This window comes from Amycolatopsis benzoatilytica AK 16/65 (genome assembly GCF_000383915.1).
GTDB classification, from domain to species: Bacteria; Actinomycetota; Actinomycetes; order Mycobacteriales; family Pseudonocardiaceae; genus Amycolatopsis; species Amycolatopsis benzoatilytica.
On sequence record NZ_KB912942.1, the window covers coordinates 945,581 to 1,059,385 of the forward strand.

Sequence of the window (113,805 nt, forward strand, 5' to 3'; positions counted from 1 at the left end):
GACGGCACGGACGCCGATGTCGTCGCCTTCGCGCACGACGAACTCGAAGCCGCCGTGCAGGTCTTCCACGTGCGCGGCGGGCGGGTGCGCGGGCAGCGCGGCTGGGTGATCGACAAGGCCGAGGAAATGGACGTCCCGGCGCTCGTCGACCACTTCCTCACCCAGTTTTACGGCGAGGAATCCGACCGGGCGGGCCACGACGGCGTCGAGGCCGGTCCGGTGGTGCCGCGCGAGGTCCTGGTGCCCGAGTTGCCGGCGGACGCGGAGGCGGTCGAGGAGTGGCTGTCCGGTCTGCGCGGGTCGCGGGTGCGGCTGCGGGTCGCGCAGCGCGGCGACAAGAAGGCGCTGGCGGAGACCGTGGCGCGCAACGCGGCGGAAGCGTTCACCCAGCACAAGCTGCGCCGCGCGGGCGATCTCACCGCGCGATCCGCCGCGCTGCAGGAACTTCAGGACTATCTGGCGCTCGACACCGCGCCGCTGCGCATCGAATGCATCGACATCAGCCACATCCAGGGCAGCGACGTCGTGGCGTCGCTCGTGGTGTTCGAGGACGGGCTGCCGCGCAAGTCCGAGTACCGCAAGTTCGCGTTGCGGGAGGCGGCGGCCGAGGGCGACGTGGCGTCGATCGCGGAGGTCGTCCGGCGACGATTCCACCGCTATCTCAAGGAAACCGCGGAGATCGCGGCCGGAGCCGAAAAATCCGCCGGGGAAGCAGCCGCCGGCCAGCCGGGCGACGAGGCCATCGAGCCGGTGCGCGCGGGCATCGACCCGGAGACCGGGCGTCCGCGGAAGTTCGCCTACCCGCCGAACCTGCTGGTGGTCGACGGCGCCGGCCCGCAGGCCACCGCGGCCGCGGACGTGCTGGCGGAGCTGGGCATCACCGACATCGCGGTGGTCGGGCTCGCGAAGCGGCTCGAAGAGGTGTGGCTGCCCGGCGATCCGGAGCCGGCGATCCTGCCGCGCACGTCCGACGCGCTGTACCTGCTGCAGCGACTGCGCGACGAGGCGCACCGGTTCGCCATCCGCTACCACCGCGAGAAGCGCGCCAAGCGGATGCAGGCGTCCGAATTGGACAGTGTGCCCGGACTGGGGCAGGCTCGGCGCACCGCGCTGATCAAGCACTTCGGCTCGGTGAAAAAGCTCAAGCAGGCTCGGGTCGAGGAGATCGAAGCGGTGCCCGGTTTCGGCAGGCGCACCGCGGAAGCCGTGGCAGCGGCACTGGCCGGGGAGACCGGCGCCGCGCCGCGGGGAACACCGGGAGGGGACCAGGGGTCGTGATCGGGAAGGAATCGCAGTGAGTGCGCAAGAGGAAAAACGGGGCAGCGGGATGGAGGTCGCGGTCGTCAGCGGCCTGTCCGGTGCGGGCCGTTCCACGGCGGCCAAGTGCCTGGAGGACCTCGGCTGGTTCGTGGTCGACAACCTGCCGCCGGAGCTGATCGCCACCATGGTCGAGCTCGGTGCGCAGGCACGGGGGGCGATCACGAAGGTGGCCGTGGTGATGGACGTGCGCTCGCGCGCGTTCACCGACGACCTGGCTTCGGTGATCAAGGACCTGGACGCCCGCGGCTACAAGCCGCGCGTGTTGTTCCTGGAAGCCACCGACGCGGTGCTGGTGCGCCGCTTCGAATCGGTCCGCCGCGGCCACCCGATGCAGGGCGACGGGCGGCTCGCCGACGGCATCACCGCCGAGCGCAAACTGCTCTCGCCGCTGCGCGAGGAAGCCGACCTGGTGCTGGACACGTCCGCGCTGTCGGTGCACGACCTGCGCGCGAAGATCGAGGACGCGTTCGGCTCCGAAGCGAGCACGCAGACCCGGGTCACCGTGCTGTCCTTCGGCTACAAGTACGGTCTGCCGATGGACGCCGACCTGGTGATGGACGTGCGGTTCCTGCCCAACCCGTTCTGGATCCCGGAGCTGCGCGAGCACACCGGGCTGGACGGCGAGGTGCGCAATTACGTGCTGTCCCAGGAAGGGGCCGAGGAGTTCCTCGACCGCTACCACCAGCTGCTGCGGCTGATCGGGGCGGGCTACAAGCGCGAAGGCAAGCGGTACCTGACGCTCGCGGTCGGCTGCACCGGCGGCAAGCACCGCAGCGTCGCGATCTCCGAAGAACTCGCCCAGCGACTGTCCAATGAGGACGGCATGGCAGTAAAGGTGGTGCACCGGGATCTTGGCCGGGAGTGACGTGCGCGCGGTGGCGCTGGGCGGCGGACACGGGTTGCACGCGACGCTGACCGCCCTCCGGCGGATCACCCGCGCCGTCACCGCGGTGGTCACGGTGGCCGACGACGGCGGGTCGTCCGGCAGGCTGCGCCGGGAACTGGGGTTGCTGCCGCCGGGCGACCTGCGCCAGGCGTTCGCCGCGTTCGCCGCCGAGGACGGCGGGCGGCTGTGGGCGGAGGTGTTCCAGCACCGGTTCGGCGGCGACGGCGCGCTGGCCGGGCACGCCGTCGGCAACCTGCTGCTGGCCGGGCTGTTCGAGGTGCTCGGCGATCCGGTCGCCGCGCTCGACGAAGCCAGCAGGCTGATGGGCATCTCCGGCCGGGTGCTGCCGATGTCGCCGGAGCCGCTGGAGATCGAGGGCGAGGTGACCGGCCTCGACAGCGAGCGCCCGGACGCGGTCCGCCGGATCCGCGGCCAGGTCGCGGTGGCCAGCACGCCCGGCCAGGTGCACCGGATCAGCCTGCACCCGTCCGGGCAGCAGGACCGCCCGCCGCGCGGCTGCCCGGAGGCGATCGAGGCGGTGCTCGAGGCGGACGTGGTCTTCCTCGGCCCCGGCTCGTGGTTCACCAGCGTGCTGCCGCACCTGCTGGTGCCGGATCTGCACGACGCGCTCGTCCGCACGAAGGCCACGAAGGTCGTCGTGCTGAATCTGGTCCCCCAACCGGGGGAAACCGGCGGATTCTCGCCGGAGCGGCATTTGGACGTACTCTTCGAGCACGCGCCCGCGCTGCGGGTCGACGCCGTCATCGCGGACCGGGATTCGGTGCCCGACCCGGCAAGCCTGCGTCGGGCGGCACAGCGGCTCGGCGGCAGGTCCTGCCTGGGGGCGGTGGCTGACCCGGTCGTGGCGGGACGGCATGATCCTGGTGCGCTCGCCCAGTGCATGCGAGAGGCGCTCGGCCTCGGCGGGGAGCACCGTGGATGACGGCGGGCGCGCAGCGAGAGGCAGGAGGGGCACTACATGGCGATGACCGCCGCGGTGAAGGACGAACTGAGTCGGCTCGAGATCACGAAGATCGGGCCGCGCCGGGCGGAGGTCGCGTCGCTGCTTCGGTTCGCCGGCGGGCTGCACATCGTGGCCGGCCGGGTCGTGGTCGAGGCGGAGCTGGACACGGGTTCGGTGGCGCGGCGGCTGCGCAAGGAGATTCACGAGCTGTACGGGCACCATTCGGACGTGCACGTGATCACCGCCAGCGGCGGCCTGCGCAAGGGGACGCGGTACGTCGTGCGAGTGGTCAAGGACGGTGAGGGCCTGGCGCGCCAGACCGGTCTGATCGACCAGCGCGGCCGCCCGGTGCGCGGGCTGCCCGCCGCGGTCGTGTCCGGCGGCGTGGCGGACGCGGAAGCGGCGTGGCGCGGCGCGTTCCTGGCGCACGGCTCGCTGACCGAACCGGGCCGGTCGTCGTCGCTGGAAGTGACCTGCCCGGGCCCGGAAGCGGCGCTGGCGCTGGTCGGCGCGGCCCGGCGGATGGGCATCCAAGCGAAGTCGCGCGAGGTGCGCGGCGCGGACCGGGTCGTGGTCCGCGACGGCGACGCGATCGGCGCGCTGCTGACCCGGCTGGGCGCGCACACGAGCGTGCTGCAGTGGGAGGAACGGCGGATGCGCCGCGAAGTCCGCGCGACCGCGAACCGGCTGGCGAACTTCGACGACGCGAACCTGCGCCGTTCGGCCCGTGCGGCGGTCGCGGCCGCGGCCCGGGTGGAGCGCGCGCTGGAGATCCTGGGCGACACCGCACCGGATCACCTGCTGGCGGCGGGCCGCCTGCGGTTGTCGAACCGGCAGGCGTCGCTGGAGGAACTGGGCCAGCTGTCCGACCCGCAGATGACCAAGGACGCGGTGGCCGGCCGGATCCGGCGGCTGCTCGCGATGGCGGACAAGCGCGCGAAGGAACTGGGCATCCCGGACACCGAGTCCGCGGTGACGCCGGAAATGCTGGAGGAAGAAGCCTGACCCCGGGCTCGGGAGTGTTCATGCCGGGTTCGACCGGCACGAACACTCCCGAGCCCGGCCGGCGGGGAACGCTCCCGCGAATATCACGTCCACAGTGGACAAATCACTCCCGCCGCACCGGCTGATTCGCTACCGTGGGCTGCATGATCGATCTGCCACTCTCCGCACTCGAGCTCGCACTCATCGAAGCCGGGCAGTCGGCTACCGCGGCGCTCGCGCCGCTTCCGCGGGTCTCTCAGCGACTGGACGAGCTCGGTTACCGCCGGCTCTGGTTCGCCGAGCACCACGGTTCCCCAGCCATCGCGAGCGCCTCTCCGCAAGTCCTGGCGGCGCACGCGGCCGCGGTCACCTCGCGGGTGCGCGTCGGGTCCGGCGGCGTCCTCGCGCCCAACCACGCACCGTTCGTGCTCGCCGAGCAGTTCGGGGCGCTCTCGGCGCTCAGCGGCGGACGAGTGGACCTCGGCGTCGGCCGCGGTCCGGGCGCGGTCGATCCGGAGGTCATCCGGGCGATGCGGCGGGGCGCCGAGCCGTCCGAGGAAGCCGATTACCACTCCGACGTCGACGAATTGCTCGGCTGGCTCGGCAGCAGCAAGGCGATCCCGGAGAAGACCGAGATCCCGGAGCCGTGGCTGCTCGCGTCCAGCCCGGCCGGCGCGGAGGTCGCCGCCGCGCGCGGGCTGCCGCTCGCGTTCGCGCACCACATCCGGCCGGACAACACCGCGGCCTCGCTGGCCCGCTACCGGGAGAAGTTCCAGCCGTCGAAGTGGCGGTCCGAGCCGTACGTGCTGCTGTGCGTCGAGACCATTTGCGCGGAGACCGCCGACGAGGCCGAGTACCTGGCCGGTCCGATGAACGTCCTCAAGTCCCATCTGCTCACCGGCGGCGGGGGAGACCAGCCGCTGCTCACGCCGGAGCAGGCGGCCGGCTACGAGTTCGCGCCGGAGATGGTGCCGCAGCTGCAGCAGTTCCGAGCCGCACAGGCATACGGCGAACCCGCGCAGGTGCGAGAGCGGCTCGCCGCGCTGGCTGAGCAGACCGGAGCCGCCGAAATCATGATCACCGTGCCCGTTTACGACGCCGAGGCGCGCATCCGCTGCTACGAGCTGGTCGCGTGAAAAAGCCGCTGCCCGGCGATCACCGTGATCGCCGGGCAGCGGCCTTACCCACCGGCCAGAGTGATGGGTGCGGCAGGGGGTGACCGGCGCCGCTCCGGTCACCCCCTGCCGCGGCTTATCCGGCGGCGCCGGGGAACTTCAGCTGGACCACGACGTTGTCGATCTTGTCCGGCGTCCCGCCGAGCTTGTCGTTGTTCGTCGAGGTGACCCACAGGTGCCCGTCCGGCGTCGGGGTGACCGAGCGCAGCCGGCCCCAGCGGCCGGAGAACACCGCGGACACGGTGCCGATCCCGTCGCCCTTCGCGTTGATCTGGGTGACGAACATCTGCTCGCCGGTCACCGCAGCGATGTAGATCCAGTCGTTGACGATCGCCATTCCGGACGGGCCGGCCTCAGAGGTCTTCCAGGTCTTCTTCGGCGCGATGAACCCGTCGCACTTGCCGATCGTGCCCTCGCAGGACGGCCAGCCGTAGTTGCCGCCCTTCTGGATCAGGTTCAGCTCGTCCTGGCTGCTCTCGCCGAACTCGGTCGACCACAGCTGGCCGTGCGAGTCCCAGGCCAGGCCCTGCGGGTTGCGGTGGCCGTAACTCCACACATAGCGCGCGTTGCCGCCGGTCGCGTAGAACGGGTTGTCGCTCGGCGCGGAACCGTCGGCGTTGAGCCGGAGGATCTTGCCGTTGAGCGAGTTCTTGTTCTGCGCGTTGGCCTTCACCTTCGCGTCGCCGACGGTGGCGTACAGCTTGCCGTCCGGGCCGAACGCGATCCGGCCGCCGTTGTGGTACTGGTTCTTCGCGATGCCGGTCAGCACCGGGGTGGTGGTCTTCGACAGCGTCGTGCCGTCGTAGGTCACCTTCACGATCCGGTTGTCGCTGGCCGACGTGTGGTACAGGTACACCGCGTGGTCGGTGTTCCACTGCGGCGAGATCGCCAGGCCCAGCAGGCCGCCTTCGCCGTTGGTGGTGACCACGCCGGGGATCTTGCCCAGCGTCGTCTTCGTGCCGTCCGGCGTGATCTGCAGCAGCTCGAACCGGTCCCGCTCGGTGACCAGCGCGTTGCCGTTCGGCAGGAACCCGACCGCCCAGCCGAGGTCGACCTTCGCGATGTCCTTGTCGTACGAAGGGATTCCGCCGCCGCCAGTGGTGGCACCGGTCGTCTTCGCGGTCGCCGCGTTGCTCGCCGCCGAGGTGTTGCCGTTGGGGTCGCGCGCCTTCACCGTGAACGTGTACGAGGTGTTCGGCTTGAGGTCGCTGACCGTCGCCGAGGTCTGCGCGGTGCTGGCGACGACCTTGTCGCCCTGGTACACGTCGTAGCCGGCCACGGTGCCGCTGTCGTCGGTGGAAGCTTTCCAGGACAACGAAACGCTGTCCGAGGTGCTGCCGGTGACCTTCAGCGAACCGGGCACGGTCGGCGGGGTCTTGTCGTTGCTGGGCGGGGTTTTCACCGCGAGCACGTTGCTCGGCTGGGACGGGTTTCCTGCCGCGTCGTAGGCGATCACCGAGATGTCGTACGACGTGTTCGGGGTCAGCGAGTCGACCGTCGCCGACGTGGTCTTGCCGTCCACCACCTTCAGCGTGTTGCCGCCGCGGTTGATTTCGTAGCGGGTGACGCCGACGTTGTCGGTGGCCGGGTCCCAGCGGAAGTCCGCCGCGGTGGGCCGGATGTTCGACACCGTGAAGTTCTTGGGCGGTGTCGGCGGCTCGGTGTCGGCCGGCGCGTTGAACGTGTCGGTGATCTTGTCCGCGTTCGGCCCGCCGTTCGCGGTCGTCGACACGGTGCGGACGTGGTTCACGCCGGCAGTGAGCTGCACGGTCGCGGCGACGGTCTTCCACGTCGACCAGGAACCCGTGCTGGGGAAGGAAACCGTGCCCTTGTCGCCGCCGTCGACGACCAGCTTCATCGGCCGGTCGTCGGCGGTTCCGTTGGCGTAGCGGAAAGTCAGCGTGTGCGTGCCGGCCTGCGTGGTGTTCACCGAGTAGTCGGCGTAGCTGCCGGCCAGGTTGTCGAAGTCCACGAAGCCCTTGCCGGAGTAGCCGGGGTGGTTCGTGGCGATCTTGGCCTGGGAGAGGGTCGTGTCCTCGGATTCGTAGTCCGCGGCCGCCGCATGGGCGGCCACCGGGGCGATCAGTGCACAGCCGAGCGCGGTCGCCGCGGTACCGGCGAACAGCGCGCTCCACGTCGAGCGTCGTGCCACGGAGGGCCTCCTGCTTGAGGGGGATCGGGGCGGCGGCGGAGGTCTTCGTTAGGAAAGTTTCCTATTTATCGGGACAGATCACACACCCTCGGCGGGGGCGGTGTCAATAGCGCAAGCGCGGCATTACGCTCCGCAACGGGCGTCGCGGACAGCCGGTCGCGAAAGGGCGCGGCGAACGCTCGCCGAGAGCCCGGGCGGCGAGCCATGGTGGAGAACCTGGGCCAGAGCCCGGGCGGAGAATCCGGGTGCGGCAGAGCTCGGGCGGGTCAGAACCCGGCGATGTCGGCCCGGGCGATCACCTTGGTGATCTTCGCCCGGACGAGGGATTCTTCCGGGACCGCGTTCCGCTTGCCGTAGGCGGGCCCCTCCTTCTCGCCCATGTACCGCGAGCCGAGCCGGGTGGCCCATTCCAGCATCTCGTCCAGGTCGTGGTGCAGCTTCGCCTCGGCGGTGAACTGGACGTAGGAATACGGCGGCTTCTGGTCGTCGACCGCGAGCGAAAGCCGCGGGTCGCGGGCCAGGGCCTTGCCTTTGAGCGTGTCGGTGCCGGTGGTGAAGATCAGCTCGTCGCCGTCTGGACCCTCGTTGAGCAGGAACCAGACCGGCGTGACGATCGCCGCGCCGTTCGCGCGCACGAGGCCCAGCATCCCGGTCCGCGTGCCCTCGCTCGCGAACGCCCACCACTCCGCCCTCGTCATCTCCCGCATGATCGCCACGCTAGCCGTCCGCGTGTGCGGGCGCCGGGGCGGGCCGACTAGCCTGGCCTGCTGTGCGATACGACGAGATGGGTGCCGCGGGCTTGGCCGACGAGGGGCTGACCCGTCGGCTGAAGGCGCTCGCCTGCACCGCGCCGTTGCACGACCTCGACGCGCGCAAGGCGAAGCTGGACTGGGCCGACGCGACGATCTACCAGATGGCCGAGATCGCGCTGCACACGATCGACCAGGTCACCATCGCGATGGACTTCGACACCGGGGCAGGGCACGACCAGGTGATCGACCGGCTGCTGCCGTTCATCGCGGTGCAGGCTCCGTCGCGGATGCCGGACGAGCACGTCCGCGTCGCCAAATGGGTGCTGGACAACCTGATCAACGTCGGCACCACCGACCGCGGCTTCCGCCGGGTGTACGGCTCGCTCGGCCCGGGCGGCTACCAGCGCCGCCAGTTCGACTTCAAGCTGCTGGTCGAGCTGGCCGCGCCGGACGGCGAGGTATACCTGCGCGCCACCGACGAGGCGATCAACGTGCTGGTCGGCGCACTGGACACGGACGTCGAGTCGGCGCAGATCGCGGCCGAAGTGAAGCTGGAGAACCTGATCAACCGGGGCCGGCTGGCGGACGCGAAGCTGGCCGCCGAGCAGGCGCGCTACCGCACCGTCCAGTACGGCGAGACGCTGCGCGCGAAGCTCGACGCCACCCGGCGCGACGTGCGTGCGGTCGACTGGGAGGAGGAGGTGCCCGAGCTGATCGAATCGGCGCTCGGGCACATCGAGTCCCGGTTCCGCGCGGAGAACGCGATCCTGAAGAACATCACCACCGCACGCGACGAGTCCGAGGATCCAGACCACAAGCGCCGCGCGGCCGAACTTGTCGACATCGTCGCGGACTGCATCCGGCGCCACACCCGGCTGCAGTCGCGGATCGCCGACGCGGGCGCGGTCTTCCGCGCCGAACAGGACCGCCAGCAGTTCTCCGGCCCGCCGCAGCGCGCGACCATCGACCTGTACGGCCAGCTGCTGCTGCCCACGCTGGGCCTGCCGCTGGCCGATGCCACCGCCCCCGCCGAGCATTTCTTCCACGCCGTCGCGGGCATCTCGACGCCGGTCGTGCCCGCGCTCTCGTCGCTCGTGTCGCTGCTGCTTCGGCCGGCCCCGGAGCGGGACCAGCTGGTCGGCGAGGTGCCGGAGCCGGAGCTGGTGCCAGCCGAGGTCACCGACCGGTTCGGCGACGACGTATGGCGCCTTGCCGACGACCTGCTCGACCTGCCGGACGTGCCGCGCCGGCTGTCCGGTCTGCTGGAGGACGCGCGCCGGTCCGGCCAGCCAGGGCTGCCGTCCCTGGTCGCACTGCGCGCGCTGCACGCTTACAGTCCCGAGGTCGGCGCCGCGCGCCGGCAGGGGGAACGCCAGGTGCTGCTGGCCGTTGACGACGGCGCCCTGCTTGACGATCCGGAGTTCGGCGGGGCGGACCTGCTGCTGTCCACCGCGGAAGTCGAGCGAGTCGACGACGAGACCGAGGAGGTCGCCTGATGCCGGTTCTCCGGAGGCGACCCGAGCGCCCCAATGCCACATTGGGTGCATCCAACGCACCCAATGTGGCATTGGGTGCGTGTGATGCACCCAATGCCACATTGGGGCGTTTTGCGGTACGCCACGACGAGACCGAGGAGGTCGCCTGATGCCGGTGACGCACACGAGTGTCGACGCCGAGGCTGCCGCGCGCCTCGTCGCGTTCGGGATGCGCCCGAAGCAGCTGCCCGCGCGCGACGTCGTGTACGGCGAACTGGTGCGCCGTTACAGCGAGGACAACGCGTTCAAGGCGCTCACCCACGCTGTCGCCTCCGGGCTGGGGCTGATGGTGCTGGAGGTGACGCAGCAGGCCGGGTGCGTGCTGGCGGCCACCGACGAGTCCGTCTTCGAGATCAAGATGGACAGCTACGCCCGGCAGGCGAAGATCCGCGAGCGCCGCGAGACGGAGAAGGTGCTGCACGGCTTGATCCACCTCGCGGCGGCCGCTCTCGGCTATCCGCGTCCGGACGACTTGGCGAACGACACGTACATCGGCCGGGTGAGCGTCGAACAGGTCGACGCGATGGTGCGCGAAGCGGCGCGCGTGCTCGAAGAGCGGGCACAGCAGGCTGAATCGAACAACGACCCGCTGGCAGACGCGCCGGAGCTGGAGCAGGCATGGCGCGCGTACGCCCGCCGTCCGGCCGCAGCCGCGACGAAAGACGGCCGGATGGCCGCGGACACGACGCGCGGCATGGTGTCGCGCGCGCTGCGGTTCTTGGCTGATCAGGGCTTCCTGGTGCAGGTGAGCGACGAGCAGGGTGGGACTTACCGGACGACGCCGCGGTACCAGATCCAGGTGCGGGAGCTGGCCGCGGATGCCGCGTTCGACGATCTGCTCGCGCTGAACGTCGTCGCGGTCGCCGGTGCCGGGGGCACGCTGCGCGCGACCGCCTCGGACACGCTGCAGTGAGGGTGCAGGCCGTGAAGGACGCCTTGAGGGAATCAGAGTCCGTGAGGGGAACCTTCACGGACCAGCGGGCCGATCAGGCGCGGTAGAGGGGAAACGGATGTACGAGCTTTCGCGGGTCCGCCTGCATTCGGTGGGTCCGGCGGGTGCCCGGTACCAGGACGTGGTGCTGGACTTCAGCGGCGTCGGAGCCGCCATCACCGCGCCGAAGCAGGACGCGCTGTTCTCCGCGGGCATCCACTCCGACGGTCCGGTGCGCCGTCCGTCGCCGGCGAGCGTGCTGTTCCTGGAGAACGGCGGCGGCAAGTCGGTGCTGATCAAGCTGATCTTCTCGGTGATGCTGCCCGGGCGGCGCCAGGTCGTCGGCACCACCAGCACGAAGGTGCTGGAGAAGTTCGTGACCGCCAAGGACGTCGCGCACGTCGTGCTGGAGTGGCTGCACGTCGAGACCGGCCACCGGGTGATCACCGGCAAGGTGTCCGAGTGGCGCGGGCACGTGACGTCCGCGGACTCGGAGAACCTGGTCGACTCCTGGTACTGCTTCCGGCCCACCGCGCAGGTCAGCCTGGACTCGCTGCCGCTGACCGAGGACGGCAGGCTGCTCACCATGTCCGGGTTCCACGACCGGATCGCCGGAGCCGCGATGGCCGAGCCGGAGCTGGAGCTGTTCTGGACCCGCCGCCACCACGAGTGGACGGGCCGGCTGGATCTGCTCGGCCTGGACACCGAGCTGTTCCGCTACCAGCGAGCGATGAACGCGGGCGAAGGGGAGGCGGCGGACGCGTTCCAGTTCTCCACCGACGAAGCGTTCGTGGAGTTCCTGCTGCGCGCTGTGCTGTCCGAGGACGAGCCGAAGGACCTCGCCGAGGTCGTCTCGGCGTACGCGAACAACCTGGCGCAACGCGGCGATCTGATGGCGGAGAAGGAGTTCGTCGAAGGCGCGCTGGAGCTGCTCGGCCCGCTGGCCGAGGAAGAAGGCGTCGCCGCGGCTTCGCGGCAGATCGCCGAATCGGCGCGGGCGGACCTCGGCGAGCTGGCCGGGCGGATCCACGCGCGCAACGAGCTGGAGAACGCGCGGCTGTCCGGGCTGGAGGAGCACGTCGAGGAGGTGCGCACCGCGGAAAAGCTGGCCGAGGGAGACCACCGGCGGCTCACCGCGGGCGTGACCGAGCTGCGCCGGCTGGTCGCCGTGCTGCGCCTGGAAGAAGCGCAGATCGAGCGCGAGCGGGTCGACGGCGAGCTGGCTGAGGCGAAGACGCAGGCCGAGGCGTGGCGGGAAACCGCGACCGTGCTGAATCGGCTGAACGCGGCGCGCAAGGCGAAGGACCTGCGAGAGCTGGTCGGCAACCGCGAGGAGAAAGCGAAACCGGCGCTCGCTGCCCGCGACGCGGCGGCCATCGCGTTGGCGCGCGGTCTGTTGTCGCTGGCGCGGGATGCGCAGCGGCAGGCGGACAAAGCCGAGGCACACGCGGACGCGTTGCGCGCGGAAGCGGAGAAGGCGCAGGCCGAACGGGACGAGACCGCCAACCTCGCGGCCGGCCGGCGGGCGGAGGCGCGCGGGCTTTCTTCCCGGATTGCCGAGCTGCGCGAGGAAATCTCGGAGTCAGTCCGCAGTGGACTGCTGGCGTCCGGCGCGGAGGTCGCCGAGTCCGCGCGCGCCGCGCGGACCGAGGCGGAGACCGCGCGGGCGGAATCCGTTCGCCGGGAACAGGAACTCGACCGGGTCGGCGAGGATCTGCAGGCTGCCCAGCGGGCCGTGAACGAGGCCCACCAGCTCGCGGGGTCCACTCAGGACCGCCTCGTGCGCGCCGCGGAAGACCTCGACCGCGCTCACCGCCGCACCGACGCGTTGGCCGCCGAGGGGCGGCTGATGGAACTGCTCGGGGCGGACGACGTACACCTGGAAAGCGATCTTCCGGTGCTGCTGCAGCGATTGCGCGACGCGAGCGCGGCCGTCGAGAAGGAGCAGACCGCGCTGCGGATGGAGGAGTCGGCCGACGAGCGCGCGCTGGCCGCGCTCGGTTCGGGCGGGCTGCTGCCGCCGCCGGAGGACGTCCAAGCGGCGCTGGACGCGTTGGAGCAGGCCGGGATCACCGCGTGGTCGGGCTGGCGCTATCTGTCCAAACTGGATTCGGTGCGGCGCGACGAGGTGCTGGAGCGGATGCCGCAGCTGGTCGGCGGCGTGCTGCTGAACGACGCGGCGCAGGTGGCTCGGGCGCGGGAAGTGCTGTCTGCCGGACGGCTGCTGCCGAGCGCGGTGATCGCCGTTGGCACCACGGAAGCGTTCCAGGCCGCGGATGTCGCGGCGGCCGCGGGCGTCGAGTTCCTCGTGCCGCCGAACCCGGCGATGTACGACGAAGAAGCCGCGGACACCGAGCGCGAGGCGATCGCCCAGCGGCACGCGCAGCGGCAGCGCCGGCTGGAGCAGCTGTCGGAGGCGCTGGCCAACGACGGCGCGTTGACCTGGAAGCTCACCACCTGGCGCGAGGACTACCCGGCGGGTGCCGTCGCGACGCTCGCCGAACAGGCGGAAAGCGCCCGGGTCGCGCGCGAGACCGCGCAGGCCGCATTGACCCAGGCCGAGGCGGAATTCGCTCGGTTGAGCGAAAAATCCGCGGTCCTGCGGGAGAAGGTCCCGGCGCTGCGGACGATCGCCGCGGAAGCCGAGGAAAAGGCGAGAAGGCTGGGCGAGCTGATGGCGCGCGCGGCCCGCGTCGCGGAATGGACCGAAGAAGTCGAGCGCGCCACGGAAATCGCCGAGCGAGCAGAGACGTCGGCCTCGGAAGCATCGGCGCGTGCCGCGCGGCTGCGCGAGCAAGCGGGGGAGGAGCAGCGGACCGCGGACGGGCACCGCCGCACCGCCACCACCGCGCGATCCGAGCTGGCCGAGGTGCCCGGTGCGTCCGAGCTGCCGGAGGACCTCGACGCGCCTCCGGAGCCGGTCGACGCGTTGCGGCGGACGTTCGCGTCGGCTTCCGAGGCGTACGCGAAGGTCGAGGTCGGAAGCGACCTGCGCGCCGAACTCGAGCAGGCGGAGTCCGCCGAGGCCGCGGCTTCGTCGGCGCTGGAGGCGTTGGACGAGGAGGTCCGAGCCCGCGCGGCGACGCTGCTGGAAACGCCGGACGGTTCGGACGCCTCCGCGCGGGCCGCGGCGCTGGCCCGGGCCCGGCGCGTGGTGGACGCGCTGGAGGAGGAACGGACCGAGGCGATCGGCCAGGTTTCGACGCGCCGGGCGGAGCTGGACGTGCTGCCGTTGCAGACCGGCGCGGCGTCGCCCGCGGACCGGCCGCGGGACATCGAGCACGGACTGGAGCTGATCGACGCGGCCTCGCTGGAGGTGTCCGCGGCGGCCCGGAAGTGGGAAGAATTGCAGGAACGCCGGGCTGCGGCGGAGGCGACGCTGGACGCGGCCAAGGCTTCCGCGTCCGGTTTCGGCTTGCTGTCGGAGTCGTTGGCGCACCTGCGTTCCGACGAGCCGGCCGACGCCTACGAAGACGACGTCGAGGCCGCGCGGACCCGGCACAACCAGCTCAACACCGTCCTGAACGACGCGCAGGCCGCGGCCGACGCGGGCGATCGCCGGGTGCGGGCCTCGGCGGACCAGCTGGCGCAGTACGCGACCGAAAAACGGTTCGAAAAGCTGAGCACCCCGGTGCGGCAGCAGGTGATTTCCGTGAAGCGGGACCAGTTGCCCGCCCACGCCGCGGAATGGAGCGAGGCGCTGCGCCCGCGCCTGCGGACGCTGACCGACGACCTGGCCCAGATCGACCGGCACCGGGGCGGCATCATCACCCGGCTGCAGGGCATGGTCGAGGGCGCGTTGCGGACGCTGCGTTCCGCGCAACGGGTTTCGCGGCTGCCGGACGGCCTCGGCGACTGGTCCGGCCAGGAATTCCTGCGGATCCGGTTCACCGAGCTGGAAGACCACGTGCTGGCGGAGAAGCTGGGCGAGGTCGTCGACGAAGCGGCCGCGGGCAAGACCGCCGACGGCCGCGACGTCAAGCGCGACGGTCTGTCCCTGGTGCTGCGCGGCGTGCAGGTGGCCGCTCCCAAGGGATACCGGGTCGACATGCTCAAGCCGGACTCCGTGCTGCGCACGGAACGCCAGCGGGTTTCGGAAATCCGCGACGTGTTCTCCGGCGGTCAGCAGCTGACGGCCGCGATCATCCTGTACTGCACGCTGGCCGCGTTGCGCGCCAACAACCGGGGCAAGGCGCGCAGCCGCCACTCGGGCGTGCTGTTCCTGGACAACCCGATCGGCCGCGCTTCGGCGGGGTACCTGCTGGAATTGCAGCGAGCCGTCGCGGAAGCGCTCGGGGTGCAGCTGATCTACACGACCGGTCTGTTCGACGCGGGCGCACTGGCGGAATTCCCGCTGATCGTGCGGCTGCGCAACGACGCGGACCTGCGGGCGGGCCGGAAGTACCTCTCGGTGGACGCGACGATCCGCACCTCGCTGGACGACCTCGGCGACCCGGACGGGGTGGCCCGGTTGTCCGCGACCCGGATGTTCAGCCGGACGGCCTCGTCGCCGGAGCTCCCGGAATCCCCGGAATCCCCGGAAGAACAGCCCGCCTGACGTCCGGCGCGCGGTTCTCCGCGAACCGCGCGCCGGGTTCCTTCAGCTGGCCGGGACGCAGCCCAGTCGGCGCGCCCCTCCGGCCCCGGCTCGGATCGGGTTCCGGACCCACCTCCGGGCAGCCTTCGCCACCAGCGCAAACGCGGTTTTTGTCGGTCCTGGCTGGTAGAACTCGGAGGGTGAAGATCTCCCTCGCCCAGCGCCGGGCCCGCCTCGGCGTCCGGCACTTTCTCGCGGCGCGTGCGGCGACTGTCGAGGAGGCGGTCGACGGCGTGGTCGCGCTGCACGCCACCGATCCCGCGTCGGTGTACCTGTCCGCCTGGTCACGCGTTCGGGACGCCTCGGTCGCGGATGTCGAGCGCGCGCTGTACGACGACCGCACCGTGCTGCGGATCCTGGGAATGCGCCGCACCGTGTTCGTCGCCGACGTCGCGACGGCGGCACAGGTGCAGGCGGGCTGTTCGCTCGACGTCGCCGTCCGCCAACGACGGCTGCTGGAAAAACAGCTCGGCACGCAGGGACACCCGGCGAATGTCGCAGATCCTTCCCCGTGGCTGGACGATGTCCTGGCAAGCGTCGAGAAAGCGTTGCGCGCCCGAGGATCGGCTACCGCACAGCAACTGGCCGAGGACGAGCCACGTCTGCGCCAGCAACTGCGGATGGCACCGGGCAAGCCATACGAGTCGATCGGCAACGTCACGAGCCGGGTGCTGTTCCAGCTCGCCGCGGAAGGCCACATCGTGCGCGGCCGTCCCCGGGGGAGCTGGCAGAGCACGCAGTACCACTGGGCGCCGATGAAGGAGTGGCTGCCGGATCCGGCACTCGACTGGCCCGGTTGCACTGCGGACGAGGCGCGTACCGCGTTGGCCCGCCGATGGTTGTCCTCGTTCGGCCCGGCGCCGGCGTCGGACCTGCAGTGGTGGACCGGCTGGAACGCGGGCCAGACGAAGAAGGCGCTGGCCGGGTTGGCGGTCACGGAGGTGGACCTGGACGGAGAAGCGGCGTTGATCCTGACCGGCGACCTGGCCCCGGTTGCCACGCCCGCACCGTGGGTCGCGCTGCTCCCGGCACTGGACCCCACTCCGATGGGCTGGCAGTCGCGCGACTGGTACCTCGGGCCGCACCGTCCGCGGTTGTTCGACCGAAGCGGCAACATCGGGCCGACAGTGTGGAGCGACGGGAGAGTGGTCGGAGCCTGGGCACAGCGCCCCTCGGGCGAGGTGGTGGCGCGGCTGCTGGAGGACGTCGGCGCGGAGAAGGCAGCCGCGGTGGAGGCGGAGGCAGCCCGGCTGGGCGAGTGGCTGGGGGAGGCACGGGTCGTGCCGAAGTTCCGCACCCCGGCGGAGAAGGAGCTGGCTGGATAGCGGGCTTGCCGGGTGGGTTGTTGCCTGGCTGCGGGGCAGGATTTGCTGGGCCGGAGCCGGAGCCGGAGCCGGAGCCGGAGCCGGAGCCGGAGCCGGAGCCGGAGCCGGAGCCGGAGCCGGAGCCGGAGCCGGAGACGGAGCCGGAGCCGGAGCCGGAGCCGGAGCCGGGGCACCGTCTTGGGCTGAACGATCGCTGGTCCGTGAAGGGCCCCTTACCGGACTCTGATTCCCTCAGCGGGCCCTTCACGGACTGTCTTGCCCGGCTGCTCCACCCCGTGCGCTCCGCTCCGCGGCCGCGCCCGGCCCGTGCCAGGCCGCTGTCCAGGGCTGCCCGCCGCCTCTCCGGCCCGGCGGTCGAGCCCCTTCCGCCCCGAAAACCAGGCTCGTCCGCTCTGTCCGTTCCTGCTCATCCGCCCGACGGCGTGAACCGGGGCACCAAGACCGATCAAGCAGCTGGTCCGGTCCTGCCCTGAACCGCTTCCGGGGGCCGCCGCCCATTTCCCGGCCGCACCCGGCTGAGCTGGGTTCTTAATCGATTCTTGACGTCTCCGGGCAGTGGTGGAAGTCTCGTCAGGGCAGTCCGGGGCAACGGGGCCCGCACGCTAGGGTTGCGCCGAACCCGGAACACGCGGAAGCGGTCCGGGGCGGGCGCCCCGGGGAACCTTCCGCAGTGTCCAACCCAGCGCCGGCGGCCGGTGTGCCGCCGCCGTGATCAACACCAGAGGAGTGGCAGCAGTGACCGTTCGCGTAGGTGTCAACGGCTTCGGCCGGATCGGCCGCAACTTCTTCCGCGCCGTGAAGGCGAGCGGTCACGACATCGAGGTCGTCGCGTTCAACGACCTCGGCGACGTCGCGACCATGGCTCACCTGCTCAAGTACGACTCCATCCTCGGCCGCTTCCCGGGCGAGGTCAGCGTCAGCGACGAGGGCATCGTCGTCGACGGCAAGACCATCAAGGCACTCGCCGAGCGCGACCCGGCCAACCTGCCCTGGGGCGACCTGGGCGTGGACGTCGTCGTCGAGTCGACCGGCTTCTTCACCAACGCCGACGCGGCGAAGGCGCACATCGCCGGGGGCGCGAAGAAGGTCATCATCTCCGCGCCCGCCAAGGGCGAGGACCTGACCGTCGTCCTGGGCGTCAACGACGACAAGTACGACGGCTCGCAGACGATCATCTCGAACGCGTCCTGCACCACCAACTGCCTCGGCCCGCTGGCCAAGGTCCTCAACGACGCCTTCGGCATCGAGCAGGGCCTGATGACCACCATCCACGCTTACACGCAGGACCAGAACCTGCAGGACGGCCCGCACAAGGACCTGCGCCGCGCCCGCGCCGCCGCCCTGAACGTGGTGCCCGCCTCCACCGGCGCCGCCAAGGCGATCGGCCTCGTGCTGCCTGAACTGCTGGGCAAGCTGGACGGCTACGCGCTGCGCGTCCCGGTCCCGACCGGCTCGGCCACCGACCTGACCGTCACCCTCAAGAAGTCGGCCACCGTCGACGAGATCAACGAGGCGTACAAGGCCGCCGCCGAAGGCCCGCTGGCCGGGATCCTGCGCTACTCGGTCGACCCGATCGTGTCCTCGGACATCGTCACCGACCCGGCGTCCTGCATCTACGACTCGCCGCTCACCAAGGTGATCGGGAACCAGGTCAAGGTCGTCGGCTGGTACGACAACGAGTGGGGTTACTCCAACCGCCTCGCCGACCTGATCAAGCTCGTCGGCTCGAAGCTCTGAGCCGGATGAGCGTCAAGAACCTCGAAGACCTGCTGGGCGAGGGTGTTCAGGGCCGCTACGTACTGGTGCGCAGCGACCTGAACGTCCCGCTCGACGGGTCGGCCATCACCGACGACGGCCGGGTCCGGGCCGCGCTGCCGACGATCAAGAAGCTCGCCGACGCGGGCGCGAAGGTCGTCGTCACCGCGCACCTCGGCCGTCCCAAGGGCGAGCCGGACCCGAAGTTCACGCTCGCGCCGGTCGCCAAGCGGCTGGGCGAGCTGCTCGGCGCCGAGGTCCCGCTGGCCGGCGACCTCGTCGGCGAGTCGGCAAAGGCACTGGTCGGCGGGCTCGCCGACGGCGGCGTCGCCTTGCTGGAGAACGTGCGCTTCGACGCGCGCGAGACCAGCAAGGACACGGTCGACCGCTCCGAGCTGGCCGCCGAGCTGGCCGCGCTGGTGCCGGGCGGGGCGTTCGTCTCCGACGGCTTCGGCGTGGTGCACCGCAAGCAGGCTTCGGTCTACGAGATCGCCGCGGTGCTTCCGGCATACGCGGGCGGCCTCGTGCTGGCCGAGCTGGACGTGCTGAAGAAGCTCACCGACGACGTCAAGCGGCCGTACGTGGTCGCGCTCGGCGGTTCGAAGGTGTCCGACAAGCTCGGCGTCATCGCGAACCTGCTCACCAAGGTCGATCGGCTGCTCATCGGCGGCGGCATGGCGTACACCTTCCTCAAGGCCCAGGGCTACGAGGTCGGCACGTCGCTGCTGCAGGAAGACCAGCTCGACCAGGTCAAGGGCTTCCTGGTCGAAGCCGAGAAGCGCGGCGTCGAACTGGTCCTGCCGGTCGACGTGCTCGCGGCCGTCGGTTTCGCCGCCGACGCGGAGCACGAAGCCGTCGACGTCACCGCGATCCCCGCCGACCGGATGGGCCTGGACATCGGCCCGCGCTCGGCGCAGCTGTTCGCGGAGAAGCTCGCCGACGCGGCGACCGTCTTCTGGAACGGCCCGATGGGCGTGTTCGAGTTCGAGGCGTTCGCAGGCGGTACCCGTGCGGTGGCCGAAGCGCTCGTGAAGAGCGACGCGTTCACCGTCGTCGGCGGCGGCGACTCGGCGGCCGCGGTGCGGCAGCTGGGCCTGCCCGAGGACGGCTTCTCGCACATCTCCACCGGCGGCGGCGCCTCGCTGGAGTACCTGGAAGGCAAGGAGCTGCCCGGCGTGGCGGCGCTGGAGGGGAAGAACTAGTGGCACGCAAGCCCCTGGTGGCCGGCAACTGGAAGATGAACCTCAACCACCTCGAGGCCATCGCCCTGGTGCAGAAGATCGCCTTCGCGCTGCCGGAGAAGTACTACGCGAAGGTCGACGTGACGGTGCTGCCGCCGTTCACCGACATCCGCAGCGTGCAGACCCTCGTCGACGCGGACAAGCTCTCGCTCACCTACGGCGCGCAGGACCTGTCGCCGCAGGACTCGGGCGCGTTCACCGGCGACATCTCCGGCCCGATGCTGGCGAAGCTGGGCTGCAGCTTCGTCACCGTCGGCCACTCCGAGCGGCGCGCCATCCACGGCGAGACCGACGAGATCGTCAACAAGAAGGTCAAAGCCGCGCTGAAGAACGGCATCACGCCGATCCTGTGCGTGGGCGAGGAACTCGAGATCCGCGAAGCGGGCGAGCACCTCGAGCACACCCGCAACCAGCTGATCGAGGGTCTCAAGGGGCTCAAGACCGAGCAGGTGGCGCAGGTCGTCGTCGCGTACGAGCCGGTGTGGGCGATCGGCACCGGCAAGGTGGCGACCGCGGCGGACGCCGAAGAGGTGTGCAAGTCGCTGCGCGGGACGCTGTCGGAGAAGTACGGCGACGAGGTCGCGACCTCGGTCCGGGTGCTGTATGGCGGTTCGGTGAAGGCGGGCAACGTCTCCGAGCTGGTCGGTGCGGACAACATCGACGGTGCGCTGGTCGGCGGGGCGAGCCTGGACGGCGAGGAGTTCACGAAGCTGTGCGCGCTCGCGGCTGGTGGCCCGCTGCCCTGATCGTGGGCACTACCGGGTAGCCTGTGTATCCGGTCCGTCACTAGAGCAGTGGACGAGTCCAGGGGTACGGTGAAGATCCGCGCACACCGCGGATCGGGCCGTACCCCTGCATGCTCCGACAAGCACAGAGGATGACATGAAGCTGTTCCTGCAAATCCTGTTGATCGCCTCCAGCGTGCTGCTGGTGGTGGCCGTGCTGCTGCACCGCGGCCGCGGCGGCGGCTTGTCGTCGCTGTTCGGCGGGGGGATGCAGTCCAGCCTCGCGGGTTCCAGCGTCGCGGAGAAGAACCTCGACCGGATCACCCTCGGGCTGGGCGCCATCTGGCTGATCAGCATCGTGGGTCTCGGCCTGCTGCTCAAGATCTGACCGGATCCCCGGCAGGGGAACTGCGATCGGCGTGCCTATTGGGGGGCGCGCCGCCGATTCCAACGGGTGAGGATTCATGGTTGGCGGTAACGCGATTCGCGGCACCCGCGTGGGTGCCGGTCCTTCGGGTGAATCGGAGCGGGGTGAATCGGCGCCACGGCGCCGGATTTCGTATTGGTGCGCGAACGGGCACGAGGCGCGCCCGTCGTTCGCGATGGACGCGGAAATCCCCGACGAGTGGGACTGCCCGCGCTGCGGGCTCCCGGGCGGTCAGGACGAGCAGAACCCGCCAGCGGCTCCTCGGACCGAGCCGTACAAGACGCATCTGGCCTACGTGAAGGAACGTCGGAGCGACGCCGACGGCGAGGCGATCCTCGCCGAAGCGCTGGAGCGGTTGCGGCAGCGGCGCGAGCTGATCTAAGACTCGGGGTTGAATGTGGAACCACCGGTTCTTGCTCCCTACCGGGATCGGGGCCGGTGGTTTTCTGTTGCGTCGGGGCCGCTGCCGGATTGTCCGTGAAGGGCCCCTTGAGGGAATCTGATTCCCTCAAGGGGCCCTTCACGGACTGTTGGCCGGCGGGGGGCGGATCAGCGGTCCAGGGGATACCTGGCGCGCACTCGGAACCCGCCGTCCTCGGTTCCGGACGTTTCGAAGCTTCCGCCCAGCAGGCGGGCTCGTTCCGCTAGCCCGGTGAGCCCGTGACCGCCCGAGGGCAGGGTTTCTCCGGTGCGGCAGGCGCGGGCGTTCTGCACCTCGATGTCCAGCGCGCCGCTTCCCGCGTTGATGCGGATCGTCGCGGTGGCGCCGGGGGCGTGCTTGTGGACGTTCGTCAGGCATTCCTGCACCGTGCGGTACGCGGCTGCGGAAACTTGGCTGGGCAGCGTGTCCGGGAGCTGTTCCACGGTGAGCTGGACGGGCACGTCCGAGTTGCGGATCAGGTGGTCCAGTTCGCCGATGCCGGGGCGCGGGCCCTCGTCTTCCGAGCCGGAGCGCAGGACGCTCACCAGGGAGCGCAGCTCCTCCAGCGTTCGCGTCGAGAGCTGGCGGATGACGTGCGCGGTTTCCAGTGCCGAACCGTCCTTGGCCTGTGCCTGCAGCGCGCCGGCCTGCATGGCGATCAAGGTGATCTGGTGGGACACCACATCGTGCATTTCGCGGGCGAGCCGCGCGCGCTCCTCGGCGCGGACGGCGTCGGCGTGGAAGCGGCGTTCGCGGTCACGGCTCTTCGCCAGTTCGCGCAGCTTCGCCGACACTTCGGCCCGCGCTCCGATCAGCAGGCCGATCGCGATCGGCATCCCGGCCACCAGGATTCCGTAAATGCCGTCCAGGACGTGTTCGCGCCAGGTCAGCTGCGAGAATTCCTGCAGCGGCCAGCGCACGAAGCGGCAGGTGAACACCAGTCCCGCGCCGACCCAGGTCTGCCAGTGCAGCTGGCGCCGGGTGGCCAGCATGCCCAGGTTGATCATCGACGCCAGCTGCGCCCAGCCGGCCAGGAACCCGGGGACGGCGACCAGCATCGCCGCGAACGGGAACCGGCGGCGGACCACTACGGCGAGGCAGGCGGTGGCGGACAGGTAGATCGAGTAGGGCTGTGCCTTCGGCGGCACCACCAGCCAGACGTCCAGCACCGCCAGCAGCACGACCACCACTTCGAGAGCGACGGTCGCGACGAGGGGTTTGCGGAACGCGGCGAACGCCCCGCTCAGGCTGAACCGCCCGGCCTCCCGAGCGGCTCCCGCACCGGAGCTGCCCATCGAGATGCCTGGAATCGAGAGTCCCTCAGTGCTCATCGCGGCGACCCCATTCGTCTTGTGGACTTGGTGATGAGATGCTCGAGCCACCCGATCGGGACGCGCGGCGGTGAACAAATGTGCGGATGCTAACGGAAACGTGTGTATTGGCAGTAAGTTTCACCCAGAGTCGTACTTGCCGCGCCGTAATCTCCACGCTTGCTCCAACTGGGTTACGTGCATCAGGGTGACATCACCATGTGTCGATCACATCACCTTACGTTCACCATACGGTGGTTCCCACAGACTGGTTAGCCGCTCTTTGGCGCAGTGCGGATTACGCCGTTCGGAGCCCAGGTCGATGCCATGCGTTCAGGGGAGAGATCACCCGCGCGGGTGGTGGAAGGTTTCGCTGCGCAGTCGACGGCCGCCGCGTCGCGCGGGGCACCCGCAGCAGCGGCTGTCGGGTCCGAGGCCTGGTTGGAGGGCGGGCGGAGCCGGGAGTGCGCTGCCGGTTGCTGCTGGCGAGTGGGGCCGCGACTCGCGGTACTGGAGTCCGGTTGCGCCGGATCGCCCGGACGGTCGGCGAGGGCCTCGGCACCAGCGCGAAAGCGACGGCAGGCCCGGCACCGCGGCCAGGCACTGGCGGCAAGGTGCGACGGCTGCCGAAAACCCTTGGCCTGCAAAAGAAAAACTCCCCGCGGCGAACCGCGAGGAGCTCTTCCCGAAACAGCCTATTCGGCAGGCGGCTGGTAGACCTTCGTCAGCTTCCCCGCCGCCTCGCGGTCGAGGAGCCACAGCGTCCGCCGGTAGCCGCGAGCGCCGGAGACTGGGATCTGTGTCTCCGGCGCGCCTGCCAGGGCCTGCGCCACCGCGTCCGCCTTCGCCGTGCCTGCTGTCATCAGCCACACCTCGCGGGCGCGGCGGATGGCGCGCAAGGTGAGCGACACCCGCGTCGGCGGAGGCTTCGGGCAGTCACGCACCGGGACCACCGAGCGGTGCGTTTCGCGCACCTCGGCGGTTTCCGGGAACAGCGACGCCGTGTGCCCCTCGCCGCCGAGGCCGAGCAGCATGATGTCGAACTCCGGGACGTCGGCGCCAGGGCCGGCGGCGTCCGCGAGCACCTTCGCGTACGCCTCGGCGGCCGCGTCCACGTCGTCGCCGAACTCGCCGTCGGACGGGGCCATCGCGTGCACCCGCTCCGGCGCCAGCGGGACGTGGTCGAGCAGGGCCTCGCGGGCGCCCTTCTCGTTGCGCTCGTCCGAATCCGCCGGGACGAACCGCTCGTCGCCCCAGTAGACGTCGAGGCGCGACCAGTCGATGGCGTCGCGTGCGCTGGACTCGTTCAGCTCGCGCAGCACCGCGATGCCGGTGCCGCCGCCGGTGAGCACCACCGACGCCGCGCCGCGGGCTGCCTGCACGTCCACGATCCGGGTCACCAGCCGGGCCGCGGCGGCCGCGGCCAGCAGGTCCGGGTTTTCGTAGACGACGACCTCGGTGCGGCTCACGACGCGCTCTTTTCCGCTGCCTTGCGCTTGGCGGCGGCCTTGGGGGCAGCGGCCTTAGACGCGGCGGCCTTGGGCTCAGCGGCCTTGGGGGCAGCGGCCTTCGGTGCGTTCGGGGCGATCTTGTGCAGGCCGTGCAGCGAAGCCTCGTACACCTCGTCCGGGTCCAGCCGGCGCAGCTCCTCGACCAGGCAGTCCGGATTGGTGCGCCGCTGCAGCGAAATCCGCCGCTGCGGCTGGCCCGGCTGGGTCAGCGCGCCGACGCGGCCGTCCGGCCGGCTCAGCTCGATCGCACCCGACTTCCGCTCCAGCTTCACCGAGATGATGCCCTGCGCGCTGGAGCTCTTGACCCGGTGCACCGGCACCTTCAGGTACTCGGCGAGCCAGCCCGCGAGCAGTTCGGTCGAGGGCGAGTCGGCCTCCCCGGTCACAGTCGCGCCCAGCACCTCCTCGTACGGCGGCAGGTCCAGCGCCGACACCAGCTGAGCCCGCCAGTGCGTCAGCCGCGTCCACGCCAAGTCGGTGTCGCCTTCGACGTACGCCTTCGCCCGCGTGGTGAGAGCTCTTATCGGGCTCTTCTCCGCGGCCGAGTCGGTGATCCGCCGCTGCGCGAGCTGGCCCAGCGGGTCCTCCGCGGGCGCCTTCGGGCCCGCGCCGGGCCACCAGGTGACGATCGGCGCGTCCGGCAGCAGCAGCGGTACGACCGCGCTCTGCCCCTGTGAAGCCAGCGGACCGTACAGCCGCAGCACGATGACCTCGCTCGCGCCGGCGTCGCCGCCGACCCGGATCTGGCCATCGATCCGCGGTGCGGCGGTGCGCGCGCCCTTCGCCACTACGATCACCCGCGACGGGTGCTCGCGGCTGGCGTCGTTGGCCGCCTCGATGGCGTCCTCGAGCTTGGCGTCGTCGTCAGCGACGATCACCAGGGTGAGCACCCGGCCGAGGGCGACCTGGCCGCCCTGCTCGCGGATCTCCACCAGTTTCTTGTTCAGCGCCGACGTCGTGGTCGACGGCAGGTCGATGATCACGGACGCCTCCAGTGTTTCTGCGGGATGCTCCCCCGGGTGCGGGTGTCCCGCATCGGCAGAGCCAGCCGGGGCACCCGGCCCGCTTCGCGGTTGTGGCTCACGGACGCCTCCAGTGCCTGCCGGTACGTTCCAGCATCTCGTCCGCCGCCTTCGGTCCCCAGCTGCCCGGCGAGTACTGCTCCGGCGCGGAGCCGAGCTTGGCCCAGTGGTCGAGCACCGGGTCCAGGATCTCCCAGGACAGCTCGACCTCGTCATTGACCGGGAACAGCGACGGCTCGCCCAGCAGCACGTCGAGGATCAGCCGCTCGTAGGCCTCCGGCGACGACTCGGTGAACGCGTGGCCGTAACCGAAGTCCATCGTGACGTCGCGGACCTCCATCGTGGTCCCCGGCACCTTCGACCCGAACCGCAGCGTGATGCCCTCGTCCGGCTGCACGCGGATGACCAGCGCGTTCTGCCCCAGCTCCTCGGTCTGCGTGGAGTCGAACGGCAGGTGCGGCGCGCGCTTGAACACGACCGCGATCTCGGTGACCCGGCGGCCGAGCCGCTTGCCGGTGCGCAGGTAGAACGGCACGCCCGCCCAGCGGCGGTTCTGCACCTCCAGCGTCACCGCGGCGTAGGTCTCGGTCTTCGAGTCCTTCGCGAACCCGGCTTCCTGCAGCAGGCCCGGCACCTTCGTGCCGCCCTGCCAGCCGCCGGAGTACTGCCCGCGCGCGGAGGTCTGGTCGAGCGGCAGCATCGGCTTGGTGGCCGCCAGCACCTTCGCCTTCTCCGAACGCAGTGCCTTCGGCTCGAACGACAGCGGCTCGTCCATCGCGGTGAAGGCGAGCAGTTGCAGCAGGTGGTTCTGGATGACGTCGCGGGCGGCGCCGATCCCGTCGTAGTACCCCGCGCGGCCGCCGAGGCCGATGTCCTCGGCCATGGTGATCTGCACGTGGTCGATGTAGTTCGCGTTCCAGATCGGCTCGAACAGCTGGTTCGCGAACCGCAGCGCCAGGATGTTCTGCACCGTCTCCTTGCCGAGGTAGTGGTCGATGCGGAACACCGACTCCTCGGGGAAGACGTCGTTCACGATCCCGTTGAGCTCCTTGGCGCTCTTCAGGTCGTGCCCGAACGGCTTCTCGATCACCACGCGGCGCCAGCTCTTGTCGTCGGACTCGGCGAGACCGGACCGCGCCAGCTGCTTCGTGACCACCGGGAACGCGCCCGGCGGGATAGACAGGTAGAACGCGGTGTTGCCGCCGGTGCCGCGTGCCTCGTCCAGTTCGCGCAGGGTCTTGGCGAGCCGGTCGAACGCGTCGTCGTCGTCGAAGGTGCCCTGGACGAACCGGATGCCCTCGGCGAGCCGGTTCCACACCGACTCCTTGAACGGCGTCCGCGCGTGCTCGCGCACCGAATCGTGCACGAGCTCGCCGAAGTCCTGGTGCTCCCAGTCCCGGCGGGCGAAGCCGACCAGCGAGAAACCGGCGGGCAGCAGCCCGCGGTGCGCCAGGTCGTAGATGGCGGGCATCAGCTTCTTGCGCGCCAGGTCGCCGGTCACGCCGAAGATCACCAGGCTGGACGGTCCCGCGATGCGCGGCAGCCGCTTGTCGCGCGGATCCCGCAGCGGGTTGCGCCAGGTCACTGCACGGCCTCCTGTACTGCCCGCACGAGCTCGGCGAGCCCGGCCGCGCGGTCGGTCAGGTGCAGCCGCAGCACCGGGCGCCCGTGGTCGGCCAGCACCTGGCCGTCGCCGAGCGCCTGCGCGTGCTGGAGCTGTCCCAGCGTGTACGGGCGGTCCGGCACCTCGAGGTCCGCTTCGACCGCGCCGGTGATCTGCAGGAAGCTGCCGTTCTGGTGGCCGCCCTTGTGGTACTGCCCGGTGGAGTGCAGGAACCGCGGGCCCCAGCCGAACGTGGTCTGCTTGCCGGTCCGCTTGGCGATTTCCCCGCGCAGCAAGGAAGTCGACGCGTCGTCGAGGCGGTCCAGGTACGCCTGCACCGCGATGTACCCGCCTTCGTCCACCGAGCCGAAGAACGCGCGGAGCACGTCGGCGAGCTTGCCGTCGGTGGAAACTCCTTCGCTGCCGAAGACTTCGACCGCACCGTCCACAGTGGCCGGTGCCTCGCCGCCCTTCAGCTTCTCCGGGTCGTCCAGCAGCGCACGTGCGGCCTTCTTCGCGGCCTCGACGTCCGGCTGGTCGAACGGGTTGATCTCCAGCAACCGCCCGGCGAGCGCGGTCGCGAACTCCCACAACAGGAACTGCGCGCCGAGCGAGCCGGTGACCGAGATCTGCGCCGCGCCCTGCGGGGCGCCGACCGCGACCGCGGTCGCGTCGCTGCCGTGATCGGCGAAGCCGGGGGCTTCCGGGCCCTCGACCGCGACCGGCAGCAGGCCGGTGCCGAGCTTGCCGGTGGACTCGGCGATCAGCTGCTCCGCCCAGTCCGGGAATCCAGGCAAATTGTTCGAGCTGCCCGACTCCGTTGACGCGAGAACAACCTTCTCCGCGCCCGCCGCGTGCGCCGCGCCCCAGGCCGCCGCGAGCTGCACGGCCGGGTTCTCCGCGATGTCCTCGGCGAGCTTGTCGGCCACCGACGCGGCCTGGTCGAGCAGTCGCGCGACGTCCGCCCCGGCGAGGCCGGCCGGCACCAGGCCGAACGCGGTCAGCGCCGAGTAGCGGCCGCCGACGTGCGGGTCGGCCAGGAAGGTCTTGCGGTAGCCCTCTTTCTCCGCCAGTTCGGAGAACGGGGAGCCGGGATCGGTGACGACGACGATGCGCCGCGCCGCGTCGATCCCGGCATCCGCGAACGCCTTCGCGAAGATCCGCCGGTGGCTGTCGGTCTCCACGGTGCCGCCGGACTTCGACGACACCACGATGACGGTGCGCTCGAGGTCGCCCGCGAGTGCGTCGGCCACCTGGCCCGGATCAGTCGTGTCGAGCACCGTGAGCGGGACGCCGGCAGTGGCCGTGATGACCTCCGGCGCGAGCGACGAGCCGCCCATGCCGGCGAGCACCACGCGGTCCACGCCTTCGCTGCGCAGTTCCGCGCGCAGCGCCTCGATTTCCCCGATCAACGGGCGCGACGACTTGTGCAGCGTCGTCCAGGACAGCCGGATGGACGCCTCGGACTCGGCGTCCGGGCCCCACAAAGTGGCGTCCTGGGCGGCGAGCTTGCCCGCTGCGCCGTCGGCGGCCAGCCGCTCGGCGAGCGGCGCGGCCTTGCCTGCCAGTTCGGCGTCGACGATCTCGACGCCGGTTTCGTCCCCGCTCATGGTTATTGGTTCAGCCCTTCGCCTTGTTCAGCTGGCCGGTCACCGTGTCCAGCAGTTCCTGCCAGGACTTCTCGAACTTCTCGACGCCCTCGGTTTCGAGGGTGACGAACACGTCCGGCACGTCGATGCCGGCCGCGGACAGCTTGTCGAACACGGCCTGCGCCTGCGCGCCCTTGCCGGACACCGTGTCACCGGTGATCTCGGCGTGGTCGGCGACCGCGTCCATGGTCTTCTCCGGCATCGTGTTGACCACGTCCTTGACCGTGAGCTCGTCGACGTAGCGGGTGTCGGAGTAGGCCGGGTCCTTCACGCCAGTGGATGCCCACAGCGGCCGCTGCGCATTCGCGCCGGCTTCGGCGAGCTCCTTCCAGCGGTCGGTGGCGAACAGCTTCTCGAAAGCCGCGTACGCGAGGCGCGCGTTGGCGATGGCCGCTTCGCCGAGCAGTGACTTGGCCTCGTCGGTGCCCAGCGCGTTCAGCCGCTTGTCGACTTCACTGTCCACTCGGGACACGAAGAACGAGGCGACCGAGTGGATGCCCTTGAGGTCATGCCCGTTGGCCTTCGCCTGCTCCAAACCGGCGAAGAAGGCGTCGATGACGGCCTGGTAGCGCTCGACCGAGAAGATCAGCGTGACGTTGACGCTGATGCCCTCGGCGAGTACCGCGGTGATGGCCGGCAGGCCCTCTTCGGTGGCCGGGATCTTGATCATCACGTTCGGCCGGTCGACGGTCTTCCACAGGTCCTTGGCCTCGGCCACCGTCTTCTCGGTGTCCTTGGCCAGGCGCGGGTCCACCTCGATGGAAACCCGGCCGTCGACGCCGTTGGTGGCGTTGTACACGTCGCGGAACAGGTCCGCGGCGTTGCGCACGTCGGTGGTGGTCAGCTCGCGGACAGTGGCGTCCAGGTCCGCGCCGCGCTCGGCGAGTTCCTTGACCTGCGAGTCGTAGGCCGCGCCGTCGGACAGCGCGTTCGCGAAGATCGTCGGGTTGGTGGTCACGCCGACGACGTGCTTGTCGCGGACCAGCGCGGCGAGGCTGCCGGAGGTCAGGCGCTCCCGGGACAGGTCGTCCAGCCAGATCGAGACGCCGGCCTCGGACAGCTGCGCGAGACGGTCAGTCATGGTGATCTCCCTTCAGTTCTTGGTGTTGGCGAGCGAACGGCGGGCGGCGTCGACCACGGCCTCGGCGGTGAAGCCGAACTCGCGGAACAGCGTGGCCGCGTCGGCCGAAGCGCCGTAGTGCTCGATGGAGACGTTCTCGCCGGCGTCGCCGGTGAAGCGGTGCCACGGCATCGCGATGCCGGCCTCGACCGAAACGCGGGCCTTGACCGACGGCGGCAGGACCGCGTCCCGGTACTCCTGGTCCTGCGCCTCGAACCACTCGACACACGGCATCGACACGACGCTGGTCGGCACGCCGTCGGCCTCCAGCGTCTCGCGGGCCGCGACGGCCAGCTGGACCTCGGAACCGGTGGCGATCAGCACGACCTCCGGGGCGCCGTTGGAAGCCTCGGCCAGCACGTAGCCGCCCTTCTTGACGCCTTCGGCGCTGGTGCCCTCGAGCACCGGCACGTTCTGGCGGGTCAGCGCGAAGCCGGCCGGCGCGGTGGTGTCCTCCAGGACGGCCTTCCACGCGTACGCGGTCTCGTTGGCATCCGCCGGGCGGACGACGTTGAGGCCCGGGATCGCGCGCAGAGCGGCGACCTGCTCGATCGGCTGGTGCGTCGGGCCGTCCTCGCCGAGACCGATCGAGTCGTGCGTCCACACGTAGATGACCGGCGCCTTCATCAGCGCGGCCAGCCGAACCGGCGGGCGCATGTAGTCGGAGAAGGTGAGGAAGGTGGCACCGTACGGGCGGGTGCCGCCGTGCAGCGCGATGCCGTTCAGGATCGAGCCCATCGCGTGCTCGCGGATGCCGAAGTGCAGCGTCCGGCCGTACGGGTTGGTGTTCCACATGTCGGTGCCGGCCTCGGCCGGGCCGAACGAGTCGGCGCCCTTCATGGTGGTGTTGTTGCTCTCCGCGAGGTCCGCGGAACCGCCCCACAGTTCCGGCAGCGGCTCGGCCAGCGCGTTGAGCACCTCGCCGGACGCCTTGCGGGTCGCGACGCCCTTCGGGTCCGGGGCCCAGGTCGGCAGGTTGTCCGCGAAGCCCTCGGGCAGCGTGCGGGTGGCCAGCCGGTCGGCGAGCTTCTTGCGCTCCGGGTTGGCTTCGGCCCACTCGTCGTAGCGGACCTGCCACTCCGACCGCAGCTTCTCGCCGCGAGTCAGCGCCTGGCGGGTGTGCGCCAGCACCGCGTCCTCGACCTGGAAGGACTTCTCCGGGTCGAAGCCCAGCGCCTTCTTGACGCCGGCGACCTCTTCCGCGCCGAGCGCCGCGCCGTGCGCCTTGCCGGTGTTCATCTTGGTCGGGGCCGGGTAGCCGATGATCGTGCGCAGGACGATGATCGACGGCCGGGAGGTCTCCTCCTGCGCGGCCTTGATCGCGGCCTCGATCGCCACGACGTCCTCGCCGCCCTCGACGGTCTGCACGTGCCAGCCGTACGCCTCGTACCGCAGGGCGACGTCCTCGGACAGCGCGATGTTGGTGTCGTCTTCGATGGAGATCTTGTTGTCGTCGTAGAAGACGACCAGGTTGCCCAGCTGCTGGCGGCCCGCGATGGACGAGGCCTCCGAGGTGACGCCCTCTTCGATGTCGCCGTCGGAGGCGATCACGTAGATGTGGTGGTCGAAGATGCTCTCGCCGGCGGCGGCGTCCGGGTCCAGCAGGCCGCGCTCGCGGCGGGCGGCCATCGCCATGCCGACCGCGTTCGCCAGGCCCTGGCCCAGCGGGCCGGTGGTGGTTTCGACGCCCTTGGTGTGGCCGTACTCCGGGTGGCCCGGGGTCTTCGAGCCCCAGCGGCGCAGCTGCTCGAGGTCTTCCAGCTCGAGGCCGAACCCGGCGAGGAACAGCTGGATGTAGAGCGTCAGGCTGGAGTGCCCGGCGGAGAGCACGAACCGGTCGCGCCCGGCCCAGTGCGGGTCGGCCGGGTCGTGCCGCATGGTGCGCTGGAACAGCGTGTAGGCCAGCGGGGCCAGGCTCATCGCGGTGCCGGGGTGCCCGTTGCCGACGTTCTCGACCGCGTCCGCGGCCAGCACGCGGGCGGTGTCCACGGCGCGGGTGTCGGTCTCGGTCCAGTCGGCCGGCGAGGTGCGCCGGAGCAAGGGGTTGGTCTCGCTGCTAGAGGTTTCGGACACTGAACTCGAACTCCTGCGTCGGTGAAGTGGTGGCTGTTTCGCTGCGGTGCCGCCCGCGTACTGCCCGTGTGCGCCGCTACTCATCTCAATCGATCCCGAAGGGACGATATTCCTGCTGACGACGCCGCGCAGGCAGAACGGGAGACCCGCCGGCTGCAGCCTAGTGTGTGCACCTTCGCGCGGGCGCGGGCGACAGCCGTGCGGGTGAGCCGGGTCAGCCCTCCCGGCCAGCGGCGACGGCCTGCGCGGACCCCCGCGGGGGCGGTGCCGGACGCGCTCGGCGGACGGCTGCCGGAGGCTTCGGCGGGTCCGCGGAGTGACGGACTAGACATCGGGCGTTTCCGTTCCGCCGGGACGGTCTGCGGCGGCTGCGCCGGCTGGCTGTGGCGACGTGCTGGCGTCCGTGAAGGGCCCCTTGCGGGAATCTGAGTTCCTCAAAGGGCCCTTCACGGACGAACCGGAGCGGAGAGGGCGGCGGGGCGGCTGCCGGTGGCGGGAGCGGCTTGCCCGGCCCCGGGGCCGGGCCGCGGCCGGGGCAGCGGACGCGCGAAGTGACGCAGCAAACATCGCCGGGCGTGTCCTGGACCCGCGGGCGTCCCGCCGAGACGCCACGACTACCATCGATCGCGGGCCAGGCACGGGAGTTCCCGAGGAGCACCATCCCTTCTTCCGGGCCGCCAGGCCCCGGACTGACTCAGGGAGTGACATGTCGTTGGTGAACGCTGCGCACGGACGCAGTGAGGACACCAGCGCCGTACCCCCGGACGGCGAACGACCGCGCGGGGCCCGGCGAAGCTTCCGCCAGGTGGCCGGCGCGTACGCCGCGCTCGCCAAGCCGCGCGTGATCGAGCTTCTGCTGGTCACCACGATCCCGGCGATGTTCCTCGCCGGGCGGCAGGTGCCGAGCCCGTGGCTGGTGGTCGCGACGCTGATCGGCGGCACGATGGCCGCGGGCAGCGCGAACGCGCTCAACTGCGTGATCGACAGCGACATCGACAAGGTCATGAACCGCACCAAGCGGCGGCCGCTGGTGAAGGACTCGGTGCCGCGGCGCAACGCGCTGATCTTCGGCCTGGTCCTCGGCGTCGCGTCGTTCGTGGTCCTGTACTTCACGGTGAACCTGCTGTCGGCGATCCTCGCGATCGCGACGATCCTTTTCTACATCTTCGTGTACACCTTGGGCCTCAAGCGGCGGACGTCGCAGAACGTGGTCTGGGGCGGCGCGGCGGGCTGCATGCCGGTGGTGATCGGCTGGGCGGCGGTCACCGGCACCGTGCAGTGGCCGGCGTTCGTGATGTTCGGCGTGATCTTCTTCTGGACGCCGCCGCACACCTGGGCGCTGGGCATGAAGTACCGCGACGACTACGAGCGGGCCGGCGTGCCGATGCTCCCGGTGGTCGCCACCGCCGAGCACGTGGCCCGGCAGATCGTCATCTACTCGTGGGTGATGGTCGCCTGGACGCTGCTGCTGCTCCCGGTCACCAGCTGGCTGTACGCGACCTTCGCGGTGCTGGCCGGCGGCTGGTTCCTCTTCTACGCGCACCGGCTGCAGGCGGCCGTGCACCGCGGTGAGGAGACCAAGCCGATGGCGCTGTTCCACCGCTCGAACACCTACCTGATGATCGTGTTCGTGGCGCTGGCGGTCGACTCCGCGATCGGGCTTCCCGCGCTCGGCTTCCCGTTCTGACCTTCCCCGCCTCGCTCCGTTCCGCCGAACGCCCCAATGCCACATTGGGTGCATCCCATGCACCCAATGTGGCATTCGGTGCGTCAGATGCACCCAATGCCACATTGGGGCGCGCGAGCAGCAGCCCCTCGTGGACCGGGCGGCAGGAATGGCCCGGGATCCTCGCCGGTTGCACTCTTCCGGCCCCGATCCCGACCTGAAAGCAGGAGCCTTCCTTGCCCGAGGAACCGGCCTACGAAGCCGAGCTGAGCCGCGAACAGGCCTACACCGACGCCCTGTTCGCGAAGCTCGACGCCGAACGGACCCAGACCGAGCGGCGGCTCGCCGACGCACTGCGCCAGACTGGCGGCACGCCGCAGGCGCGCACCGAACGCGACGCCGCGACCGCCCTGCACACCGACCGGCTCGCCCAGCTCGGCTCGGTCGAGCAGGGATTGTGCTTCGGGCGGTTGGACTTCGTCCCCGGCGTCAGCGACGAGGAAACCGCCTACATCGGACGGCTCGGCCTGTTCGACGAGGACGACGACTACCGGCCGCTGCTGATCGACTGGCGCGCTCCGGTCGCGCGGCCGTTCTACCTCGCTACCGCTGCTTCGCCGGACGGCGTCCGCCGCCGTCGGCATCTGCGGTCGCTGAGCCGCCGCGTCACCGGGTTCGACGACGAGATACTCGACCTCACTGCCGCCGACCAGGGCCAGGACCTCGGCCTGGCCGGCGAGGCGGCGCTGCTCGCGGCGCTGGAGCGGCGCCGGACCGGCGAGATGGCCGACATCGTCGCGACCATCCAGGCCGAACAGGACCGGATCATCCGCGCGCCGCTCGGCGGCGTGATGGTGGTGCAGGGCGCGCCCGGCACCGGCAAGACCGCGGTTGCGCTGCACCGCGCCGCGTACCTGCTCTACACGCACCGGCAGCAGTTGACGACGCGCGGCGTGCTGGTGGTCGGCCCGAACCCGACCTTCCTGCGCTACATCGGACAGGTGCTGCCCTCGCTCGGCGAGACCGGTGTGCTGCTGGCGACGATCGGCCAGCTGTGGCCGGGGCTGGACGCCGACGGCGTCGAGTCGGCGGCGGCGGCCGAGGTGAAGGGCCGGCTGGTGATGGCCGACGTGCTGACCAAGGCGGTCCGCGACCGGCAGCGAGTGCCGGATCCGGTGATCGAGATCGAGCACGAGCGCGAAATCCTCAAGCTGGACCGGAAAACCTGCACCCAGGCTCGTACCCGTGCGCGCCGGTCGCGGCGGCCGCACAACCTCGCGCGGCGGCTGTTCGTGTCCGATCTGCTCGACTCGCTGACCCGGCAGGCCGCGCGCGGGCTGGGCGAGGATCTGCTGGACGCGCAGGACGTGCAGGACATCCGCGCCGAGCTGGCGGCGAGCCCGGCGGTGGCCGCCGCGATCGACTCGCTGTGGCCGAAGCTCACCCCGGGCGGCGTGCTGGACGACCTGTTCGCCGACCGCGAACACCGTGATCTGGCGGCCGGCGACCTGCTGTCCGAAGAGGACCGCCAGCACCTGGAGAGCGGTCGCGACGCGAAGTGGACGCCGGCTGACGTGCCGCTGCTGGACGAGCTGGCCGAGCTGCTCGGCACCGACGACAGCGAGGAAGCGGCCGAGGAGAAGCGCCGAGAACGCGTCGAGCGCGCGTATGCCGAAGGCGTGCTGGACATCCTGGAACAGGACGAGGAAATCCAGGACGAGGAAGTCCTGCGGGTGTCCGACGTGCTGGACGCGGAGATGTTCGCCGAGCGGCAGCAGGCGCGCAGCGAGCTGACCGCCGCGCAGCGGGCCGCCCAGGACCGGACCTGGACCTTCGGGCACGTGATCGTGGACGAGGCGCAGGAACTGTCCGCGATGGACTGGCGGCTGCTGATGCGCCGCACGCCGAACCGGTCGATGACGCTGGTCGGCGACGTCGCGCAAACCGGAGCCGCCGGGGGAGCGCGGACCTGGGACGAGGTGCTTTCGCCGTACGTCGCGGACCGGTGGCGGCTGGAGCAGCTGACCGTGAACTACCGGACGCCGGCGGAGATCATGGCAGTGGCGGCCGGGGTGCTCGCCGAACTCGACGTCGACCTGGCCGCGCCCGCTTCGGTGCGGGAGACCGGCGTGCCGCCGTGGGGAGTGCGGGTTTCTTCGCTGGACGAGGAATTGCCCGCGCTGGTCGCGGCCGAACTGTCCGCTGTGGACGGTGGAACGGTCGCGGTGCTGGTCCCGGCCGGGCGCGCGGACGAGGTCGCGAAGCTGCTGCCCGCGGACGAGAGGCTGAGCGTGCTGACCGTCGACCGGTCGAAGGGGCTGGAGTTCGACGGCGTCGTGCTGGTGGCACCGGACGAGATCGTGGCCGGCTCGGCGCGCGGGCTGAACGACCTGTACGTGGCGCTGACCCGGGCGACGCAGCGGCTTGGCGTCGTGGCGACGGGTGTGCCGGTGCCCGCGCTGGGTGGACTTGGCTGAGCCCGGGCCCCGCCGCCACCCTCGACGGATCGTCGGCACCGTGCGGATACAGTCAAGCATGCAGAGAATCGGCAGGATCGCAGTCGTCAGCGCGTGTGCGGCGGTCGTCGCGTTCGGACTCACCGCCTGCAGCGGCGACAGCAGCGCGGCTCCGGCGAACCCGAACCCGAACCGCGAGTGCACCGCGGACGACATCAAGACCACCGGGAACTTCGGCGAGGCGCCGACGATCACCATCCCGGACGACTGCACCCCGCCGAAGAAGCTGATCACCAAGGACCTGTCGACCGGCACCGGTCCGGTCGCGGCACAGGGCGCGAAGCTGTCGATGAACTATTCGCTGGTCACCTGGTCGGACAAGAAGAAGCTGGACAGCTCGTTCGATCGCGGTCAGCCGTTCACCTTGACGCTCGGCGCGGGTGAAGTGATCAAGGGCTGGGACCAGGGTTTGGCAGGCATCAAGCAGGGCACGCGGCGGCTGCTGATCGTCCCGCCCGACCTCGGGTACGGCCAGGGCGGGCGAGGCATCGCTCCGAACGAGACGCTGGTGTTCGTGACCGACGCCGTCGCCGTCTCCTGACTCAGGGGATCAGCAGCAGCTTCCCGGTCGTCCGGCGGCCCTGCAGGTCTTCGTGGGCCCGCCGGGCGTCGGCGAGCGGGTAGCGCCCGCCGATCCGGATGTTCAGCGAGCCGTCCTGCACAGCGGCGAACAGCTCGCCGGCCCGCCAGTCCAGTTCCTCGCGGGTGCGCAGGTAGTGGACGAGCGTCGGGCGGGTCAGGAACAGCGAACCGCCGGAGTTGAGCCGTTGCGGGTCGACCGGCGGCACCGGGCCGCTGGCCGCGCCGAACAGCGCGAGCGTGCCGCGGATCTTCAGGCTGGCGAGGCTGCCGTCGAAAGTGTCCTTGCCGACGCCGTCGTACACCACGGCGACGCCTTCGCCGTCGGTCAGCTCGCGAGCGGCCTTGGCGAAGTCTTCGCGGTCATAGCGGATCACTTGGTCCGCGCCGGCACCGCGGGCCAGCTCGGCCTTCTCGTCGGTGGATACCGTGCAGAGGACGCGCGCGCCGCGCGCTTTGGCCAGCTGCACGAGCAGTAGCCCGACCCCGCCGGCTGCCGCGTGCACGAGGATGGAGTCGCCCGGCTGGACTTCGTAAGTGGATCGCACCAGGTAGTGCGCGGTCATCCCCTGCAGCATCGTGGCCGCGGCGATCTCGTCGGACACTCCTTCGGGCACACGCACCGCGGCGGCTGCCGGGACCACGGCGCGTTGTGCGTAGCTGCCGAGCGCTCCCTGCCAGGTCACGCGGTCGCCCGGTGCGAAGTCCGTGACGCCCTCGCCGACCTCGGCCACCGTCCCCGCGCCCTCGTTGCCGAGGACGAACGGAAGCGGGATCGGGTAGATGCCCTGGCGCTGATAGGTGTCGATGTAGTTCACGCCGGCCGCGGAGATGTCCACCAGCAGTTCCCCGGCACCCGGCGAGCCGGGCTCGACCTCGGCGATTTCCAGCACTTCCGGGCCGCCGGTCCGGTTCACCTGCACTGCGGTCGGCATGATTCCTCCTCGCGATGGGCGTTGCTGGCTCCACTATGGCCGAGAACACGGTCGGGCCGCGCTGCCGGGCGCCACGGGTTAAGCTCCGGACGTGGCTGAGGAGACCGAAAACACGCCGACCGCGCCCACTGCCCGCCAGCTGGCGTCCGCTCGCGAGTTCGTGGCGCAGCACGGCAAGCCGTCGCGCGCAGTGGTGGAGAACATCGGCGCGGCCGGGGCACGGGTCGTGCTCGTCGGCGCGGACGGCGCGATGGGCGACGTGCTCGTCGCCGGCGTCGAGACCGGGGCCGCGCTGGTCGAGCAGGTCGAGGACCTGGAAGCCGCGGAGTGGGACAGCGCGACCGTGAAGACGGTGAAGATCGGTGCCGCGCACCGCCGCAAGATGGCCGGTCCGCGAGCCGGCCGGTGACCCGCTCGGCGATCTTCGTCAGCTGCTCCGCGCTGCCCGAAGGCGACGGCGACGAGGCCGCGGTGCTGCCCGCGCTCGCCGACCTCGGGTTCACGGTCAGCTGGGCGCCCTGGGACTCCGGGGCCGATTTCGAGTCGGCCGACGTCGTCGTGCTGCGTGCCGCCTGGGACTACCCGGAGCGCCGCGACGAATTCCTCAGCTGGTGTGAAAGCGTTCCGGCGCTGAGCAACCCGGCGTCGGTGGTGCGCTGGAACACCGACAAGACCTATCTCGGCGAGCTGCTCGACGCGGGCGTGCCGACGGTTCCGGTCGAGATCGTGCAACCGGGGGAGAAGCCGCGCTGGCCGAAGAAGCCGTTCGTGGTGAAGCCGTCGGTGGGCGCGGGATCCCGCGACGTGGCCCGGTTCGACGTCGCCGGTCCGGAAGCGGAGAAGCACGTCGCCGCGCTGCACGGCGACGGCCGCACCGCGCTGGTGCAGCCCTATCAGTCCAGTGTGGACACCCAGGGCGAGATCGCGGTGACCTACTTCGGCGGCGTGTACTCGCACGCCTTCACCAAATCCGCGATGCTCGGCTCCGGGATGGACGCGTCCGGGCTGTATCTGGAAGAGAAGCTCGCGGCCGCGGTCCCGGCGCCGCAGGTGCGCGCGGTGGCCGAGGACGCACTGGACGCGGCCTGCGGCCTGCTCGGCATTCTGCGGGCGGAGCTGCTGTACGCGCGGGTCGACCTGGTCCGCGGCGACGACGGGCGTCCCCTGGTACTGGAGATCGAGCTGACCGAGCCGTCGCTGGGCTTCCGGCAGGCCGACGCCGGTGCGCCGCTGCGGTTCGCGTCCGCGGTGCGACAGCAGCTGGCCTAGTCCCGCCGGAAGACCAGCAGGTCGCCCGGCTGGCAGTCCAGGACTTCGCAGATCTTGGACAGCGTCGAGAACCGGATCGCTTTGGCGCGCCCGTTTTTCAGCACGGACACGTTGACCGGGGTGATGCCTACCCGGTCGGCCAGCTCGGCGACGGTCATGCCGCGCTCGGCGAGGAGCGCGTCGAGCCGGATCTCGATGCGGTGCGGTTCCTCGGGCGGCATCAGATGGTGCCTTCCAGGTCCTCGGCCAGCCGGACCTCGATCCGCAGCAGTTTCGCGACCACCAGCGCGGCGACGCCGGCGAAGACGCACCACCAGGGGAAGTCCATCTGCAGTTCCTGCAGCCACGCGTGGTACTGCCCGTTGAAATCGGGCTGACGCTGCGGTGTGCGGAGCAGTGCGGCGGCGAGTTCGTATTGGAACCAGTACTGCAGTGCGGCCGCGACCGGACCGGCGACCAGCACGAACCAGCCGAGCGTGCGCAGCCGCCCCGGCGTGACCGGGGAGTGCAGGCCCGGGCGGGCCGCGCCCCAGAGGAAGCGGCAGAGCAGGAGCAGGGCGAGCGCGCTGAACACGATGTTCGGCAGGGTCGCGCCCATCGAGAGGGCGATTTCCGATCCGGTCGGGCCCGCCTCGCCCGGACAGACCCGGACGGTCGCGGCCTGGATCGCGCCGCCGTCCCCGGGCACGATCGGCGTGCCGTGCCCGGCTTCGACGCAGCCGCGCGTCGCCGAGCGCACTGTCCCGTAGTTGACCAGGGCGAACGCGACCACAAAGACCGCCGCCACGACGGTGACGACGCGTTTGTCGGTGCTGCTCAGCGGCTCCCGGAGCCGGTCGGTGAGCTTGGCCATGCCCGTCTCCTTATCGAAGAACGATAGTATCGTTTTACGATAGCATCGTTTTTCGATAAGGCAATCAGGGCTGGACTCGTTTCGCGGCCAGCCGCTCCGGGCGCGGCCAGCGGACGTCGGTCGCCCAGCCGAACCGCTCGAACAGCCAGATCACCCGGGCCGAGACGTCGACCTGGCCGCGCAGGACGCCGTGCCGGGCACAGGTCGGGTCGGCGTGGTGCGAGTTGTGCCAGGACTCGCCCATCGACAGCAGCGCCAGCGGCCAGAAGTTCGCCGCCCGGTCGCGGCTGGCGAACGGCCGGTCGCCGATCAGATGGCAGACCGAGTTCACCGACCAGGTGACGTGGTGCAGGAACGCGATGCGGACCAGCCCGGCCCAGAAAAACGCGGTCAGCGCGCCCTGCCAGGTCCCGCTGAGCGCCCAGCCGAGCGCGGCCGGGAGGCCGAGGCTGAGCGTGATCCACAGCCAGAAGAACCGGTTCACCAGGCGCAGATCGCCATCGCTGACGAGATCCGGCGCGAACCGGTCGGCGTTGGTCACCTCGCGCTGGAACATCCAGCCCATGTGCGCATGCCAGAACCCGCGCAGCAGAGCGGCCGGCGACGTGCCGAACAGCCACGGGGAGTGCGGGTCGCCTTCGCGGTCGGAGAAGGCGTGGTGCCGTCGGTGGCTGGCCACCCAGAAGATGACCGAACCCTGCACCGCCATGCTGCCCGCGATGGCCAGCGCGATCCGCAGCGGACGGCCGGCTTTGAACGCGCCGTGGGTGAAATAGCGGTGGTAGCCGACGGTGACGCCGAGCGTGCCGAGCACATAGAAGACGGTCGCGAGAATCACGTCGGTCCAGCCGATGCCCCACCCCCAGAGCAACGGCACGGCGGCGATCAGGGCAGCGAACGGAACGAGCAGAAAGGTCTTGAGCACGATCATCTCGGCCGGCCCGCGCCGACCGGAGACGAGCGGCTTGACAGGGCGAGCAGGGGCGGTCGGCATGGCGTCACCTCGGGCGCATCGAACAGCCGGACGCCGATGACGGTAAGCGGTCGATCTGTCCGCCGGGCCGATGCGCGGTTACGGCTGGATGGCCGTCAGCTCGCGGAGGCGAGTTCCCGCTTCTCCGCGGGCTCGAGCGAAGTCACCGGTCCGCGGTCTCGGGTGCCGGTCCACAGCACCGCGGTCGCCACGATCACCAATGCCGACCCCAGCACGTGGAAGGACACCATCGCCTCCGGGACGCCCAGCGCGTACTGCACGGTCCCGAGAACCCCTTGCAACAGCGCGATAATCCACACCCACGCGTACCGCTTCCACACGCTCTTCGGCGCGCCTACGCGCATCAGCGTCAGTCCGAACACCCCGAGCACGACCAGGTACGCGATCAGCAGCCCGCTGTGCACGCGCGCCAGCAGGTCGATCGGGACGTCCAGCCGGTGCGTGTTGATGTCGCCGCTGTGCGGGCCCGCGCCGGTGACGGTCGTGCCGGCGATCAGCACGGCCCACATCAGCACCGTCAGCAACACCAGCATCTGCCGGCCGATCGGCGGCACCAGCGGCTTGGCGGCCTCGTCGCCTTCGTTGAACGCCTTCAGCAGCACTACCGCCAGCCACACCAGCGGCGTGGACGCCAGGAAGTGGATCGCGACCGTCCACCACTCCAGCTTCGCGAGCACCGTGAACCCGCCGAGGACGGCTTGCAGCACGACGCCGCCGGGCATCGTCCAGGCGAGCTTCACCAGGCGGCGGCGCTCCGGGTGGTCGACCTGCACCCGCCACGCGGTGATGACCGCGAGCGCCGCGACCGCGATGACCACGCCGGTGAGCATCCGGTTGGAGAACTCGATCCACTGGTTGATCGCGGCGATCCCGTCGTGGTGCACCGGCACCAGACTGCTGCCGATGCACTTCGGCCAGGTGTTGCAGCCGAGGCCGGACCCGGTGACCCGGACGACCGACCCGGTCACGCCGATCCCGGCCTGCGCGACGATGGCGGCGATCGCGACGGCCCGCTGGACCGACGCGGACGGATACGGCAGGCGCGCGATCAAACTGCTGAGGGACACAGGGAAAGAGTACTCGCGCGCATTACCGCGGCGGTTTCCGCATTGGTGCGACGGCCGCCACACCAGGGATTTCTCCGCCGGCGCGAGAAGTCGGTGAAGGGCCTCTTGCGGGAATTCAAGTCCCGCATGAGGCCCTTCACGGAAAAATGTGTCAGGTGAGTTTGGTGGTGCGGGTGGCCGCCGCGCCCGCTACCGCGGCCCAGGCGACGAGTACCGCGGCGTCCGCGAACGGGAACTGTCCGTCCACCAAAGCCGAGCGCATGCCTTCCGCGAGCGCGCCGGACGGCAGCAGCTCCACCAGGAACCCGATTCCGGACGGCAGTGCGGACGGTGCCAGCAGGATCCCGCCGGCCAGCAACAACACGAACCAGACGATGTTCGCCAGCGCCAGCACCGCTTCGGCCCGCAGCGCGCCGCCCAGCAGCACGCCGAGCGCGCCGAACGCCAGTGTCCCGAGCACCAGCAGCACGATCGCCGAGCCGAGTCCGGCCGGCGACGGCGACCAGCCCAGGAAGGCCGCCACCACGCCGAGCACCACGGACTGCAGCAGCACCACGACGAGCGCTGCCACCAGCCGCCCGGCCACGAGCAGCCAGCGCGGCAGCGCGGTCGCGGAAAGCCGCTTCAGCACGCCGTACCGGCGGTCGAAACCGAGCGCGATGGCCTGTCCGGTGAACGCCGAGGACATCACCGCCAGCGCGAGGATCCTCGGCGTCATCCAGTCCACTTTGGACGTCGCACCGAGCTGGCTGGCGGGCAGGATGTTCAGTTCGCTCAACCCGATCAGCAGGGCGAGCGGGATGATCAGGGTGAGCAGCAGCTGCTCGCCGTGGCGCAGGGTCAGCGCGGCCTCGACCCGGGCGTGCGTGCGCAGCATCCGGCCGAGCGACCCGCGGCCGGGCGCGGGGGTGAAAGTGCCTGCCGGGAACGGAGAACTCATGCGCGCAATTCCCGTCCGGTGAGTTCGAGGAAGACTTCTTCGAGCGTCCGCCGCCCGACTTGCAGCTGTTCGGGCAGTACGCCCTGTTGTGCGCACCACGCGGTGACCGCCGACACCACTTGCGGGTCGACGGCGCCCTCCACGAGATACGAGCCGGGCGCGGACTCGGAGACGTGATAGCCCTCCGGCAACGCGGCTTCGAGCAGCGTGGTGTCGAGTCTGGTGCGGGCGCGGAAGCGCAGCTGCGCCGCTTCGCCCGATTCCAGCGTCAGCGAATGCGGCGTGCCTTGGACGACGACCTTGCCGTGGTCCACGATCACCACCTGGTCGGCGAGCGTCTCCGCTTCCTCCATCAGGTGCGTGGTGAGCAGCACGCTCACGCCGTCCGCGCGCAGCGCCGCGAGCAGGTCCCAGACCAGCCGCCGCGCCTGCGGGTCCATGCCGGCGGTGGGCTCGTCGAGGAACACCAGCTCGGGGCGGCCGACCAGCGCGCAGGCCAGCGAAAGGCGTTGCTGCTGCCCGCCGGAGAGCCGTTTGAACGGGGTCCGCTTCGCGCTCGACAGCCCGAGCACGTCGAGCAGCCACGCGGGATCGTGCGGATGGGCGGCGCAGGAAGCGACCAGCCGCAGCATTTCCTCGGCGCGCACGCCCGGGTACGCGCCGCCGCCCTGCGGCATGATGCCGACCCGCGGGCGCAGCTGGGCGCTCTGGGAGACCGGATCGAGGCCGAGCACGCGCACCTGGCCCGCGTCAGGACGGCGGAATCCTTCGCAAACCTCGACAGTAGTGGTTTTTCCGGCGCCGTTCGGCCCGAGCAGGGCCAGCAGGGAACCGCGCTCCATGCGCAGGTCGAGACCGTCGACTGCGGTGGTGGAGCCGTAGCTTTTCACCAGGCCGGTGATCTCGACGGCGGGGTTGTCCACAACGGTTCACGATACGACGTCCGCGGGCACGCGCGGTGCCGGGGACGCCGGACGTGTTCTCGACAACAGCAGCGGCGAAAGCTTGTACACGATCGCGAGCCCGCCGAGGGTCACCAAAGCGGCCGCGCCGTAGGCCCACGGCAGCACGTAGGAGCGCCCGGCGAAGGTGTCGCCGGTGGGCGGCAGCAGGAACGGCAGCCCGGCGCTGACCACGGTCGCCAGAACCCAGAACCGCGAGGTGCCGGCCGCCGCGGCGAGCGGGATGACTGCCCACAGCAGGTACCACGGCTGGAGGCTGATCTGCAGGATCATCGCCATCCCGAGCGAGACGCCGAGGCCGATGATCGGCCGGTAGCGCCAGTTGAAGCTGGCCCACAGGAACTTGAACGTGACGACCGCGGTCAGCACGTTGCCGAGCACGCCGAAGATCGGCACCAGGGAGTCGGTGTGGTTGCCGAGCCCGAGCGCGATGCCGAGCACGCCGGCCAGGTTCGCCGCCTCGGCGGTCGGGGAGATCCACGACCGGACCAGGCCCGGCGTGCTGAGCGTGGTGCCGACCCAGCCGAAGCCGAGCCCGGTGCCGAAGCAGATGCCGACCAGGACGACCGCGAACAGCAGCGCCATCGGCGCGCCCGCCCGGAACAGGTCCTTCAGCCGGCCGTGCCATCTGCGCGCCACCATCACCGAAAGGAACGGCAGCGCGAGCACGGCGGGGACCTTGATGGTGGCGCCAACGGTGATGACCACGACGGCCAGCGCGATGTAGAGCAGCTCGCCCTTCGCCAGCGGCGGCGGGCGGTCGCCCTGCACCCGCATCGGCAGCTTCCGGATGCCGAGCTCCAGCCCGGCCACCATCAGGCCGATGGCCAGCGAGTCGTTGTGCGCGCCGGCGACGAAGTGGAAGATCAGCAGCGGGTTGGCCCCGCCGAGCCACAGCGCGGTGGCCGGCGGCACGCCGAACCGCTTGGCCAGCCGCGGCAGTGCCCACACGATCAGGATCACGCCGATCAGCGCCAGGCCGCGCTGGAGCAGCACGCCGACCACGATGTTGTTGCCGCCTACCGGCGCCAGCCAGCCGCCGAGCCGCAGCAGCAGCGGGCCGTACGGGGCGGGCGTCTCGCGCCAGATGTTGGTGACCCCGGAAGTGAGCGGGTCGGCCACGCCGAGCGCTTGCGCCGGACCGAGCTGGTACGGGTCCATGCCGCGGTGCACGATCTCGCTCTGCGCGAGGTAGCTGTACACGTCGCGGGAGAACAGCGGCGGGATCACCAGCAGCGGCGCGACCCACATCGCGATGGTGCGGGCGAGCTGGCCGCTGGTGGCGGTGCGCGCGCTGGCCGGGCGGGCGAACCGGCCGAGCATGAGCCAGCTCAGCACCAGGATGCCCATGCCGGAGAAGGCGATCGCCAGCGACACTGTCGGGATCCGGGTGAACAGCCGCAGCACCGGCAGCTCCTGCACCGGGTTGATCACCGGCGCGGCTCCGGCTCCGAGCGAGCCGAGCGCGAGGAACAGCGAGCCGACGGTGCCGAACCGGCGGACCACGTCGAGGCCGCGGCGCTCGGCGCCGTCCAGCGGCTCGCCACGGCGCGGGCGGACCGCGGCGGGCACCCTGCCGGAGGCTTCCGGAGCAGGCGTCGGGGCGGTCGTGGGGTTGCCGGATCCGTCCGGTTCCGGTGCCCGCTTCTCGGGGTGCTCGCCGACTGCCACGTCCGGAAGCGTATCGAGCGTGCCGGCTGCCCGGGGCTGGGACGTCCGTGAAGGGAACATCGAGGGATTCAGAGTCCCTCGATGTTCCCTTCACGGACTTGCCCGACGACCGGCTCGGGTGCCAAGGGTGAGCCGGGTCACTGCGGAACGCCCCGCCTTTGCCCCTCGGCCGGAAATAAGACACACTTGTGTTGTGAAAAACGTCGGAAGCACGTCCGGGGAGTACGGCAACCTGCCGCACGCCGCGGTTTCCGATGTCCCGGTGCAGGTCAGCGCGGTGAACGTAGCCGAGGGCCGCACCCGGCACGAGGTCGCCCGGCTGCTGCTGGAACAGGGCCCGATGACCGCCGCGGTGGTAGCCGAGCAGCTCGGCATCAGCCCGACGGCGATCCGGCGGCACCTCGACGCGCTGCAGGCCGACGGCGAGGCCGAAACCCGCGACGCTCCGCGCCGAGGACCGCGCGGGCGCGGCCGGCCGGCCAAGCTGTTCCTGCTCACCGAAGCGGGCCGGGCCCGGTTCGGGCACGCCTACGACGACCTGGCGGTGTCCGCCATCCGCTTCCTCGCCGAGCACGCCGGGCCGGACGCGGTGCGCGCGTTCGCCGAGCGCCGGGTCGAAGGGCTGATCGGCCCGCACCGCCAGGCCATCACCGGATCGGATGATCCGGTGGAGCGCGCCGAGGCCCTGGCCGTCGCGCTCAGCCGCGAGGGCTACGCTGCCTCGACCCGCCAGGTCGGCGCGGGAGCCCCGGCCGCGCACGTCGGCGCGCAGCTGTGCCAGCACCACTGCCCGGTCGCGCACGTCGCCGCGGAGTTCCCGCAGCTGTGCGAGGCCGAGACGGAAGCCTTCGCCGAGCTGCTGGGCACCCATGTCCAGCGGCTGGCGACCATCGCACGCGGAGACAACGCGTGCACCACACACGTACCCGCCGGACCGGCGAGTATCCCGGCCCATCCCGAGCCGGACCGCACGACGCCCCGAGAATCGGCCTCGCCGACCGACGGGCACGCACCACGGATCCCGAATGGAGGGAAACCCGCATGACTGCCGCTGCCGAGCAGCGCACTCCCACCACCGAGCCGTTGAGCCAGGAAGAGACCATCGCGTCCCTGGGCAACTACGCCTTCGGCTGGGCGGACTCCGACGAGGCGGGCGCCATCGCCCGTCGCGGACTGAACGAGGACGTCGTCCTCGACATCTCCGCCAAGAAGTCCGAGCCCGAGTGGATGCGCGACGCCCGTTTGAAGGCGCTCAAGCTGTTCGACCTCAAGCCGATGCCGAACTGGGGCGCCGACCTCTCGGGGATCGACTTCGACAACATCAAGTACTTCGTGCGGTCCACCGAGAAGCAGGCTGCCAGCTGGGAAGACCTGCCCGAGGACATCAAGAACACCTACGACAAGCTGGGCATCCCCGAGGCGGAGAAGCAGCGCCTCGTGGCCGGCGTCGCGGCGCAGTACGAGTCCGAGGTCGTCTACCACCAGATCCGCGAGGACCTGGAGGAGCAGGGCGTCCTGTTCCTGGACACCGACTCCGCGCTCAAGCAGCACCCGGAGATCTTCCGGGAGCACTTCGGCTCGGTCATCCCGGCCGGCGACAACAAGTTCTCCGCGCTGAACACCGCGGTGTGGTCCGGCGGCTCGTTCATCTACGTGCCGAAGGGCGTGCACGTGGAGATCCCGCTGCAGGCGTATTTCCGGATCAACACCGAGAACATGGGCCAGTTCGAGCGGACGCTGATCATCGTCGACGAGGGCGCCTACGTGCACTACGTCGAGGGCTGCACCGCGCCGATCTACCAGTCCGACTCGCTGCACTCCGCGGTCGTCGAGATCATCGTGAAGAAGGGCGGCCGCTGCCGCTACACGACGATCCAGAACTGGTCGAACAACGTCTACAACCTGGTCACCAAGCGCGCCAAGTGCGAAGAGGGCGCGACCATGGAGTGGATCGACGGCAACATCGGCTCCAAGGTGACGATGAAGTACCCGTCGGTGTTCCTGATGGGCGAGCACGCCAAGGGCGAGGTCCTCTCGGTCGCGTTCGCGGGCGAGGGCCAGCACCAGGACGCCGGGGCCAAGATGGAGCACCTCGCGCCGCACACGTCCTCGACCATCGTGTCGAAGTCGGTGGCGCGCGGAGGCGGCCGCACCTCCTACCGCGGCCTGGTCAAGGTCGCGAAGCGGGCGCACCACTCGCGTTCCAGCGTGGTCTGCGACGCCTTGCTGGTGGACACGATCTCGCGGTCGGACACGTACCCGTACGTGGACATCCGCAACGACGAGGTGTCCATGGGGCACGAAGCCACCGTGTCCAAGGTCAGCGAAGAGCAGCTGTTCTACCTGATGTCGCGCGGTCTCGACGAGGCCGAGGCGATGGCGATGATCGTGCGCGGGTTCGTCGAGCCCATCGCGCGCGAGCTGCCGATGGAGTACGCGCTCGAGCTGAACCGCCTGATCGAGCTCCAGATGGAAGGGTCCGTCGGCTGACCATGTCCGTGGCAGAGAACAATGTTTCGGAAGCCCTTCGCGAGGGGGCCGTCGTTCCGGCGGCCTCCCGCGCGGAGCGGTTCACTTCTTACGACGTCGAGGCGTTCGAGGTGCCTGGCGGCCGTGAGGAGAACTGGCGCTTCACGCCGATGAAGCGCCTCCGCGGGCTGCACGACGGCACCGCCGTCGCGTCCGGCGAGATCACGCTGGAAGCTGACGCCGCGCCCGAGCTGAAGATCGAGACCGTCGGCCGCGACGACTCGCGGCTCGGCCAGGCCGGCGTGCCGAGCGACCGGATCGCCGCGCAGGCTTACTCGTCCTTCGCCAAGGCCACCGTCGTGACGGTGCCCAAGGAGACGAAGGCGTCCAAGCCGTCGGTGCTGCGCGTGCACGGCCCGGGCGAGGGCCAGGTGGCCTACGGGCACCTGCAGGTCCGTGCCGAGGCGTTCGCCGAAGCCGTGATCGTGCTCGACCACGTCGGCTCCGGCACCTACGCCGACAACGTCGAGTTCGTCATCGGCGACGGCGCCAAGGTCACCGTGGTCAGCGTGCAGGACTGGGCCGACGACGCGGTGCATGTCTCCGAACAGCACCTCAAGCTGGGCCGCGACGCGGCGCTGCGGCACACCGTGATCACCCTGGGCGGCGATCTGGTCCGCATCTCGCCGACCGCGACCTTCGCCGACAAGGGCGGCGACGTCGACATGCTCGGCGTCTACTTCGCCGACGGAGGCCAGCACCAGGAGCACCGCCTCTTCGTCGACCACGCGGTGCCCAACTGCAAGTCGCGGGTGGGCTACAAGGGTGCGCTGCAGGGCGAGGGCGCGCACGCGGTGTGGATCGGCGACGTGCTGATCCGGGCCGCGGCCGAGTCCACCGACACCTACGAGTTCAACCGCAACCTGGTGCTCACGCCCGGGGCGCGCGCGGACTCGGTGCCGAACCTGGAAATCGAGACCGGCGAGATCGAAGGCGCCGGCCATGCGAGCGCGACGGGAAGGTTCGACGACGAGCAGTTGTTCTACCTGCAGTCGCGCGGAATCGCCGAAGAAGCCGCCCGTCGACTGGTCGTGCGCGGGTTCTTCCACGAGATCCTGGTGAAGATCGACGTTCCCGAGGTGCGCGAGCGCCTCGAAGCCGCGATCGAGGCCGAACTCGAAGCCGTCGGCGCCTGACGCCCTCCACCGCAGACTTTAGGAAACGAAGAATGGCTACCCTGGAAATCAAGGACCTGCACGCCTCGGTCACCACCGACGAGGGCGCCAAGGAGATCCTCAAGGGCGTCAACCTGACCATCCGGTCCGGCGAGACGCACGCGATCATGGGCCCGAACGGCTCCGGCAAGTCCACCCTGTCCTACGCGATCGCCGGGCACCCGAAGTACACGGTGACCTCCGGCGAGGTGCTGCTGGACGGCGAGAACGTGCTCGAGATGAGCGTCGACGAGCGCGCCCGCGCCGGCCTCTTCCTCGCCATGCAGTACCCGGTCGAGGTCCCCGGCGTCTCGATGTCGAACTTCCTGCGCACCGCGGCCACCGCGGTCCGGGGCGAGGCGCCCAAGCTTCGCCACTGGGTCAAGGAGGTCAAGGAGGAGATGGGCAAGCTCGGCATCTCCCAGGAGTTCGCCGAGCGCTCGGTGAACGAGGGCTTCTCCGGCGGCGAGAAGAAGCGCCACGAGATCCTGCAGCTGGCGCTGCTCAAGCCGAAGTTCGCCATCCTCGACGAGACCGACTCCGGCCTGGACGTCGACGCGCTGCGCGTGGTGTCCGAGGGCGTCAACGAGTACAAGGCGGCAGCCGAGGTCGGCGTCATGCTGATCACGCACTACACCCGCATCCTGCGGCACATCACCCCGGACTTCGTGCACGTCTTCGCGGACGGGCGCATCGTCGAGTCCGGCGGTCGCGAGCTGGCCGACGAGCTGGAGGAGAACGGCTACGTCAAGTACGTCGGCTCCGCCGAGCCCGCCAAAGCCTGAGTCGTTCCCCACCCCGATCCTGACGACACCGAGAGAGGAGTTGGCTCGATGACCACCACGGCTTCGAACAGCCCGACCAACTCTGTTCCCCTTGACGTGGCGGCACTGCGTGCCGACTTCCCGATCCTGTCCCGCACCGTGCGCGACGGGAAACCCTTGGTGTACCTGGACTCCGGGGCGACTTCGCAGCGGCCGCTGCAGGTCCTCGACGCGGAGCGGCACTACGTGCTCACGTCGAACTCGGCCGTGCACCGCGGTGCGCACCAGCTGTCCGAAGAGGCCACCGACGCCTACGAATCCGCGCGGGCGAAGACCGCCGAGTTCGTCGGTGCGGACCCGGAAGAGCTGGTGTTCACCAAGAACGCCACCGAGGGCATCAACCTCGTGGCGTACGCGATGAGCAACGCCGCCACCGCCGGTCCGGAAGCCGAGCGCTTCCGGATCGGCGCGGGCGACGAGATCGTCATCACCGAGATGGAGCACCACGCGAACCTGGTTCCGTGGCAGCAGCTGTGCGAGCGCACCGGCGCGACCCTGAAGTGGTTCAAGGTCACCGCCGAGGGCCGGCTTGATCTGTCCGATCTGGACAGTGTGATCACGCCGCGCACGAAGGTGGTCGCGTTCGCGCACCAGTCCAACGTGCTCGGCACGGTGAACCCGGTGGCCAAGCTGGTGGCCAAGGCGAAGTCGGTCGGCGCGCTGACCGTGCTGGACGCTTGTCAGTCGGTGCCGCACTTCGCGGTCGATTTCCACGCGATGGACGTCGACTTCGCGGTGTTCTCCGGGCACAAGATGCTGGCCCCGTCCGGCATCGGCGTGCTGTACGGCCGCACCGGGCTGCTCGCCTCGATGCCGCCGTTCCTCACCGGCGGTTCGATGATCGAGCTGGTCACCATGGAGCGCACCACGTTCGCCGCGCCGCCGCAGCGGTTCGAGGCCGGGGTGCCGATGACGGCGCAGGCGATCGGCCTCGGCGCGGCGGTGGACTACCTGTCCGCGATCGGGATGGACCGGATCGCCGCGCACGAGCACGAGCTGGCCGCGGCCGCGATCGCGGGCATCGGCGCGATCCCGGGCGTGCGCATCGTCGGGCCGACCGACCTGGAAGACCGCGGCGCCACCGTCGCGTTCGTGATCGACGGCGTGCACCCGCACGACGCCGGCCAGGTGCTCGACAGCCTGGGCATCGCGGTCCGGGTCGGGCACCACTGCGCGTGGCCGTTGCACCGGGCCTGTGCGGTGCCGGCGACCGTGCGGGCGAGCTTCTACCTGTACAACACGCTGTCCGAAGTGGACGCTCTGGTGGCCGGCATCCGCGAGGCGCAGAAGTTCTTCGGGGTGGAACGATGAATCTCGAGAGCATGTACCAGGAAATCATCCTGGACCACTACAAGAACCCGCACGGGCGCGGCCTGCGCGAGCCGTTCGACGCCGAGTCGTTCCAGGTCAACCCGACCTGCGGCGACGAGATCACCCTGCGCGTCAAGGTGGACGACGGCAAGGTCGCCGACGTGTCCTACGACGGACAGGGCTGCTCGATCAGCCAGGCGTCCGCGTCGGTGCTGACCGATCTGGTCGTCGGGCACACCGTCGAGGAAGCGTTCGCGACGATGGACGCGTTCGTGGAACTGATGCAGGGCAAGGGCAAGATCGAACCGGACGAGGACGTGCTGGAAGACGGCGTCGCGTTCGCCGGCGTCGCGAAGTACCCGGCGCGCGTGAAATGCGCCCTGCTCGGCTGGATGGCGTTCAAGGACGCGGTGTCCAGCACCACCACAGGAGCTGAGAAGGCATGAGCGAAGAGACGGCCACCGACCCGCGCGAGGGGCGCACCGCCGCGGACCTGCCCGAGCAGGCCGCCGTGCCCGCGGACGTCGCGAAGATCGAGGACATCGAAGAAGCGATGCGCGACGTCGTCGACCCGGAGCTGGGCATCAACGTCGTGGACCTCGGCCTGGTCTACGACATCCGGGTGGAGAGCGACAACACCGCGACGCTGGACATGACGCTCACGTCCGCGGCCTGCCCGCTCACCGACGTGATCGAGGACCAGACGTCGGCCGCGCTGACGTCCGGCGGCCTGGTCAGCGACTTCCGGATCAACTGGGTCTGGATGCCGCCGTGGGGCCCGGAGAAGATCACCGACGACGGCCGCGAGCAGCTGCGCGCGCTCGGGTTCACGGTCTGAGAGTTTTCGCCGGAAGCCGCTCCCTGGTTCCAGGGGGCGGCTTCTTCTCGTCGGTGCGGGTGGATCCGTTCGGCCGGAGTGCCGGTTTTCGTCGGGGCTGGGTGCTATGACTGGTCCATGAGCGAATCTGTTTCCGAATCTGCGGACGTCGACGAGAGACCCAGCCGCGGCCTCGGCATCGCGTCGGTGTCGGTGGCCGCGGTGAGCCTGGTACTGGCCGGGTCGACCTGGATGGCCTGGCTGCTGGTCCGGCCCCGGGTGATCGGCGGGGAGATCTATCCGCTCGTCGCGCAGGTGTTCGTCCTGGTGCTCGGGGCGCTGTGGTTCGTGGCGCTGCTGGCCGGCGTCCTGGCGCTGGTCCTCGGCGTGACCGGGGGCGCCCGGCGGCGGTACGGCGGGCGCGGCGGCGACTTGGCGCGGATCGGTGCGTTGCTGGGTGCGTTGACGTTCGTAGTGGCACTGGCCGGCGCGGTCGCGTTCACCATTCAGCCGGACGCCACGCCGGTGTTCGCCGGGCACGCGGACTACTTGGGCCGGTAACGAGCGTCGGGAGCAGGCCTTCGGCCCAATGCTCGGCGGGTCGTTTCCGGCGGTGCCGTTCGCGGCTTCAGCCACCTGGTCCGGCTCTCGGGTTGGCGCGAACTCCGTCTGGGCTCGCGTGCGCGCCTGTCCTAAGCGCGAGCTGTCGCTTACCTCACCCGGTTCCCGGCCATCCCCTCGCTGGCTTACCGCCGCTTGCTCGAGATCCCGGCAGAGTCGTTGGCACGCTTCGGTTTTGACTCCTTCGGCGGGGATGGATCCCGGATCTCTGGTTCGGGCGGCGTCTGCTAGGGATTGCACCATGAGTTCAGAAGTCGCCGCCGAGCCGGCTGCCGAGGGGCTGGCCGCCGGGTTGCGTCAGCGGCACCTCGCCATGCTCGCGATGGGCGGGGTGATCGGGTCGGGGCTGTTCGTCAGTTCCAGCGTCGGGATCAGGCTCGCCGGGCCTGGCATCGTGCTGTCGTTCCTGCTCGCGGGCGCCCTGGCGATGCTCGTGATGCGCATGATGGCGGAAATGGCCGCCGCCATTCCCTCCAGCGGTTCGTTTTCCGTGCACGCCGAGCGCGCATTCGGGGCGTGGGCCGGTTTCGCGATCGGCTGGCTGTATTGGTCCGCGCTCGTGGTGGTGCTCGCCGTCGAAGCCACCGCCGCCGCCATCATCGTCAACAGCTGGCTGCCCGGCGTGCGGCAGTGGGTGCTGGTTCTCGTCTTCATGGCCGTGCTGACCGCGATCAACTTCGCGGCGGTGTCCCGGTTCGGCGAGTTCGAGTTCTGGCTGGCTTTGGTCAAGGTCGTGGCCATCATCGGGTTCCTGGTTCTCGGCGTGCTCGCGTTCTTCGGCCTGTTGCCGGGGACTTCCTTTGCCGGCACGGCGAATCTCCTCGGCAACGGCGGCTTGCTGCCCCACGGCTGGCAAGGCGTGGGCGCCGGGCTGCTCGCCGTGGTGTTCACCTTCGGCGGCCTGGAAGTGCTGACCATCGCGGCCGCGGAATCCGACGACCCAGCGCGTGCCGTCGGCAAGGCAGTGCGCGCGGCGGTCGTGCGGATTTCGGTTTTCTACGTGGGTTCGATGCTCGTTGTCGTCGCGCTGCTGCCGTGGACGAGCATCCAGGCCGGGGAAAGCCCGTTCGCCGCGGTGCTGGCGCATATTGGGATCCCGGCGACCGAGCAGATCATGAACGTCATCGTGCTGTTCGCCTTGCTCTCCACGTTGAACACCAACATGTACGGCGCGGCGCGCATGGTCTTCTCGCTGGCGCAACGGGGCCACGCGCCGGGCGCGCTGACGAAGCTGGACCGCAATGGCGTGCCGTATCTAGCCGTCGCGGCGTCGGTGCTGTTCGGTTTCGTCGCGGTCGCGCTCAACGCGCTCTGGCCGGACACGGTTTTCCTGTACCTGCTCAACGCGGTCGGCTCGGTGCTGCTCATCGTGTGGATTCTGGTGGCGTGCACCCAGTTGCGCGTGCGGCGGCAGCTGGAGCGCACCGCGCCGGACAGCCTGACCGTGCGGATGTGGGGCTTCCCGTATCTGACCTGGGCGACGCTGGCGGCGATGGTGGCGATTCTGGTCGTGATGGCCGCTGGCTCCGGCACGCGGATTCAGCTGGTGAGTTCGGGCGTGTTGGTCCTGGTGCTGGTGGCAGCGGGGGCGTGGTGGCAGCGCGCTCGCCGTCGCGAGCCCAGCGCCGAGGGGCGACCGTAGTCGGGAAGGTTGCGGGCACACAGCCCGTCCCGACGAGTCCGCAAGGCTCCGGCACCCGGCGGGCATGAGCATCGTATAACGCCCTATACGGAGCCTTGGGGCAGACTGAGCACCGGCAGTTCGGCAGGTCCGCGGATCGCGTCGGATGCGGGGCCGGTCGCTCCATCGATGGCAACAGTGCTCGAATCGGCAAGAACCGCAGGAATGCCGCTGTTCCGGTGATCATCGCGTTCACCGACGCCGTCTGCCCGGGCTGATCAACGCCGCCGGAGTGTTCGTCATCGGGTTCGCCGGGCTGATCGCGACGGTCGTCCGGAGCGCCGGAAGACGACGAAAAGCAGTCGCAGTCCCGCCAGCGCACTGATCATCAGCAGGTTGTAGCCGAACACTTGGTTCAGCGTCAGCCCAGGAATCAGCTGCGGCCCGCTGGTGCTGGCGAGCAGCAGCACGGCCATCAGCCCGGTCGCGATGCCGACCAGCGCGAGCAATACCTCGTGCATAAGGCCGGTCACCAGGTCGCGGTCGCGTTCGTCGGAGAACAGCCGCAGGTTGACCGACAGCCGGCCTTCCTCCAGTGCCGCGCCGATCCGGTCGACACGGCGGGGCAGCCGGCGCAAGACCGGCAGCAGCGCGGTGAGCTCGTCGGCGACGGTGTGGTGCAGGGCGGCCGGACTGAGGCCGACGCGTTCGGTGGCGAACGCGCGCGATTCGGCGACGAGGTCGAAGTCCGGCGCCAGCGTCGCGAGGGTGCCTTCCATGGTGGCCAGCGCGCGGAACACCGCGGCGATCGGCGCCGGCACGCTCAGCCGGTGCTCGGCGACGACCCGGAACAGGCCGGTGAACACGTCGAGCCCGGGGGAGCGGCCCGGTCCGAAATGGCGGGCGAGCAGGATGCCGAGCGCGCGTTCCAGGCGTTGCTCGTCGAGTTCGTCCGGCCGGTCGACGATCTCCAGCAGTCCGTCGCGCACCCCGGCCGGATCGCCGCGGTCGACGGCGGGCAGCAAGGCTTGCAGTCCGGCGCGCAGGCTGGAATCGAGCCGTCCGACGGAGCCGAAATCGAGCAGGCCGAGCGTGCCGTCTTCGAGCAGCAGCACATTGCCCGGATGAGGGTCGGCGTGGAAGACCCCGGCGAGCAGCACCTGATCCAGCAGGCCGCGCAGGAAGGTGCGGGCGAGCTTCTCTCCTGCGCCGGCCGGGGCACTGGCGGCGGAAAGCGGTTTGCCGTCGAGCCGGCGCATCACCAGGACCCGCTCGGTGGACAGTGCTTTGTGGACAGTGGGCAGGGTGACGCCGTCGAGCGGCCGCGCGGCGATGGCGGCGATGTTCCCGGCCTCGGTGCGGAAGTCGAGTTCGTCGTGCAGCGACTCGGCGAAACCCTCGGCGAGTTCCTCGACGCCGAGCGACCGCGCCCAGCCGGTCCGGGCCGACAGCACCGAGGCGAGCCGGCGGACGATGTCGATGTCGCGTTCGACCTGCTCCCGGATGCCCGGTCGCTGCACCTTCACCACGACCGCTTCGCCGGACCGCAGCCGCGCGCCGTAAACCTGTGCGATCGACGCCGCGGCAAGGGGTTTGCCGTCGATGTGCGCGAAAGCGGTGTCCACGTCGATCTCCTCGCGCAGCAGTGCGCGCACCTGGTCCTCGGGCGCGGGCGGCACCTGGTCATGCAACTTGCTGAGCTCGCGCAGGTAGACCGGCGGCAGGAGATCGGCGCGGGTGGAAAGCAGCTGCCCGAGCTTCACGAACGTCACGCCGGCCTCTTCCAGCGCGAGCCGCAGCGAGCGCGCGAGCTTCGCCGACCCGTCCGGCCCGGCGGTGCGCCGTCCAGTGAGGAACGACCCGAGCCCGTGCCGGATCGCGATGCGCATGATCCGCGAGTACCGCCGGCCGCGCGCGATCCGGGACCGCAGCGCGCTCAGCCGGGCGAACAAGCCAGGTCCACCGGACGGGACGGCGAGTTCCGCGACGAACAGGACCAGCAGCGTCACCGCGAGCGCGGAACCGGCCAGCGGGATCAGGAGTCCGATCGCGACCCCGGGCCGGGCGAGCACGAGCGCCGGGAACGCCCGGATGATCGTCCCGGCGACCACCCAGCCGACGAGCGCGGCACCGAGCGCCCGGACGATCCCCACCCGCACCCCGAGCACCTTCCGGGCCGCGGCGACCAGCGGCCACAGCACAACGACGTAGGCCACCAGGCCGAGCACTAGCGTTTGCATGCCTCGCAGCACACCAGTTCGGCGGTTCCGGGGGATCCAACCGCGGCGGGATCGACCTCCCTCTCCGGAGGGAGGTCACGTCTGGGCGGTGCCGGAAAGGTTGCCCTCGCCGGATCGAGGGCCGTGAAGGGCCCCTGCCGGAATCCAAGTCCCTCAAGGGCCCCTTGACGGCCGAGGGGCGACGGCGACGATCGAAGCACGACCGGGGCAAACGCCCGGTTTCACGCGAATCCGGCCCGGACCGCGCCGGGGGTCCTACTTTCGGACGTGGCTACGCCTGGAGTGAACTTCTAACGTCGTCGACCGTACAAAGGGTTGCTTGCTTTCCTGACCTACGGAGGACACGATGCATGCACGAGGGTTCGCGCGGATCGCGGCGCTGGCGATGGCCGTCGCCGCACCGCTGGCTGCCGCGCCGGCTGCGCTCGCCGCGCCGGCCGCGACGACCACGGTGTACTACAGCTCGGCTGGTGCGCCCGATTACGTCTCGCAGATCGACCAGGGCGCGGCGAACTGGAACGCGGCGGTCACCGACGTGAAGCTGGTCAAGGACGAGGGCCGCGCCACCGTGACCATTCACGAGGTGCACAGCGGCGGCTCGTACACGCAGACCGACGGCCATGGCAACGGCGACGTCTACCTCGACACGAGCCAGGTCGCCGAGGGCTACGACCCGACCCGGATCGCGGCGCACGAACTCGGCCACAACCTCGGCCTGCCGGACCACTACTCCGGTCCGTGCACCGAACTGATGTCCGGCCACGGCCCGGGCACCTCGTGCACGAACGCCAAGCCGGACGCCCAGGAGGCGGCGAAGGTGCAGCAGTTGTGGGCCAACGGCTTCCGGCCGCACGGCACCCGGGTCACCGTGACTGTCTACTGAGGACCGACAGGCACCGCGCAGGGTGTCTGCCCTGGCGGCCGCGGCCCGCCCCGCGGCCGCCAGGGCCGCCCGCGTGCCGGTTCCCTCCCCACCAGAGTGTCAGAAAACCGGCTCCCCCTCCGGCGGGAGGCGTCGCGCCCGCCCGGCCTGCCAAGATTGTCCGGTGCGCATCCTCCGGCCGCTGATCAGCGGGTACACCTATCGCCGATGGGTGTACTTCATCCTCGGCGCGGCGTTGAGCGTCCCGTACCTGCTGTTCGCGATGGTCGCGGTCCCGTCGGTGGTGCCCTATTCCACGACCGTGTCGGGGGCGGGCCTGATCGGCTTGATAGCGACTGTCGCGGTACTCGCGGCGACCGCGTTCCTGCCCGCGGTCCGGGTACTCGAAGCCGCCGCGGTGCGCGAACTGCTCGGCCAACCGGCACCAGGACGCGGCCGCTTGCGGTGCGCCGGGATGTTCTCGCTGCACGTCGTGACCGGAGCGGTGATCGGCACCGTGACGCTGCTGCTGCCAGCCGGTTTCGGGTTCGCCCTCAACGCGGTCTTCACCGGTCGGTTTATCGACAGTCCGCAGTTTCGCTTGTCCGTGCCGCGCGGCTGGGAGTCGGCGTGGTTGCCCGCTTCGTTCCTGGCCGCCTTCATCGGGCTGGTCTACGTCGTCTGGGGCCTCGGCGGGGTGCTGCGCCGCACGGCGGCCCGGTTGCTCGGGCTGTCCGCGGCCGAACGCATCGCGCAGCTCGAACGGCGCACCGAGCAGCTGGCCGAACGCACCCGGCTGGCCCGCGAACTGCACGATTCCGTCGGACACGCGCTTTCCGTCGTCACGCTGCAAGCCGGGGCCGCCCGGCGGACGCTGCACACTGATCCCGGGTTCACCGAGGAGGCGCTCACCGCGATCGAAGAGTCCGCGCGCACCGCGCTGGAAGACCTCGACCACGTGCTCGGCCTGCTGCGCGAAGAAGCGTCCGGCCGAACGCCGCAGTCCGGGCTCGCGGACCTGCCCGCGCTGATCACCGCGACCAAGCAGGCTGGTGCCGATTGCCGGGCCGAGATGCGGGGCGACCTCGCTGCGGTGCCCGCAGTGGTGTCGCGCGAGATTTACCGGATCCTGCAGGAATGCCTGACGAACGCGGTCCGGTACGCCGGACGGGTGCCGGTGACCGTTTCGCTGGAAGTGGCCGGTTCGCGGCTGCACGCGTCGGTCGTGAACCCGCTCGGCTCGGCACAGCCGTCCCGCGTGCGCGGCGGACGCGGCTTACGGGGCATGGCGGAACGGGCGGAACTGGTGGGTGGCAAGCTGTCCGCCGGGCCGGTCGGCGAAAACTGGGAGGTCGTGGTGACGGTGCCGTGGGGGAACCGGTGAGCGTGCGGGTCCTGCTGGTGGACGACGAAAGGCTGATCCGGGCCGGGCTGCGCGCGATCGTGGACAGCGAACCGGACCTGACCGTGGTCGGTGAGGCCGCGGACGGCGCCGAGGTGCCCGGCCTGGTCTCGACGCTGGCGCCGGACGTGGTGCTGATGGACGTGCGGATGCCCGCGGTGGACGGGATCCGCGCCACCGAGCACCTGTTGTCCACGATGGACGAGCCGCCGAAGGTGATCGTGGTGACCACCTTCGAGAACGACGACTACGTGTACGACGCCTTGCGGGCCGGGGCGAGCGGATTCCTGCTGAAGCGGGCGCGGCCGGAGGAGATCGTCGCCGGGATCCGCACCGTGCTGGCCGGGGACTCGCTGCTGTTCCCGGCGGCGATCCGGGGGATGGCGCAGCGGCGCGCACCGGTGCCGGATGTGGTGGCACCGCTGGATTTCCTGACCGAGCGCGAGCGCGACGTGCTGCGGCTGATGGCGGCCGGACTGTCCAATGGGGAGATTGCCGCGGAGCTGTATCTGGGGCTGCAGACGGTAAAAACGCATGTGGGGAATGTGCTGTCAAAGCTCGGTGCCCGGGATCGGACGCAGGCGGTGATCCGGGCGTACGAATCGGGCTTCGTCAAGCCGACCGGCTGATCGCGACGTCGCGGCCGATGCCGCGGAGCACCTCGACCCGGTCGCTGCCCGGACGGCTGAGCACCCAGCTGGACCCGGGCACCGCCTTGGCCCGCTTCTTCAGCGGCGCGAGCAGCCGGGAAGCGTCCCGATAGGACGGAACGGCGCCGCTGCCGCACACCAGTGTCGCCAGGGAAACGGTGACCGGCATGCCTTCGGCGGACCAGTGCGTGTCGAGCAGGGCCGCGGCGACGGTGCCGATCTCGTCCACGTCGCAGACGATCAGGAAATCGTCGCCGCCGACGTGGCTGACCCGCATCCGCGCCAGCTTGCGCGCGAGATCGGTGAGGGTTTCGCCGAGCTCGCGGATCAGGTCGTCGCCCGCGGCGAACCCGGCGTTGTCGTTGACCGACTTGAACGCGTCGACGTCCAGCCAGGCCGCCACGAACTGCTCGCCGGTGGCGATCCGGCGTTCGACGTCGCGGGCCACCGCCTCGCTGCCCGGCAGCCGGGTCAGCGGACTGAGCGTGACCGCTTCCTCGACCTTCGCCTCCGCGACGCCGCGCACCACCTCGGTCACCAGCACGACGCCGAGGCAGCGTCCGGAAGCGTCGACGACCACCACGTCGTCGCCGGTGCGGCCCCAGTCGGCGTCGGTGACCAGTTCCAGGAACTCCAGCGCGCTCGCGCCGGCCTCGATCAGGTGCGGCTTGTCCGCCAGCCGCGCGGCGGAACGCTTGGCGTGCAGGGCATGCCCGTACGGGCCGGTGATGGTCACGAGGAACCGCGTGCGGTCGACCGACCACTGTGGACGGTTGGCCGCGTCCACGCCGACCACGCCGCTCGGCGCGTCCGCCGCGGCGAGCACCTCGCGCACGTCGTCACAGGTCGCGTCCACCGGGAGGGTGGTGGCCGGACGCAGGAAGTCGCCGACGCGCGGGGCCTGCGGCGGCGCCGGGGTGCGCCGGTCGTCCGGGACGACCGCCCCGGCGGCGGGCGCGGACCGGTGCGCGGCGGGCGGCGCGAGCAGGTTGCCCTGCGCGATCCGGACGCCGAGGCTTTGCGCCGCGTCGAGCTGCGGCCCGGTCTCGATGCCGGTGGCGACCAGCCGGATGTTCGTGCGCGACGTGTAGTGCAGCAGCGCCTCGACGACCGCGACCGAGGCTGCGTCGTCCGGCAGCCCGCGCAGCACGCTGCGGTCCAGCTTCACCAGGTCCACGGGGGACTGGGCGAGCAGGGCGAGCGGCAGGTCGCCGCGGCCGAGGCCGTCGAGCGCGAGCCGGAAGCCCAGCTCGTTCAGCGCGCGCATGCCGGCCATCAGCCGCTCGGTGGGCAGGTGCGTGAACGGAGGCCCGACCTCGAGCACCACGTCGCGGGTGCGCCGCCCGGCCGCGCTGAGCTCGGCGAGCAGTTCGTCGAACGCCTCCAGCGGCGAGGCGAGCGTGCGGGCGGAAAGGTTGAGGTGCAGCGGGAGCGCGCTGGGCCGCTCTGCCTCCTGGCGCACCGCGGCGGCGGCGAGCCCCAGGTCTACTTCGGTGAGCCGGCCGGCTCGGCGGGCTTCGGCGAGGAGTTCGTGCGCGGTGCCCCGGCCCGGCCGGGCCAGTGCTTCGTACGCGACGACTCCGCCGGTGTGCAGGCTATACATCGGCTGGAAGGCGAATCGGACCGCACGCAGCGTCGTCACGGCGTCGATGGTCGCATCGGAACCGGGCCGGGGAAACCGTTGTCAGCTGATGTTCACCAGCGCGGAACCTTTGCCACCGGATCGGAGCAGCGGGCCGTTTCCGATTGACCCGATCGGGAGCGGGAAAATTCCCGGCGGCAATCAGCCGAGCAGCTTCCGGCGGATCCCGGAGGGCGCGGCGCGGAACAGGTTTGCCATGGCGGACGCGGTGCCGGCCAGGTCCGCCCGGCCCGAGGTGTAGGCACGTTGCGCGGGCACTGGGAGCGCGAAGAACAAGTCGAAGAATTGTGCCGACTGGGCAGGTGACATTCCACACAATGCGCGCAGTCCGTGTCGGCGCAAGGCGTGCACGGCACGCGCTTCGGGCGGCCACAATGCCTTCCGGGCGGCTCGTGCGGCGGCTTGCGGGCCCGCGTCGAACGCACCGGCGAGCGCGGCCGCGACGGGCGGCGCGAGCTGCAGCGCGGTGGCGAGGCTGTAGCCGGTGGCCGGGTGCACGAGCCCGCCCGCTGCCCCGAACGGCACCGCCTGGCCGCGTACTGGCAACGGCACGTCGAGCGTGATCCGGACCCGCTCGACCCGGCCCGCGGCGCGGATCCCGGCCGCCGCGAGCCGGGCGTGCAGCCGCTGGGCGAGTTCCGCGATCGGGACGCCGGGCCGGTGCGCGAGCGAGGTCTCCTCGACCAGGACGGTGCCGTCGCCGAGCGGGAGGAGGTAGCGAAAGCTCTGCGTTCCGTCGCGCCAGTCCATGAACACCGCGGTGCCGGCCGCACCCGGTTCGAGCCGTTCCGCCTGCTCGGCGGGCAGCACGAGGCCGTATGCGGTTTGCTCGGTCCGTCCTCGCGGCGCGCCGGAGGCGTTGACGTACACCGCCGCGGCCAGCCGGCGACCGTCGGCGAGGACGGCAGTGGACCCGCGTGGCCCGTGTTCGGCGCTGGCCACCTTCCCGGAAACGACCTGGACCTGCGGTTCGGCGAGCCATTCGCGCAGCCCGGTGTTGTCCAGCACCCAGTAGCCCCGGTCGAGGCGATGCTCGCGGGCGCCGAAAGCTTTGGTCGCCGCCGGGGCCGCCGCGATCGCCCGTTCCGGCAGGTGCGGTACCTCGTCTGCCCACAATCCGTACGTGTTCTGCCACTTACGGTGCGGATCCGGGTCGACGACGGTCACGGACAGTCCTCGTCGCGCGCACGCGCCCGCGAGCGCGCGCCCGGCCGGGCCGCCACCCGCCACCAGCACGTCGGTCATGCCGCGATCCTGCCGTACGGACGGATACCGTGTGACGCATGGACGACACCGATCCGAGGGCGGCGCGCCGGGACCCGGCGAGCATCGTCGGCGGATTCACCGACCTCGCGGCCAGCCCGTTTCGCATCGACCGCGACCGGATCATCGCGTCGCCGTTCTTCGCGCGGCTCGGCGGGGTCACCCAGGTGGTCAGCGCCGGCGGGGCCGGGCTGCTGCACAACCGGCTGACGCACAGCCTCAAGGTCGCGCAGGTCGCGCGCGGGATCGCCGAACGGATCACCGGGGCGAGCGAATCCGCCGAACTGGCCGCGAAACTCGGCGGCTGCGACCCGGACGCCTGCGAGGCGGCGGCGCTGGCGCACGACCTCGGTCATCCGCCGTTCGGGCATCTGGGCGAACAGACCCTGGACCGGATCGCCCGGCACCGGTTCGGCCTGGCGGACGGTTTCGAGGGCAACGCGCAGACGTTCCGGATCCTCACCACGACGGACGTGCGCGGCCCGTCGTCGATCGGGCTGGACCTGACCACGGCAGTCCGCGCCGCGGTGCTGAAGTACCCGTGGGCGCGCCTGCACTATCCGGAGCCGCACCCCACGTCGATGCCGAACCCGCCGCGCGGCGCGGCGGAGCCGGGCGAAGCTCCGGGGACCGGGGCGAGCAAGTTTTGTGCCTATGTCACGGAGTTGGACGACTTCGAGCAGTCCCGTGCGCCGTTCGCCGAGCTGATCGAGCCGTGGCAGCAGACCCTGGAAGCGTCCGTCATGGACACTGCCGACGACATCGCGTACGCGATCCACGATCTGCAGGACTTCCACCGGATCGGCGTCCTGCAGCATGCGCCGGTCGCGGCCGAGCTGGGGGAGTGGCTGGCGCACGCGGTCGACCTGGCGGGCCTGGACGACGCCCAGCTCTCGGCGGAGATCCGCCGACCAGGTCGTTCGCTGGAACGGATGCGGCGGCGCATGCACGCGAAAGACGCCTGGATCGTCGACGACGACGCGTTCGCCGCGGCGGTGGCGCGAGTGCGGCGCGAACTGGTCGAGGGCCTGCTCGCGGACGGTTTCGACGGCTCGACCGAAGCCGAACAGGCGACCGCGGCGTTCTCCGCGAACTGGACCGCACGCCTGGTGGACGGCGTGTTCGTGCTGCCGTCCCCGTCGACCCGGTCCGGGCATGTTTCGCTGCGGCCCGCGCAGTGGCATGAGGTGCAAGTCCTGAAATTCGTCCACCGCCGCTTCGTGCTGCTGCGGCCGGATCTCGCGCTGCACCAGCGGGGGCAGGCCAGCCTGGTGACGACGTTGGTCGACGCGCTGGACGCGTGGCTGCTCGACCGCGACGAAGCTTCCCGTCTGCCGAGGCGTCTGCACGACCTGGTGGAGCTGGCGCATTCCGAATACGCGGCGCTGGCTCGGACCGCGCCGGAGCTGCTGATCGGCGCGACTGGCGAGCGAGTCGAGGGCAAGGACGCGGTGCGCGGCCTGGCCAGGGGCCGGGCGGTGGTGGACTTCGTGGCTTCGCTGACCGACAAGCAGGCGGTCTCGCTGCTGGACGCGTTGTCGGGGCGGTCCAGCCAGCCGTGGTCGGATTCGTTCGTGTTGTGATATTCGGTTGCCTGGCCAGGGGCCGGGCCGCACGGTAGCCGGATGTCACTGGAACTGACGGTCCGGGAAGCCGGAGAAGAGGACTGGCCGCGGATCTGGCCGATCGTCCACGATGTCATCACCGAACAGCAAACGTTTGCCTACGACCCGGAGATGACCTCGGCCGAGGCCGAGCGGTCCTGGCTGGTGCCCGCTCCGGGCCGGACCGTCGTCGCGGTCCGCGGGGACGAGGTGCTCGGCACGGCGAACATGTATGCCAACCGGCCGGGTCCGGGGAACCATGTCGCGTCGGGGAGCCTGATGGTGGCCCGGACGGCGCGAGGCGCCGGGGTGGGGCGGGCGCTGGTTTCCGATCTGATCGCGTGGGCGCGGCGGGCTGGCTTCGCGGCGATCCAGTTCAACGCGGTAGCGGAGACGAACGGCACCGCGATCCGGCTGTACGAGAGTCTGGGGTTCGTGACGCTCGGGGTGGCGCCGGGAGCGTTCCGGCATCCGGTGGCGGGGCGGGTGGGGCTGCGGATCATGTGGCTGGAACTGTGAGCCGGCCGGTCGCCCGGGATGATCCCGGAGCCTGCCGTTCTCGTCACTGGCTGGCCGGGTAACGCCTGGGGCAGAGAAACTCGGCCAGCGACGGCATTGCCGGTGATCGAGCGAATGAGGCCAACGTCGAGTCCAAACTGGACAGCAGGAGGGGCGGCCGGTCGAGATACCGCCGGAACGGCTCGAAGGCTGGTTCGCCCGCTTCGCCGACCGCAACGACGGGGTGCAGGCCACCGTCCGCACTGGCACTGAAGTCCGAGTGACAGCGGGAAACGGCGTCACGGCCACCGCGACCGTGCGGTTTGGGCCGCTCCCGGAACCCGGTGAGTACCCGGGCCTGGCCGTGGAACCGCTGATCGAGCACGCGCTTCGGCCCAGGACGATCGCCCTGCTGCTGGTCCGGCGCACCGCCGCGGGCGGCTGGTCGCAGCAGCGCTTCGCCCGCCGTCGCGCCGGGCAGGCCAGGGCCGCGCTGCACTCGGCCGCCGACGACGGGTGCGAAGTCCTGCTGCCTCGATTGTCCGAAGTGGACGGTGTGTGGTGCTCGGCGGCGACCGCCGGGCACTGGACGAACTCCGCGCCGGCCGGCGGCTGGCGAAGCTGTTCGACCGGGCGGAGCCGCGCCTGCTGGAGATCCGCGAGCCGCGGCACGAGGTGCTGGCCGAAGCGGCGCGGCGGGCGCGAGCGGTGGAAGTCGTGGTCCGGGAGCCGGCCAGCGGGCGTTGAGCTGGTCGTGAGTGAATCCCGACACTGCCGCGAAAACGGTTCGACTCCGACCCGTACACTGGTTCCGTGGTCACCAGGGCCTGGGTCTGGATCCAGAGAGAATAGCCAGCCGGTCCAGCGTCGTATGCGACGCTGCGGCCGCCTCCGCACGTCCTCTGTCCACCCCCGTAACCCGGGAGTTCTCTTGATCACGGCCACTGGCCTTGAGCTGCGCGCCGGTTCGCGCATCCTGCTCGACGGCGCCACCCTCCGCATCCAGTCCGGCGACCGGATCGGCCTCGTCGGCCGCAACGGCGCGGGCAAGACCACCTCGCTGAAGGTCCTCGCGGGCGAGGGCGAACCGCACGCCGGCGACGTCCGGCGCAGCGGCGAACTCGGCTACCTGCCGCAGGACCCGCGCGAAGGCGACTTGTCGGTCACCGCGAAAGACCGCGTGCTGTCCGCGCGCGGTCTCGACACTCTGCTGCGCGACATGGAAAAGGCGCAGACAGCCATGTCCGAGCTCGTCGACGACAAGCTGCGGGACAAGGCGATCAACCGCTACGCGCGGCTCGAAGAGCGGTTCGCCTCGCTCGGCGGGTACGCGGCGGAGAGCGAGGCGGCGCGGATCTGCTCGAACCTCGGCCTCGCCGACCGGGTGCTCGCCCAGACGCTCGGCACGCTGTCCGGCGGTCAGCGCCGCCGCGTCGAGCTGGCGCGCATCCTGTTCGCCGCCGCCGAGGCGGGCGCGGGCGGCAAGTCCGAGACGATCCTGCTGCTCGACGAGCCGACCAACCACCTCGACGCCGACTCGATCACCTGGCTGCGCGGCTTCCTCAAGCAACACGACGGCGGTCTCGTGGTGATCAGCCACGACGTCGAACTGCTCGGCGACGTGGTGAACAAGGTGTGGTTCCTCGACGCGACCCGCGGCGAGATCGACATCTACAACATGAGCTGGCAGCGCTACCTCGACGCGCGCGCCACCGACGAGAAGCGCCGCCGTCGCGAGCGGGCGAACGCCGAAAAGAAGGCGTCCGCGCTGCAGGCGCAGGCCGCGAAGCTGGGCGCGAAGGCGACCAAGGCGGTGGCGGCCAAGAACATGGCCCGCCGCGCCGAGCAGATGCTCGCCTCGCTGGACGAGACGCGCCAGGCGGACAAGGTCGCCCGGATCAAGTTCCCGGACCCGGCCTCGTGCGGGCGCACGCCGCTGACCGCGGACGGACTGTCCAAGTCGTACGGCTCGCTGGAGATCTTCACCGGCGTCGACCTCGCGGTGGACCGCGGCTCGAAGGTCGTCGTGCTCGGATTGAACGGCGCCGGAAAGACGACGTTGCTCCGGTTGCTCGGCGGAATGGAAACCCCGGACACCGGTTCCGTCGTCCCGGGTCACGGATTGCGGTTGGGTTATTACGCACAGGAACACGAAACTCTCGACCATGATGCGTCGGTGTGGGAAAACATCCGCCATCTCGCACCGGACACCGGCGCGCAGGAGCTGCGGAACCTGCTCGGGTCGTTCTTGTTCACCGGCGAACAGCTGGACCAGCCCGCCGGCACGCTGTCCGGCGGTGAGAAGACCCGGCTCGCGCTCGCCGGCCTCGTGTCGAGCGCGGCGAACGTGCTGCTGCTCGACGAGCCGACGAACAACCTGGACCCGGCCAGCCGTGCGCAGGTGCTCGACGCGTTGCGCAGCTTCGCCGGTGCGGTCGTCCTCGTGACGCACGACCCGGGCGCGGTCGAAGCGCTCGAACCGGAACGGGTGATCCTGCTCCCGGACGGCACCGAGGATCACTGGTCGGCTGATTATCTGGAACTCGTGCAGCTGGCCTGACCGAGCGCGCCCGGCCGAGTGCCCTGCGTGCCCGCGAAACACTGGAATGGCCCAATGTGATCGCGGTTTCGATCATTTTCCGGCTGTCGTCTGGCATTCCGGCGCAGAGTGTTCGATCATTGCCCCGGCAGGGGCCGTGAATGGCCCGGAACAACAACTCGGCGGGAAGGCGATCGACGTGGCTGATCTCAAGAAAGGCGCGCGGATCACCGGCAACACGCGTGACAAGCTGGCCGCTGATCTGAAGAAGAAATACGAGAAGGGGTCCAGCATCCGGGCGCTGGCAGAGTCCACCGGACGGTCGTATGGCTTCGTCCACCGGGTTCTGTCCGAGTCCGGGGTCCAGCTGCGGGGGCGCGGCGGGGCCACGCGGGTCAAGAAGAAGTAGCGGAAACAGGGCCGTTGCGCGGGGGGCGCGCGGTCGGTCCGGCAGCCTGGAAGGTCAGTGCGGCGCCAAGGAGTACCAGCGGGTACACCAGATAGCCGTACCGGGTCGCCGGAGTAAGCAGGATCAACGCGCCGAGTCCGACGGCAGTCCGCACGAGTGCGGCGGCGCCAGTCGCGGGGGGCCGGCGCGCCAGCCAGACCAGCATCGCCACGGCCGCGAGGCCTACCAGCACCAGGGAAATCGCGGTGCCGGCCGGACCGGTCTGCGCGATCAAATGCCCGGGCAGCGGGCTCGCCGCGGGGGAGCGCACCGAGCCCATGCCCAACGGGAACCGGATCACGTGCTCGACGAACGCGCCCGGGTTGGCCAGGTACACCGGAAGATGCAGCACGACCGTAGTCGCGACCAGCGCGAGCGCGAACCGTCCCGCCACCGCCCACGGTTTTCCGTCGCGGGCGCGGCAGTAGACGAGGACCGCCAGCACCGCGGCCGCCGGAGCCACGATGAGTTTCGCGCTGATCACCAGTGCCAGCACCAGTCCCGCCCAGCCGGCTCGCCCGGTCGCGGCGAGTGCGAAAGCCAGCACCAGCAGACCCACGATCGCCAGGTCCGGCCCGGCGACCGCCCAGGTCAGCGCGGTGAGCGGGCAGGCGATCGCGAGTTGCGCGGCGAACACCGGAATCCGCGGCCGGTTCAGCAACCGCCAGGACGCGTAGGCGCAGATCACCGCAGCCAGCGCGAACATCCAGCGCGCGTCGGTCAGTGCGTCGAGGACGGGAGTGCCGCCGAACAACGCTCGCGGCAACCCGAAGACCGTCATCACCGGGCCGTACGGCGTGTAGTCGTTCACTTCCGGCGCGCGGTGGAGAAGCGTGAGATCGACGTACGGGGTTCCGTGCTGGAGCAACAGGCCCGCGCTGCGCTCGATCACCCACACCTCGGGCTGTGCGGCCCAGGAGAACGGCGTGATGAGCCAGTCGGTTCCGGTCAGCCGGCGAACCACGAGCATCAGCAACGGCGCGCACATCGCAATAAGGACGACCGATCCGATGCCGATCCAGCGCGAGCGGAATTTGCCGTCAGTTTGCTTTCCGCGCCGAGTGGAAATAAGCAGCCAGGCACTGTGCGCGGCCGCCAATCCGTAACCGGCTACCGCGAAATTGCCCCAGATCCGGTAGCCGTAGAACTCCGAACCGAGCGCGGTGGCGAGTGCGAAGACGAAACAGCCGAGATAGAACGCGAGGTCCCAGGCGAGTGCGCGCGTACGATGGGCGCCCTCGACCCGCGCAGGCGTCATCAGCAGTTGCACCTGCGGTCCCTCCCCGGTTCGCCGACCCCGAACGGCCAGGCTACCGAGCGCGGCCGTGCTGCTTCCGACCGCCTGGGCCCCGTCGTGCCGGGGCCGCCCGGCGCGTCGGTGAAGGGCCCCTTGCCGGACTCGGATTCCGCCCGGAGGCCCTTCGCGGACCTGGGCCGGTGCGGCGCCTGGACGGTCGGGAAGAATGCCAGCCGACCCGGTGTTGTGCAGGTCATCTCCGGAGAAAAGTTCAACTAATCTAGAGGTTCACGAGCTGGGGGACACTCCATGGACAACACTTGGGCGCTGCTGGGCTCCGCGATGCGGGCCGCCGACGCGCCGAAGGCGCTGACCCGCGGCACGGTCCGCCGGGTCGCGCGCTTCGCCAAGCCGCATTGGGTGCGGCTGCTGCTCTTCCTGGTGCTCACCGTGATCTCCGCGGTGCTCGCGGTGACAACGCCGGTGCTGGCGGGCAAGGTGGTCGACGCGATCGTCGGCGGGCATCAGCTGAACGTGGTGATCTGGCTGTCGGTGGTGATCGCCGGGCTGGCGATTCTGGACGCCGGTCTCGGCCTCGCCGAGCGGTGGCAGTCCGCGAGGATCGGCGAGGGGATCATCCTTGACCTTCGGGTCGCGGTGTTCGAGCACGTGCAGAAGCTGCCGATCGCGTTCTTCACCCGCACCCGGACCGGCGCGCTGGTCAGCCGGCTCAACAACGACGTGATCGGCGCGCAGCGCACCTTCACCGCTACTTTGTCCGGTTTGGTCACCAACGTGATCCAGCTGGTGCTTTCGCTGGTCGTCATGGTGTCGCTGTCCTGGCAGGTGACGCTGGTCGCGCTGGTCCTGCTGCCGATCTTCGTGCTGCCCGCGCGCCGGCTCGGCCGCCGGATGGCCGGGCTGCAGCGCGAGGCCGCTCAGCTCAACGCCGGCATGACCACGCAGATGACCGAACGGTTCTCCGCCCCAGGCGCGACGCTGGTCAAGCTGTTCGGCCGGCCGGGTCAGGAAGTGGCCGACTTCGGCCTGCGGGCCGGGCGGGTGCGCGACATCGGCGTGCGCACCGCGATGCTGACCCGCTGGTTCATGACCAGCCTCACGCTGGTGTCCGCGCTGGCGCAGGCTCTCGTCTACGGACTTGGCGGCTACCTGGCGCTCACCGGCAAGCTCGCGCCGGGCACCGTGGTGGCGCTGGCGCTGCTGCTGACCAGGCTGTACACGCCGCTGACCGCGCTCGCGAACGTGCGGGTGGACGTGATGACCGCGCTGGTGTCGTTCGAGCGGGTCTTCGAGGTGCTCGACCTGGAGCCGATGATCAAGGAGCCGGCCGAGCCGAAGAAGCTGCCCGAGGGCGGGGTCTCCGTCGAGTTCTCCGACGTCCGGTTCGGCTACCCGGCGGCGGACCGGTTCTCGCTCGCGTCGCTGGAGGACGTGGCCACTTTGGACACCCGGGGCGGCGACGAGGTGCTGCACGGCGTCAGCTTCCGAGCCGAAGCGGGTCAGATGGTCGCGCTGGTCGGCTCGTCCGGGGCGGGCAAATCGACGATCGCTTCGCTGCTGCCGCGGCTCTACGACGTGGACAGCGGCGCGGTTCGGCTGTCCGGTGTCGAGGTCAAGGACCTGAGTTTCGCGTCGCTGCGGGAGACGGTCGGCGTGGTGACCCAGGACGGGCACCTGTTCCACGACACCATCCGCGCCAACCTCGGCTACGCCCGCCCGGGCGTGACCGACGAGGAGATCTGGGCCGCGCTCGAACAGGCCCGGCTGGCCGATCTGGTGCATTCGCTGCCGGACGGCCTGGACACTACGGTCGGCGAGCGCGGCTACCGGCTTTCCGGCGGCGAACGGCAGCGGCTGACCATCGCCCGGTTGCTGCTCGCACAGCCGAAGGTGGTGGTGCTGGACGAGGCGACCGCGCACCTCGACTCGGAATCCGAGGCCGCCGTCGGCGAAGCGCTGACCGGAGCGCTGGAGGGCCGGACGTCGCTGGTGATCGCACACCGGTTGTCGACGGTGCGCGCGGCGGACTTGATCTTGGTGGTGGAGCACGGCGAGATCGTCGAACGCGGCACGCATGACGAGCTGCTGGCGCGCGACGGACGGTACGCCGAGCTGTACCACACGCAGTTCGCCGAAGAGAGCGCCGCGGCCTGAAGTGCCCGCCCGGCGGCGGATCGTCCGGCAACGGCTGTCGTTCCGTGAAGGGCCCCTTGCGGGAATCCAAGTCCCTCAAGGGGCCCCTTCACGGAATGTAAGTCCCTCAAGGGGCCCCTCACGGACTGCATGTCCGGCAAGGGGCCCTTCACGGACTTCCGAACCGTCGGCGAAGGCGCACGAGGCGCGGTCGAGGAGGATCAGCGCAGGGCGGGCACCCGCGGTTCGTACTTCGCCAGCAGCGCCGCGTTCGCCGCGTCGCCGCCCTCCACATTGGAGCTTCGCCACAGCGGAACGTCGAGTCCCTCGGCGGTGCCGCGGTCATAGACCTCGGTCAGGACCAGGTTCCACAGGAACGCATTGACCACAGTGGACAGCGGCGCGGTGCGCGGCGCGGCCGCCGGGTGGCTGGCGTCGCCCGGGATCACCAGCGAGTCCAGCACCACGGTGCCTTCCTCGACCAGGTTCGTCGCCGACCGCTTCGGCGCAGCGGCCACGCACGCGCGCGAAGTCACCGCGATGACCGCGGCGCCGCGGCGGCGGGCGCCGGCGGCCAGCTCGACCGGATACGGGTTCACGCCCGAAGTGGAGAACACGACCAGGACGTCGTCCGGTCCCGGCGCGCGTTCGGCCAGCACCTCCTCGGCCAGCCCGGAGCGGCGTTCGGTGCGCGTGCTGTGCTGCGCACCGTGCAGCGGCAGCAGTTCCGGGTGGTAGAGCGGGTACACGCAGGAGAGCCCGCCCGCGCGGTAGAACGTCTCGGCGACCGCGGCGAGCGAGTGCCCGGCGCCAGCGGTGAAGACCAGCGCGTCGGCCCGGATCACCCCCAGCAGCAGGTCGGCGGCGGCGGACACTTCCTTGGCGTTGGCCTCCGCGGCCGCTACGAGATGGTCCGAAGTGCTCTTCACGAGATTCGTGGCGCTCACCACACCTGCCTTTCCTCGCGGGTCCGGTCGCCGAATCTATCGCGTGGCCACGCTTCGTGGTGGATTACCGTGGAGTTGACCGGAAAGAGGGTGCCGATGAGCGGGAAGCGGCGAGCCGGGACCGCCGACCCGGCGGTGCGGAGGTGGCCGGCGCAGGGCGAGACCCGCGCGGTCGCGCTGGTGCTGCACGGCGGGGCCGAACGGAGCACCGCGGCCGTGCACCCGTGGCGGCTGGCCTACCAGCGGATGGTGCCGTTCGCTCGCGCGCTGCATCGGGCCGGTCATCCGCACGGCCTGGAGGTGCGGCTGCTGCGCAACCGGGTGTACGGCTGGAACGAGCGGCTGGAAAGCCCTCTCCAGGACAGTCGCTGGGCGCTGGCGCGCATCCGCGCCGAACATCCGGGCCTGCCGATCGTGCTGGCCGGGCATTCCATGGGCGGCCGGGTCGGGCTGCGGGTCGCGGACGATCCGGCGGTGACCGGAGTCTGTGCGATGGCGCCGTGGACCCCGCCCGGCGAGCCGGTGGAGCCGGTGGCCGGCAAGGCGGTGCTGATCGTGCACGGGGACCGCGACCGGATGGTGTCGGCGGCCGAGTCCTATGCCTTCGCCGTGCGCGCTCGAGAGGTCACCGACCGCGTCGCGCGGTTCGAGATCGCCGGCGAAGGGCATTCGATGATCCGCCGGCCCGCGGTGTGGACCAGGCTGCTGTGCTCGTTCGCGCTGGACCAGCTCGGCGTGCCGGACGAGGCGCTGCGCGAAGCCTGGGCCCGGTCGGCGGACGAAGCGTTGCGCATCCCAGGCTGACCTGCACGGAGAGCGGAATCCCGAGCGCTTCCCCGGCGCCTGAGGAATACGATGGGAAAGGGCCGGTAAGGCCCGTCCGGAGGGAGTGTCTTGTCCACGTCAAGAGTCGATCCGACGGTGGTCTCGCAGCCGGTGCCCGACGAAGCCCGGTGGCCTGGTCTCGCGACGCCTCCGCATTCGCCGCTGCGGGCGCGCGCGGCCGAAGCTTTGTTCCGGCACGCGGTGAAAACGCTCGCCGTGCGCGTGACTTTCCCGGACGGGACGGTCCTGGGCGCCGGCGGCCCGAGCGCGCCCGAGATGCGCGTCCATCGGCCGGCCGCGGAGGCGAACACCATCGAGGGTTCCCGGTCGAACATCCACCGGCACTACGACCTGTCGAACGACCTGTTCAGCGCCTTCCTCGACGAGTCGATGATGTACTCGTCCGCACTGTTCGGCCCTGGCGACACGCTCACCCAGGCGCAGCACCGCAAACTGGACAGTGTCCTGGACTACGCCGGAGTGCGCGAGGGCAGCGAAGTGCTGGAGATCGGCACCGGCTGGGGCGAGCTGTCCATCCGGGCCGCCTCCCGAGGCGCGAAGGTCACGTCGCTGACCATCTCGCAAGAGCAGAAGGTGCTGGCAGACGCGAGGATCGCCGAGGCTGGGCTGTCCGATCGCATCGAAGTGCGGCTGTGCGACTACCGCGAAGCCACCGGCGAGTACGACTCGGTGGTCAGCGTCGAGATGATCGAGGCGGTCGGCGCTTCGTACTGGCCGACCTTCTTCTCCACCATCGGCAAGCGGCTGCGCCCTGGCGGGCAGTTCGGCCTGCAGGCGATCACCATGGACCACGACCGGATGCTGGCGGCCGCCAAGTCCTACACCTGGATCCACAAGTACATCTTCCCCGGCGGCATCATCCCCTCGGTGCACGCGATCGAGGAGGGAATGCGGGAGAACACGCGGCTGAAGCTGGCCGGGATGCGCGAGTTCGGCCACGACTACGCGCGCACCCTCAAGCTGTGGCGCGACCGGTTCCATCAGCGCTGGGACGACATCCGCGGGTTCGGCTTCGACGACGTGTTCCACCGGATGTGGGAGTTCTACCTCGCCTACTCCGAGGCCGGGTTCCGCTCCGGGTACCTCAAGGTGCACCAGTTCGGGTTCGCCGATCCCCGCTGAGCCCTGTCCGGCCGATCCGGGACAACCCGCGTAGGGTCCCGCACGTCCACAGCAGGAGGGCCGTGCACCACGGTGCGGCCCCGAGCACCACCGGATCGGGGAGATCGAGGCCCATGACGTACGGAGGCGACGACGGCAGGCGGCGGATGCCGCCCCGGCCACCGCAGCCCCCCGCACGCCCGCGGCAGCAGCAGCGGGCGCAGATGATGCCGCTGCCGGGAAGAGGCTCCAGCCCCTACGACGGCCGCACCCGGCCGATGCGCGGCGAAGCGCCGGTACCGCCGCCGCCGGTTCCGCCGAGCTGCGACCTGCCGGAGGAGGACTATCAGCCGCCGCGGCCGCGCCGGAGACGCCGCTGGAGCTTCGGCAAGATCCTGCTGACGCTGCTGATCGTGTTCGTGCTGTTCCTCGGCGCGGTCTGGGCGTACCTGGAATTTTCGATCAACCGGGTGGACGCGATCGGCGACTACTCCGGCCGCCCGGCCGCGGCGTCCGGCACGAACTGGCTCGTCGTCGGGTCGGACAGCCGCCAGGGCATGACGGCGGCCGACGAGGAGCGACTGGCCACCGGCGACACGGGCGACGCGGGCGGGGCGCGCACCGACACCATCATGATCGCGCACATCCCGGACAACTCGACGAAGCCGACGCTGCTGAGCCTGCCGCGCGACTCGCAGGTCAAGATCCCCGGCCACGGCACCAGCAAGATCAACGCCGCGTTCTCGCTCGGCGGGCCGAAACTGCTGGCCCAGACGGTCGAACAGGCCACCGGGCTGCATATCGACCACTACGCGGAGATCGGCTTCGGCGGCTTCGCGAACGTCGTCGACGCGATCGGCGGCGTCGACATGTGCATCGACAAGGACATGAACGACCCGAAGACCGGCATCGACATCAAGGCGGGCTGCCAGAAGCTCGACGGCCGCCTGGCGCTCGGGTTCGTCCGGATGCGCTACAGCGACGCGACGCCGCGCTCGGACCTCGACCGGGTGGCGAACCAGCGCAAGTTCATCGGGGCGCTGGTCAGCCAGATCGCCAGCCCCGGGACGCTGCTGAACCCGTTCGACTTCTTCCCGCTGCTGGGCTCCGCGCCGGCCGCGCTGACCATGGACACCGGCGACCACGTGCACAACCTGGCCGGCCTGGCCATCGCGATGCGCGGGATCTCCTCGGACGGCGTGCTGACCGGAACGGTGCCGGTCACCGACGGGTCGGCCCAGCACTGGGACAAGAACAAGTCCGCGCAGCTGTTCGACGCGCTGAAGAACGACACCGAGGTGCCGCCGGACATCCTGGTGAAGTAACCCCGGTTCGATCCTCCAGCGGCGGCGGGCGGCGCGAAAATCGCGCGCCCGCCGCCGCTTTCGATGTCACGATGAGGCATGGACACTCTCACCGACGGCGTGGTCACTCTCGTTCGCTGGCGTCCGGAACACCGGGACGCGCTCGTGGACACGGTCGTCGGATCCCTGGACCACCTCGCCGCGTGGATGCCGTGGGCGGTCGACGGCTATGACCAGGCCAAGGGCGACGAGTTCTTGGCGCACGTCGCGGAGCAATGGGAAAGCGGCGGCGAGTACAACTACGCGATCTTCACTCCGGACGGCGAACTGGCCGGCAGCTGCGGTTCGATGCGCCGGGATGCCGACGGCCGGGAAATCGGCTACTGGCTGGCGAAAAACCAGACCGGCAACGGGTATGTCACGCGCGCGGCGAGGTTGCTGGTCGAGGCGGCGTGGCAGCTGGGCGCGCCGTACGTGCTGATCAAGCACGACCGGCTGAATGTCCGAAGCGGCGCCGTTCCGGAGCGGCTGGGGTTCGCACGGGCCGGGGAGGCGCCGGGGGCGCAACCGGCACCGGCGGCGTGCGGCGGCGTCGATTACGTATGGCGGCTCGATCGGCCGGAGTGAGGCCGCGAGGTTGACCTGTCGCGAATGCCGCGAGTCCTTCAAGACGTCTCTTGTGGACTAGCCGCTCCGGTGATGGTCCGTGAAGGGAACATTGAGGGACTCAGAGTCCCTCAATGTTCCCTTCACGACACCAGGCGTCCGTCAAGGCTTCCTTCACGGACCGCTTAAGCCAACCCACGTCAGCCGCGCTCGCGCAGCACCTTCAGCGCGACATCGGCGTGTGCCGTGAAGTTCAGCTCGCTCTTGACCACTTCCAGCACTCGCCGGTCCGGCCCGATCACGAACGTCTGCCGTTTCGTGTGCAGCGGAACGAACCGGCGCCACACACCGAACTGCTTCGCCACCACGCCGTCCACATCGGACAGCAGCGGGTAGTCGAAGCTGTGCTTCGCGGAGAATTCGCGCTGCTTGCTCACCGCGTCCGGGCTGATCCCGACGCGCTGCGCGCCGACCGCAGCGAATTCCGCGGCCAGGTCCCGGAAGTGGCAGCTTTCCGCGGTGCAGCCGCTGGTCATCGCGGCCGGGTAGAAGAACAGCACGACCGGGCCGTCGGCCAGGAAATCGGACAGTCTGCGCTCGACGCCCTGATCGTCGGCGAGCGAGAAGTCGGGGGCGAGGTCGCCGATCTGCATCGCGGGGTCCTTCCGGGTGGGCGGACCCCCATCATGCCTGGCGGACCGGTCAGCTCGCGTGCCGGGCGATCATCTCGTCGACTTCGTCGCCGCTGGCGGACTCGGCGACGAACGAACCGCGCCCGGCGAGGACTCCCTGCTGGCGCAGGCGTTCCGCGTGGCGGGCGTCGCGCACGCCTTCCGCGCCGATGCGCAGCTGCAGCTCCTTCGCCCGCGTGACGAGCTGCGACAGATGCCGCACGTCGGTTTCGGCCGGTTCCTCGGCGGCGAGCGCGTCCACCACCGCACCGCTGAGGATGACGTGCTTGACCGGCAGCCGGTACCGCGGGATCAGCTCCAGATCGGACGAACCGGAGATGGTCAGCACGAGCTGTGCGCCGAGGTCGGCGAGCACGCTGAACGAATCGCGCACGTCGCCGTCGTCGTTGAAGATCGCCGAGCGGTCGGTGCACAGCCGCAGTGCACGGGCGGGCAGGCCGTGCAGGCCGTGCAGGTCGAGCTGGTCTTTGACGAGCCGCACCAGGTCCTCGTCGGCGGCCAGCCGTTCGGGCAGCCGGATGCAGACGTCCGGCGCGGCGCCGCCGTACTGCTCGCGCCAGCGCGCGGTCGCGCCGAGCGATTCCTGCAGCAGCCACTTGCCGAGCGGAATGGTCATCCCGGTCGTCTGGGCAAGCGGGTAGAACTCCTCCGGTCCGAGTTCGCCGCGCTCCGGGTGGTGCCAGAGCAGCCCGGCGTTCACCGCGGCGATCTCTTCCTGCTTCGAGAGCTTGACGGTCGGCTGGTAGACCAGCGAGAACTCGCCGTTCTCCAGCGCGCCGGCGATCACCGCACCGAGCTGGTAGCGGTCTCGGTTGCGGGCGTCCCGCCGCGGGTCGTACAGCATCCACTGCGCCTTGCCGACCTCTTTGGCGCGGTGCAGCGCCAGTTCGGCCGCCCGCAGCAGTTCGCCGGGGCTGCTCTCGTTCGCCGGGCGGACGACGATCCCGATGCTGGCGCTGACGCCGATGCCGTGTTCGCCCACGTAGACCGGTTCGCTGAGGTCTTCGAGCACCCGGTCGGCCAGCGTCACCGTCTTCTGCGTGTTGAGGTCCGGCCCGCGCAGCAGCACCGCGAACCCGTCGCCGGACAGCCGGGCGACGTAGCCGTCGTGCTGACCGGCGAACACCGCCTGCAGCTTGCCCGAGATCGCCTTCAGCACCAGGTCGGCCATGCCGGTGCCAAGCCCGTCGTTGATCACCTTGAAGCCGTCGATGTCCAGGTACAGCAAGGCGATCTGCTCGGACCCGCCCGCGCCGAGCACGGCTTCGAGCCGGGCGGTGAACGCGGCGCTGTTGGGCAGGCCGGTGAGCGGGTCGTGCAGGTTCTGGTGCAGCAGCCGTTCGCCGAGCAGGTGCAGGTCGTCGGCGTCGGCCGCCATCAGCACCGGGTAGTAGACGTCCGGCTGGTCGCCGGGCAGCGAGGCGAGCGTGACGTTCGTGGCCAGGCCGCCGTCTCGGCTGTGGCCGAGCTGCAGGCCGCGGATGATCCGGCGGGCGTCCGCGGTGAGCGGCAGTCCGTCGAGGGCGTCGCGCAGCCGCTGTGCCTCCTGCGGACCGGCGGCCAGCGCGTCGATGTGCTTGCCGCGCAACGCGTCGGTGGACGTGCCGAGCAGTTTCGCCAGTGCGGCGTTCGCCTCGACGACGAAGCCGGAAACGTCGGCCAGCGCGATGCCGATCGGCGCGGCGGCGAAGAGCGCGGTGAACCGCCGCACCGCCCCGGCGTCCGCGGGGCGCGCGGTGACCTCGCTGGCGAAGGCGAGCAGGAGCCGCTCCACCTGGGCGGGCGGGAGCGTTACTCCGTTGGTGTCAGTCAGCGCCGTCGCGTACTTGCGCGCGACGTCGACCAACCCTGGCGCGGCACCAGGCTCCGGCACACTCCACCTCTTCTTATGCGAACTAAGACCAGCTCAGGCCCGGTGCCAGGATCCGAGGACCCACACTAGGTACGAGTTGGCCGCAAGTCATGCCACGGCATCACGGACGAAACAGGGTGTCTACCGGCTGAACGAGTGATGGGTACTACACAACTGGTGACATCAAGTCACCTTGAGTACACGAAGGTGGCCTGTCCGATTCTGCGTCTCCAGTTGCGGAACACCCGTCCCGCGCGGCGGCCGTCAACGATAGGACAGCCGGGCCGGGAGGCCGTCGGCGGGCACCGGAAGCGAGACATAATCCCACTTCGCGACGTAGTCGTCGGGAACTGACCAGCGGTGCGCCAGCAGCATCTCGTGCAGGAGCGCTTTTACTTCCAGGCCGCCGAACTGGAGCCCGATGCACTTGTGCGCGCCGCCGCCGAAGGGCATCCAGGCGAACCGGTGCGACTTGTCCTCGTGGCGGTCCGGGCCGAACCGCTCGGGGTCGAAGCGCAGCGGGTCGGTCCAGTGTTCGGGGGAGAAGTGGTTGAGCGTCGGCCAGAGCGCGACCAGCGTGTCGGCGGGCAGGTAGTGGCCGAGGACTTCAGTGTCCTTTGTGGTCTTGCGAGCCATCGACGGCACCGGCGCGCGCAGCCGGAGCGACTCTTTCATGACCAGGTCGAGCGTTTCGAGGCTTTCCAGCGCGTCGAGGTCCGGGAGATCGCCGCCGAGCGCCAGCGACTCGGCGCGGGCGCGGTCCTGCCATTCCGGGTATTTCGCGAGGTAGTAAGCCATCGCGCTGGCGGTGATGGTGGTCGTGTCGTGCGCGGCCATCATGAGGAAGATCATGTGGTTGACGATGTCGACGTCGCTGAACCGGTCGCCGTCCTCGGATTCCGCGTGGCAGAGCGCGGAGAACAGGTCGTCGCCGTCGCTGTCGCGCTTCGCCGCCAGGTTCTCGCCGAAATAGCGCTCCAGGGTCCGCCTGCCGCGCAAACCCGCGGCCCAGCGACCGCCGGGCACCGGATACCGGAGCACCGCGGTACCGGCGCGCACCGCGCTCACGAAGGCGTGGTTGATCCGCTCGGCGTCGGCCGCGGAACGCATGCCCATGAACACCTGCGTCGCGACGTCCAGCGTCAGCTGCTTGAACGCCCAGTACAGCTGCGGCTGCCCGGACGGCAGATTCGCCACGCCCTCGCGCAGCGCCGGGCCCATCTGCCCGACGTACCCGCGCAGCCGGTCGCGGGTGAACGCCTGCTGCATGATCCGGCGGTGCAGGTGGTGCTCGCCGAAGTCGAGCAGCATCAGGCCGCGTTCGAAGAACCGCTCGATGAAGAACTTCCAGCCCTCCTGGGAGAAGGCTTTGTCCTTGTTGACGAGCGCGACCTGGGTGGCTTCCGGCCCGGCCAGGGTGACCACCCTCTGGCCGAAAACGCCCATCCAGGAGACCGGCCCGTAGCGCGCGTACCGGCGGATGCTGAACTCGGGGCCGAACCGCATTCCGTCGAGGGTGTGCCCGATCAGCGGCGGACCGTCGTCGCCCTGGATCGGCTGGAGGCCGCTGCCGGGCGGGGGAGCGGCCAGGTCGCGGGCCGGCCAGGTCGCGCCGAGCCAGCGCTCGTCCACCGCGCGCGGGAGCGGGACGGCGGTGATCGGGGGGAGCTGGCGGCGGAGGCTTTCGGCGGCGCGGGTGACGGTGTCGCTGCCGGCTTGGGCGATCCGGCCGATCGCGGTGCCACGGCTGGGCGCAGTCCCACGGCTGGGCGCGGTGCCGCCGCTGGGCACGGACGCCCCGGCTAGGTCGGTCATGGCGGCCACCTCCCGGTCCGGGTGTCGGTCGCCCTCCACGGTCCGCTCTTGTTGACGCCGCGACAATACCCTCGGCCGCGCCGATCGGGTGATCCTCGGCCGGAATGCGGCAAAGCCGCCCCTGAGGAGTCCCTCGGGGGCGGCCTCGCCGCAGCGGTGCGGAACCAGCGGTGCGGGATCAGTCCCAGTCGAGCGCGCCGCCGGACTGGTACTCGATGACGCGGGTTTCGAAGAAGTTCTTCTCCTTCTTCAGGTCCATCGCCTCCGACATCCACGGGAACGGGTTCTCGTTCTCGCCGAAGATCGGCGCCAGGCCGATCTGCTGCGCGCGCCGGTCGGTGATGAAGTGCATGTACTGCTCGCACAGGTCGGCCGACAGCCCGAGCATGCCGCGCGGCATGGTGTCGCGCGCGTACTTGACCTCGAGCTCGCACGCGTCCTGCAGCATCCCGCGCACCTCCGCCTGGAACTCTTCGGTCCACAGGTGCGGGTTCTCGATCTTGATCTGGTTGATGCAGTCGATGCCGAAGTTCAGGTGGATCGACTCGTCGCGCAGGATGTACTGGTACTGCTCGGCGATGCCGACCATCTTGTTCCGCCTGCCGAGCGACAGGATCTGCGCGAAGCCGGTGTAGAACCACATGCCCTCGAAGATCACGTAGAACGCCACCAGGTCGCGCAGGAACGCCTGGTCGGCTTCCGGGGTGCCGGTTTCGAATTCCGGGTTCTCCAGGTTCTGCGTGTACTTCAGCGCCCACGCGTCCTTGTCCGAAATGGACGGAACCTCGCGGTACATGTTGAACAGCTCGCCCTCGACCAGGCCGAGGCTTTCGCAGATGTACTGGAAGGTGTGCGTGTGCACGGCCTCCTCGAACGCCTGGCGCAGCAGGTACTGGCGGCACTCCGGGTTGGTGATCTGCCGGTACACCGCGAGCACGATGTTGTTGGCCACCAAGGACTCCGCCGTGGCGAAGAAGCCGAGGTTGCGCTTGAGCATCTGCCGCTCGTCCTCGGTCAGGCCGTCCGGCGATTTCCACAGCGCGATGTCGGCCTGCATCGCGACCTCGGTCGGCATCCAGTGGTTGTTGCACGCCGCGAGGTACTTGTCCCAGGCCCACCGGTACTTCATCGGCAGCAGCTGGTTGACGTCGGCGCGCGCGTTGATCATGCGCTTGTCGTCGACGTTGATCCGGGCCGCGCCGACCTCGATCGCGCCGAGACCGGTCGCGTCCGTCGTTTCCACGTTCGTCATTCGAGTCACCTTGGCTTCGGGGGCCGTGAAGGACTCCTTGAGGGAATCTAAGTCCCTCAAGGAGTCCTTCACGGCACGTCAGGGATTACTGGCAGGCTTCGCAGTCGGGGTCGTCGATCCGGCAGGCGGCGCCCTCGGTCGCGACGAAGTCGACGTCGGTCTTCGGCATCTCCTTCGGCTCCGCCGGCACGGCCGCGGCAGGCGACGGCGCGGGGGAGGCGGCCGGGGCCGGAGTGGCCGCCGGAGCGGGGGCAGCCGGAGCCGGGGCGGCCGAGACGGCGTTCAGCTTGCCGTCGGTGCCGCGCAGGGTGCTCTTCTCCACGTGCGTCGCGGACTGCGCCCGCAGGTAGTACGTGGTCTTGAGGCCCTTGTGCCAGGCGTAGCGGTACAGCTCGTCGAGCTTGCGGCCGCTCGGCGCCGCGATGTACAGGTTCAGCGACTGCGCCTGGTCGATCCACTTCTGCCGGACCGAACCGGCGTCCACGATCCACTTCGACTCGATCTCGAACGCGGTCGCGTACAGCGCCTTCAGATCGTCCGGCACCCGGTCGATCTGGCCGAGGCTGCCGTCGAAGTACTTCAGGTCGCTGACCATGACCTCGTCCCACAGGCCGCGCGCCTTGAGGCTCTTGACCAGGTGCGGGTTGACCACCGTGAAGTCGCCGGACATGTTCGACTTGACGTACAGGTTCTGGAACAGCGGCTCGATCGACTGGCCGACGCCGGAGATGTTGGAGATCGTCGCGGTCGGCGCGATCGCCATCACGTTGGAGTTGCGCATGCCGACCGTCTTGACCCGCTCGCGCAGCGGCGCCCAGTCCAGCGTGGTGGAGGTGTCGACGTCGAGCGCGTCTCCCTGGCGGGCGTCGATCAGCAGCTGCATCGAGTCGATCGGCAGGATGCCCTTGCTCCACAAGGAACCCTCGAACGACTGGTACTGGCCGCGCTCCTGGGCGAGATCGGTGGAAGCCGAGATCGCGTAGTAGGAGAGGTGCTCCATCGAGACGTCAGCGAACTTGACCGCTTCGGCCGAGGCGAACGGCACGCCGATCTCGAACAGCGCGTCCTGGAAGCCCATGATGCCCAGGCCGACCGGACGGTGGCGCAGGTTGGAGCGGCGCGCCTCCGGGATCGTGTAGAAGTTGATGTCGATCACGTTGTCGAGCATCCGGACCGCGGTGCGCACGGTCTTCTCGAGCCGCTTCGTGTCCAGGCCCTCGGGGGTGACGTGCTTGAGCAGGTTCACCGAGCCGAGGTTGCAGACCGCGACCTCTTCGGTGTTCGTGTTCAGCGTGATCTCGGTGCACAGGTTGGACGAGTGCACGACGCCGACGTGCTGCTGCGGCGAGCGCAGGTTGCACGGGTCCTTGAAGGTGATCCACGGGTGCCCGGTCTCGAACAGCATGGTCAGCATGCGCCGCCACAGCTCGACCGCGCGGACCTTGCGGAACACCTTGATCTCGCCGCGCGCGGCGGCCGCCTCGTACTCACGGTAGCGCTGCGCGAACGCGTTGCCGTAGAGGTCGTGCAGGTCCGGTGTCTCGTTCGGCGAGAACAGCGTCCACTCGGCGTTCGCCTCGACGCGGCGCAGGAACTCGTCCGGCACCCAGTTCGCGGTGTTCATGTCGTGCGTGCGCCGGCGGTCGTCGCCGGTGTTCTTGCGCAGGTCGAGGAATTCCTCGATGTCGACGTGCCAGGTCTCCAGGTACGCGCAGGCCGCGCCCTTGCGCTTGCCGCCCTGGTTGACCGCGACCGCGGTGTCGTTGGCGATCTTCAGGAACGGCACGACGCCCTGGGACTGGCCGTTGGTGCCCTTGATGTGCGCGCCGAGGCCGCGGACCGGCGTCCAGTCGTTGCCGAGGCCGCCCGAGTACTTCGCCAGCAGCGCGTTGTTCTTGTACGCCTGGAAAATCGAGTCCAGGTCGTCGTCCACCGTGGTGAGGAAGCAGGACGACAGCTGGGCGCGGTTGGTCCCGCTGTTGAACAGCGTCGGAGTGGACGCCATGAAGTGGAACGTCGAGAGCAGTTCGTAGAACTCGATGGCGCGGGCTTCGCGGTTGTCCTCGCGGATCGCCAGGCCCATCGCGACGCGCATGAAGAACGCCTGCGGCAGCTCGAACCGGACGCCGTTGTGGTGCTGGAAGTACCGGTCGTACAGGGTCTGCAGGCCGAGGAAGCCGAAGTCGAGGTCGCGCTCCGGGCGGATCGCGGCAGTGATCTTGTCCAGGTCGAACGAGGTCAGCTCGGCATCGACCAGTTCGAGCTCGACCGCACGGCGCAGGTAGGCGCGGAAGTACGGGGAGTACTCGGCGGCCATTTCGTCCTGGCTGGCCTGGCGCGGCGCGCCGGCGAGGTAGCTCAGCGCCTCGCCGCGCAGCTTGTCCAGCAGCAGCCGCGCGGACACGTACGAGTAGTTCGGTTCCTGCTCGACCAGCACGCGCGCGGCCATGATCTGCGCGAGCGCCAGCTCGTCGGCGCTGATGCCGTCGTAGAGGTTGCGCTTGGCTTCGGCCAGTACCGGCTCGGCGGCGACGTCTTCGAGCCCGGCGACGGCCTCGCCGACGACGTGCGCGACGCGGGCCCAGTCGAGCGGACGCAGGGAGCCGTCGGCGCCCTTGACGTTCAGCGAAACCTCGGACGCGGACGGCGCGGCGGCTTCGCGGGCCTTCGAGCGCTCTTCGCGGTAAAGCACGTAGGCGCGGGCGACCTTGTGGTGCTCGCCGCGCATCAGAGCCAGCTCGACCTGGTCCTGGATCTGCTCGATGTGCAGCGCGGTCTCCGGGCTGGAGTGGCGCAGCAGCGCCGCCTCGACCTGTCCGGTCAGTTCGGCGACGACGTGGTGGACGCGGGAGGACGCGGCGGCGTCGCCGCCCTCGACCGCGAGGAAGGCCTTGGTCAGCGCCACCGAGATCTTGCCGGCGTCGAACGGCGAAACGTTGCCGTCCCGCCGGATGACGCGGACCGCACTCGGGGCCCCCTCTGCCGCCGACGGCGGCCGCTGACCGGTTTCCACTGACATGCGTTCACTCCAGTGTCTTCGAAAATGGGCGCGTTCGAGCCGCACACGACCGGTCAAGGCCGTGCGCTGCAGGTACTTCGAACCAGCCCGGCCGCCCTCTTCAAGCGGTCTCCCCGTCGCTGGGGGCTGCCGGTTCCCAGAGACTACATGTTGGGGTTCAGGTCCGCACGGGACCCAAGGTATGGCGTGTCAGTCTCACCCTGGCGGGTTATTCGATCACCGACCGCAAGATCCGAAACGGAGCTTCGTGGCGGTCAGTGCCGCGCTGGCCACGGGCCGTTTCCCGGCCAGGTAGCCCAGCGGCCCGGCCGGGTTGACCGACCAGTCGGCAGCCGCCGCGCGGGGCTTGGAACGCCACTCGACCGGGCTACGCAGCAGGCTGCCGTTGCGGTCCTGAGCGATCTCGAAGCGTACCGGGAGGGTGATCGGCAGCCCGATGCGCGGGGTGAAGGCGGCGGTGGCGATCCAGTCGTCGGAGGTCGCCGCGGTGAAGGTGCGGCCGCCGGTGAAGGTGAAGGCCGCGAGCTCCTTCGGAATGCCCCACAGTTCGCGCCCGCCCGCGCGGGAGATCTCGCTGTCCACCCAGATGTCGGTGATCGACGCGGCGAGCCCGCGGCCGCGGACGGCGACGCAGGAGAGGAGTTCGTGATAGCTCAGCTGGCCGGACGGCAGGTAGTCGATCCAGGCGGTGAAAACGGCGGCCTGGTTGCCGAGGAGGAGCGGTTCGGCGCCGGCGGGCAACGCGGGCAGTTCGCCGGCGGGAACCCGCCACATCGAGATGCACGCGTCGGCGGCGAGGTGCCACGGTTCGGGTGGGTATTCGGTCATTCGTTGGTCCAGGGCAGGTATGGCGGCAGATCACGGTCTACCCGCAGGGGGAACTCGGGCGGGCGTTTCTGGAAGAAGGACGCGATGCCTTCGACCGCGTCGGGGTTCGAGCCCAGTTCGGAGATGAGCTTCGAGTCCACCTGGTGGACGTCGAAGGGCGACGGGGCCGAGGCCATCCGGTAGAGCAGCTGCCGGGTGACCGCTACCGCGACCGGGGAGGTGGCCTCGGCGATCTCCTTCGCCTTGGCTTGTGCTTGCGCGAGGGTCTCGTCGGGCTCGTGGACCTGGTGGACGAGCCCGGTCTGGAGTGCTTCGTCGGGTCCGAAGAGCCGTCCGCTGACCATCCAGTCGACCGCCGCGCCCATCCCGACGAGCCGGGGGAGGAACCACGCGGACGCGCCTTCGGGGTAGATCCCGCGGCGGGTGAAGACGAAGCCGAATTTCGAGTCGGTCGAGGCGAACCGGTAGTCGCAGGACAGCGTGATGGTGATGCCCGCCCCGACGGACGCCCCGCGCAACGCGGCAAGCACCGGTTTGTTCATGGTGAAGATCCGCTTCGACACCCGGCCCGCGGGTTCCTGCCAGTCCTCCGGCGGATGGTCGCCGAAGTCGAACCCGCCGGAGGAGAGGTCGGCCCCGACTGAGAAGTCCTTGCCGGTGGTCCCGAGCACGACCGCGCGGACGCCCTCGTCCCGGTCTGCCCGGTCGAGCGCGTGAGCGAGCTCGTCGGCCATCCGGATGGTGTAGCCGTTGCGCGCCTGCGGGCGGTCGAGCAGGACGGTCGCGACCTTGCCGGCGACCTCGTAGGTGATCTCCGCATAGGAGTCCATGGGAGGACGGTAGGGCGCTTGTTTTCACCCTGTCAATAGCGTGCCGTCCACGCTTCCGGCGCGCCCCAATGTGGCATTGGGGGCATCTGACGCACCGAATGCCACATTGGGTGCATCCGACGCACCCAATGTGGCATTGGGGGCGGGCATGCTCAGGGGGCTGCTGCCTCCAGATCGAACGGGGCCGGGAGTGGCGTTCCAGCGGAGTTCGGTGCCGGTGCAGGAGGTGCCGCGGCTGCACCTGGACCTGTACGCCGGGGACGCCGCGGACCAGGCGGCCGAGGTCGAGCGGCTGGTCGGGCTGGGGGCGCAACGAGTGGACTGGCCGCACCACCCGGAGGACCCGGACTTCGTGGTGCTGGCCGATCCGGACGGCAACCGGTTCTGCGTGATCGACACCTCGCGCGGCTGATCTGCTGCCTGTGAAGGACTCCTTGAGGGACTCAGATTCCCCCAGGGGGCCCTTCGCGGACGTCGCACCGGGGCCGGGAGACCGGCCGGGTGGAGGCGAGAGGAAAAACAATCATGCGCGCTTGATTTTTCCCGGCGCAGGGTCCACGCTGAACCCGCACGAGGTGGTGCGGCGGACGCAGGGAGGCGCAGGAATGGCTGATCTCGCCGGGATTCTCCGGGATCTCGCGGCCGAATCGAAGGCGGTCGACGACCTGGTCGCCGGGCTGCCCGCCGAGGGGTGGGCCCGGCCGACTCCGGCCGAGGGGTGGACGATCGCGCATCAGGTCGCGCATCTCGCCTGGACCGACGGCAAGGCGCTGATCTCCGCCAGCCGTCCGGAAGACTGGCCGGCCGAGGTGGAGAACCTGTTGAGCGTCGGCGAAAGCTACGTGGACGCGGGTGCCGACGAGGGAGCTGCCCTGCCGCCGGCCGAGCTGCTGGCGCGATGGCGGACCGGGCGCGAAGCGCTCGCCGAGGCGCTCAGCAAGGTTCCGGAAGGGCAGAAGCTGCCCTGGTACGGCCCGCCGATGAGCGCCGCGTCGATGGCGACCGCACGGATCATGGAGACCTGGGCGCACGGGCAGGACATCGCCGACGCGCTCGGCGTCACCCGCGAGCCCACCGAACGGCTGTGGCACATCGCCCGGTTCGGCACCCGGACCCGCGACTTCGCGTACAAGCTCAACTCGCTGGCCCCGCCGGCCGAGGAATTCCGCGTCGAGCTGACCGCGCCGGACGGCAGCACCTGGGCGTTCGGGCCGGAGGACGCGGCGCAGCGGCTCACCGGCAGCGCGCTCGACTTCTGCCTGGTCGCGACCCAGCGGCGGCATCCGGCGGACACCGACCTGGTCGCCACCGGCGCGGAGGTCGAGGAGTGGCTGGGGATCGCGCAGGCGTTCGCCGGTCCGCCGGGAGCCGGTCGCAAACCCGGGCAGTTCGCGTGAGCGGCGCGCCGCTGCGCGTCGGGAACGCGTCCGGCTTCTACGGCGACCGGTTCTCCGCCGTGCGGGAAATGCTGACCGGCGGCCCGCTGGACGTGCTCACCGGCGACTATCTCGCCGAGCTGACCATGCTCATCCTCGGCCGCGACCGGATGAAGGACCCGGCGCGCGGCTACGCCAAGACGTTCCTCCGCCAGATGGAGGAGAATCTGGGGCTGGCGAAGGAAAAGGGCGTCCGGATCGTCGCGAACGCGGGCGGGCTCAACCCGGCAGGGCTCGCCGGCGCGTTGCGCGAGCTCGTCGAAAAGCTCGGTCTCGACGTCCGGGTCGCGCACGTCGAGGGCGACGATCTGATCGCGCGCGCCGACGAATTCGGCTTCGACAGCCCGTTGACCGCCAACGCTTATCTCGGTGCCTGGGGCATCGCCGAGTGCCTGAACGCGGGCGCGGACGTCGTGGTCACCGGCCGGGTGACCGACGCGTCGGTGATCGTCGGACCAGCGGCGGCGCATTTCGGCTGGGCGCGGGACGACTACGACGCGCTGGCCGGAGCGGTCGCGGCCGGCCACGTGATCGAGTGCGGCGCGCAGGCGACCGGCGGGAACTACGCGTTCTTCCGCGAGCAGCCGATCGGCGTGCCCGGGTTCCCGATCGCGGAGATCCACGCGGACGGGTCCAGCGTGATCACGAAACATCCGGGGACCGGCGGAGTGGTCAGCACCGGGACCGTCACCGCGCAGCTGCTCTACGAGATCACCGGCGCCCGGTATGCGAATCCCGACGTGACGGCCCGGTTCGACACCTTGTCCCTGTCCGATGCCGGGCCGGACCGGGTGCGGATCAGCGGGGTGCGCGGGGAAGCGCCCCCGTCGACGCTGAAGGTCTGCCTCAACCGGCTGGGCGGGTTCCGCAACGAGACGACGTTCGTCCTCACCGGACTGGACATCGAAGAGAAAGCCGCGCTGGTCAAGCAGCAGCTGGAAGGTGCGCTGGCGAAGCGGCCGCCGGCGGAGATCCGGTGGACGCTCGCGCGCACCGACCACCGGGACGCGGACACCGAGGAGCGCGCCAGCGCTTTGCTGCATGTGGCGGTGAAGGACAACGACCCGAAGATCGCCGGACGCGCGTTCAGCGGGGCGGCGATCGAGCTGGCCCTGGCGAGCTACCCGGGGTTCCATGTGACCGCTCCGCCGTCGGACGCGGCGCCGTTCGGGGTCTACTCGGCGGCCTATGTGGACGCGGGCGCGGTGCCGCACGTCGCAGTACTGCCGGACGGGACCAAAGCGGACATCGCCCCGTCTGCGGACACCCTGGCTTTGTCCGAAGTGGACGAGCCGGAACTGCCGGAACCGTTGTCCGCCGGGAAAGTGCGCCGGGCACCGCTCGGGCTGGTCGCCGGCGCACGGAGCGGGGACAAGGGCGGCAACGCGAATCTCGGCGTATGGGTGCGTTCCGAAGAGGCGTGGCGGTGGCTGGTCCACCGGCTGACCGTAGCGGAGTTCCGCCGGCTGCTGCCGGAAACCGAGAGGATGCCGGTCACCCGGCACCTGCTGCCGAACCTGTGGGCGATGAACTTCGTGGTCGAGGGAATTCTCGGCGACGGCGTCGCTTCGCAGGCCCGGTTCGATCCCCAGGCGAAAGCGCTCGGCGAATGGCTGCGGGCGCGCGAACTCGACATCCCGGAGGCGCTGCTGTGACCGTGGATCCGTTCCGCACGCCGGAACGCGCCGAACTGCGCGCGACGGTGCGCCGGTTCGTCGAAAAGGACGTGCTGCCGCACCTGGACGAGTGGGAGCGGGCTGGCGAGCTGCCGCGCGACCTGCATCGCAAGGCCGGCCGGCTGGGGCTGCTCGGGGTCGCGTTCCCGGAGTCCGCAGGCGGCGGCGACGGCAACTACCTCGACGCACTCGTAGTGGCCGAGGAGATGCATTACGCGGGCGGCTCCGGCGGGTTGTTCGCGTCGCTGTTCACCTGCGGGATCGCGGTGCCGCACCTCGTCGAGGCGGGCGACCCGGCGCAGATCGAACGCTGGGTGCGGCCCACGCTCGCGGGCGAGAAGATCGGTTCCCTTGCGGTCACCGAGCCGGACGGCGGATCGGACGTCGCGGGCATCCGCACGACCGCGGTGCGCGAGGGCGACGAATATGTGGTCAATGGCGCGAAAACGTTCATCACCTCGGGCTGCCGCGCGGACTTCGTCACCACGGTGGTGCGCACCGGCGAGGCGGGTGCGCACGGGCTGTCGCTGATCGTGGTGGAGCGTGGAACTCCCGGCTTCACCGTGTCGCGCAAGCTGGAGAAGATGGGCTGGGCTGCTTCGGACACCGCTGAACTGTCGTACGCGGACGTCCGGGTTCCGGTCGAGAACCTGGTGGGAGCGGAGAACAGCGGATTCGCGCAAGTGGCTACGCAGTTCGTCACCGAGCGGCTTTCCCTGGCAGTGCAGGCGTACGCGCACGCGCAGCGGGCATTGGACCTGACGCTGGACTGGTGCCGGATGCGCGAGACGTTCGGCCGTCCGCTGATCTCCCGGCAGCTGGTGCAGCACAAGCTCACCGATATGGCCTGTCGGATCGACGTCGCCCGGACCTACGCCCGGCAGACGGCGATCCGGCACGTCTCCGGCGAAGAAGTGATCGCCGAGGCGTGCTTCGCGAAGAACACCGCGGTGGCGGCCGCCGAATGGGTCGTGAACGAGGCCGTGCAGCTGCACGGCGGGCTCGGTTACATGCGCGAGTCCGAAGTGGAACGGCACTACCGCGACGTCCGCATCCTCGGCATCGGCGGCGGCACCACCGAAATCCTCACCGGACTGGCCGCGAAGCGATTGGGATACACCGCATGACCACCATAAGGTCCACAGTGGACACTCGGGCCGGCGAGTTCGCCGCGAACCGGGAGGCGATGCTCGAGAAGCTCGCCGAGATCGACGCCGAACAGGCCAAGGCGGTCGCGGGCGGCGGGGAGAAGTACGTCGAGCGGCACCGCAAGCGCGGCAAGCTGCTGGCGCGCGAACGGATCGAACTGCTGCTGGACGCGGATTCGCCGTTCCTGGAACTGTCGCCGCTGGCCGCGTGGGGCTCGGACTACAAGGTCGGCGCGAGCGTGATCACCGGGATCGGAGTCGTGGAAGGCGTCGAATGCCTGATCTCGGCCAGCGACCCGACCGTCAAGGGCGGCGCGAGCAACCCGTGGACCACCAAGAAGTCCTTCCGGGCGGCCGACATCGCGGCGCAGAACCGGCTGCCGGTGATCAACCTGGTCGAATCCGGCGGTGCGGATCTGCCCACCCAGAAGGAGATCTTCATTCCGGGCGGGCGGATCTTTCGTGACCTCACGAGGTCTTCGGCGGCGAAGGTGCCGACCGTCGCGCTGGTCTTCGGAAACTCGACCGCCGGCGGCGCGTACCTGCCCGGCATGTCCGACTACGTGGTGATGGTCAAGGAACGCGCCAAGGTGTTCCTCGGCGGACCGCCGCTGGTCAAAATGGCGACCGGCGAGGAGTCCGACGACGAATCGCTCGGCGGCGCGGAGATGCACGCCCGCACGTCCGGGCTCGCCGACTACCTCGCCGTCGACGAGCAGGACGCGATCCGGCTCGGCCGCAGCATCATCAAGCGGCTGAACTGGACCAAGCAGGGCCCGGCGGCCAAACCGGACTACGCCGAGCCGCTGTTCGACGCCGAAGACCTGCTCGGCATCGTCCCGGCCGACTTGAAGATCCCGTTCGACCCGCGCGAGGTGATCGCCCGGGTGGTGGACGGGTCGGACTTCGACGAGTTTAAGCCGCTCTACGGGACCAGCCTGGTCACCGGCTGGGCGAGCATCCACGGCTACCCGGTCGGGATCCTGGCCAACGCCCAGGGCGTGCTGTTCGGCGAGGAATCGCAGAAGGCCGCCCAGTTCATCCAGCTGGCCAACCAGATCGACACGCCGCTGGTCTTCCTGCACAACACGACCGGCTACATGGTCGGCAAGGAATACGAGCAAAGCGGCATCATCAAGCACGGCGCGCTGATGATCAACGCCGTGTCGAACTCGAAGGTGCCGCACCTGTCCGTCCTGATGGGAGCGTCCTACGGTGCCGGGCACTACGGGATGTGCGGCCGGGCCTACGATCCGCGGTTCCTGTTCGCCTGGCCGAGCGCGAAGTCCGCGGTGATGGGACCGGCCCAGCTGGCCGGCGTGCTGTCCATTGTGGCCCGTGCCGCCGCGGCGAGCCGAGGCCAGGAGTACAGCGAGGAGAACGACGCCGCGATGCGCGCCATGGTGGAAAACCAGATCGAGGCGGAATCGATGCCGATGTTCCTCTCCGGCATGCTTTACGACGACGGCATCATCGACCCGCGCGACACTCGCACGGTGCTCGGGATGAGCCTGTCGGCGATCCACAACGGACCAGTGAAGGGCGTCGAAGGCGGCTTCGGCGTCTTCCGGATGTGAGGGCCATGATCCAGAATCTGCTGGTCGCCAATCGCGGCGAGATCGCGCGCCGGGTGTTCCGCAGCTGCCGGGACGCCGGAATCGGCACGGTAGCGGTGTTTTCCGACGCGGACGCCGACGCGCCGCACGTGCGGGAGTCCGACGTCGCCGTCCGGCTGCCCGGCAACGCGCCGGGCGAGACGTATCTGCGGGGCGAGCTGATCGTCAAAGCCGCCGCGGACGCCGGCGCGGACGCGGTCCATCCCGGCTACGGCTTCCTGTCCGAAAATGCCGGGTTCGCCCGCGCGGTTCTCGACGCCGGGCTGACCTGGGTCGGCCCGCCGCCCGCCGCGATCGAGACCATGGGCTCCAAAGTGGAGTCGAAGCGGCTGATGGCGGCCGCCGGGGTGCCGGTGCTGTCCGAATTGGACCCGGCCGGGGTGACCGAGGCCGACCTGCCGTTGCTGGTCAAGGCTTCGGCCGGCGGTGGCGGGCGCGGCATGCGCGTGGTTCGCGAGCTGGGCGAGCTGGCTGAAGCCGTGCAGAGCGCTCGCGCGGAAGCGGGATCGGCGTTCGGCGATCCGACGGTGTTCTGCGAGCGGTATCTCGAAACCGGGCGGCACATCGAGGTCCAGGTGCTCGCCGACGCGCACGGCACGGTCTGGGCGGTGGGCGAGCGGGAGTGCTCCATCCAGCGCCGGCACCAGAAGGTGGTCGAAGAAGCGCCATCGCCCTTTGTGGACGATGCGATGCGCGCCGAACTGTTCGACGCGGCGCGCAAGGCCGCCCAGGCGATCGACTACGTCGGCGCGGGCACCGTCGAGTTCCTCGCCGGGCCGGACGGCCGGTTCTATTTCCTGGAGATGAACACGCGGCTGCAGGTCGAGCATCCGGTGACCGAGAACGTCACCGGGCTGGACCTGGTGGCGCTGCAGCTGTCGGTGGTTCAGGGCGCGCGGCTGCCGGCGGAACCGCCGGCCGCGAACGGGCATTCGATCGAGGTGCGGCTGTACGCCGAGGATCCGTCGGCGGGCTGGCAGCCGCAGAGCGGGACGCTGCACACCTTCGACGTGCCCGGAGTGGACCGCGAGTTCACGCACGGGTCCGGGCTCCGGCTCGACTCCGGGGTGGAGTCCGGTTCGGTCATCGGCGTCCACTACGACCCGATGCTGGCGAAGGTCATCTCCTGGGCCCCGACCCGGGACGAGGCCGCCCGCCGGCTCGCGGCCGCGCTGGCCGGGGCGAAGATCCACGGGGTGGTGACCAACCGCGACCTGCTGGTGCGGATTCTCCGGCACGAGGCTTTCCTGGCCGGGGAGACCGACACCGCGTTCTTCGACCGGCACGGACTGTCCGCGTTGGCGGCCCCGCTGGCCACTGTGGACACCGAACGGTGGTCCGCGCTCGCGGCCGCACTGGCCGACGCCGCCGAGAATCGCTCGGCCGCCACCGCACTGGGACGAATTCCGAGCGGATGGCGGAACGTGCGGTCCGCTGGGCAGCGCAAGGTGTATGTCCGGGGCGAGCACCGCCACGAGGTCGTCTACTCCTTGACTCGCGGTGTACTGCATGCCGAGGGCTACGACGACGTCGTGCTGGTCTCCGCTGCCCCTGGCGAGGTGGTCTTGGACGTCTCCGGCGTGCGCCGGAGCTTCGCCATCGTCCGATCCGGCCCAGTGTCCTATGTGGATTCTTCGGCGGGGGCCGTGACGCTGACGGCGGAACCGCGCTTCGCCGACCCCGATTCGGCGCTCGCCGCGGGCTCGCTGGTCGCGCCGATGCCCGGCACCGTCGTTCGCCTCGCGGTGACCGCCGGGGACAGCGTGCGGGCGGGAGATCCGTTGCTGTGGCTGGAGGCGATGAAGATGGAACACCGGATTTCGGCCCCGGCGGACGGCGTGGTCGCCGAACTGCCGGTCGAGGTCGGGCAACAGGTCGAGGTAGGCGCGGTGCTGGCTGTGGTGGGAGAGACCGAATGAACGCGATGAACTTCGTCGAGCCCGAGGAGCGGGTCGCGCTGCGGAAAGCCGCGGCGGAGCTGGCGGGCAAGTACGGGCACGACTACTACGCGAAGAAAGCCCGGGCGGGCGAGAAGACCGAAGAGCTGTGGCACGAGGCCGGCCAGCTCGGCTACCTGGGCGTGAACCTGCCGGAGGAGTACGGCGGCGGCGGTGCGGGCATCGCCGATCTCGCGGCGGTGCTGGAAGAGTTCGCGGCCGCCGGTTCGCCGCTGCTGCTGATGGTGGTGTCGCCGGCGATCGTCGGGACGGTGCTGTCGCGGTTCGGCACACCGGACCAGAAGAAGCAGTGGCTGCCCGGGATGGCGGACGGCAGCAAGAAGATCGTCTTCGCGATCACCGAACCGGACGCCGGCTCGAACTCGCACCGGATCACCACGACCGCCCGCCGCGACGGCGACGATTGGGTCCTGTCCGGCCGCAAGGTGTACATCTCGGGCGTCGACGAGGCGGACGCGGTGCTCGTCGTGGGCCGCACCGAGGACGCGAAGACCGGACGGCTGAAGCCGGCCCTGTACGTGGTGCCGACCGACGCGCCCGGGTTCGAGTACCGCAAGATCGACATGGACATCGTCGCTCCGGAGAACCAGTTCTCGCTGTTCCTGGACGACGTGCGGCTGCCCGCGGAAGCCCTGGTCGGCGAAGAGGACGCGGCCATCGCACAGCTGTTCGCCGGCCTGAACCCGGAACGGATCATGGGCGCGGCGTTCTCGCTGGGCACCGCGCGGTACGCCCTCGACAAGGCCGTCGGCTACGCCAACACCCGGCAGGTGTGGGGCGCGCCGATCGGCTCGCACCAGGGGCTCGCGCACCCGCTCGCACAGGTGAAGATCGAGCTTGAGCTGGCGAAACTGATGACGCAGAAGGCTGCGTCGCTGTACGACGCCGGGGACGATTTCGCGTCCGGCGAGTCGGCGAACATGGCGAAGTACGCCGCTGCGGAGGCCGCTATCCACGCGGTCGACCAGGCGGTGCAGACGCACGGCGGGAACGGGCTGGCGACCGAGTACGGTCTCGGAACGCTCGTGACGGCGGTGCGACTGGGCCGGATCGCGCCGGTGAGCCGCGAGATGGTGCTGAATTTCGTGGGGCAGCACAGCCTTGGGCTGCCGAAGTCGTACTGAGTCCAGTGGGGAACGCTGAGTGTCATGACGAGGGCGGAGGTCCGGGCGGAGCGGCCTGGCCAGAATGAGGACGGGCCGTCGGACGGTCGGCGCAAGGCCCGGTCGCGGACCGTGCTGACCGCTGGCTCGGCCCTGGCGGCGCTTCCCCGAAACCCTGCCGCCGCGCACCCCGCACCCCGGGCGGGAGCTGCCTGATGCTGCGCGAACCGCAACAAGAACGAAGCCGCACCACCCGGCGGCGGTTGATCGAAGCCGCGATGGACTGCATCGGCGAGCGCGGGTGGCATGGCGTCACCGTCGCCGTGATCGCGGAGCGGGCCGGGGTGTCGCGCGGGGCCGCTCAGCACCACTTCCCGACCCGGGAGTCACTGGTCGCCGCGGCGGTCGAGTTGCTCGGCGAGGCGCAGCTGGACGAGTTGCGCAGCCGGGCAGAGGGGTCGCCGGGCGGCGCGTCCCGGATCGAGTGGGTCGTCGAGATGCTGCTGACGCTCTACACCGGCCCGATGTTCCGTGCCGCGTTGCAGCTGTGGGCCGTCGCGTCGACCGACGACCAGTTGAGGGGCGTGCTCGTCCCGCTGGAAGCGCGGGTCGGCCGCGAGGCACACCGGGTGGCGGTCGAACTGCTCGGCGTGGACGAGGCCCAGCCGGGGGTCCGTGAGCTGGTCCAGGCGACCCTCGACCTCGGCCGGGGGCTCGGGCTGGCCAACCTCCTCACTGACGACACCCGCCGCCGCGAGCAGATCGTGCGCGAGTGGGCTCGGACGCTCGAGTCTCGCCTGGCGGGAACCGAACAGGTCTAGACACCATCTCATTCCCAAACCGCTACAGTGTGGTTGTTAACACATTCGGCCCAATGGGCGATGACGTTGAGTAAGTAGCGTTACGAGGAAGAAGGCGATCCTGGTGTCCGGTTCAGAAGGCGCGTCGGTCGAGTTGACGCATCGCGCGATGGCGATGCTCAAGGCAGTCGCCCAGCAGCGTGCGGAAATGTCCACGAGCTGTGAGCCTGACCTGTTCGTCGATGGTTTCGCCTGCTGCGACCAGATGACCGCGCACGCGCTCGCCCACGGCGGCTACGTCCGCCCGGGGCTCGGCACGACGTCCGCCGGACGCGTTCCGGCCGAGCTCACCGAGGCCGGGGTGGCCGCCCTGTCGATCACGGCCGCTGCCTGATCTTCACTCTTCTGGCCGCACCTGTGTCCACGTTGTGTGACGGGTGTGGAAACGGGGGCCTCCCCCGCGGAGAAGGCCCCCGTGCTGTTGTCCGGCGCGGTCAGCCGGTGTACCCGGCGACGACCTTCGTGAACGCGTAGTTCTCCTGGTCGATCCCGCTGCAGCCGCCGCAGTCCCGGTTGGTCGCCCAGAACGTGAGCCGGCCGAGGTGGTGGCTCGCGGCATAGTCGCGGATCGCGGTGAAGTCCGCGACCGAGACAGTCTCCCCGGCGCGGTCGGTTTTGCCGTTCATCGAGGACAGCCCGCTGCGGTGGTAGGCCGTCGCGTCGTCCCAGCCGAACGTCGACTTGAGCTGCGCGGCGAGGCCGTCCACCGCGGACTTCGTCATGGCCGCCATGTCGCCGCCGTCGGAGAAATCGAACGGCATCACCGACCAGACGTCGACGTCCGCGCCCAGTGCTTTCGCCTGGGTGATCAGCCGCTTGCCCCAGTCGTTCGGGCCCTGCGGCGTGGTGCCCATCGTGATCACCACCCGCAGGCCCGGGTTCTTCTGCTTGGCGATCTTGACCGCGTTCAGGATCCGGTCCTGCACGGTCGCGTTCTCGAACTCGTCGGTGTTCTCGATGTCCAGGTCGATCGCCTTGAGCTGGTAGGCGTCGATCACCTTCTGGTACGCGCCGGCCAGCTCCTCTGGCGTCGAACACGCCGGGCCGAGCTTGTTGCCCTGCCAGCCGCCGAACGACGGGATCACGTCGCCGCCGCCCGCGCGGATCTTCTGGATCATCGCGGCGTCCGTCCCGTCGAGCGGGCGGTTGCCGTCCCAGGCGGGCGTGCAGCCGCCGCCGGAAAGCATGAACGCGAGCGTGAACGACTTGACGCCGGTCGCGCTCATCGCGGCGGCCGGATCGGTCTGCCCGCCCCACTGGTACAGATACGGCGAGGCGACGACCGGATCCTCCGCCGCCGACGCGGTTCCGGCCAAGCCGCTCAGCGCGGCTCCCGCGGCGAGCGCCAGCACGCCGATCCGGCCCGCGAACTTTCGGCGGGAAACACTGCGGCGCAAGGGATTCATGGATCCTCCAACAGGGGGACGCGCACCCGGCGGCACGCGGTGCGCCCCGCAGGCACTCGGTGGAGTGTGTGCGCAGTCACAATGGACTAGACCATTGAGAAGTGTCAAGGAATGACGGAGGACAGAAAAACACTCACTGCGGGAGCCGAGGTCACCGGACGATCCGGCGTCCCGGTGAGTGGGACTCGGTGCCGCGGGCTGGCTTCTTAAAGCGTGTCTCAGGTGGCGCGCGCCGAACGGTCCGCTGGGCTGTCCGTGAAGGGCCCCTTGAGGGAATCCAAATCCCTGAAGGGGCCCTTCACGGACAGGCTGGCACACTGGCCGCCCAGGCATCACTGGCCGTTCGCCGGGGGCGGGCGAACGGCTCGCTCCCCGCCGCGACCTCTGCGCCGCCGGGCGGTGCGCGCCGAAGGAGATTCTCGCGCGGACGCGGTCAGCGTCCGGCCGAGCGCGTCCTCACCGCTCTCCTGCAGAACGGGGGACGCCGATGTCCTCGAACCACAGCGCCGGCTCCCGCTCGATGAACTCGGTCATCAGCGCGACGCACGCCGGGTCGTCCAGCAAGTCGACGCGGACTCCGTGCTCGGCCAGCCACTCGTGCCCGCCGGTGAAGGTGCGGGACTCGCCGATCACCACGTGCGGGATGCCGAACTGGCGGACCAGCCCGCTGCAGTACCAGCACGGCGACAGCGTGGTGACCATGATCGTGTCGCGGTAGTGCGGGCGGCGGCCGGCGGCGCGGAACGCGGCGGTTTCGGCGTGCAGCGACGGGTCCCCGTCCTGGACGCGGCGGTTGTGGCCGCGGCCGAGAAGGGTGCCGTCGCGGTCGAACAGGGCAGCGCCGATCGGCACGCCGCCCTCGGCCTTTCCGGCTTCGGCCTCTTCGCGGGCGATCGCGAGCAGCTCGTCGAACATGCGGCCACTCTCGCCGGTTTCGGCGGGGAGCGGCAAGTCCTGGCCGATTGAGGACTAAAACTGTCCGCGAACTCTGGCAGAGTGACCGGCATGTACGGAACCTCGGAACGGCTGCTGCGCCTGTTGTCCCTGCTGCAGGCGCGCCGCGACTGGCCGGGTCCGGATCTCGCGGGCCGGCTGGGCGTGGACGTCCGGACGATCCGCCGCGATGTCGAACGCTTGCGGCAGCTCGGTTATCCGGTGCACGCCACTCCGGGTGCGGCAGGCGGCTACCGGCTGGGTTCCGGTGCCGCCCTGCCGCCGCTGCTGCTGGAAGACGACGAGGCGGTCGCGGTAGCGGTCGGCCTGCGCACGGCGGCGAACGGCACGGTGTCCGGCATCGAGGAAACCTCCGTGCGCGCGTTGGCGAAGCTGGAGCAGGTGCTGCCCGCGCGGCTGCGGCACCGGGTGCGGGCGATGGATTCGGCGCTGGTCCGGATGCCCGGACGCGGCCCGGTGGTCGACGCCGAAGTGCTGACCGTGGTCGCCGCCGCCTGCCGGGACCACGAGCGCCTGCGGTTCACCTACGGCACGCACGCCGGCGAGGTCGCCGAACGAGACGTCGAGCCGCTGCGGCTCGTGCACACCGGCTGGCGCTGGTATCTGGTGGCCTGGGACCTCGGCCGCGCCGACTGGCGCACCTTCCGGCTGGACCGGATCGACGGCCCGCCGCTGCCGGGTTTCCGTTTCACGCCAAGGGAACCGCCGGCCGAAGACCTGGCGGCCTACGTGTCCAGCCGGATCGCTACCGCGCCGTACCCGCATATCGTGACGCTGCGGGTGTTCGTCTCGGCCGAGGTGCTGGCCGCGCGGGTTTCGCCCACCTCGGCGGTGGTGGAGCCGATCGACGCGCACTCCTGCCGGGTGCGGACCGGGGCGAAGCAGTTCGACTATCTGCCGTTCTACTTGGCGCACTGGGACTTCGACTTCGAGGTGGAGGACGCGCCGCCGGAGCTGGCGGAGAAGCTGGGGCGGATCGCGGACCGGTTCGCGCGGGCGGCCGGGCGCTGACCCGCTACGCCGAGAGGCCGTCCGAGGCGACCGCCAGCAGCTCCGCCGCCGCGACGGAAAGCGCCTCCGGAAAGCCCTTCGGGTCCGGATGCGGCGCGGCCATCCACCGTTCGGTCGCCAGTCGCAGCACGGACAACCCGAGGTCGGTTGCCATCCGGGCGGTGTCGGGGTCGACGCCGCGGCGCAGCAGCGCTTCGGTGAGCGACTGGGAGATCGAAACCAGCTTGATCAGTTCGCGTTCGTGCAGCGGGGGATTGGCCGCGATGACCGCGGCGCGGCGGACCAGGAACTCACGCGGCCGAAACACCCGCGGCGCGGTCGCGAAAGCGGCGAGCAGGGTCGGCAACGCGCCCGCGTCCGGCGCAGCGGCTTCGATGCCGGAGACGAACTCCGCCTCCAGTTCCTGGCTGCCGCCGAACAGCACCTCGCGTTTGTCCGAGAACCACCGGTAGAACGAGCGCTCGGTGAGGTTCGCGCGCTGCGCGATCTGCGCCACCGTCGTCCGGTCGTAGCCCTGCTCCTCGAACAGTTCCAAGGCGGCCTGCTCGAGCCGGCCCCGGGTGTTGCCCTCCCACCGTGCCATGGCTCCGAGTATAGCGACAGCAGATGCTGTCATCACTCTGGTAGCGTCAGTGACGACAGCTTCTGTCGTCACTGAAAGAGGAGAGCGGATGCGCACCCTTCGATTTTCCGAACACGGTCCCGCGGCCGACGTCCTGCGGATCGACGACGCGCCGGCACCGGCCCCCGGCTCCGGCCAGATCCGCATCGCGGTCCGGTCCTGCGGGCTGAACCCGGCGGACTGGGCGTTGTGCGAGGGTTTGTTCCCCGGCGACCTGCCGCGCGGAATCGGGCTGGAGGTGGCCGGCACGGTCGACGCGGTCGGCGAAGGCGTCACCGGCACCAGCGTCGGGGAGCTGGTTTTCGGCCCCGCGCCGTTCACCGGCTCGTCCGCCGGCGCGTCCGAGCAGGCGGTGCTGGACCAGTGGTTCCCGGTGCCGGACGGGCTTTCTCCGGACCACGCCGCCGCGTTGCCGATGGCGGTCGGGACTGCGTACTCGGCGACGGACGCGCTGGGCGAGATCCACGGGAAGACGGTGCTCGTCCACGGCGCGGGCACGACTACCGGATTCGCCGCCGCGCAGATCGCGATCATGCGAGGCGCGCGGGTGATCGTCACCGCGGGCGAGACACACGCGGACGCACTGCGCGAGGCGGGCGCGAAGGTCACCAGCTACCGCGCCGGAATCGCGGACCGGGTAAGGGAACTGGCCGGTGGTCCGGTCGATCTCGTGCTGGACACCGCCCCGTTCAGCGAGGCTTTGCCCGAACTCGTGCGCGCGGTCGACGAACCCGCGCACGTCGTGACCCTCGGCCTCAGTTCGCCCGAACCCGGGGTGCGCACCCTCGTCGGCGAGGGCGTGCGGCCTAGTTACCGCATGCTCGGCGAGTTCGCGGAACTCGCCGCCGCCGGACGGTTTTCCGTCCCGGTGTCCCGGGTGTTCCCGATGGAAGCGTGGCGGGCCGCGCTGGAGCTGAGCCAGTCGCGGCAGGCACGCGGCAAGCTGGTGCTGCGGATCAGCTGACCGCGCCGAGCATCCGCAAGACCAGTTCGCCGTACTCTTTGCCCAGCTCAGCGGGCGTCTGCCGACTCCGCTCGCTGTACCAGCGGGCCACGTCGACGCCCAGCGACAGCACCGCGCGGGCGGCGATCCCGATGTCGGACACCGAGAACGCGCCGGACTCCACGCCCTCCGCGATCACCTCGCGCACCCGCTTCTCGATCTGCCGCCGCAGTTCGGCGACGACCTGGTATTCCTTCTCCGGCAAGGCGTTCAGCTCGTACTGCACCACTCGGGCGACGGTGTGGCGCCGCGCGTGCCAGGAGACGAAATCCTCGACGAGCATCCGCATCCGCGCCGCCGGGTCGGTCTCGCGGGCGAGGACGTCCTCGACCAGGCCGAGCGTCTGTTCGTGGCCGTTGCGGCTGATCGCGAAAAGCAGCGCGGCCTTGGAAGGGAAGTGCACGTACAGCGCGGCCGGGCTCATCCCGGCCGCGCTGGCGATGTCGCGCGTGGTGGTGGCGTGGTAGCCGCGCTCGGCGAACGACTCCACCCCGGCCAGCATGAGGCGGCGCGCGGTTTCGGGCTGCACGTCGGGCCACAGGTCGGCCGAGAGCGTGGTCATCCGGCGATCCTCCTCCAGTCCGCGCCGGCCGGTGGTCCGGTCCGTCGTCCGGACCAGTGTAAGCGCTCGCTCAGCGCTGGACCGGACGACCGGCGGCCCGCCGAAGCGGGTCGTTCACCGCAGGACGCCGGACTGGACGACGTGCCGGACGCGGGCCGGGTCGGCGAGCACGGCGAGGTCGGCGACCGGATCGCCGTCGACGACGACCAGGTCGGCGTGGGCGCCGACGCGCAGCGTGCCGATTTCGCCCGCCATGCCGAGCAGTTCGGCGGCGACGCTCGTCGCCGAACGGATCACGTCCAGCGGGGCCTGGACCTGACCGCGGATCCGGAATTCCTCGTTCTGATGCCGGTGCATGCCGCCGAGAAGATCGGTGCCGTAGGCGATCTTCACGCCGCCGCGGTGCGCGGTTTCCAGCGCCGCCAGCCCGGCGGTCAGCACCTCGTCCACCTTGCGCCAGCTGCTTTCCGGCAGCCCGAACTCGCGGCCTTCGGTTTTCAACGCCCAGTAGGTGACCAGGGTCGGCACCAGAAACGCGTCGCGCTCCAGAAACTCCGGCACATTCGACTCGTCGATCAGGTTGCCGTGCTCGATCGAGCGGATCCCGGCGTGCAGTGCGCGGCTGACCGCGCGTGCGGTGTAGGCGTGCGCGGCGACGTAGCGGTTGGCGGCGTCGGCTTCCTCGACGATGGCGCGCAGTTCCTCGGCGGAGTACTGGGTCGAGTCGATCCGGTCGGTCGGCGACGCGACGCCGCCGCCGGCCATCACCTTGAGGTGGTGCGCGCCTTTGCGGAGTTCGTCGCGGGCGGCGGCGCGCACCGCGTCGACGCCGTCGGCGATCCGGCCCAGCCCCGCGCAGCACTGGTGCGCGTCTCGCACTTGAGTGCCGCGCGGACGGGAGTCGCCGTGCCCGCCGGTCTGGCTCAGCGCCTTGCCGCAGAAGGCCAGTCGCGGGCCGCGGATGAGTCCTTCGGCCTGCGCGTCGGCCAATCCGAAGTCGGCGCCGGAGGCGTCGCGGACGGTGGTGAATCCGCGGTCGAGCATCTGCCCCATGATCCGTGCCGCGTGCGCGGTGGCGTAGGACGGCGACCAGGACGGCAACGCGCCCAGGTCGGCGGTGGCCGCGGTGACATGCACATGCGCGTCGATCAGTCCGGGCAGGACGGTGGCTCCGGCCAGCTCGACGATCCGCGTGTCGGCGGGCGCGGAGAGCGCGGGGCCGACCTCGGCGATGCGGCCGTCGGCGCAGAGCAGGTCGCCTTCGGTGCAGTCGCCGGTTTCGACGTCGAGCAGCTTCCCGGAACGCAGCAGCAGAGCGGTCACGGTTTCGGTTCCTCCTGGGTGTTGTCGAGGCGCTGGACCAGTTCGGCCAGCGCGGGAACAGCCGCCGTCGCGAGCTTCGCGGCCCGCTGGACGTCGGCGGGCCGGTAAGCCTGCTCGGCGTCGAGCACCGCGAGTGCGCCCAGAACGGTGCCGTCCTCGGCGACGACTGGCACGTTGATCACCGAACCGCAGCCGAGTTCGGCGATGAGCGAGTGGTCGGCGAAGACCTCGCGGACCGAAGCGGGGTCGGGCCCGAAGAAGGGTTCTTGCCCTCGGATGCAGCGATCCAGCCACTCCGCGGAGACGTCGGCGGACGATTTCTCCCCGCCGACCGGGTACTGCTCGGGCAGGTTGCTGTGCGCCCGGTGCAGCACCTGCCGGCCGGGCAGCCAGGCGAGGACGGTGAAGAGCCGGAACCCGATTTCGCGCCGGACCTGTTGCTCCACAGTGGACAGTTTCATTCGGCGACCGTCTTGCTGGCGACGGTTTCCGTAAGGTCTTCCAGCGAGCGGCCGGCCGTGGACAGGCCGAAGACCAGCGTGGCGACCACGCCGACGGCGAGCACTGCGGTCGTCATGCCGAACACGCCGGCGAAGCCGAGCGACGCGGCGAAGACGCCGATAACCGACGGCGCGATGATGCTGCCGACCCGGCCGAACGCGCTGGACAGACCGGTCCCGGACGCGCGGATCCAGGTCGGGAACACCTCCGGGGTGTAGGAGTAGACCGCCGCGTAGGTGCCGTTGAGGAAGAAGGAGAGGACCGCGGCCGCGGTCGTGATCGTGGCCGGGTCCGTCATCTGCGACATCCAGAAGGCACTGCCCGCGGCCCCGGCGAGGTAGAGCGCGATGGTGTTCTTGCGGTCGAGGATCTCGCCCAGCCATGCCGCCGAGAAGTACCCCGGCACCTGCGCGACGTAGATGATGAGCGAGAACTCGAAACTCTTCGTGACGGTGATGCCGCGCTGCACCAGCAGGGTCGGGATCCAGGTGAAGAAACCGTAGTAGGAGAAGGTGATCACGAACCAGATCAGCCAGGTGATCGCGGTGCGCCGGGCCATCCGTCCGCTCCACAGGAACCGCAGCGCGGAGAACAAGCCGATCTTGCGCGCCGCCGCCGGAGTGTCCACTGTGGTCTCCGGGATCGGTGGCAAGGGGGCACGGGTCGCTGCTTGCACCTTGCGCTCGAGGTCGAGCACGACCTGTTCGGCTTCCGCGGTCCGGCCGTTGGCGAGCAGGTACCGCGGGGATTCCGGCAATGCCCGCCGCCACCACAGCAGCATCACGATCGGCACGGCGGTGACCACCTGCGCCCAGCGCCAGCCGTCGGGCAGCGGCTGCACCACGAAGTTGCCGAGCAGCGCCGCGCCGACGAAGCCGAAGGAGAAGAACCCGGCCAGCGCGCCGACGAACCACCCGCGTCGGGCCGCTGGAACGAACTCGGAAAGGTAGGGCGCGATGATCGCGCTCTCCGCGCCCGCGCCGAAACCGGCCAGCACCCGGGCGGCGAGGAAGACCTCGTACCCCGGGGCCGCTGCCGCGACGATGGAGAACACGGCGTAGACGGCCAGCGCCCACATCATCACCTGGCGCCGGCCGATCCGGTCTCCGAGCAGGCCGGCGCAGGTGGCGCCGAAGAGGAAGCCGAACGGGGCCGCCGAACCGATCAGGCCGAGCTGGGCGTTGGTCAGGCCCCATTCGTGGTGCACGCTCGGCAGCAGGAAGGCCACCACGGCGGAGTCCAGTCCGTCGAAGGTGTAGCCGAGGCCGCCGATCAACAGCAAGAAGTAGTGCGGCCGGCTCAGCGGAAGCCGGTCCAGTCGGGCTAGCAGGGACACGAGGTGCCTCCAGGGGGAGTCGTAGCACCGAACGAAGTGGTAGGCAAGATATACTGCATTTTGTCGATTCTGCAATGTCTGTTGCATGTTGATCAGCCGTGACACGATGTGGACGCGCGGTGGCGCAGGCACCCGCGCAGGTCAGCGCCGCGACGGCCGACGAGAGGAACGCGATGTCCACGACCAGTGCGGCCGGGGACCCCGACGGGTTCGAATCGTGGCTCCGGGGCCGGGTGCCCGAAAGGGGACTGCGGACCAAAGGCGCTTCCGTGCTCGAAGTACTGCTGACGCAGCCCCGGCGGGCCTCCTACAGTTCGGCTGCCGAGGCTGCCGACCTGGCCGGCGTCAACGTCGCGACGGTCAGCCGGACCGCGCAGGCCCTCGGCTTCCGCGGCTGGTCCGACCTGCAGCACGAACTGCGGGCGCGCTACCTGTCTTCGCTCAGTGCCCCGGACGTCGCCGCCGCGCAGCGCACCGACGGCGACCTGGGCACCGCGTCGCTGGGCCGGGACCTGGAATCGCTGGCCCTGCTGGCCCGCCGGCTGGACGAAACCCAGATCCGGGTGATCGCCGACGCGATCGCGCACACCCGGCGAACGCTGGTCGTCGCCAACGGCAGCTATGTCGCGGTCGGTTCTGCGTTGGGGCACAACGTGCGGCTCGCCGGCTACGACGCCACCGTGGTGCGCGACGACGCCGACCTGGCCAACCACCTGTCGCGGATCGAACCCGGCGACGTGCTGGTCGCGATCAGCTTCTGGCGGCTGTATCAGAGCACGGTGACCGCCGCCGAGGAGGCGCACAGCCGCGGCGCCCGGGTGTTCGTGCTTACCGACGCGGCCAGCCCGGCGCTTGCCGCGGCCGCCGAGCAGGTCGTGCTCATCCCGGCCGAAGGAGTCGCGTTTTTCCCTTCCCTGGTACCGGGATTGGCGGTCGCGCAGGCCATCGTCGCGCATCTGTCCGCCCTCGACCCCGAGCGGACCCGCGCGTCGATCGAGGCAGCCGAGGCGCAATGGTCCCGCTTCGGGCTGATGCATCGTCAGCCGCGGCGCGGCTGAGCGCCGGTCACTGCGCGGACGCGCTCGCCAGCCCGCCGATCAGTTTCGTCAGATCCTCCATCGACGCGTCGGACCGTCCGAGCCGGACGACGAGCGTCGGGTATTCCGCCTTCGCTGGCTTGCTCAACGTGACGATCGCGATCGGCTCGTTCCACCGCTTGCAGCTGTTGGTGCACTCGTAATACTCCTGCGAGAACACCGCGGCCGGGCCGAGCTTGGTCTGCTGCTGGACGAGCCCGATCGGATGCGCGACGTCTTCGACGGTCCGGTAGATGCCGTGCCGGCCGTTGCCGATCTGCCTGTTCGCGTTGGGCGGGATGGTGCAGTTGCTCGCGACCGCCTCGATCGAGGTTTCGTTGCGCAGCGAGTAGCGCACTTGCGGACAGGGCGAGGTGTCGCCGGTGGCGCGCACCGTCTCGATGCCGACCCCCGGCTGGTCGATCTGCAGGCTGAACGCGAGTCGTCCGTCGACCACTGTCACCGAGGACAGCTCAGTGTCGGGATCGGCCGCGTTCGCGCAGCCGGTCAAGATTGTCGCGGACACGGCAGAGATCCCGACCGCGACGGCGAGTGTGCGGAGTCGGGGAGGAGTGGTCATGCGCCTCAGACGGTGGTTCGCGCAGGGACGTTCCCGCGGTGAGGTTCTTCGCCCGGCCAGTTCGCCAGCGCGAAGTCCAGCACGTCCAGCGACCGGTGCCAGGACGCCTCGACGTCGCCGGAAAGGTCGAACGCGCCGGCTGCTTCCAGGCTGACGAACCCGTGCAACGTGCTGGAAAGCATTCGCACCGCGTGGTTCTCCTCCGGCTCCGCCAATCCGTACGCGCGCAGCAGTGCCCTGGACATCCGGGAGTGCCGGACGGCCGCGCTGTTCGCGGCGGTTTCGTAGTCCAGCCGGAGCCGTGCGGCGGTGTAGCGCCCGGGATGCGCGCGGGCGTAGTCGCGGTAGGCGCCCGCGTATGCGACGAGCGCGTCTTTGCCCGAGCGCCCGGCGATCGCGTCGGCGACCTGGTCGGCCATCTCTTCCAGCGCGAGCAGGGCAGTCTTGACTCGCAGTTCGTCGATATTGCGCACGTGCGCGTACAAGCTCGGGACGGTCACGCCGAAGTGCCGCGCGACCGCGGACACGGTCAGGTTGTCGAACCCGATCTCGTCCGCCATGTCCGCCGCCGCTGCGACCAGCCGCTCGACGGTCAGCCCAGCCCGTGCCATCGCCCGCTCCAAACCTAATACATTTAAGAATTTGCCATCTACCTATAGGCAAGCTTGCCGTGCGAAGCATGGAACCGATCGCCGAACACGTCCTCCGCGCGTCGTTCATCAACGCCTCGAAGGGCGAGGCCGCACGGATGAACCTGCCCCGCGACTTCGCCGAGACCGCCTGGTCTGACCTGGACTTTCTCGGCTGGCACGACCCTGGCGCGCGGGAACGGGCCTGGCTGGTCGCCGAGCGCGACGGGCAGGTCGTCGGGCTCTCGCTGCGAGTAGCGCCGCCGGGCTCCCGCGGGTTCACCGCGCGCAGCATGTGCTCGATGTGCCTGACCACGCGCACTGGTGGCGGCGTGACGCTGATGACCGCGCGCAAGACCGGCGCGGCCGGTCGCCGGGGCAACTCGGTGGGTCAGTATGTGTGCGCGGACTTGGCCTGCTCGCTGTACGTTCGTGGCCGGAAGCAGTCTGCGGGCGCGCAGTTCGACGAGGCGATGACCGTCGAAGACAAGATCGCGCGGCTGCGGCTCAACCTCGAAGCGTTCCTGGACAAGGTCGCCGCCTGATCAGCGGACGGCGGCTTTCAGTGCCGCTTCGATCGTGGTGGTCAGCACGTCGAGGTAGGCGTCGTCGCTGAGGTCGGCGGTAATCAGGATCCGGAATCCCAGCGGCGCGATCAGCAGGTCCGAGGCCAGTTCGAAGTCCAGCCCGGCGGGCAGCTCGCCGCGATCGATCGCCGACTGCAGCATCGCGCGCGCTACTGCCCGGCGCGGCCCGGCGACGTCGTGGCGCAGCACTTCGCCGAACGCGTCGGTCCGCCGGGATTCGGCAAGCAGGCCCGGACCGATCCGGTTGACCGTCGGGCCGGACAGCTGACCGCGCAGCGTGGCGAGATACTCGCGCAGGTCGGAGCGCAGGGAACCGGTGTCCGGGACGACCGGCAGGGTTCGTTCGACCGACTGCCGAACCAGTTCGGTGATCATCTCCAGCTTTGACGGCCAGCGCCGGTACAGCGCGGCCTTGCCGACCCCGGCGCGCCGGGCGATCGCTTCCATCGACAGCCCCGCGTAGCCCGACTCCGCGAGTTCGGCGAAGACCGCGTCGGAGATCGCGTCCGTCACCCTCGACTGCAGCGTCTTGCCTGTTCCCCGCGTGGTTCCCATCGCCGCATTCTAGCCCCAACGGAACGGTTGCGTTCCGTTTGGTTCTGGTGCTAGCTTGCGACGAATGGAACGGAACCGTTCCGTTTCACTAGGAAGGGGACTGTCGTGAAGTTCCTCTACGAGGACGAGTCCTTCTCGTTCGAAGCCCTGCGCGCCGCCGGATACGCCAGCTACTCCGGCGCCGAGCTCGGCGAAGTCCTCGTCACCTGTCGCCGGATCCCGGAAGGCGACGAGGAAGCGTGGTCCGCGGAATGGGCGGCGACCGCGGCACGGGTCGAGCAGGTCGGGCGGGACGCGCTCGCCGCCGGGCACCGGATAAGCGCGCGCGAGGCGCTGCTGCGCGCGTCGAACTACTACCGGACCGCGGATTTCTACCGGCGGGAGGACCCCGCGAACGACGCCGAGTCCGCTCGCCTGGCCAAGTCGTCGCAGCAGACCTTCGCCGACGCCGCCGCGCTGCTCGACCACCCCGCCCGCGCGGTCCGGATCCCGTATCGCGACACGACTCTGCCGGGCTACCTGTTCCTGGTCGACGACTCCGGCGAGCCCCGCCCGACGGTGCTCTACCACGGCGGCTACGACTCAACCCTCGAAGAGGACTACCTCGCACTGGCCGCCGGCGCTCTCCGGCGCGGTTACCACGTTCTCGCCTTCGACGGCCCTGGTCAGGGATCGACCGTGCGCGATCAGGGCCTGCACTTCCGTCCGGATTGGGAAGCCGTCGTGACTCCGGTGGTCGATTTCGCGCTCACTCTGCCCGAAGCCGACGTCACCCGGCTGGCCCTGATCGGCACCAGTCTGGGCGGCTACCTCGCCGCGCGGGCCGCCGCGTTCGAACACCGAATCGCCGCCTGCGTGCTGCACGACGGGGTCTACGACGTCCACGAGACTTTCCAGGCGATCGCCGGCGGGGTCCTGGGCCCGCTGACGGCGCAGAGCCCGGGCGTGCGCTGGGCGGTCCGCAACGGCTTGTGGACGTTCGGCGTCGCCGACGCCGCGGCCTTGGTGCAGGCGGCCGAGGCGTACACGATGGCAGGCATCGCCGACCGGATCACCTGCCCGACGTTGGTGCTGGACGCGGAAAACGACCAGTTCTTCGCCGGTCAGCCGCAACGCGTCTACGACGCGCTGACCTGCGAGAAGGAACTGATCCTGTTCCGCGAAGCCGAAGGCGGCGGCGAACACTGCCACGAGGGCGCGATCGCGCAGTTCCACCAGTGCACCTTCGACTGGCTGGACACGGTGCTCAGCTGAGCTCTTCGGCAAGCCCGACGACGATGCCCTCGGGCCCGCGCAGGTAGCAGAGCCGGAAGACGTTCTCGTAGTTTTCGACCGTGCCCACGAGCTCGGCCCCGTGCGCGCGCAGCCGGTCGAGGGTGTCGTCGAGATCGTCGACGGCGAACATCATCCGCCGCAGTCCCACCGTGTTCGCCGGTGCCTTCGCCGGCTGCGGGACAATCGCTTTCGGCTGCTGGAACTGAGCGAGCTCGACCCGCCCCGGCCCGTCCGGCACCCGCAGCATCGCGACCGTCTGCCGGACGTCTTCCAAACCGATGACCCGTTCCGCGCCCCGCCAGTCGAGCGGACCCCGGTTCTCCAGCTCCATGCCGAGCTCGACGAAGAACGCGATCACCGCGTCGAGATCCTCGACGACGAGCAGGACGTTGTCCATTCGCCGGAGCGCCATGGTCGGCCGCCTTCCTGTTCGGGAGCGTCCACAGTAGCCCGTCGTGGTCCCTTAGCAGTGCTATTCTTAGGCGAAAGCTATTTCTTCAGGGGGCTGTGGCCATGGCGAAACGAACCGCGCCGGACGAAGTGGACGAGATGCTCGCGCAGTGGCGCGCCGAGGTGCCGGAAGTGGACACGTCGCCGCTGGCGGTGTTCGGCCGCCTGCACCGCTCGTTCGACCGGTACCAGCGGCAACTGTCCCGCGTGTTCGCCCGGCACGGGATCACCGTCGCCGACTTCGGGATCCTGGCCGCCCTCCGCCGAGGCGGCGCCCCGTACCGGCGCACCGCCGGGGATCTGGCCGACACCAACCTGCTCACCACCGGCGGCATCACGCAACGAGTGGACAAACTGGTGCAGGCGGGCCTGGTCCGGCGAGAACGGGACGAGGACGACCGGCGGGTCGTGTTCATCGGGCTGACGGACGAGGGACTGGCCGCGACGGACAAGGTGGTGGAGGAGCACTTCCCCAACGAGAACCGGATGCTGGCCGGGTTGAGCCCGGGGGAGCGGGCGCAATTGGCGAAGCTGCTGGCCAAGCTGGAACAGTCGCTGGACGACGCCGAATCGGCTGAGTGACTGCCGCTCGCTGCTGCCGCCCCGCACCCGCCGCTGCCGCCCCGCACCCGCTGCTGCCGCCGCTCGTCACCCGCATCTGCGCGCTGCTCGCCGCTGCCGCCCCGCACCCGCCGCTGCCGCCTGCTCGCCTGACGGCTGTGAAGGGCCCTTTGAGGGAATCCAAGTCCCTCGGGGGGCCCTTCACGGACTTCGCTGGCGCGGGAGCAACCCAACGATCTCCCCAGCGATCACCCCAGCGATCACCCCAGCGATCACCCCAACGATCACCCCAACGATCATCGCAACGCCCACCCGATCGGCTCCTCGGCCAACCCCAGATACACGCTCTTCTGCCGTTGGTAGCTGCGAATCGCCAGCCGCCCCTTGTCTGAGCCCAGTCCGCTTTCCTTGACCCCGCTGAACGGCGTGGAAATGCTGAACTGCTTGTACGTGTTGACCCAAACCGTCCCGGCCTCGACTCGCTGAGCGAGCCGCAACGCCCGCCGGTAGTCCTCCGTCCACACCCCGCATGCCAGCCCGAACGCCGTAGCGTTGGCCTGCGCCACCAAGTCTTCCTCGTCGTCGTACGGCAGCAGCACTCCGACCGGCCCGAAGATCTCCTCCTGGCAGGTCTTCGCGTCCACCGCGAGCCCGGCGAGCAGCGTGGGCAAGTAATAGGCCCCCTGAGCCAGCCGCGGAGAATCCGGGATCCGGCCTCCGCACAGAACTCGCGCTCCTTCGTCCCGGGCCCGGTCGACCATTCCCGCCACCCGGTCCCGGTGTGCGAAAGTGGCCAGCGGTCCCACCTGAGTCGAGGGGTCCGTCCCCGGTCCCAGCCGGAGTGCCCCCGCGCCTTCGGTCAGCAGCCGGGACCACGCGGAATACTCGGCCCGAGGCAGGAAGATCCGCGAACCGGCAATGCAGCTCTGTCCGGTCGAGGAGAAGATCCCGTACAGAATCCCGGCAACGGCCGACTCGGCGTCGGCGTCGGGGCACACGATCGTCGGCGACTTCCCGCCGAGTTCCATCGTCACCGGAATGATCCGCTCCGCCGCGATCCGCCCGAGCACCCGCCCGGTCGCGGTCCCGCCGGTGAACGCCAGCTTGCCCACTCTCGGATGCCGGGCGATCGCGTCCCCGACCACCGATCCGGGCCCGGGCAGTACGGACAACAACCCGGCGGGCACTCCGGCGGCATGGACCAACCGGGCCAGGGCAAGAGAAACCAGCGGCGTGGCTTCCGCCGGCTTCAGCAGCACCGCGTTCCCGGCGGCCAGCGCCGGCGCGATCTTCTGGGCATCGCTGGCGATCGGCGAGTTCCACGGCGTGATCGCCCCGATGACTCCGATCGGCTCGTGCACGCTCATGGTCAAGTGTGGCCCGCGACGCGGCGGCAGTTCGCCTTCGAGGGTCTCCAAAGCCGCTGCGTAGTAACGGAATGTCCCCGCCGCGCTGGCGACCAGCGCCGAAGTTTCGGCTAGCGCCTTCCCGGTGTTCCGAGTCTGCAGCAGCGCGAGTTCCGAGGCGTGCTCCTCGATCGCGTCGGCGACGCGGCAGAGCAGCCGGGCTCGCTGATGCGGCAGCAGGTCCCGCCACGCCGGATCGGCGGCGGCTGCGGCACCGGCCGCCGCGGCCGCGTCCACCTGTGCGGAATCGGCGGCATGGATCGAAGCGACAACGGAACCGTCGGCCGGATCCACGCACCGCGACGCGGACCCGCGGCCGCGCTGCCAAACGCCGCCGACCGGGATCTCGTCGGGCGGAACCGGGAAGGGCTGCATGGCGAACGTCCTCTCACTACCAGGGGATGCCAGAAAACCTTAGCTCTAAGATTTCGTCAAGATCCCGACCGCTACGAGGCGTTCCGGCTGGATGTCCGGCTGAATCGATCCGCCCGGCGTCCGGAAAGAATTTTAGGACTAAGGGGTTGCCCGGATCACACCCCGCGGGGTACAACCCTTAACGGTAAGTCTCTTAGAGCTAAGACATCACCTCGGAGGAGTCCTCGATGACCACCACCGCACAGCAGCACCAGCACCTCGAGGAGCTGATCGACTCGTGCATCGCGTCCCGCGAGACGCGGTACGAGGACTGGGACACCCTGGGCTTCCAGGCGGCCGCGAAGGGCGACGAGTTCCGCCGGGCGCAGATCCGCTACATCGGTTCCGGCGCGACCGGCAACCACGACGGCGACTCGCGCCAGCTTCCCTCGGAGCACTTCACGTTCTCCAACATGCGGCTGCCGGTCGGCGCGGTCGGCCCGGAGCACACCCACCACGACGTGGAAGAGGCGTTCTTCGTCCTCGAAGGCACGCTCGAGGTGACCGTGCACGACGTCGAGGACGGCACCAAGACCGCGACCCGCGTGCTCGGCTACCGCGACCTCATCCGGGTGCCCGCCGGTGTGCCGCGCAGCCTGCGCAACGTCGGCGAAGGCGACGCCCTGTTCTGCGTCATCATCGGAGCTCAGAAGCCGCAGCTGCCCACCTACCCGCCGACCTCGCCGATGCACGGCGTCACTCGCTGATCGACCGACAGGTGACCACGATGCCGACGATGCTGCGGGTGCACCGGACGACCTGGCTCGCGGACCGCGTGACCCAGGTCGAGCTGCGCGACCCGGACGGGTCGCCGCTGCCCGGCTGGGAGCCGGGGGCGCACCTCTCCTTGCACCTGCCCAACGGGCAGGTGCGCGAGTACTCCCTCTGCGGCGACCCGGCCGACAAGCACACCTGGACGGTCGCGGTGCTGCGGGAAGAATCGTCGCGCGGAGGCAGCGCGTGGGTGCACGAGCGGCTCACCGCGGGGACCGTCCTGCGGGTCGAGGGTCCGCGCAACACCTTCGAGCTGCACGACGCGCCGGAGCACCTGCTCGTCGCCGGCGGCATCGGCGTCACCCCGATCTTGGCGATGGCCCGGGAACTCGCCGGCCGCGACCGGCCCTGGTCCATGCTCTACTGTGGACGGTCACGGGCCGGGATGGCTTTCCTGGAGGAGCTTTCCGGACTCGCCGGGGATCGGCTCGAAGTGCACGCCGACGACGAGCACGGCGGTCCGCCCGACCTCGCGGCGAAACTGGCAGGGCTCGCCTCGGGCACGGTCGTGCACTGCTGCGGCCCCGAGCCGCTGATCCGCGCCGTCGAGGCGGCGCTGCCGGGCAACACCACCCTGCGGGTCGAGCGCTTCCGGGCGCCCGAGACACCGCCGGCCGCGCCGGGGACCGGATTCGACGTGGTGTGCGCCGGTTCCGGAACCCGGGTCGCGGTGGCCGCCGAAGAATCCATTGTGGACGCGCTGGGACGGGTGGGCATCGCGGTGCCGACCTCGTGCCGCGAGGGCGTCTGCGGAACCTGTGAAACGAAGGTGCTCTCCGGCGAACCGGACCACCGCGATTTCGTGCTCGACGACGACGAGAAGGCGGCCACCGGCACCATGATGCTCTGCGTGTCCCGGTGCCGGTCCGCCGAACTCGTCCTGGACCTCTAGGAGCCGGCCATGGCCGGACACACCCACCGGCAGCTCGCCGTACTGCGCGCCGCAGCCGAAGGGCACGTCGAGATGACGTGCAGCCGCGAACCGCACCTCTACGTGGACGGCCTGTCCTGCTGCGACCCGACGCTCGGGCACCAGCTGGCCGGCCTGCTCGCTCCGGCACCCGCCGCACCGCGCGGGCCCGGGCTGCGGGTGCCCGCGGTGCTGACCGCCGCCGGGCGGGCCGCGCTCGCACCGTCCGCGGCTGCCTGACCTGGTCCGCCGCCCACCCGAACTGATCCGCCCCGAAACCGAAGGGAACGCCGATGCCGCTGCAGCTGCGGCCGGTGCAGAGCCGCACCGCCCCGCCCACGAGCTACGAGAACGCGCTGGCCGACGAGCTGGAAGCCGCCTACGGCCGGGGCGTGCACGACCTGGCCGGCGTGGTTTCCGCACTCAACACCGGCGGCCTGCGCCCGGCGAACGGCGCCGACTGGACCGAATCCACCTTTGCCGCCGAACTGGCTCGGCTGGCCGGAGAGGAGGCGTGATGGCGACCAGGACCGCTGACGAACTGCTGGCGCTGGGCCTGCGCGACCGCTGGTACCCGCTGTGTCCCTCGACCGAAGTGAAGCGCGGCCAGCTGACCCGCATCGACCGGGCCGGCG

General features: G+C 70.3%; 102 protein-coding genes and 1 pseudogene (2 of these 103 only partly in view). 62 read left to right on the top strand and 41 right to left on the bottom strand.

Annotated features, from left to right (window positions below; translation table 11 throughout):
- The 5 genes from uvrC to AMYBE_RS0104480 all read left to right on the top strand — a co-directional run.
- A protein-coding gene (uvrC, locus tag AMYBE_RS0104460; RefSeq protein WP_084469865.1) for an excinuclease ABC subunit UvrC crosses the window boundary here: on the top strand, positions 1-1,278 show its 3' portion. The gene continues 756 nt to the left of window position 1, outside the view; 1,278 of the gene's 2,034 nt are visible here — the last part of the coding sequence; its start codon lies beyond the left edge, outside the window; its stop codon occupies positions 1,276-1,278.
- A gap of 49 nt (positions 1,279-1,327) precedes the next feature.
- Complete coding sequence (gene rapZ, locus AMYBE_RS0104465; protein ID WP_020658140.1) at positions 1,328-2,185, top strand: RNase adapter RapZ; 858 nt, start codon at positions 1,328-1,330, stop codon at positions 2,183-2,185.
- 1 nt (position 2,186) lies between these two features.
- On the top strand, positions 2,187-3,149 hold the full coding sequence (locus AMYBE_RS0104470; protein WP_020658141.1) for a gluconeogenesis factor YvcK family protein: 963 nt from the start codon (positions 2,187-2,189) through the stop codon (positions 3,147-3,149).
- A 36-nt stretch (positions 3,150-3,185) separates the two neighbouring features.
- Positions 3,186-4,175, top strand: coding sequence for a DNA-binding protein WhiA (gene whiA, locus AMYBE_RS0104475; protein ID WP_020658142.1), 990 nt, complete (start codon positions 3,186-3,188; stop codon positions 4,173-4,175).
- 143 nt (positions 4,176-4,318) lie between these two features.
- A complete protein-coding gene (locus AMYBE_RS0104480) occupies positions 4,319-5,290 on the top strand; it encodes an LLM class flavin-dependent oxidoreductase (protein ID WP_020658143.1) in 972 nt (323 codons plus the stop codon).
- Between the two features lie 115 nt (positions 5,291-5,405).
- Here the strand turns inward: AMYBE_RS0104480 and AMYBE_RS0104485 are convergent, their stop codons facing one another.
- Together AMYBE_RS0104485 and AMYBE_RS0104490 are read right to left on the bottom strand one after the other, a co-directional pair.
- Entirely contained in the window at positions 5,406-7,481 is a 2,076-nt protein-coding gene (locus tag AMYBE_RS0104485; protein ID WP_020658144.1) for a PQQ-dependent sugar dehydrogenase, read from the bottom strand.
- Positions 7,482-7,747: 266 nt separating this feature from the next.
- A complete protein-coding gene (locus tag AMYBE_RS0104490) occupies positions 7,748-8,188 on the bottom strand; it encodes a PPOX class F420-dependent oxidoreductase (protein WP_027927371.1) in 441 nt (146 codons plus the stop codon).
- A 77-nt stretch (positions 8,189-8,265) separates the two neighbouring features.
- On the opposite strand from AMYBE_RS0104490, the gene AMYBE_RS0104495 reads away from it, so the two are divergent.
- From AMYBE_RS0104495 to AMYBE_RS0104535, 9 genes are all read left to right on the top strand, one after another.
- Positions 8,266-9,729, top strand: a complete 1,464-nt coding sequence (locus AMYBE_RS0104495; RefSeq protein WP_020658146.1) for a hypothetical protein — start codon at positions 8,266-8,268, stop codon at positions 9,727-9,729.
- A 148-nt stretch (positions 9,730-9,877) separates the two neighbouring features.
- Positions 9,878-10,681, top strand: coding sequence for a hypothetical protein (locus tag AMYBE_RS0104500; RefSeq protein WP_020658147.1), 804 nt, complete (start codon positions 9,878-9,880; stop codon positions 10,679-10,681).
- A gap of 97 nt (positions 10,682-10,778) precedes the next feature.
- Entirely contained in the window at positions 10,779-15,257 is a 4,479-nt protein-coding gene (locus tag AMYBE_RS0104505) for a hypothetical protein (protein WP_020658148.1), read from the top strand.
- Positions 15,258-15,436: 179 nt separating this feature from the next.
- On the top strand, positions 15,437-16,621 hold the full coding sequence (locus tag AMYBE_RS0104510; protein WP_020658149.1) for a winged helix DNA-binding domain-containing protein: 1,185 nt from the start codon (positions 15,437-15,439) through the stop codon (positions 16,619-16,621).
- Positions 16,622-17,356: 735 nt separating this feature from the next.
- Positions 17,357-18,358, top strand: a complete 1,002-nt coding sequence (gene gap, locus AMYBE_RS0104515) for a type I glyceraldehyde-3-phosphate dehydrogenase (RefSeq protein ID WP_020658150.1) — start codon at positions 17,357-17,359, stop codon at positions 18,356-18,358.
- 5 nt (positions 18,359-18,363) lie between these two features.
- A complete protein-coding gene (locus AMYBE_RS0104520; RefSeq protein ID WP_020658151.1) occupies positions 18,364-19,578 on the top strand; it encodes a phosphoglycerate kinase in 1,215 nt (404 codons plus the stop codon).
- On the top strand, positions 19,578-20,363 hold the full coding sequence (gene tpiA, locus AMYBE_RS0104525) for a triose-phosphate isomerase (protein ID WP_020658152.1): 786 nt from the start codon (positions 19,578-19,580) through the stop codon (positions 20,361-20,363). The genes AMYBE_RS0104520 and tpiA overlap by 1 nt, the downstream gene beginning before the upstream one ends.
- Before the next feature lie 136 nt (positions 20,364-20,499).
- Entirely contained in the window at positions 20,500-20,730 is a 231-nt protein-coding gene (secG, locus tag AMYBE_RS0104530) for a preprotein translocase subunit SecG (protein ID WP_020658153.1), read from the top strand.
- A gap of 76 nt (positions 20,731-20,806) precedes the next feature.
- A complete protein-coding gene (locus AMYBE_RS0104535; RefSeq protein WP_027927373.1) occupies positions 20,807-21,151 on the top strand; it encodes an RNA polymerase-binding protein RbpA in 345 nt (114 codons plus the stop codon).
- A 167-nt stretch (positions 21,152-21,318) separates the two neighbouring features.
- Here AMYBE_RS0104535 and AMYBE_RS0104540 read toward each other — a convergent pair whose 3' ends face one another.
- From AMYBE_RS0104540 to tkt, 7 genes are all read right to left on the bottom strand, one after another.
- Positions 21,319-22,521, bottom strand: a complete 1,203-nt coding sequence (locus AMYBE_RS0104540) for a sensor histidine kinase (protein WP_169515203.1) — start codon at positions 22,519-22,521, stop codon at positions 21,319-21,321.
- A 674-nt stretch (positions 22,522-23,195) separates the two neighbouring features.
- Positions 23,196-23,969, bottom strand: coding sequence for a 6-phosphogluconolactonase (gene pgl / locus AMYBE_RS0104545; RefSeq protein ID WP_020658156.1), 774 nt, complete (start codon positions 23,967-23,969; stop codon positions 23,196-23,198).
- Positions 23,966-24,994 carry a glucose-6-phosphate dehydrogenase assembly protein OpcA gene (gene opcA, locus AMYBE_RS0104550; protein ID WP_020658157.1) on the bottom strand — a complete coding sequence of 343 codons (1,029 nt, stop codon included), beginning with the start codon at positions 24,992-24,994 and terminating at the stop codon, positions 23,966-23,968. Before opcA ends, pgl begins: the two co-directional genes overlap by 4 nt.
- 97 nt (positions 24,995-25,091) lie before the next feature.
- Positions 25,092-26,618, bottom strand: coding sequence for a glucose-6-phosphate dehydrogenase (gene zwf / locus AMYBE_RS0104555; protein WP_020658158.1), 1,527 nt, complete (start codon positions 26,616-26,618; stop codon positions 25,092-25,094).
- On the bottom strand, positions 26,615-28,246 hold the full coding sequence (locus AMYBE_RS0104560) for a hypothetical protein (protein WP_020658159.1): 1,632 nt from the start codon (positions 28,244-28,246) through the stop codon (positions 26,615-26,617). The genes zwf and AMYBE_RS0104560 overlap by 4 nt, the downstream gene beginning before the upstream one ends.
- A 10-nt stretch (positions 28,247-28,256) precedes the next feature.
- Entirely contained in the window at positions 28,257-29,366 is a 1,110-nt protein-coding gene (gene tal, locus AMYBE_RS0104565; RefSeq protein ID WP_020658160.1) for a transaldolase, read from the bottom strand.
- Between the two features lie 12 nt (positions 29,367-29,378).
- A complete protein-coding gene (gene tkt, locus AMYBE_RS0104570; protein WP_020658161.1) occupies positions 29,379-31,478 on the bottom strand; it encodes a transketolase in 2,100 nt (699 codons plus the stop codon).
- Positions 31,479-32,184: 706 nt separating this feature from the next.
- Here tkt and AMYBE_RS0104575 point away from each other — a divergent pair.
- The 3 genes from AMYBE_RS0104575 to AMYBE_RS0104585 all read left to right on the top strand — a co-directional run bounded on the left by AMYBE_RS0104575 (position 32,185) and on the right by AMYBE_RS0104585 (position 36,201).
- Positions 32,185-33,165 carry a heme o synthase gene (locus AMYBE_RS0104575; RefSeq protein ID WP_020658162.1) on the top strand — a complete coding sequence of 327 codons (981 nt, stop codon included), beginning with the start codon at positions 32,185-32,187 and terminating at the stop codon, positions 33,163-33,165.
- 215 nt (positions 33,166-33,380) lie between these two features.
- Positions 33,381-35,621, top strand: coding sequence for a HelD family protein (locus tag AMYBE_RS0104580; protein ID WP_020658163.1), 2,241 nt, complete (start codon positions 33,381-33,383; stop codon positions 35,619-35,621).
- A gap of 58 nt (positions 35,622-35,679) precedes the next feature.
- Positions 35,680-36,201 (top strand): FKBP-type peptidyl-prolyl cis-trans isomerase, encoded by a 522-nt coding sequence (locus tag AMYBE_RS0104585; RefSeq protein ID WP_020658164.1) that lies wholly within the window; start codon positions 35,680-35,682, stop codon positions 36,199-36,201.
- A gap of 1 nt (position 36,202) precedes the next feature.
- Here the strand turns inward: AMYBE_RS0104585 and AMYBE_RS0104590 are convergent, their stop codons facing one another.
- Positions 36,203-37,174, bottom strand: a complete 972-nt coding sequence (locus tag AMYBE_RS0104590) for a quinone oxidoreductase family protein (protein ID WP_020658165.1) — start codon at positions 37,172-37,174, stop codon at positions 36,203-36,205.
- Between the two features lie 91 nt (positions 37,175-37,265).
- Here AMYBE_RS0104590 and AMYBE_RS0104595 point away from each other — a divergent pair, with 91 nt between their 5' ends.
- Together AMYBE_RS0104595 and AMYBE_RS0104600 are read left to right on the top strand one after the other, a co-directional pair.
- Positions 37,266-37,583, top strand: coding sequence for a hypothetical protein (locus AMYBE_RS0104595; protein WP_020658166.1), 318 nt, complete (start codon positions 37,266-37,268; stop codon positions 37,581-37,583).
- Entirely contained in the window at positions 37,580-38,443 is an 864-nt protein-coding gene (locus AMYBE_RS0104600) for an ATP-grasp domain-containing protein (protein WP_020658167.1), read from the top strand. Before AMYBE_RS0104595 ends, AMYBE_RS0104600 begins: the two co-directional genes overlap by 4 nt.
- On the opposite strand, the gene AMYBE_RS0104605 is transcribed toward AMYBE_RS0104600, so the two are convergent.
- The 7 genes from AMYBE_RS0104605 to mptB form a co-directional block, all read right to left on the bottom strand.
- Entirely contained in the window at positions 38,440-38,664 is a 225-nt protein-coding gene (locus AMYBE_RS0104605; protein WP_020658168.1) for a helix-turn-helix domain-containing protein, read from the bottom strand. The two genes, AMYBE_RS0104600 and AMYBE_RS0104605, sit on opposite strands and share 4 nt — an antisense overlap.
- Positions 38,664-39,296 (bottom strand): hypothetical protein, encoded by a 633-nt coding sequence (locus AMYBE_RS0104610; RefSeq protein WP_020658169.1) that lies wholly within the window; start codon positions 39,294-39,296, stop codon positions 38,664-38,666. The genes AMYBE_RS0104605 and AMYBE_RS0104610 overlap by 1 nt, the downstream gene beginning before the upstream one ends.
- Before the next feature lie 64 nt (positions 39,297-39,360).
- Positions 39,361-40,290 (bottom strand): acyl-CoA desaturase, encoded by a 930-nt coding sequence (locus AMYBE_RS0104615; protein ID WP_020658170.1) that lies wholly within the window; start codon positions 40,288-40,290, stop codon positions 39,361-39,363.
- A gap of 95 nt (positions 40,291-40,385) precedes the next feature.
- Positions 40,386-41,357: a COX15/CtaA family protein gene (locus tag AMYBE_RS0104620; RefSeq protein WP_020658171.1), complete on the bottom strand. Its 972-nt coding sequence runs from the start codon at positions 41,355-41,357 to the stop codon at positions 40,386-40,388.
- A 151-nt stretch (positions 41,358-41,508) separates the two neighbouring features.
- Positions 41,509-42,297: an ABC transporter permease gene (locus AMYBE_RS0104625; RefSeq protein WP_020658172.1), complete on the bottom strand. Its 789-nt coding sequence runs from the start codon at positions 42,295-42,297 to the stop codon at positions 41,509-41,511.
- Positions 42,294-43,220, bottom strand: coding sequence for an ABC transporter ATP-binding protein (locus tag AMYBE_RS0104630; protein WP_020658173.1), 927 nt, complete (start codon positions 43,218-43,220; stop codon positions 42,294-42,296). The genes AMYBE_RS0104625 and AMYBE_RS0104630 overlap by 4 nt, the downstream gene beginning before the upstream one ends.
- A gap of 6 nt (positions 43,221-43,226) precedes the next feature.
- On the bottom strand, positions 43,227-44,831 hold the full coding sequence (mptB, locus tag AMYBE_RS0104635) for a polyprenol phosphomannose-dependent alpha 1,6 mannosyltransferase MptB (RefSeq protein WP_034287847.1): 1,605 nt from the start codon (positions 44,829-44,831) through the stop codon (positions 43,227-43,229).
- 292 nt (positions 44,832-45,123) lie between these two features.
- Between mptB and AMYBE_RS0104640 the strand changes: the two genes are divergently transcribed.
- The 9 genes from AMYBE_RS0104640 (at position 45,124) to AMYBE_RS0104680 (ending at position 53,828) form a co-directional block, all read left to right on the top strand.
- The gene (locus AMYBE_RS0104640; RefSeq protein WP_020658175.1) at positions 45,124-45,975 is read left to right on the top strand and encodes a helix-turn-helix transcriptional regulator; all 852 of its coding nucleotides are present in this window, start codon (positions 45,124-45,126) and stop codon (positions 45,973-45,975) included.
- A complete protein-coding gene (sufB, locus tag AMYBE_RS0104645; RefSeq protein ID WP_020658176.1) occupies positions 45,972-47,420 on the top strand; it encodes a Fe-S cluster assembly protein SufB in 1,449 nt (482 codons plus the stop codon). Before AMYBE_RS0104640 ends, sufB begins: the two co-directional genes overlap by 4 nt.
- A gap of 2 nt (positions 47,421-47,422) precedes the next feature.
- Positions 47,423-48,595, top strand: coding sequence for a Fe-S cluster assembly protein SufD (sufD, locus tag AMYBE_RS0104650; RefSeq protein ID WP_020658177.1), 1,173 nt, complete (start codon positions 47,423-47,425; stop codon positions 48,593-48,595).
- Positions 48,596-48,627: 32 nt separating this feature from the next.
- Entirely contained in the window at positions 48,628-49,398 is a 771-nt protein-coding gene (sufC, locus tag AMYBE_RS0104655) for a Fe-S cluster assembly ATPase SufC (RefSeq protein ID WP_020658178.1), read from the top strand.
- 48 nt (positions 49,399-49,446) lie between these two features.
- On the top strand, positions 49,447-50,748 hold the full coding sequence (locus tag AMYBE_RS0104660) for a cysteine desulfurase (RefSeq protein ID WP_020658179.1): 1,302 nt from the start codon (positions 49,447-49,449) through the stop codon (positions 50,746-50,748).
- The gene (gene sufU, locus AMYBE_RS0104665; protein ID WP_020658180.1) at positions 50,745-51,194 is read left to right on the top strand and encodes a Fe-S cluster assembly sulfur transfer protein SufU; all 450 of its coding nucleotides are present in this window, start codon (positions 50,745-50,747) and stop codon (positions 51,192-51,194) included. The genes AMYBE_RS0104660 and sufU overlap by 4 nt, the downstream gene beginning before the upstream one ends.
- On the top strand, positions 51,191-51,586 hold the full coding sequence (locus AMYBE_RS0104670; protein ID WP_020658181.1) for a metal-sulfur cluster assembly factor: 396 nt from the start codon (positions 51,191-51,193) through the stop codon (positions 51,584-51,586). The genes sufU and AMYBE_RS0104670 overlap by 4 nt, the downstream gene beginning before the upstream one ends.
- Positions 51,587-51,703: 117 nt before the next feature.
- The gene (locus tag AMYBE_RS0104675; RefSeq protein ID WP_020658182.1) at positions 51,704-52,126 is read left to right on the top strand and encodes a hypothetical protein; all 423 of its coding nucleotides are present in this window, start codon (positions 51,704-51,706) and stop codon (positions 52,124-52,126) included.
- Positions 52,127-52,427: 301 nt separating this feature from the next.
- Positions 52,428-53,828: an amino acid permease gene (locus AMYBE_RS0104680; protein WP_020658183.1), complete on the top strand. Its 1,401-nt coding sequence runs from the start codon at positions 52,428-52,430 to the stop codon at positions 53,826-53,828.
- A gap of 278 nt (positions 53,829-54,106) precedes the next feature.
- Here the strand turns inward: AMYBE_RS0104680 and AMYBE_RS0104690 are convergent, their stop codons facing one another.
- Complete coding sequence (locus AMYBE_RS0104690) at positions 54,107-56,047, bottom strand: ABC1 kinase family protein (RefSeq protein ID WP_027927375.1); 1,941 nt, start codon at positions 56,045-56,047, stop codon at positions 54,107-54,109.
- 346 nt (positions 56,048-56,393) lie between these two features.
- Between AMYBE_RS0104690 and AMYBE_RS0104695 the strand changes: the two genes are divergently transcribed.
- The 3 genes from AMYBE_RS0104695 (at position 56,394) to AMYBE_RS0104705 (ending at position 58,940) form a co-directional block, all read left to right on the top strand.
- Positions 56,394-56,930: a snapalysin family zinc-dependent metalloprotease gene (locus AMYBE_RS0104695; protein ID WP_020658185.1), complete on the top strand. Its 537-nt coding sequence runs from the start codon at positions 56,394-56,396 to the stop codon at positions 56,928-56,930.
- A 163-nt stretch (positions 56,931-57,093) separates the two neighbouring features.
- On the top strand, positions 57,094-58,293 hold the full coding sequence (locus tag AMYBE_RS0104700) for a sensor histidine kinase (protein WP_020658186.1): 1,200 nt from the start codon (positions 57,094-57,096) through the stop codon (positions 58,291-58,293).
- Complete coding sequence (locus tag AMYBE_RS0104705; RefSeq protein ID WP_027927376.1) at positions 58,290-58,940, top strand: response regulator; 651 nt, start codon at positions 58,290-58,292, stop codon at positions 58,938-58,940. Before AMYBE_RS0104700 ends, AMYBE_RS0104705 begins: the two co-directional genes overlap by 4 nt.
- Here the strand turns inward: AMYBE_RS0104705 and AMYBE_RS0104710 are convergent.
- The gene (locus tag AMYBE_RS0104710; protein WP_020658188.1) at positions 58,924-60,603 is read right to left on the bottom strand and encodes a GGDEF domain-containing protein; all 1,680 of its coding nucleotides are present in this window, start codon (positions 60,601-60,603) and stop codon (positions 58,924-58,926) included. The genes AMYBE_RS0104705 and AMYBE_RS0104710 overlap by 17 nt on opposite strands.
- A 141-nt stretch (positions 60,604-60,744) precedes the next feature.
- Positions 60,745-61,848: a lycopene cyclase family protein gene (locus AMYBE_RS0104715; RefSeq protein ID WP_020658189.1), complete on the bottom strand. Its 1,104-nt coding sequence runs from the start codon at positions 61,846-61,848 to the stop codon at positions 60,745-60,747.
- A gap of 38 nt (positions 61,849-61,886) precedes the next feature.
- Here AMYBE_RS0104715 and AMYBE_RS0104720 point away from each other — a divergent pair, with 38 nt between their 5' ends.
- The 6 genes and pseudogenes from AMYBE_RS0104720 to AMYBE_RS0104740 all read left to right on the top strand — a co-directional run bounded on the left by AMYBE_RS0104720 (position 61,887) and on the right by AMYBE_RS0104740 (position 66,916).
- Positions 61,887-63,449, top strand: coding sequence for a deoxyguanosinetriphosphate triphosphohydrolase family protein (locus tag AMYBE_RS0104720; RefSeq protein WP_020658190.1), 1,563 nt, complete (start codon positions 61,887-61,889; stop codon positions 63,447-63,449).
- A 42-nt stretch (positions 63,450-63,491) separates the two neighbouring features.
- Positions 63,492-63,989 (top strand): GNAT family N-acetyltransferase, encoded by a 498-nt coding sequence (locus AMYBE_RS0104725; protein WP_020658191.1) that lies wholly within the window; start codon positions 63,492-63,494, stop codon positions 63,987-63,989.
- Between the two features lie 343 nt (positions 63,990-64,332).
- A pseudogene (locus AMYBE_RS46585) lies at positions 64,333-64,416 on the top strand (hypothetical protein); the annotation flags it as partial.
- A gap of 68 nt (positions 64,417-64,484) precedes the next feature.
- The gene (locus tag AMYBE_RS46015) at positions 64,485-64,715 is read left to right on the top strand and encodes a Vms1/Ankzf1 family peptidyl-tRNA hydrolase (protein WP_281172135.1); all 231 of its coding nucleotides are present in this window, start codon (positions 64,485-64,487) and stop codon (positions 64,713-64,715) included.
- Positions 64,716-64,899: 184 nt separating this feature from the next.
- Positions 64,900-66,528: an ABC-F family ATP-binding cassette domain-containing protein gene (locus AMYBE_RS0104735; protein ID WP_020658193.1), complete on the top strand. Its 1,629-nt coding sequence runs from the start codon at positions 64,900-64,902 to the stop codon at positions 66,526-66,528.
- 178 nt (positions 66,529-66,706) lie between these two features.
- Positions 66,707-66,916 (top strand): helix-turn-helix domain-containing protein, encoded by a 210-nt coding sequence (locus tag AMYBE_RS0104740; protein WP_003071237.1) that lies wholly within the window; start codon positions 66,707-66,709, stop codon positions 66,914-66,916.
- Here AMYBE_RS0104740 and AMYBE_RS0104745 read toward each other — a convergent pair.
- Entirely contained in the window at positions 66,903-68,213 is a 1,311-nt protein-coding gene (locus AMYBE_RS0104745) for a glycosyltransferase 87 family protein (RefSeq protein ID WP_245573153.1), read from the bottom strand. The genes AMYBE_RS0104740 and AMYBE_RS0104745 overlap by 14 nt on opposite strands.
- A 288-nt stretch (positions 68,214-68,501) precedes the next feature.
- Here AMYBE_RS0104745 and AMYBE_RS0104750 point away from each other — a divergent pair, with 288 nt between their 5' ends.
- The gene (locus AMYBE_RS0104750) at positions 68,502-70,367 is read left to right on the top strand and encodes an ABC transporter ATP-binding protein (RefSeq protein WP_020658196.1); all 1,866 of its coding nucleotides are present in this window, start codon (positions 68,502-68,504) and stop codon (positions 70,365-70,367) included.
- Between the two features lie 200 nt (positions 70,368-70,567).
- Here the strand turns inward: AMYBE_RS0104750 and AMYBE_RS0104755 are convergent, their stop codons facing one another.
- Entirely contained in the window at positions 70,568-71,296 is a 729-nt protein-coding gene (locus AMYBE_RS0104755; RefSeq protein ID WP_020658197.1) for a sugar isomerase domain-containing protein, read from the bottom strand.
- Positions 71,297-71,389: 93 nt separating this feature from the next.
- On the opposite strand from AMYBE_RS0104755, the gene AMYBE_RS0104760 reads away from it, so the two are divergent.
- The 4 genes from AMYBE_RS0104760 to AMYBE_RS0104775 all read left to right on the top strand — a co-directional run bounded on the left by AMYBE_RS0104760 (position 71,390) and on the right by AMYBE_RS0104775 (position 75,171).
- Positions 71,390-72,097, top strand: coding sequence for an alpha/beta hydrolase (locus AMYBE_RS0104760; protein ID WP_020658198.1), 708 nt, complete (start codon positions 71,390-71,392; stop codon positions 72,095-72,097).
- Between the two features lie 90 nt (positions 72,098-72,187).
- The gene (locus AMYBE_RS0104765) at positions 72,188-73,261 is read left to right on the top strand and encodes an SAM-dependent methyltransferase (protein ID WP_027927378.1); all 1,074 of its coding nucleotides are present in this window, start codon (positions 72,188-72,190) and stop codon (positions 73,259-73,261) included.
- A 113-nt stretch (positions 73,262-73,374) separates the two neighbouring features.
- Complete coding sequence (locus tag AMYBE_RS0104770; RefSeq protein WP_020658200.1) at positions 73,375-74,565, top strand: LCP family protein; 1,191 nt, start codon at positions 73,375-73,377, stop codon at positions 74,563-74,565.
- A gap of 78 nt (positions 74,566-74,643) precedes the next feature.
- Positions 74,644-75,171 carry a GNAT family N-acetyltransferase gene (locus AMYBE_RS0104775; RefSeq protein WP_020658201.1) on the top strand — a complete coding sequence of 176 codons (528 nt, stop codon included), beginning with the start codon at positions 74,644-74,646 and terminating at the stop codon, positions 75,169-75,171.
- 179 nt (positions 75,172-75,350) lie between these two features.
- Here the strand turns inward: AMYBE_RS0104775 and AMYBE_RS0104780 are convergent, their stop codons facing one another.
- From AMYBE_RS0104780 to AMYBE_RS0104810, 7 genes are all read right to left on the bottom strand, one after another.
- Entirely contained in the window at positions 75,351-75,803 is a 453-nt protein-coding gene (locus tag AMYBE_RS0104780) for a peroxiredoxin (RefSeq protein WP_020658202.1), read from the bottom strand.
- Between the two features lie 49 nt (positions 75,804-75,852).
- Positions 75,853-77,715, bottom strand: coding sequence for a diguanylate cyclase domain-containing protein (locus tag AMYBE_RS0104785; protein WP_245573155.1), 1,863 nt, complete (start codon positions 77,713-77,715; stop codon positions 75,853-75,855).
- Positions 77,716-77,958: 243 nt separating this feature from the next.
- Positions 77,959-79,509, bottom strand: a complete 1,551-nt coding sequence (locus tag AMYBE_RS0104790; RefSeq protein ID WP_084470348.1) for a cytochrome P450 — start codon at positions 79,507-79,509, stop codon at positions 77,959-77,961.
- A 178-nt stretch (positions 79,510-79,687) separates the two neighbouring features.
- Positions 79,688-80,761 carry a ribonucleotide-diphosphate reductase subunit beta gene (locus AMYBE_RS0104795; RefSeq protein ID WP_020658205.1) on the bottom strand — a complete coding sequence of 358 codons (1,074 nt, stop codon included), beginning with the start codon at positions 80,759-80,761 and terminating at the stop codon, positions 79,688-79,690.
- A gap of 85 nt (positions 80,762-80,846) precedes the next feature.
- On the bottom strand, positions 80,847-83,780 hold the full coding sequence (locus AMYBE_RS0104800; protein WP_020658206.1) for a ribonucleoside-diphosphate reductase subunit alpha: 2,934 nt from the start codon (positions 83,778-83,780) through the stop codon (positions 80,847-80,849).
- A gap of 216 nt (positions 83,781-83,996) precedes the next feature.
- On the bottom strand, positions 83,997-84,608 hold the full coding sequence (locus AMYBE_RS0104805; protein ID WP_020658207.1) for an acetoacetate decarboxylase family protein: 612 nt from the start codon (positions 84,606-84,608) through the stop codon (positions 83,997-83,999).
- Positions 84,605-85,438 carry an enoyl-CoA hydratase-related protein gene (locus AMYBE_RS0104810; RefSeq protein ID WP_020658208.1) on the bottom strand — a complete coding sequence of 278 codons (834 nt, stop codon included), beginning with the start codon at positions 85,436-85,438 and terminating at the stop codon, positions 84,605-84,607. Before AMYBE_RS0104810 ends, AMYBE_RS0104805 begins: the two co-directional genes overlap by 4 nt.
- Before the next feature lie 148 nt (positions 85,439-85,586).
- On the opposite strand from AMYBE_RS0104810, the gene AMYBE_RS0104815 reads away from it, so the two are divergent.
- The 9 genes from AMYBE_RS0104815 (at position 85,587) to AMYBE_RS0104855 (ending at position 95,569) form a co-directional block, all read left to right on the top strand.
- Positions 85,587-85,850, top strand: coding sequence for a VOC family protein (locus AMYBE_RS0104815; protein WP_063710035.1), 264 nt, complete (start codon positions 85,587-85,589; stop codon positions 85,848-85,850).
- Positions 85,851-86,043: 193 nt separating this feature from the next.
- The gene (locus AMYBE_RS0104820; RefSeq protein WP_020658210.1) at positions 86,044-86,835 is read left to right on the top strand and encodes a TIGR03084 family metal-binding protein; all 792 of its coding nucleotides are present in this window, start codon (positions 86,044-86,046) and stop codon (positions 86,833-86,835) included.
- Entirely contained in the window at positions 86,832-88,529 is a 1,698-nt protein-coding gene (locus AMYBE_RS0104825; protein WP_020658211.1) for an acyclic terpene utilization AtuA family protein, read from the top strand. The genes AMYBE_RS0104820 and AMYBE_RS0104825 overlap by 4 nt, the downstream gene beginning before the upstream one ends.
- Entirely contained in the window at positions 88,484-89,677 is a 1,194-nt protein-coding gene (locus AMYBE_RS0104830) for an acyl-CoA dehydrogenase family protein (protein WP_051124625.1), read from the top strand. The genes AMYBE_RS0104825 and AMYBE_RS0104830 overlap by 46 nt, the downstream gene beginning before the upstream one ends.
- Positions 89,674-91,275, top strand: coding sequence for an acyl-CoA carboxylase subunit beta (locus tag AMYBE_RS0104835; protein WP_027927381.1), 1,602 nt, complete (start codon positions 89,674-89,676; stop codon positions 91,273-91,275). The genes AMYBE_RS0104830 and AMYBE_RS0104835 overlap by 4 nt, the downstream gene beginning before the upstream one ends.
- Positions 91,276-91,280: 5 nt before the next feature.
- Positions 91,281-93,233: an acetyl/propionyl/methylcrotonyl-CoA carboxylase subunit alpha gene (locus AMYBE_RS0104840; RefSeq protein ID WP_020658214.1), complete on the top strand. Its 1,953-nt coding sequence runs from the start codon at positions 91,281-91,283 to the stop codon at positions 93,231-93,233.
- Entirely contained in the window at positions 93,230-94,396 is a 1,167-nt protein-coding gene (locus AMYBE_RS0104845; RefSeq protein WP_020658215.1) for an acyl-CoA dehydrogenase family protein, read from the top strand. Before AMYBE_RS0104840 ends, AMYBE_RS0104845 begins: the two co-directional genes overlap by 4 nt.
- A gap of 194 nt (positions 94,397-94,590) precedes the next feature.
- A complete protein-coding gene (locus tag AMYBE_RS0104850) occupies positions 94,591-95,196 on the top strand; it encodes a TetR/AcrR family transcriptional regulator (RefSeq protein ID WP_020658216.1) in 606 nt (201 codons plus the stop codon).
- A gap of 148 nt (positions 95,197-95,344) precedes the next feature.
- The gene (locus tag AMYBE_RS0104855) at positions 95,345-95,569 is read left to right on the top strand and encodes a hypothetical protein (RefSeq protein WP_154676464.1); all 225 of its coding nucleotides are present in this window, start codon (positions 95,345-95,347) and stop codon (positions 95,567-95,569) included.
- A gap of 100 nt (positions 95,570-95,669) precedes the next feature.
- On the opposite strand, the gene AMYBE_RS0104860 is transcribed toward AMYBE_RS0104855, so the two are convergent.
- Together AMYBE_RS0104860 and AMYBE_RS0104865 are read right to left on the bottom strand one after the other, a co-directional pair.
- A complete protein-coding gene (locus AMYBE_RS0104860; protein ID WP_020658218.1) occupies positions 95,670-96,641 on the bottom strand; it encodes a chitinase in 972 nt (323 codons plus the stop codon).
- A gap of 456 nt (positions 96,642-97,097) precedes the next feature.
- A complete protein-coding gene (locus AMYBE_RS0104865; protein ID WP_020658219.1) occupies positions 97,098-97,556 on the bottom strand; it encodes a nucleoside deaminase in 459 nt (152 codons plus the stop codon).
- A 90-nt stretch (positions 97,557-97,646) separates the two neighbouring features.
- Between AMYBE_RS0104865 and AMYBE_RS45390 the strand changes: the two genes are divergently transcribed.
- Positions 97,647-98,606 carry a helix-turn-helix transcriptional regulator gene (locus AMYBE_RS45390; RefSeq protein ID WP_027927383.1) on the top strand — a complete coding sequence of 320 codons (960 nt, stop codon included), beginning with the start codon at positions 97,647-97,649 and terminating at the stop codon, positions 98,604-98,606.
- Positions 98,607-98,610: 4 nt separating this feature from the next.
- Here the strand turns inward: AMYBE_RS45390 and AMYBE_RS0104875 are convergent, their stop codons facing one another.
- Positions 98,611-99,189, bottom strand: coding sequence for a TetR/AcrR family transcriptional regulator (locus tag AMYBE_RS0104875; protein ID WP_020658221.1), 579 nt, complete (start codon positions 99,187-99,189; stop codon positions 98,611-98,613).
- A gap of 88 nt (positions 99,190-99,277) precedes the next feature.
- Between AMYBE_RS0104875 and AMYBE_RS0104880 the strand changes: the two genes are divergently transcribed.
- On the top strand, positions 99,278-100,192 hold the full coding sequence (locus tag AMYBE_RS0104880) for an NADP-dependent oxidoreductase (protein WP_020658222.1): 915 nt from the start codon (positions 99,278-99,280) through the stop codon (positions 100,190-100,192).
- Here the strand turns inward: AMYBE_RS0104880 and AMYBE_RS0104885 are convergent.
- The 4 genes from AMYBE_RS0104885 to AMYBE_RS0104900 form a co-directional block, all read right to left on the bottom strand.
- Positions 100,185-100,793 carry a TetR/AcrR family transcriptional regulator gene (locus tag AMYBE_RS0104885; protein WP_020658223.1) on the bottom strand — a complete coding sequence of 203 codons (609 nt, stop codon included), beginning with the start codon at positions 100,791-100,793 and terminating at the stop codon, positions 100,185-100,187. The two genes, AMYBE_RS0104880 and AMYBE_RS0104885, sit on opposite strands and share 8 nt — an antisense overlap.
- Before the next feature lie 114 nt (positions 100,794-100,907).
- Positions 100,908-102,116, bottom strand: a complete 1,209-nt coding sequence (locus tag AMYBE_RS0104890) for a metal-dependent hydrolase family protein (protein ID WP_020658224.1) — start codon at positions 102,114-102,116, stop codon at positions 100,908-100,910.
- A complete protein-coding gene (locus AMYBE_RS0104895; RefSeq protein ID WP_020658225.1) occupies positions 102,113-102,577 on the bottom strand; it encodes a GAF domain-containing protein in 465 nt (154 codons plus the stop codon). The genes AMYBE_RS0104890 and AMYBE_RS0104895 overlap by 4 nt, the downstream gene beginning before the upstream one ends.
- On the bottom strand, positions 102,574-103,953 hold the full coding sequence (locus AMYBE_RS0104900) for an MFS transporter (protein WP_020658226.1): 1,380 nt from the start codon (positions 103,951-103,953) through the stop codon (positions 102,574-102,576). The genes AMYBE_RS0104895 and AMYBE_RS0104900 overlap by 4 nt, the downstream gene beginning before the upstream one ends.
- Positions 103,954-104,126: 173 nt before the next feature.
- Between AMYBE_RS0104900 and AMYBE_RS0104905 the strand changes: the two genes are divergently transcribed.
- Positions 104,127-105,011, top strand: coding sequence for a MurR/RpiR family transcriptional regulator (locus AMYBE_RS0104905; protein WP_027927384.1), 885 nt, complete (start codon positions 104,127-104,129; stop codon positions 105,009-105,011).
- A gap of 7 nt (positions 105,012-105,018) precedes the next feature.
- Here AMYBE_RS0104905 and AMYBE_RS0104910 read toward each other — a convergent pair whose 3' ends face one another.
- Both AMYBE_RS0104910 and AMYBE_RS0104915 read right to left on the bottom strand, forming a co-directional pair.
- Entirely contained in the window at positions 105,019-105,555 is a 537-nt protein-coding gene (locus AMYBE_RS0104910; RefSeq protein WP_154676119.1) for a hypothetical protein, read from the bottom strand.
- A gap of 59 nt (positions 105,556-105,614) precedes the next feature.
- Positions 105,615-106,220 carry a TetR/AcrR family transcriptional regulator gene (locus AMYBE_RS0104915; protein WP_020658229.1) on the bottom strand — a complete coding sequence of 202 codons (606 nt, stop codon included), beginning with the start codon at positions 106,218-106,220 and terminating at the stop codon, positions 105,615-105,617.
- A 68-nt stretch (positions 106,221-106,288) separates the two neighbouring features.
- On the opposite strand from AMYBE_RS0104915, the gene AMYBE_RS0104920 reads away from it, so the two are divergent.
- Positions 106,289-106,783 (top strand): FBP domain-containing protein, encoded by a 495-nt coding sequence (locus AMYBE_RS0104920; RefSeq protein WP_020658230.1) that lies wholly within the window; start codon positions 106,289-106,291, stop codon positions 106,781-106,783.
- Here AMYBE_RS0104920 and AMYBE_RS0104925 read toward each other — a convergent pair whose 3' ends face one another.
- Positions 106,784-107,380, bottom strand: a complete 597-nt coding sequence (locus tag AMYBE_RS0104925; RefSeq protein ID WP_020658231.1) for a TetR/AcrR family transcriptional regulator — start codon at positions 107,378-107,380, stop codon at positions 106,784-106,786.
- Positions 107,381-107,485: 105 nt separating this feature from the next.
- Between AMYBE_RS0104925 and AMYBE_RS0104930 the strand changes: the two genes are divergently transcribed.
- Entirely contained in the window at positions 107,486-108,634 is a 1,149-nt protein-coding gene (locus AMYBE_RS0104930) for an alpha/beta hydrolase family protein (protein ID WP_020658232.1), read from the top strand.
- On the opposite strand, the gene AMYBE_RS0104935 is transcribed toward AMYBE_RS0104930, so the two are convergent.
- Positions 108,627-109,067: a VOC family protein gene (locus AMYBE_RS0104935; protein WP_020658233.1), complete on the bottom strand. Its 441-nt coding sequence runs from the start codon at positions 109,065-109,067 to the stop codon at positions 108,627-108,629. The two genes, AMYBE_RS0104930 and AMYBE_RS0104935, sit on opposite strands and share 8 nt — an antisense overlap.
- Before the next feature lie 101 nt (positions 109,068-109,168).
- On the opposite strand from AMYBE_RS0104935, the gene AMYBE_RS0104940 reads away from it, so the two are divergent.
- Positions 109,169-109,687, top strand: coding sequence for a MarR family winged helix-turn-helix transcriptional regulator (locus tag AMYBE_RS0104940; RefSeq protein ID WP_020658234.1), 519 nt, complete (start codon positions 109,169-109,171; stop codon positions 109,685-109,687).
- Positions 109,688-109,962: 275 nt separating this feature from the next.
- On the opposite strand, the gene AMYBE_RS0104950 is transcribed toward AMYBE_RS0104940, so the two are convergent.
- Complete coding sequence (locus tag AMYBE_RS0104950; protein ID WP_020658236.1) at positions 109,963-111,447, bottom strand: aldehyde dehydrogenase; 1,485 nt, start codon at positions 111,445-111,447, stop codon at positions 109,963-109,965.
- Between the two features lie 227 nt (positions 111,448-111,674).
- Here AMYBE_RS0104950 and AMYBE_RS0104955 point away from each other — a divergent pair, with 227 nt between their 5' ends.
- The 5 genes in view from AMYBE_RS0104955 to AMYBE_RS0104975 are tightly spaced (at most 53 nt apart) and all read left to right on the top strand, a layout consistent with a single transcriptional unit that may run on beyond the window.
- The gene (locus AMYBE_RS0104955; RefSeq protein ID WP_020658237.1) at positions 111,675-112,193 is read left to right on the top strand and encodes a cupin domain-containing protein; all 519 of its coding nucleotides are present in this window, start codon (positions 111,675-111,677) and stop codon (positions 112,191-112,193) included.
- Positions 112,194-112,213: 20 nt separating this feature from the next.
- Positions 112,214-113,152, top strand: a complete 939-nt coding sequence (locus tag AMYBE_RS0104960; protein WP_027927385.1) for a PDR/VanB family oxidoreductase — start codon at positions 112,214-112,216, stop codon at positions 113,150-113,152.
- 9 nt (positions 113,153-113,161) lie between these two features.
- On the top strand, positions 113,162-113,410 hold the full coding sequence (locus tag AMYBE_RS0104965) for a hypothetical protein (RefSeq protein ID WP_020658239.1): 249 nt from the start codon (positions 113,162-113,164) through the stop codon (positions 113,408-113,410).
- Between the two features lie 53 nt (positions 113,411-113,463).
- Complete coding sequence (locus AMYBE_RS0104970) at positions 113,464-113,688, top strand: recombinase-like helix-turn-helix domain-containing protein (protein ID WP_020658240.1); 225 nt, start codon at positions 113,464-113,466, stop codon at positions 113,686-113,688.
- On the top strand, positions 113,688-113,805 hold the 5' portion of the coding sequence (locus tag AMYBE_RS0104975) for an aromatic ring-hydroxylating oxygenase subunit alpha (protein WP_020658241.1). 941 nt of this gene lie beyond the right edge of the window; the window shows 118 of its 1,059 coding nt (coding positions 1-118); it begins with the start codon at positions 113,688-113,690; its stop codon lies off the right edge, out of view. Before AMYBE_RS0104970 ends, AMYBE_RS0104975 begins: the two co-directional genes overlap by 1 nt.

Bases quoted from the DNA above. Each gene is read 5' to 3' on its own strand.
- rapZ (WP_020658140.1), top strand. From the start codon at position 1,328: ATGGAGGTCGCGGTCGTCAGCGGCCTGTCCGGTGCGGGCCGTTCCACG.
- whiA (WP_020658142.1), top strand. From the start codon at position 3,186: ATGGCGATGACCGCCGCGGTGAAGGACGAACTGAGTCGGCTCGAGATC.
- AMYBE_RS0104480 (WP_020658143.1), top strand. From the start codon at position 4,319: ATGATCGATCTGCCACTCTCCGCACTCGAGCTCGCACTCATCGAAGCC.
- AMYBE_RS0104490 (WP_027927371.1), bottom strand. From the start codon at position 8,188: ATGCGGGAGATGACGAGGGCGGAGTGGTGGGCGTTCGCGAGCGAGGGC.
- AMYBE_RS0104495 (WP_020658146.1), top strand. From the start codon at position 8,266: ATGGGTGCCGCGGGCTTGGCCGACGAGGGGCTGACCCGTCGGCTGAAG.
- AMYBE_RS0104500 (WP_020658147.1), top strand. From the start codon at position 9,878: ATGCCGGTGACGCACACGAGTGTCGACGCCGAGGCTGCCGCGCGCCTC.
- AMYBE_RS0104505 (WP_020658148.1), top strand. From the start codon at position 10,779: ATGTACGAGCTTTCGCGGGTCCGCCTGCATTCGGTGGGTCCGGCGGGT.
- AMYBE_RS0104520 (WP_020658151.1), top strand. From the start codon at position 18,364: ATGAGCGTCAAGAACCTCGAAGACCTGCTGGGCGAGGGTGTTCAGGGC.
- secG (WP_020658153.1), top strand. From the start codon at position 20,500: ATGAAGCTGTTCCTGCAAATCCTGTTGATCGCCTCCAGCGTGCTGCTG.
- AMYBE_RS0104535 (WP_027927373.1), top strand. From the start codon at position 20,807: ATGGTTGGCGGTAACGCGATTCGCGGCACCCGCGTGGGTGCCGGTCCT.
- AMYBE_RS0104540 (WP_169515203.1), bottom strand. From the start codon at position 22,521: ATGAGCACTGAGGGACTCTCGATTCCAGGCATCTCGATGGGCAGCTCC.
- AMYBE_RS0104560 (WP_020658159.1), bottom strand. From the start codon at position 28,246: ATGAGCGGGGACGAAACCGGCGTCGAGATCGTCGACGCCGAACTGGCA.
- tal (WP_020658160.1), bottom strand. From the start codon at position 29,366: ATGACTGACCGTCTCGCGCAGCTGTCCGAGGCCGGCGTCTCGATCTGG.
- AMYBE_RS0104575 (WP_020658162.1), top strand. From the start codon at position 32,185: ATGTCGTTGGTGAACGCTGCGCACGGACGCAGTGAGGACACCAGCGCC.
- AMYBE_RS0104585 (WP_020658164.1), top strand. From the start codon at position 35,680: ATGCAGAGAATCGGCAGGATCGCAGTCGTCAGCGCGTGTGCGGCGGTC.
- AMYBE_RS0104590 (WP_020658165.1), bottom strand. From the start codon at position 37,174: ATGCCGACCGCAGTGCAGGTGAACCGGACCGGCGGCCCGGAAGTGCTG.
- AMYBE_RS0104605 (WP_020658168.1), bottom strand. From the start codon at position 38,664: ATGCCGCCCGAGGAACCGCACCGCATCGAGATCCGGCTCGACGCGCTC.
- AMYBE_RS0104610 (WP_020658169.1), bottom strand. From the start codon at position 39,296: ATGGCCAAGCTCACCGACCGGCTCCGGGAGCCGCTGAGCAGCACCGAC.
- AMYBE_RS0104615 (WP_020658170.1), bottom strand. From the start codon at position 40,290: ATGCCGACCGCCCCTGCTCGCCCTGTCAAGCCGCTCGTCTCCGGTCGG.
- AMYBE_RS0104625 (WP_020658172.1), bottom strand. From the start codon at position 42,297: ATGAGTTCTCCGTTCCCGGCAGGCACTTTCACCCCCGCGCCCGGCCGC.
- sufB (WP_020658176.1), top strand. From the start codon at position 45,972: ATGACTGCCGCTGCCGAGCAGCGCACTCCCACCACCGAGCCGTTGAGC.
- sufD (WP_020658177.1), top strand. From the start codon at position 47,423: ATGTCCGTGGCAGAGAACAATGTTTCGGAAGCCCTTCGCGAGGGGGCC.
- sufC (WP_020658178.1), top strand. From the start codon at position 48,628: ATGGCTACCCTGGAAATCAAGGACCTGCACGCCTCGGTCACCACCGAC.
- AMYBE_RS0104660 (WP_020658179.1), top strand. From the start codon at position 49,447: ATGACCACCACGGCTTCGAACAGCCCGACCAACTCTGTTCCCCTTGAC.
- sufU (WP_020658180.1), top strand. From the start codon at position 50,745: ATGAATCTCGAGAGCATGTACCAGGAAATCATCCTGGACCACTACAAG.
- AMYBE_RS0104670 (WP_020658181.1), top strand. From the start codon at position 51,191: ATGAGCGAAGAGACGGCCACCGACCCGCGCGAGGGGCGCACCGCCGCG.
- AMYBE_RS0104675 (WP_020658182.1), top strand. From the start codon at position 51,704: ATGAGCGAATCTGTTTCCGAATCTGCGGACGTCGACGAGAGACCCAGC.
- AMYBE_RS0104680 (WP_020658183.1), top strand. From the start codon at position 52,428: ATGAGTTCAGAAGTCGCCGCCGAGCCGGCTGCCGAGGGGCTGGCCGCC.
- AMYBE_RS0104690 (WP_027927375.1), bottom strand. From the start codon at position 56,047: ATGCAAACGCTAGTGCTCGGCCTGGTGGCCTACGTCGTTGTGCTGTGG.
- AMYBE_RS0104695 (WP_020658185.1), top strand. From the start codon at position 56,394: ATGCATGCACGAGGGTTCGCGCGGATCGCGGCGCTGGCGATGGCCGTC.
- AMYBE_RS0104715 (WP_020658189.1), bottom strand. From the start codon at position 61,848: ATGACCGACGTGCTGGTGGCGGGTGGCGGCCCGGCCGGGCGCGCGCTC.
- AMYBE_RS0104720 (WP_020658190.1), top strand. From the start codon at position 61,887: ATGGACGACACCGATCCGAGGGCGGCGCGCCGGGACCCGGCGAGCATC.
- AMYBE_RS0104725 (WP_020658191.1), top strand. From the start codon at position 63,492: ATGTCACTGGAACTGACGGTCCGGGAAGCCGGAGAAGAGGACTGGCCG.
- AMYBE_RS0104745 (WP_245573153.1), bottom strand. From the start codon at position 68,213: ATGACGCCTGCGCGGGTCGAGGGCGCCCATCGTACGCGCGCACTCGCC.
- AMYBE_RS0104750 (WP_020658196.1), top strand. From the start codon at position 68,502: ATGGACAACACTTGGGCGCTGCTGGGCTCCGCGATGCGGGCCGCCGAC.
- AMYBE_RS0104760 (WP_020658198.1), top strand. From the start codon at position 71,390: ATGAGCGGGAAGCGGCGAGCCGGGACCGCCGACCCGGCGGTGCGGAGG.
- AMYBE_RS0104770 (WP_020658200.1), top strand. From the start codon at position 73,375: ATGACGTACGGAGGCGACGACGGCAGGCGGCGGATGCCGCCCCGGCCA.
- AMYBE_RS0104775 (WP_020658201.1), top strand. From the start codon at position 74,644: ATGGACACTCTCACCGACGGCGTGGTCACTCTCGTTCGCTGGCGTCCG.
- AMYBE_RS0104780 (WP_020658202.1), bottom strand. From the start codon at position 75,803: ATGCAGATCGGCGACCTCGCCCCCGACTTCTCGCTCGCCGACGATCAG.
- AMYBE_RS0104790 (WP_084470348.1), bottom strand. From the start codon at position 79,509: ATGACCGACCTAGCCGGGGCGTCCGTGCCCAGCGGCGGCACCGCGCCC.
- AMYBE_RS0104795 (WP_020658205.1), bottom strand. From the start codon at position 80,761: ATGACGAACGTGGAAACGACGGACGCGACCGGTCTCGGCGCGATCGAG.
- AMYBE_RS0104800 (WP_020658206.1), bottom strand. From the start codon at position 83,780: ATGTCAGTGGAAACCGGTCAGCGGCCGCCGTCGGCGGCAGAGGGGGCC.
- AMYBE_RS0104805 (WP_020658207.1), bottom strand. From the start codon at position 84,608: ATGACCGAATACCCACCCGAACCGTGGCACCTCGCCGCCGACGCGTGC.
- AMYBE_RS0104810 (WP_020658208.1), bottom strand. From the start codon at position 85,438: ATGGACTCCTATGCGGAGATCACCTACGAGGTCGCCGGCAAGGTCGCG.
- AMYBE_RS0104815 (WP_063710035.1), top strand. From the start codon at position 85,587: ATGCTCAGGGGGCTGCTGCCTCCAGATCGAACGGGGCCGGGAGTGGCG.
- AMYBE_RS0104820 (WP_020658210.1), top strand. From the start codon at position 86,044: ATGGCTGATCTCGCCGGGATTCTCCGGGATCTCGCGGCCGAATCGAAG.
- AMYBE_RS0104830 (WP_051124625.1), top strand. From the start codon at position 88,484: ATGGCTGCGGGCGCGCGAACTCGACATCCCGGAGGCGCTGCTGTGACC.
- AMYBE_RS0104835 (WP_027927381.1), top strand. From the start codon at position 89,674: ATGACCACCATAAGGTCCACAGTGGACACTCGGGCCGGCGAGTTCGCC.
- AMYBE_RS0104840 (WP_020658214.1), top strand. From the start codon at position 91,281: ATGATCCAGAATCTGCTGGTCGCCAATCGCGGCGAGATCGCGCGCCGG.
- AMYBE_RS0104845 (WP_020658215.1), top strand. From the start codon at position 93,230: ATGAACGCGATGAACTTCGTCGAGCCCGAGGAGCGGGTCGCGCTGCGG.
- AMYBE_RS0104850 (WP_020658216.1), top strand. From the start codon at position 94,591: ATGCTGCGCGAACCGCAACAAGAACGAAGCCGCACCACCCGGCGGCGG.
- AMYBE_RS0104855 (WP_154676464.1), top strand. From the start codon at position 95,345: ATGGCGATGCTCAAGGCAGTCGCCCAGCAGCGTGCGGAAATGTCCACG.
- AMYBE_RS0104860 (WP_020658218.1), bottom strand. From the start codon at position 96,641: ATGAATCCCTTGCGCCGCAGTGTTTCCCGCCGAAAGTTCGCGGGCCGG.
- AMYBE_RS0104865 (WP_020658219.1), bottom strand. From the start codon at position 97,556: ATGTTCGACGAGCTGCTCGCGATCGCCCGCGAAGAGGCCGAAGCCGGA.
- AMYBE_RS45390 (WP_027927383.1), top strand. From the start codon at position 97,647: ATGTACGGAACCTCGGAACGGCTGCTGCGCCTGTTGTCCCTGCTGCAG.
- AMYBE_RS0104875 (WP_020658221.1), bottom strand. From the start codon at position 99,189: ATGGCACGGTGGGAGGGCAACACCCGGGGCCGGCTCGAGCAGGCCGCC.
- AMYBE_RS0104880 (WP_020658222.1), top strand. From the start codon at position 99,278: ATGCGCACCCTTCGATTTTCCGAACACGGTCCCGCGGCCGACGTCCTG.
- AMYBE_RS0104885 (WP_020658223.1), bottom strand. From the start codon at position 100,793: ATGACCACGCTCTCGGCCGACCTGTGGCCCGACGTGCAGCCCGAAACC.
- AMYBE_RS0104895 (WP_020658225.1), bottom strand. From the start codon at position 102,577: ATGAAACTGTCCACTGTGGAGCAACAGGTCCGGCGCGAAATCGGGTTC.
- AMYBE_RS0104905 (WP_027927384.1), top strand. From the start codon at position 104,127: ATGTCCACGACCAGTGCGGCCGGGGACCCCGACGGGTTCGAATCGTGG.
- AMYBE_RS0104915 (WP_020658229.1), bottom strand. From the start codon at position 106,220: ATGGCACGGGCTGGGCTGACCGTCGAGCGGCTGGTCGCAGCGGCGGCG.
- AMYBE_RS0104920 (WP_020658230.1), top strand. From the start codon at position 106,289: ATGGAACCGATCGCCGAACACGTCCTCCGCGCGTCGTTCATCAACGCC.
- AMYBE_RS0104925 (WP_020658231.1), bottom strand. From the start codon at position 107,380: ATGGGAACCACGCGGGGAACAGGCAAGACGCTGCAGTCGAGGGTGACG.
- AMYBE_RS0104935 (WP_020658233.1), bottom strand. From the start codon at position 109,067: ATGGCGCTCCGGCGAATGGACAACGTCCTGCTCGTCGTCGAGGATCTC.
- AMYBE_RS0104940 (WP_020658234.1), top strand. From the start codon at position 109,169: ATGGCGAAACGAACCGCGCCGGACGAAGTGGACGAGATGCTCGCGCAG.
- AMYBE_RS0104950 (WP_020658236.1), bottom strand. From the start codon at position 111,447: ATGCAGCCCTTCCCGGTTCCGCCCGACGAGATCCCGGTCGGCGGCGTT.
- AMYBE_RS0104955 (WP_020658237.1), top strand. From the start codon at position 111,675: ATGACCACCACCGCACAGCAGCACCAGCACCTCGAGGAGCTGATCGAC.
- AMYBE_RS0104960 (WP_027927385.1), top strand. From the start codon at position 112,214: ATGCCGACGATGCTGCGGGTGCACCGGACGACCTGGCTCGCGGACCGC.
- AMYBE_RS0104965 (WP_020658239.1), top strand. From the start codon at position 113,162: ATGGCCGGACACACCCACCGGCAGCTCGCCGTACTGCGCGCCGCAGCC.
- AMYBE_RS0104970 (WP_020658240.1), top strand. From the start codon at position 113,464: ATGCCGCTGCAGCTGCGGCCGGTGCAGAGCCGCACCGCCCCGCCCACG.